Here is a 113,117-nt window from a genome sequence, read left to right on the forward strand (position 1 = left end):
GGACCTGCCGCGGCACGCCCCCGTCGAGCAGTACCTGGCCCGGCGTTCGGAGCTCGGCTGGCGCGAGGTGCAGCGGCGCTTCCTGAGCGTCTCGGGCACGGACGTCTTCTGTGTCGACACCGGATTCGCCCCCGACCGGCTCACCACCCCGCGCGAGGTCGCCGAGGCCGCGGGCGGGTCCGCGTACGAGGTCGTGCGGCTGGAGAGCGTCGCCGAGTCGGTGCGGGCCGCGGGGATCGAGCCGGACGCCTACGCCGACGCCTTCCGCGCGGCGGCGCTGGACGCCGTACGGCGGCCGGGCGTGGTGGCCGTGAAGTCGGTGGCGGCCTATCGCACCGGCTTCGGCCTGGACCCGGCCCGCCCCTCGGACGCGGAGGTCACCGGCGCCGCCCGGCACTGGACGGCCCGCGGCGGCCGCCTGGACGACCCGGTCCTGGTCCGGCACCTGCTGTGGACCGCCGTCGACCTCGGCCTGCCGCTCCAGCTGCACACCGGGTTCGGCGACAGCGACATCCGGCTGCACCGGGCCGACCCGGCCCTCCTCACGGACTGGCTGCACCTGACCGCCGGGACGATCCCGGTCCTGCTGCTGCACTGCTGGCCCTACCAGCGGCAGGCCGCGTACCTCGCGGCGGTCTTCGAGCAGGTGCATCTCGACGTCGGCCTCACGCTCCACCACGTCGGCCCGGCCCGGGCCGGTGCGGTCCTGGCGGAGGCCCTGGAGATCACACCGTTCCGCAAACTGCTGTACAGCTCCGACGCGTACGGTGTGCCGGAGTTCTTCCACCTCGGGGCCCTCGCCTTCCGGCAGGGCCTGGCGGAACTGCTCCAGGAGCGGGTGGACGCCGACGAGCTGTCCCTGCCGGACGCGCTGCGGATCGCCCGGTGGGCCGGGCGGGACAACGCCCGCCGGGTCTACGGGCTCCCGGACGACCTCCCGGAAGGCGGTTGAACGGCGTGTGGCCGGTCACAGTTCCTCCCGAGCGGCTACCCAGGAAGTCCGAACGGCTGAAAGTATGATCAAGCGATGTCTGACATGACCGAAACCACGCCCGGCTGGCTGTCCTCCGACGAACTGGAGATGACACGCGCCCGCATGCCGATCCTGTACGTCGAGGCGGTCCCGGTCCGCGTCGACGACAGCGGCGAAGTCACCAGTGTCGGCGTGCTGCTGCGCATCGGACCCGACGGGACGGTCAGCCGGACGCTGGTGTCCGGCCGCGTGCTGCACCACGAACGCGTCCGCGACGCCCTCCTGCGCCACCTGGAGAAGGACCTCGGCCCGGTCGCGCTGCCCCGGGTCCCGACGTCGCTCCAGCCGTTCACGGTTGCGGAGTACTTCCCGACGCAGGGCATCACGCCGTACCACGACCCCCGCCAGCACGCGGTCTCCCTCGCCTACATCGTGCCGGTGACGGGTGACTGCCGGCCCCGGCAGGACGCCCTCGACCTGGTGTGGTTCAGCCCGCAGGAGGCCGTCTCGGAGGCGGTGCAGAGCGAGATGCCGGGCGGTCACGGGGTGCTGCTCAAGCAGGCGCTGGCCCATGCGGGCTGCGTGATCTGACGGGTGCGGGCCATCACCGGGGGGTGAGCTGATGCGGCTTCCCGACATGCCGCTGCACGACCCGTTCGTCGTCGCCGACGAACCGACGGGCACCTACCACCTGTACACGTCCAACCACCCCTCCGTGTCGGGCGTGGACGGCACCGGCACGATGGTGTACCGCAGCCACGACCTGCGCGACTGGACGCGCCCCGTCGTGGTGTTCCGGACCGCCGAGCAGGAGGGCATCTGGGCGACGGACGGCGCCTGGGCCCCGGAGGTGCACGCCTGGGACGGCAGGTACTACCTCTTCACCACGCTGCACAACGCGGACAAGCCGCTCCCGGTCCCGCCGCCCAACCAGTGGGGTGTCCCGTTCCGGACCCCGACCCATGTGCGCGGCACGATCACGGCCGTCTCCGACTCGCTGCTCGGCCCGTTCACCGTGCTCGACCCGGCACGCCCCGTCCCGCCCGAGCACCTCATGACCCTCGACGGCACCCTGTACGTCGACCCGTCCGGGCAGCCCTGGATGGTGTACGCGCACGAGTGGCTGCAGACGATCGACGGCACGATGGAGGCGATCCGGCTGGCTCCCGACCTGTCCCGGACGGTCGGCGACCCGGTCTACCTCTTCAAGGCCTCGGACGCGCCCTGGACCGCCGAGCAGATCCCCGCGGGCGTACCCCACCAGCTGCCGCCGTACATCACCGACGGCCCCCAGCTGTACCGCACCCCTGACGGGTCCCTGCTGATGCTGTGGTCGACGTACGAGAAGAACACGGCCGGCCGGGACGGCACGGTCAGCGGCGGCTACGTGCAGACGTACGCCGTGTCGAGATCCGGGGACGTCCAGGGCCCGTGGCGGCAGCACCGGCCCCTGGTCCGCGACGACAGCGGCCACGGCATGCTGTTCCACACCTTCGACGGCCGCCTGATGATGATCCTCCACCGGCCCTTCGAGAACGCCCGCGGGAAGCTGTACGAGATGGAGCTCCGCGGTCACGAGCTGAAGGTGCTGCGTCGGCGCGACGACCTCGACGGAGGCGGCTGAACAACGCCTTCACACCTTGGCCCAGGCCCGCCCCCACGCCGAGGCGACGGCGCATGGGCTGCGTGGACTGACCGGTCGCCGCGGCACGGCACTAAGCTGTACCAGGTGAGAAGGTACGCCATGGCGACTTCCGCTCCGGTCGGCATCCCGCCTGGGTGAATGCCGCGATAGCTGCCGCTCGACAGTGACCCGAGATCGGGCTACACAGGCCACGAGGCGCTCGTGATGGCAGGAGAGTGGCAAGGGCAGCATCCGAGGCAGCCACAGCTGCCGGAGTTGCACGTGCGCCTGCGTACCGAGCTGAGCCGGATCGACGAGCAGTTGCGCGCCCTGCTGCACGCCATGGACCGGATGCAGGGCCTGCTGGACGCGGTGGTGGCCATCAGCCGGGAGGTGGAGCTGACCGCGGTTCTGAACCGCATCGTGACCACCGCCATGGACTTGGTCGGCGCCCGCTACGGGGCACTGGGGGTGCTCAACAGGTCCGGCGAGCGCTTGGAGGAGTTCATCACCGCCGGGCTGTCCGAGCAGGAACACGCCGACCTGGCCGGGACCGACCTGCCTCGCGGTCTGGGTGTCCTCGGCCACTTGATCAGCCATCCCGAGCCGCTGCGGATCGACGACATCCCGGCCCATCCGTCGTCCGCCGGCTTCCCGCCCGGCCACCCGCATCTGCGTACGCTGCTCGGAGTCGCCATCAGTGTCCGCGACGAGATCTACGGCGACCTGTACCTCTCCGAGCGGCGCGACGGACAGCCCTTCGACATCCACGACCAGAACGTCGTCACCGCCCTGGCCAGTGCCGCCGGCATCGCGATCGAGAACGTCCGCCTGTTCGAACAGGTTCGTGTCGGGGCCGAGCAGTTCCAGCGGCTTCTCCTGCCCGCACTGCCCGACCTGCGGCCCTTCACCGCCGCCGCCGTCTACCGGCCGGCTGCCGAGCCCAGCAGACTCGGAGGGGACTGGTACGACGCGATCCCCCTGCCCGGCAACGTCGTGGCGGTCGTCATCGGTGACGTGGTCGGCCACGACCTGGAGGCCGCGGCCGCCATGGCCTCCACACGCAACATGTTGCGGGCGCTGTTGTTCGACCCGGGCAGTACGCCCGGCGCGGTCCTCGCCCGGCTCGACCGCACGCTCCAGGCCATCACGACCAACCCCGTCACCACCACCGCCCTGGCCCGCATCGAACCGGAGGGACCGGTCTGGCGCATGCACTGGAGCACAGCGGGCCACGTCCCGCCCCTGCTGATCACCCCTGAAGGACGAGCCGAATACCTGTCCGCCGAGCCGGGACTGCCGCTCGGAGTCGACCTCGAGGAACCCCGCCCCGACCACTCGCGCGTCCTTCCCCCGAGCGCCACAGTGGTGTTCTTCACCGACGGGCTCGTCGAACATCCCGCCCACGCCATCGACGAGAGTCTGGACGAGCTCGCCGAGCTCGCCACCGTCCACGCGGTGCGGCCCCTGCGCGACTTCGTGCGGGCGCTGGCCGACAACCACCCGAGTGACGGTCACGACGACATGGCCGTCCTCGCCGTGCGCACCCCGCCTGCCTGAAGCCGGCCGTTGTCCCGTCCGAGGGGGGCAAAAGCGCCTTCGGCGGCGACCGGTTGCCCAGCTCAACGGTGCCGTGGTGGTCCCGGGGGTTCCGACGGATGATGGTCGAGGGCTGTCGATGCGGAGGTTCCCGATGGCTGTCGCGCGTCATACGTGGGCCCGGCGCGGTGGCCCGGTTGCCCTGGAGATCTGCGTCGTCGCCGCGCTGTACTACGGCTCGGCCGAGATCGGTCTGCTCCAGCAGCAGGTGCGTGGCCAGGTCACCCCCCTGTGGCCGCCGAGCGGTATCGCGCTGGCCAGTCTGCTCCTGCGCGGGCCGCGGGTCTGGCCAGGGATCGCACTCGGGGCCTTTCTGGTCAACGTCACGCTCGGGCCGTCCCTCCTGGCCGTACTCGCGATCGTTTCGGGCAACACACTCGCACCTGTCTGCTCGTACGCCTTGCTCCGCCGTGCCGGGTTCCGCGGCGAGATGAACCGCCTGCGTGACGTCCTCGCGCTGATCTTCCTCGGCGCCTTCACCGGCATGCTGGTCAGCGCCACGACGGGCACGGGGACGCTCGTCGTCACCGGGGCGCTGGACGCCGGCGACTTCTGGTCGACGTGGTCGGTCTGGTGGACCGGCGACGCGATGGGCGTACTGGCGGTCACACCGGTCGTGCTCGTTCTCCGCCGGGCGCGCCTGCCCACGGGTGCCTCACCGTCCCGGTGGGCGGAGGCGATCCTGCTCCTGGCGGTCACGGTCTTCGTCGGTTTCGTCGAGACCAGCAGCACACCACTGCTGTTCCTCGGCTTCCCGCTGCTGATCTGGGCGGCCTTCCGCTTCCAGCTGGCCGGGGCCGCGCCCTGCGCCCTCGCCGTGTCCACCTTCGCGATCATCGCGGCTGCGCAGAAGGCGGGCCCGTTCGCCGGTCACGACCTGTTCACCAACATGATCACCCTGCAGGCGTTCAACGGCTCGGCCTCGCTGACCGCCCTGCTGCTCGGAGCGGTAGTCAGCGAACGCGCCCAGACCGAGAGGGAGATCGCGCTGGCGTGCAGACAGCTCGCCGAGTTGGCCACCAAGATCGCCACCAGCGACCGCCGCCCGACGCTTGGCGTCACTGGGGGTGAGCAGGAAATTAGGGACACGGCCCCGAAGTGACGAAGGGCCCCGCCCCACTGCAGTGGAGCAAGGCCCTGCCCGGAGAGAAACCCCGGGCACTCTGTCGGGACGACAGGATTTGAACCTGCGACCCCTTGACCCCCAGAAGCTGACGCCGAGGTCAGGGCGTCCACCCAGTCCAGGGGGTCCGGCAAACGTCCAGGTCACAGTCCTGATGCGTCGGAAGGTGTGAGCCGGTCTGTGAGAAATGTGTGAGACGCCCTCTCCTCTATACATGGGGTTTGTCGTGTCACCAGAGCCTCGTAAACGAGTGGTAGCAGCGTTGGTGACTCTTTGATCCGTGAGGCGCGAAGCGCCTGCCTAGTGGATCTACACGGCTCTAGCCTGCCCCTGACCTGTGCTTGCCCCAGGGTTCGCCAGAGGCCGGCCATGCTGGTCCGCACAGGTAGTCTGGTGGCTCATCGGAGAGTGTGGCCCAGACGATCTTGCCCGTGGTGGACTGCCGGACACCCCAGTCATCGGTCATGGCGCTGATTAGGCGCAGTCCCCGGGCTTCATGGATACGAGGAGGTAGCCACTCGGTGAGTGGGTCTTCAACTTCGATCATCAGGGTCTGGCTAGTTGCTTGGAGTCGTAGACCAATCTCGGTCGAGGCCGGCTCACGACGCACGACCGCCTTGACCGCGTTGTCGACCAACTCTGTCACGACGAGCTTCGCGTCATCGAGTAGCTGGCCAAGTCCCCAGCAGGTGAGGGCGTAGGAAGTAAGTTGCCGTGCTCTGACGGTTGCGGCTCCGGAAGCAGGGATCGTCAGGCTCATGGAGCGGGGATAAGGGCTGGCCATCGCAGACCTCCCGGCGGTCGCTTACAAGCGTCATCCCACTGGGAGGGCGGCGTCAATGCCGGTAGGCCTTCGTGTGGTCGCGATGTTGATCGGCTACGTACCCGCTTGACGTGCGGTAGCGGAAACCTGGAGAGTCGTTCGCGTACGGTCAAACATGAGGCTTATCGTTGCCTTCAGCATTTCTTGACCCAGACCGGAAGCATAAGCTTCTTTCGTTTTCCAGTGTGCGGCCCAAGGGATGCTGTGATTTTCAATCCGGTACTCGACGCCGACAGCCCTATTCATCCCGTTCACGATCCGGAAGTAAAATGCTGGAATCACCTTCAAGAAGAAGGTGAACAATGCACCACCGAATTGATGGGACTCCCTTGCGTCAAAGGATGCAATACATTCCCCTGGCCGGCTAGCCGGTTCGTCCAAGAAGTGAACATGAATCGGTTTGCCAAGCTCGTACTTAGCCGCCGGTACGGTGAGGTAGCACTGAAGTTCTAGGTGATGTATATGCTCCGGATTTGAGTCTACCCTCGTTACTTCGATTTTCCCTTTCATCGGATTTGGCAAACTTCGAAAGTACATTTGCTTGACGGGCGGCTCGAAGCTTGGCAGTACCACGTCGAGGAATGTGTGGTACGCGGTGCCCGCGTCAGCTGGAAGCGTGTCTTTGATCAGCATCTTGGATCCCCTCGCTTGGCATCGTGACTTGGAGATCGATTCCACCTGCCAGTCGTACCTACAATCCGTCATACACCCACTTAGGTACTGTCGCATCTCGGGAGCTCTTTAGACGGATAGGAGGGTTTATCGGCGGTAACTTGTTCAATATCTTGGCAGAGAGTGAAACCTCACGACGCACGACCGCCTTGACCGCGTTGTCGACCAACTCTGTCACGACGAGCTTCGCGTCATCGAGCAGCTGGCCAAGTCCCCAGCAGATGAGGGCGTAGGAAGTGAGCAACTGCGCTTTGACGGTCGCGGCATCGGAAGCGGGGAACGTCAAGCCCATTGAGCGGGGGCAGGCACTGGCCATCACAGACCTCCCAGCGGTGCATTTCAAGCGTCATCCTGCTGGGAGGGTGGCGTCAACGTTAGTAGGCCTTCGTGCGTTCGAAGTCAGTGATGTTGATCTTTACGTTGGCGTCTTTGATCACCGTTGGCATTTCGCCCGTCGTTGTCTGGCCTGGTTGGACGTTGTTCACGTACTCGGTCGAGTTGGCGACACGGGTACCGCTTGCGTTCACGGCCTCCCAGTTCCAGGAGTAGTTGGACTTCTCTGAGCTGTTGTTCTTGATCGTCCAGGTGACCCAGATGTCTGTGAACCCGGCTTGCGAGCGGTCATCGATCTTGAAGCTGATTAGGTCCTTGCGTTCGTTGGCCGCGGGATCTTCCCGGCCGCCCTGAGGCGACTCCCCTTGGTCAGTCTGCCGTTCTTCGGTCTGAGTCGGCGTAGTGGGCGCGGGCGTCGACCCGCCATCTTCGTCTGTGGTGCCGCAGCCCACGACTGTGGCCCCGCCGACTGTCATCAAGACTGTTACAACCGTTGCTGCAATAAGCCTGCGTTGCATGGCCGTGTCCCTCGTCGTGCTCTACCACCGTCGTACACCCGATCGGCGGGCGTGGCATTTCGAGAGCTGAGGGATCTGCCCGCCTACGCCTCTTGCGATCAGCCTTGACACACATGCCTCAAGATGTGACTAGAGTCAACTTGTGCAACGCTAGAAGCATCTGTCGGGGGGCTCTGAGGCCAAGCAGCATGATTGCTGCGGGTGTGGCGCTGGAGGACTCATGCGGAGTGATGACCTCAAGACGATCCACACGACTCGGGCGTGGGCCGGTCTTCTCGTTGTGCTAATAGGAGATCTCGCCATTGCCGTGGCTGCGCTGTGGGTTGCAATCGACATCGCATCGGGGACTGAGGCGGTAGCCATTCTTACAAGTGCATTCACCGCTGTAGTTGCGATAACCACTTCTTATTTCGGAATCAGGGCAGCCACGAACTCCGCTCAGACGGCAGTGGCCGCAATGAAGCCTATGCACTCAGATGACGGCGCAGAGCAGGTAAGTCCGCGCGCCCGAGGGGATACAGCGGGAAGTTGAAGGGAGCCCGTTATGCACTGGGGTTGGCTAGCTGCATTCCGCATTGTAGCGGCAGCGCTTGGGACGCTTGCGCTTGTCTTCGTCATCATTGGAACGTTCGATGATGGAGCCATTCGCAACACAGGACTTATCGGACTCTTGATTCTAGCCCTGGTTCTCTTGGTTGTTGCGACTCTTTCATGGCCCCAACATATTCGACGGGTTGAGCCGAATCCTATTATTCGCCCAGACGATGTTCAACAAGCAGTGAATCAAGGTATTAGTCAGCAAGTTGATGCTGCACTTCGGGAGACAGTTCCTCAGTTCATTGAGCGTATTAGAAATCTAGAACGCCTAGCAACACCTCGCCTTTGGAGGCCACCGTGGATGGCCACCTTTATGGCTGATCGAGAGAGAGAAGCTATTCTTAATGAACTCATAGATGGCACTAACGCTAGATTGCGCCCCCTTCAAATGCAGGACGTTATGCGAGACATCATGGCTGCTGGGTGGTTTGAACAACGTTAGGTGTCGCGTCGTCCGCAGGCGCATGGACAGGAGGAACATGGATTTGATTGAGTACATAGTAAATGATGGTGAGCACCCACAGGAAGGAAAGCAGCCCGGCTGTTAGGTACCTGATCCGTTTTGTTAGCTCGCGACTCAATGCCGAGGCGTCTCGTACGAGCAAAAGCGATGTCGCAAAGGTTGATGGTGTAAGCAGAAGAGCTACATGTGCAGCTGTTAGCTGATGGACAAAGAACCTCCACCCCACGACGATGGCGAATGTAGTGAACAGAACGATACCTAGCACAACCCAGTTAATAATGCGGATCGACGCTGTGGGATGCAGGAAGAACTTGATGTGCGCTACTCGCCCTCGCCTTTCAGAAGCAGAATAAATAAAGATCAGCTCTCTTTGCTCGATTTCCTCGAGGTGTCTGGATAGATCTTCTCCTTTGTCGTTAACCACTTCTACGAAAACTTCATGCTTTTTCTGCATCTCAACGTTAGGGTCAGCAATTCGAATGCTGACCTCGTTAGACCTCGCGTCTTTGAAAGAGACGACTGGGCCAAGGTCCTCACTCTTCATGAGGACGGTTGAGGTAATCTTTTTCCATAACCCTTCAGGGCTATTGTCTGGCATTTTGATATCGTCGATAGTTCGCATCTCCGTAATAGTCGCAAGAAAAGGCTCATTCAGGTTAATTTTACAGTCCACCAGGGCGATCCAAAAGCGCCCCAGAAACAGATAGAGGCTGAAGGCTTGTTGAGCCGCTCGGTTCACCTCGGGATGGTGTGGAATACTCTGAAAGTGCTGCAATTCGCTGATAAGCGATACTAGTTTGTTAAGGATATTTTCCATGTCCACGATCCGCCGGGGTGTATCTGATCTCTTCTTCTCAGAGGCGGGCATGGTGTTCTTCCCAGAGGCGGGCATGGTGTCGAGCCAAGGGAGAGCCAAAAGCGGGTTACGCGCTGCGTCATTTTCTTGCGTGCAGTCAAAAAATTGGGTTGGTACTCTCAACTTACTGTTGAGGACTCTGGTCCAATGCATTTGGACTGTAGAGTTCCTAATGTAGGCAGGAAACCAATTGTCCCGTACCTGTGCAGGTTTACCAGTTTGAAACTGGCACATCGCAAGCAAGAAATCCCCAATATCTCTGTCTGCGATAAGTCTTTCCAGCGTTTCATGGTCGCCACACTGATTAAACTTGACTTTTTCGACGACGTCTTTGATTCGCCGCTGGAGGAGATAATCCGCCGACAGGCGGTCACTAATGCTTCGCGGAATCCTGTAAACTGTTTTGCCGGCTACTTCAATATTGAGATCCAATAGCGGCTTCTTTGGGAAGGCCGCTAGCGGCAATCTTACCCAGACACCCTTACGGCGTCGGCTTGGCAGCGTCGCTGGATCTAGGGCATTTCCTATATCAGGGTCGCAATTGTCCGTAAGCGGGTTAGCATGCAGGACACGAGTTCGTTCGATCCAGAGAGTACTCGCATAATTAATGCGCTCTACGCATCGCACTCGCCAACTGAACCGGTTTTCCATGAGGGTAAACAGTGTTTCATTGTTTCGCAGATCCATTGAGAGAACCTTACAGGGCGCATTTGTGGGCCTTTTCATACTTCCCACACATCAAGTATCTTTAATCGACGTGAGGGTAATTTCACTCTTTTGACCCATTGCCTTTTTTGGCTGAATATCATACAATCCCATCCGTGGGCAAAGAAGGAAAACTTTCCAGGATTATTCAAAAGATTCGTCGATCGCCGCGGAGTGATCATTGCGATCGAGGCTGGAACGGTTAGGCCACAGGCGTTACCTGTCCGCTCAGCCGTTGCCGACTGACGGCCATGTCTCCTGTCGCCTTCCTTGTCATGTCACTGCGGCTTGGACTGCCCGTTCACGCTGTGAGAGTGCGTGAACCAGAAGGGGCAACCACGCTTTAAGCGTGGCCCACTCAGTCGCAGACGTTACCGGAATGCTGCCGCTGGGTGCAAAACTGGTTACGAAGAGTAAAAGCTACCCCCAGCGTGAGAAAGTGTGAGACGGCAAGCCCAGAAACGATCAAGGGCCTCGGCTCACATGATGTGATCCAAGGCCCTGACCTGCGACTACGGAGCGGACTCCAAGTCGGGACGACAGGATTTGAACCTGCGACCCCTTGACCCCCAGTCAAGTGCGCTACCAAGCTGCGCCACGTCCCGTTGCCCATCTGACCTGGGGATTCCCCCAGCCGAACGCGCAGGGAAACAATACCGCACTCGCGCCGGTGATCGCGCATCCGTTTCCGGGCACCCGCCGCTTGACCTCAACATTGGTTGAGGTTGCACGCTCGTGCGCATGACGAACGCGACGGACATGACATACAGCTACGCCGATCTGCCGGGGCTCATGGGCCTGATGACCGGCGACGAGAAGCACGGCCCGGCCGCGACGTCCACGCTGGACGTGCTGTGGGTGCTGTACGACCGGGTGCTGCGGGTGAGCCCTGAGGGGATGGCCGACCCGGAGCGGGACCGGTTCCTGCTGTCGAAGGGGCACGGGCCGATGGCGTACTACGCCGTGCTGGCCGCCAAGGGCTTCATCCCGGTGGAGTGGCTGCCCGGCTTCGGCTCGTACGACTCCCCCCTCGGTCACCATCCCGACCGCACGCTCGTGCCGGGGGCCGAGATCGGCAGCGGATCGCTCGGGCACGGGCTGCCGATCGCCGTCGGCACGGCACTGGGGCTGCGCGCCCAGGGGCTCGACGAGCCGCGGGTGTGGGCGCTGATCGGGGACGCCGAGCTGGACGAGGGCAGCAACCACGAGGCGATCGCCTTCGCCGGGCCCGCCGGGCTCGACCGGCTGCACACCGTCGTCGTCGACAACTCCTCCGCGTCGTACGCGCGGCCCGGCGGGATCGCCACCCGCTTCCAGGCGGCGGGCTGGTCCGCGCTGACCGTCGACGGCCGTGACCACGAGGCGCTGTACGCCGCCTTCACCGCGCCGCACCCGGGCCGCCCGCACGTGGTCGTGGCCCGCGTCGAGCCCAAGTCCGCCTGACCTCCCCCGCCGGAAAGGAACCAGAACTCCATGGACACCATGCGTGACCGTTTCGCCCCTGTCGTCTCCCGGCTGCTCGACGAGGATCCCCGGGTCGCCGTCGTCCTCGCCGAGATCGGCAGGGACGGCTTCACCGAGGCCGCCCGGCGCCACCCCGACCGGGTCGTCAACGTGGGTATCCGCGAGCAGCTCCTGGTCGGGGCGGCCGCGGGGCTGGCGCTGACCGGGCTGCGGCCCGTCGTGCACACCTTCGGCAGCTTCCTCGTCGAGCGGCCCTTCGAGCAGGTCAAGCTGGATCTCGGGCACCAGGACCTGGGCGCGGTGCTGGTGAGCGCCGCCGCCTCCTTCGACTGGCCGGCGGGCGGCTACACCCACATGGCGCCGGGCGACGTGGCACTGCTCGACACCCTGGACGGCTGGAGCGTCCATGTGCCGGGCCACCCGGACGAGGCCGAGACGCTGCTGCGGCACGCGGTCGCCGCGGGCGACGACAAGGTCTACGTGCGGCTGTCCGTCCAGTCCAACGGGCGGGCGCTGCCGGTCGACGGGGAGCATTTCCGCACGGTCCGCGAGGGGCGCTCCGGTGTCGTGGTCGCCGTCGGGCCGATGCTCGACACGGTGCTCGCCGCCACCGAGGGCCTCGACGTCACGGTCCTGTACGCGACCACCGTCCGCCCCTTCGACGGGGCCGCCCTGCGCCGGGCCACCCGGGCGGCCGGGACGGACGTCGTCCTCGTCGAGCCCTACCTGGCGGGCACCTCGACGGCCGCCGCGAACGACGCGCTGTCCGAGGTGCCGCACCGGGTACTGGGGCTGGGCGTGGGCCGTCGCGAACTGCGGCGGTACGGGCAGGTGGCGGAGCATGTCGCCGCCCACGGCCTCGACGCCCGGTCGCTGCGGGAGCGCATCGGGGGGTTCGTCGGGGCGACGGCTCCGGCGTGAGACCCGGAGGTCACTCCCCCGCCGCCAGGCCCAGCCGGGGGTGTGCCTCCAGGAGCCGGGTCGGGGCGGCCTGACGCCAGGAGTCGGCCAGGATGTCCCGCAGTTCGCCCTCGTCCTCCAGCGCGTCGAGCCGGGCCCGCACCCAGGCGAACTGCGCCTCGTGGTCGGCGATCCAGAACTTCTCCGGCTCGGCGAGCACCAGTTCGTCCCGCTCCTCCTTGGGGCAGCGCACGGCGATGGACGTCTCGTCCTCCGGCAGCGTGGCGAACATCTTTCCCGCGACCCGGAACGTGGGCATGCTCCAGGCGATCTTCTCCGTCGTGTCCGGCAGGGACAGAGCGATACGTCGTACGTCTTCGGCATCCGGCATGGCAGGCACCGTATCGGCTGCCACTGACAATCACCTGGTGAGAGCGGTCGCCGGTACGTGCTTGTAGTGGATCGTCGTCGGCCTCAGCTCCCCGTCGGGGCTCGCCGCGTAATCGGGGATCGCGCCGATCGCGGTCCAGCCTGCGGAGCGGTACAGGTGCTCGGCGGGGCTGCCGGTCTCGGTGTCCAGGTGCAGGAGGGTGACACCGGCCTCGGCGGCGGCGCCCTCCGCCGTGGCCAGGAGCCTGCGCCCGAGACCTCGGCCCCGGGTGTCCCGGTGCACCATGAGCTTGACGAGTTCGGCACGGTGACGGCTGTTCGGCTTGGCGGGGAAGGCCAGGCTCACGGTGCCCAGCACCCGGTCCCCGTCGTACGCCGCCCACACGGCGAGCCGTCCCGCTGCCACGTCGCCCGCCCGCTCCTCCCACCAGGCGAGCGCCTCCGCACGGTCGAGCGGAGCGAGGAAGCCGACCGAGGCACCGCCGTTCACGGTGTCGGTCAGCAGATCCGCCAATGCCCCGGCGTGCCGGAGCAGTTGAGCCTCGTCCAGACGGATCACGGCCGCACCACCGCCAGCAGGTACCGGACGCCCTCGGGAGCGGCGCACCGGAACCGGGTCGGGCCCCACACGCGCATGCGCAGGCAGTCGCCGGTGCCGAGGTGGTGCTCGGTGTCCTGCGCGGTCACGTCGAGGGCTCCTTCCAGGATCCAGATGTGCTGTTCCAGGCCGGTTACGGGCGGACGGTCGTAGGCGATGTCGGCGCCGGGCGAGAGGCGTCCCTCGACGAGCTCGCCGCGCAGGGCGGAGTGCGGCGGCGACACGGACCGCCGTACGAAGCCGGAGGCCTGGTCCTGCCAGACGGGCTGGTCGGCGGCCCGCAGCACGGGTGCCGGCTCCGCCTCGACCTCGCTGAGCAGTTGGGACATGGTCCGCCCGTAGACGGCACACAGGCGGTTCAGGAGGGAGGCCGTGGGACTGATCTCCGCCCGCTCGGCCCGGGACAGGGTGGAGCGGCTCACTCCACTGCGCTCGGCCAACTCGCCCAGGGAATAGCCGTGTTCGGTCCGCAGTTCGGCCAGACGGGCGCCCAGCCGGGTGTCGACCGGGTCCAGGTCGTCTCTCATATCCGGGACGCTATCCCGGATATGAGACGAGGGCGTTAACGAGTCCTCACACCTGGGCCGCCGCGCCGAGCGCGTCCAGCACCGGGCGGATCAGGGGATGTTCCTCGGCTCCCCGGCGTACGGCGGCGAAGACCCGTCGGGTGGGGGCCGTGCCGTCGACGGGGCGGACGACCACTCCGGCGAGGTCCATGCCGCGCAGCGCCGAGCGCGGCACGAGGGCGACGCCCGCGTCGGCGGAGGCGAGGGCGACGACCGCGCGGAAGTCGTCCGAGGAGTGCTCCATGCGCGGCTGGAAGCCGGCGTTCTCGCAGGCCAGGACCACCACGTCATGGCAGGGGTTGCCGGGGTACGGGCCGATCCACGCGTCCTTGGCCAGTTCGGCGAGCGGGACCTCCGCCGCGTCGGCCAGACGGTGGGTGACCGGCACGACCGCGTCGAACGGCTCGGCGTACAGCGGCACATGGGTCAGCCGTGGGTCGTCGGCCGCGGGGGCGCCCCGGTACTCGACGGCGACGGCGACATCGACCTGCCGGTCCAGGACCATCGGCAGGCTGGCGTCGCCCTCGGCGTCCTGGACGCGGATGCGGATCCCGGGCGCCGACTCGGCGAGGCGGGCCACCGCCGGCGCGACGACCAGCGCAATGCCGGTGGCGAAGGAGGCGACCGTGACGGTGCCGGCCGCGCCCGAGCTGTAGGCGGCGAGCTCCGCCTCGGCCCGCTCCAGCTGGGCGAGGACCGCGTTGGTGTGGCTGAGCAGGATCTCGCCGGCAGGGGTGAGGCGTACGCCCTTGGCGCCGCGCTCGACGAGCCGGTGCCCGGTCTCCTGCTCCAGCGCGGCGAGCTGCTGGGACACGGCCGAGGGGGTCAGATACAGCGCGGCGGCAGCCGCCGTCACCGTGCGGTGGTCGGCCACCGCACGGAGGATGTGGAGCCGCCGCGCTTCGATCATGCGATCGATTCTCTCAGGTCGCCGGTGTTTTTCAGCCGGCCAGCTCCGCCCGTGCCGCCACGAAGGCGTCGACCGCGCGGTTGACGTCCTGCGTCGAGTGCGCGGCCGACAACTGGACGCGGATCCGGGCCTGGCCCTGCGGCACGACCGGGTACGAGAAGCCGATCACGTACACGCCGCGCTCCAGCAGCAGCTCCGCCATGCGCCCGGCGACCGCCGCGTCGCCGATCATCACCGGGGCGATGGCGTGGTCACCGGGGAGCACGTCGAAGCCCTCCTCGGTCATGCGGCCGCGGAAGAGGGCCGTGTTCTCGGCGAGCCGGACGCGCAGGTCGTCCGCCGACTCCAGCAGGTCGAGCACCTTCAGGGAGGCCGCCGCGATCACCGGGGCGAGGGTGTTGGAGAAGAGGTACGGCCGGGAGCGCTGGCGCAGCAGGGCGACGATCTCGGCGCGGGCGGCGACATAGCCGCCGGAGGCGCCGCCGAGGGCCTTGCCGAGGGTGCCGGTGATGATGTCGACGCGGTCCATGACGCCGTGCAGCTCGGGCGTGCCGCGGCCGCCGGGGCCGACGAAGCCGACGGCGTGCGAGTCGTCGACCATGACCATCGCGTCGTAGCGGTCGGCGAGGTCGCAGATCTCGCGCAGAGGGGCCACGTAGCCGTCCATGGAGAAGACGCCGTCGGTGACGATCAGGCGGCGGCGCGCGTCGGAGGCCTCCTTCAGGCGGGCCTCCAGCTCGGCCAGATCACGGTTGGCGTACCGCAGGCGGCGGGCCTTGGACAGCCGGATGCCGTCGATGATCGACGCGTGGTTGAGCGCGTCGGAGATGACCGCGTCCTGAGGACCGAGCAGCGTCTCGAACACGCCGCCGTTGGCGTCGAAGCAGGAGGAGTACAGGATCGTGTCCTCCTGGCCGAGGAACGTCGACAGCCGCGCCTCCAGCTCCTTGTGCACCTCCTGGGTGCCGCAGATGAAGCGGACGGACGCCATGCCGTAGCCCCAGCGGTCCAGGGCCTCGTGCGCGGCGGCGACGACCTCGGGGTGGTCGGCGAGGCCGAGGTAGTTGTTGGCGCAGAAGTTGAGGACCTCGCCGGGGCGGCCACCGGCGGTGACGTTCACGGTGGCGGACTGCGGGCTGCCGATCACGCGCTCGGGCTTGTGCAGGCCGGCGGCGCGGATCTCGTCGAGGGTGGCGCGCAGGTCGTCGCGCACGGAGTCGAACATGAAGGCTCCTGAAGTGCTTGGCGGTGAGGGGGAGTTACGCGGTCCAGTCGAGGATGACCTTGCCGCCGCGGCCGCTCGCCGCGTCGGCGAACGCCGCCTCGAAGTCGCGGAAGCCGTACCGGCCGGTGATCACGGGCGCGAGATCGAGGCCGCCTTCCAGCAGCACGGACATCGCGTACCAGGTCTCGAACATCTCGCGGCCGTAGATGCCCTTGACGGTGATCATCGAGGTGACGATCCGGGCCCAGTCGACGGGGAACTCCTGCGCGGGCAGGCCGAGCATCGCGATCCGGCCGCCGTGCGTCATGTTGGCGATCATGTCCCGCATGGCCTCGGGGCGTCCGGACATCTCCAGGCCGATGTCGAAGCCCTCACGCAGGCCGAGCGTGCGCTGCCCGTCGGCGATGGTCGCGCCCGCGACATTGAGCGCGAGGCTGACCCCGACCTTGCGGGCCAGTTCCAGCCGCTCCTCGCTGACGTCGGTGATCATGACGTTGCGGGCTCCGGCGTGCCGGGCCACGGCGGCGGCCATCAGCCCGATCGGGCCCGCGCCGGTGATCAGGACGTCCTCGCCGACGAGCGGGAACGACAGCGCGGTGTGCACGGCGTTGCCGAACGGGTCGAAGATCGCGGCCACGTCGAGGTCGACGGGCACCCGGTGCACCCAGACGTTGGCAGCGGGCAGGACGACGTACTCGGCGAAGGCCCCGTCCCGGCCCACACCCAGCCCTATGGTGGCCCGGCACAGGTGGCGGCGGCCGGCCTGGCAGTTGCGGCACTTGCCGCACACCAGGTGGCCCTCGCCGCTCACCCGGTCGCCGACGGCGATGTCGGTGACGTCCCGCCCGGTCTCGACGACCTCGCCGACGAACTCGTGCCCGACCACGAGCGGGGTGCGGATCGCCTGCTGCGCCCAGCCGTCCCAGGCCCTGATGTGCAGGTCGGTGCCGCAGATACCGGTGCGCAGCACCTTGATCAGTACGTCGCCGGGCCCGACAGCCGGCTCCGGGACGTCCGCGAGCCACAGCCCGGGCTCCGCCTTCTGTTTGACCAGCGCCTTCACCGCTACGGCTCCAGGGGGTGAGTCCCGGGTCCGGGCACGCCGAAGGTGCCCCTGGGCCGGGAGAGGAGTGGAATCGCACAGCAATCTGCCGTACGGCGGCCGCACCGGTCCATCGAGGTTTTCTTAAGCGGCGCCTCAGCTTTCCTTCACGCCCGCCCGGGTGCGCCGTGGAAACCCGGGGCGTGTCAGTAGGGCAGCCTGCCGTCCCAGCCCTCCAGCTGTACGACGAGCTGCGCGGCGTGTTCCTTGATGGCCGTCAGGCCCGGCTTCCCCCACGGCCGGGGCCCGACGTCGGCGACGCTGACCGTGCCCAGCACCAGGCCCGTACCGTCGATGAGCGGTGCTCCCAGATAGGAGCGGATACCGAACTCGTCGACCACCGGATTGCCCGCGAACCGCGGATAGTCGTGGACGTCCTCCAGGACCAGGGCCTTGCGTCGCGCCACCACATGGGGGCAGAAGCCATGGTCGCGGGGCAGCGTACGGCCCACCCGGGGGCTGGAGCCGTCGCTGCGCACCACCGGCGCGACGGCCGGAACGTACAGGCCCGCGTAGAACTGGCCCCGCTCGTCCGGGAAGTTGACCATGGCGTACGGCGCCCCGGTGAGCTCGGCGAGGCCGTGCGCGAAGGCGTCGAGTGCGGGTTCGGGGCGCTCCCCCAGACCCAGCAGGCGCAGTCGGCCGGCTCGGGCGGGGGCCTCCTTGTCCTCGGGTGTGAGCAGCAGACGACCGGCCGGGCGCGGCGGGTCGTAGCTCATGGGCGTCCTCCCGGACTGTGGGCATGTGTCATATACGGGCTCCCTGGGGGGTGTTGGGGGATCACATGTGGCGTTCACATGTGGGCGCCATACCCCGTGGTGGTGGCGGGCGCATGGGCGATGAGGTGACGCACGAGGGTCAGCAGGGTCTGGACCCCGGAGCTGGAGATCCTGGCGTCGCAGCACACGACGGGGATCTCCTCGGAGAGATCGAGGGCCGCGCGCACCTCCTCCGGGTCGTAGCGGTAGGCGCCGTCGAACTCGTTCACGGCGACGATGAAGCCGAGGCCGCGCTGTTCGAAGAAGTCGACGGCCGCGAAACACTCCTCGAGCCGGCGGGTGTCGGCGAGGATGACCGCCCCGAGCGCGCCCTCGCACAACTCGTCCCACATGAACCAGAACCGCTCCTGTCCGGGGGTGCCGAACAGGTACAGCACGTGTTTCGGGTCGAGCGTGATGCGGCCGAAGTCCATGGCCACGGTCGTCTCGACCTTGTTCTCGATGCCGTCGAGGTTGTCGGTCGCGGCACTGACGGTGGTGAGCAGCTCCTCCGTGCTGAGCGGCGCGATCTCGCTGACCGCACCGACGAAGGTCGTCTTGCCCACGCCGAACCCGCCCGCCACCAGGATCTTGAGGGCGGTGGGGAAGGGATCGCCGCCGTGGCCGGAAGCGTCGGCGTAGTCAGAGCTGTCGTCGTAGTCCATCGAGCACTGCCTCCAGAAGGGCCCGGTCCGTCGGGTTGTGGTGGAACGCGGGGGGCTTGGTGGTCAGCGCCCCGCAGTCGACGAGGTCCGCCAGCAGCACCTTGGTGACGGCCACCGGCAGCTTCAGATGGGCGGCGACCTCCGCGACCGCGACGGGCACACTGCACCGCTCGAGTGCCTGCGCGTGCTCGGGGCCGAGGTAGCCGAGGGGGGTCGCCCCGGTGGCCATCACCTGCGACATCAGGTCGAGCGCGACGGTGGGACGGGTGCGGCCGTTGCTGACCGTGAACGGGCGCACCAGCCGCCCGGCCGCGTCGTCGAGCCAAGGCCCGTCACCGGCCGCCGCCACGCTCAAGGCCTCATCGCCGGGGATTCGACGGACTGCTGGCGGGGAGCGGTGACCAGGTACGGGCGGACGCTCTTGACCAGCATCGCCATCTCGTAGCCGAGGACGGCCGCGTCGGCCTCGCGGCCGGCGAGCACGGCCAGGCAGGTGCCGGAGCCGGCGGTGGTGACGAACAGCAGGCTCGAGTCGAGTTCGACCACGACCTGCCGGACGTCGCCGCCGTCGCCGAAGCGGACGCCGGCGCTGCGGCCGAGGGAGTACAGGCCGGAGGCCAGGGCGGCCATGTGGTCGGCGCTGTCCGGGTCGAGGCCGTGCACGGACTTCACGAGCCCGTCGCAGGACAGGAGCACCGCGGCGCTCGTGTGCGGTACGCGCTGCACGAGGCCGCTCATCAGCCAGTCGAGATCGGATACATGGGCGGTCGGCGCATCGCTCGCCATGGTGGATCGACTCCTTGAGGTACGAAGGTCTGCGGGAGCGCTGGGGGTGGGGGTGGAAACGGGCGTGGTCATCCGGCGGGTGCGCTCCCGTCGTGCCGGGTGGTGGTGTGGTCGGGGCGGGACGCGGTCGCACCGTCCCGTGCGCCGCGCGCCTCGGATATGCGGGCCGCGTCCACGGTGGAGAGGGACTCGGTGTGCACCGGCTCCATGGGAATCGGGTCCCGGCGTGTGGGCTCCCCGTGTGTGGGTTCCCTGTGTGTGGGCTCCCTGTGGAGCGGCGTCACGTGTGCCGACTCCATGCGTGCCGACTCCGTGTGCGTCGGCTCCGTGTCGCCCCACTCCATGTTCCCGGCCTCCATGTGCTGTTGGGCCTCGGCAAGGCTGATGCCACGCTGGAAGGCCGCCATCAGACCGGGATCGTGGCCGACGAGGAACTCGGAGTCCTGGCGCGGCGTGGGACCGTCGCGCAGCTGGGGTGCGATGTGTTCCTGGGCACGGCGGCGGGGCAGTTGGGGCTTGCCCATGGTGCCGCGCACCGTGCCGTTGCGCGGGGTGGGCGGGGCGGTCACGTTCTCCGCGAGGATGCGCCGGTCGTCGGGGCTGATGCCGGGCCTCGCCTCGGCCGGGTTGGGCCGCTCCCGATGGGCCCCGCGCACGGGCAGCGGCGCGGGCCGGCCACTCTGCGCGCTTCCGCCCGAGGACCGTTCGGCCTCCTGCTGATGCGCCCTGGACGCGGCGCCCGCGGTCTGCGGGACCGACGGCAACGCTTCGGACGCGGTACCCGACCCGGAGGGGAACCGGTACACGACCGAGGTCCCTGACGCAGCCTCCACGGCTGGGGACGACCCCCTCCTGGACGCCGCTCCGGCTCCGGACTCGGGCCCGCTCCCGGCTGAATCTCCAGCCCCGACCACAGGCTGTCCGAGCTGGCCGGTGCCCCCGGGCGCGCCCGCCTCCGCCCCCAGCAGCGCCTGCGGCACGACGAGCACCGCCTGCACTCCGCCGTAGATGTTGCTCTGGAGGCGGACGGTGATGCCGTGCCGCCGGGCCAGCTGCGAGACGACGAACAACCCGATGCGGCCGTCCGCGAGGAGCCGGGCGACGTTCACCTGGTCCGGGTCGGCGAGCAGGGCGTTCATCCGCGTCTGCTCCTCCAGGGGCATGCCCAGTCCACGGTCCTCGACCTCGACGGCGAGCCCGGAGGTGACGAGGTTGGCGCGCAGCAGCACCTGGGTGTGCGGGGCGGAGAACACCGTGGCGTTCTCGACGAGTTCGGCCAGCAGGTGGATGACGTCGGCCACGGCGTGTCCGCGCAGGGTGCCGTCGATCGGCGGCACGAGCTTGACCCGCGAGTACTGCTCGACCTCGGCGATGGCCGAGCGCAGCACCTCGGTCATGGAGACCGGGTTGCTCCACTGGCGGCGCGAGACGGCCCCGCCGAGCACGGCGAGGTTCTCGGCGTGGCGGCGGATGCGGGTGGCGAGGTGGTCGACGTGGAAGAGCCCCTTGAGCAGGTCGGGGTCCTCCATCTCGTTCTCGAGCTCGTCGAGGATGGAGATCTCGCGGTGCACGAGCGACTGCAGGCGCCGGGCGAGATTGACGAACACCTCGAGCTTCTGTTCGCTGCCCGCCTGGCTGGAGAGCTGGGAGGCCTGGACGACGGCGGTGACGGCGCCGTCGTGCGCACGGGTGAGGTCGGCGGCGAGGAGTTCGAAGTCGTCGGCGCCCTCGGCGGGGCCGCCGCGTGGACTGCTCTGCGGGCCGGGCTGCGGCGGTCCGTCGCCGCGGCGCAGCGTCTCGACCAGGGCGCGCAGGTCGGCCTCGCGCCGCGTGGTGGTGCGGCGCAGGACGCCGATGCGGTCGTGCACGGACCGGGCGACCCGGTTGGCGGCCACCGCGGCGACGACGATGCCGACGAGGGTCACCGAGACCGCCCCGGCGAGCACGGCCCACAGCATCAGCCCCGGCCGCGCGCCGGTGGACCGGACGGTGAAGAGGACGGCGGCACAGCCGCTGAGGGCGACGGCGATGGGCGGCAGCACGGCGATACGCAGCAGTTGGGGCCGTATGTGGGTCTCGGGCAGCGCGGGTGCGGTGCGGGCGGCCGGCCGCCCGTGCCGCCCGCCCTCACGGCGGTCTGCGCGTGCGGCCGGGGCGCGGAGGTGAGACATCGGTGTCCTCGTACTGGTCCGTCGGTCCTGGATGCCAGGGGGGCTTGCGGTGGCACGACCGGGCTCACGCGGCCGCTTGCGCGCGCCCCGAGCCGCCCGCCCGGCCTCGGCCGGCGCCCGCCCGGCACCGCCGCGTCCGGAGTCCGGGTGCTGCCCGGAACCGGAGGAGGCCACCACGGCGGCCCCCGTCCCGGTGTCGGTCGTGCGCGGGCAGCGGGAATCCCCCTCGCGTCGACTCCCTCGTCCGCCATGCGCCTGCACGTGCCGGTCCCCACTCCCTGTCCGCCTGTTTCCCGACGGACACTGACAGTAGTCGTCAGCGCATCATGTGCGGTGGGCAGTTGACAAACTCATACGGAAAGCGTCCCGCTCTGGTATGAGGTCTCGCACGACAGACCGATAACCCCCTGACATCTCCGGACGTGAACGACAACAGTCCGATCCGACCTGGTCAGAAGCGGTCACACAGATATGGCGAGGGCCGGGGAGCCTCTCGCTCCCCGGCCCTCGCCGTCGACCCTCCGCTCGCTCCGGCTCAGCCCGCCGGGAGCGTTTCGGGGTCCTCCGTACCCTTGTCCGCCTTGCCGCCACCGTCACTCAGCGTATCGGCCTGGGCCACGGCTGCCGCGCCCGACGTGGTCTTGATCGCGGCGTCGGCGAAGGCTTCGCCGGCCGGGAAGCCACCCGCCGGGGCGAGCGCCACCCCACGCCACCACGGCTCGGACGGGACGTTCTCGGCCGTGGGCTCGAAGGGCTCACCGGGGTGGGGCAGGGCGACACGGGCGCCCACGGCACGGGCGGCCGCGACCGTCCCCTCGCCGGGATCCGCCCACGGATGTGTCGCCAGGTTGAACGTGCCCCAGTGGATCGGCAGCATCGGGCCGTGCTCCGGTCCGCCCTGGAGGTCGAGGTGGGCGCGCATGCCCTCGTCGGGGGTCATGTGGATGTCGGGCCAGAAGTCGGAGTACGCGCCGATCTGGATCATCGTGGCGTCGAACGGCCCGTGCTCGGCGCCGATCTCCTTGAAGCCGTCGAAGTAGCCGGTGTCTCCGCTGTGGTAGATCCGGTGCTCCTCGCCGGCGACGACCCAGGAGGCCCACAGGGTGTGCTGGGTGTTGCGCAGCCCTCGGCCGCAGAAGTGCCGGGCCGGAGTGGCCGTCAGGGTGAGGCCGCCGATCTTCGTCGACTCGTGCCAGTCCAGTTCGTGCAGCCGGCCGGCGGACACGCCCCAGTGCTCCAGGTGCGCCCCGACGCCGAGCGGCACGGCGAACAGCGTGTCCGTGCCGGCCAGGGCCTTGATGGTGGGCATGTCCAGATGGTCGTAGTGGTCGTGCGAGATGACCACGACGTCGACCGGGCCGAGCGCGGCCAGCGGCAGGGGCACCGGGTGCAGCCGCTTCGGCCCGGCGAACGGGAACGGGGAGCAGCGCTCGCCCCACACCGGGTCGAACAGCACGCGCCGGCCGTCGATCTCGGCGAGCACGCTGGAGTGCCCCATCCAGGTCAGCCGCAGCCCGGTGGCCGGGGGCCGGGCGATGTCGGCGAGGGTGGTGGCGTGCACCGGCACGGTGCCCTTCGGGGCACGGCGGGGCCGGCTCTCCTTGTCGAAGAAGACCTTGGCGAAGTCGAGGGTGGAGCCCGAGGGCCGGGTCCGCGCGGGACCTCCGGGGTTCTGGAAGACCCCATCCTTGAAGTGGGGCGATCTGCGGATGCGCGCCATGCGCTCACCGCTCGGGTCCGCGCCGAACGCCCCGGGCCGGAGCGCGCGGAGCCCGGAGCTCAGGGAACGGAAACCGGCCACGGTACCTCCAGGTGGAGTCGGTCAGGCTTTCCATTATGGTCGGCCCCTCCGACAACACCGGGGCCCAGGGGTCCCACGACGGTGATACTGAACGCACATTCAGTTATCACGGCGAAGGAGCCCGCATGGCCGGCCCCCTGCTGTCCCTCACCTGGACCGACCACATCACCGGGCGCCAGGGCTTCCTGGTCGTCGACCGGCTGGTGCGCGGTGTCGCCAGCGGCGGTCTGCGGATGCGCGCGGGCTGCACCCTGGACGAGGTCACCGGCCTGGCCCGCGGCATGACCATGAAGGAGGCCCTCCACTACGACCCCGCGAGCCGCTACGTCCCGCTGGGCGGCGCCAAGGGCGGCATCGACTGCGACCCGCACGACCCGGAGGCCTACCCGCTGCTGGTGCGGTACCTGCGCGCCATGCGGCCGCACATCGAGAGCTTCTGGACGACCGGCGAGGACCTCGGGCTCACCCAGGACCTGGTGGACCGGGCCGCGGCCGAGGCGGGCCTGGTCTCCTCCATCCAGGCCGTGTACCCGTTGCTGGACGACGAGGCCGAGGCCCGGCGGCGGCTGAGTGCCGCGTTCGCGGTCGAGGTGGACGGCATCGGCCTGGACGAGCTGGTCGGCGGCTGCGGTGTCGCCGAGGCGGCCCTCACGGCGCTGGATGGCGCTGGGGTGCCCCACGCGGGGACACGGGTCGCACTCCAGGGGCTGGGCACCATGGGCGGGGCCACCGCGCGCTTTCTCACGCGCGCGGGACTCACGGTCGTCGCCGTCGCCGACATCAAGGGCACGATCGCCAACCCGGCGGGGCTGGACGTCGAGGCGCTGCTCGCCGCGCGGGATGCCCACGGCACCGTGGACCGCTCCGCGCTGCGCCCCGGCGACCGCGAACTGCCGGGCGACGCCTGGCTGTCGGCCGACACGGACGTGCTGGTGCCGGCGGCCGTCTCGTACGCGATCGACGCCGGGAACCAGGAGCGGATCACCGCCCGCTGGGTCGTCGAGGCGGCCAACATGCCCGTACGACCGGAGGCGGAGCTGCTGCTCGCCACGCGCGGGGTGACCGTGCTGCCGGACGTCGTGGTCAACTCCGGGACGAACGCCTGGTGGTGGTGGACGCTGTTCGGGGACATCGGCGCCGACGCCGAGGAGGCGTTCGCGCACACGCGCCGCTCGATGCGCTCCCTGGTCGAGCGGATGCTGACCCGCGCACGGGCCGACGGCACGACACCGCGGGCCGCCGCCCACGCGCTCGTGGCGGACCGGCTGCCGGTCATAGCGGAACGGTTCGGCTGGTACCGCTGACGGACGTCCGGACAGCCCCGGGCCCTTTCCGGACCGGCCGAATACACCGGTCAAGAGGGTGCAGGGGCCTGTGTAGGGTGACGGCGTGGCGAGAGTCCGGTTGAGCGTGGCGGAGCGGCGCGGGGAGCTGCTGCGGGCCGCCGTCGAGCAGATCGAGGCCCGGGGTGTGGCGGCGGTCAGGATCGCCGACGTGGCCTCGGCGCTCGGTGTGAGCAACGCGCTGGTGCTCTACCACTTCTCGACCAAGGAGAAGCTGGTCGCCGCCGCGTTCCGGCACGCGGCCGAGGCCGACCTCGCCCATCTGCGCAGACTGCTCGGCCGCCGTACGTCGGCACTGCGCCGACTGCGGTCGGCCGTACGGTGGTACGCCCCGACCGGCCAGGCCAAGGGCTGGCGGCTGTGGATCGAGGGCTGGGCGGCGGCGCTGCGCGAGCCCGCGCTGCGGGAGGTCACCCAGGACCTCGACAGGCAGTGGAAGGCGGCCCTCGCCGAGGTCATCACGGAGGGCATGGCGGCCGGCGAATTCCACTGCCCCGACCCCCACGGCACGGCCCTGCGCCTCACCGCCCTCCTCGACGGCCTCGCCGTCCAGCTGACGTCCTACCCGGGCGCGGTGCCGCGGGCACGGGCCCAGGAGTGGGCCGAGGAAGCACTGGCCCGCGAACTTGGCCTGGAGCCGACGGCCTTGACCCGCCCCACCCCAAACGGCCGCCTATCCGCGACCGACGGTGCCGCCTGAGCTCGTTCCGGGTTTGCTGTGGAGGACCTCGCGGGCCTGCTCCGCGGCACGGATGAGGCTCTCCGCGACGAAGTCGACGAAGCGGGCGATGTTCTCCAGGCGGGTGGCGGCCGGGGTGTCGGGACCGAGGACGCCGACGCCCTGCCGTGCGGCCGCGGCCAGTTGGGCGCTGGACCGGGCGCTGGCGATCATCGACTGATAGAAGACGTCGTCGTCGACGGCGTAGCGCTCGCGGCGGCCCTCGCCGCGCTCCCGGCGGATGAGGCCCTGACTCTCCAGGAACGCGACCGCTTTCGACACGGACGCCGGGCTGACCTGAAGGTGCCGGACGAGTTCGGACGCGGTGAGGCTGCCCGCGTCGGTGGTGTAGAGGCAGGTCAGCACGCGGGACATCATCTTGGGCAGGCCCTGCTGCATGAGGAGGGTCGTGAACATCTCCTCGTACTCGCGCACGGCCTCGACGTCACGTCCGTGGGCCGGCGCAGGCGCCTGTGCCCCCCGGGGAGCGGCCTGCCTGCGCCGATGGGTCCGGCGCTCGGTGGCGCGGTGGGCCAGGTCGGCACGGTAGGCGGTCGGGCCGCCGTTGCGCATCACCTCACGCGTGATCGTCGAGGTCGGACGACCAAGACGCCTGGCGATCTCCGCGTAGGCGAGGCCGTCACCCAGCCCCTGCGCGATCTGCTGACGTTCCTGCTGGGTGAGCCTGCCTCCCGGCATAGCGAACTCCTTCGTGCTCCTTGATGCCGGCAGCATAGCGTTAATTCTCCACCCATTGCAACGATCGCCGCTTGCCCGTTGCATTGCTTCCAGTTCCATTGCAACGATTTCCAAGCTTTTACCTGCGTCGACAGCATTCGCACGCAACGACGATATTGCCGAAGTCGAGAACGCAACGTAGCTTTCCATCTGTCGAAACAACGAGCCGAAGGAGAGCACGATGACGGACCGCCCGGAGTTGCAGAAGGCCATTCAGGAGATCGTCGATTCCGGCTTCACCGGGGTGCAGTTGCGCGTGCACGACGAGCGAGGCGAGTGGGCCGGCAGCGCCGGCGTACGCGAGCTGGGCGAGAGCGCCGAGCCGCCGGTCGACGGACACTGCCGGATCGGCAGCAACACCAAGACCTTCATCGCGACCTTGGTGCTGCAACTCGTGGCCGAGGGCAGGATCGGGCTGGACACACCGGCGGACGACTACCTGCCCGAGTTCGGGCTGGACCGGCGCATCACGGTCCGGATGGTGCTCCAGCACACCAGCGGGGTGTTCAACTTCACCGGCGAGTTCTACGACGACGGGACGTTCGCACCGGGCATCCCCGTCTCGGGCAAGGAGTGGGTGGACAACCGGTTCAAGACCTACCGGCCGGAAGAGCTGGTACGGCTGGCGTTGTCCAAGCCTGCGCGTTTCGAGCCGGGGACGGACTGGAGTTACTCCAACACCAACTACGTGCTGGCCAAGCTGTTGATCGAGAAGGTCGCCGGCTGCCCGCTGGCCGATGAGGTGCAGCGGCGGATCCTGGGGCCGCTCGGACTGTCGGGCACCGTGGCGCCGTACACCCAGCAGGAGGTCCCCGCGCCGCATGCCCACGCCTACTACCGGTACGAGGAGGACGGCCGGCAGAAGACGGTGGACGTCACCCGCCAGAACCCCTCCTGGATCTCCGGCGGCGGTGACATGATCTCGACCACCCAGGACCTGCACACGTTCATCTCCGCGCTCCTGGGCGGCAAGCTCCTGCCGGCCCCGCTGCTGGCCGAGATGTGCACGCCGCATCCCAAGGCGGGTTACGGCCTGGGGGTGTTCGTCCAGAACACGGACGACGGCGGCACGATCATCACCCACAACGGCGGCATCACCGGCCACGCGGCGCTGATGTACAGCACGCCCGACGGCAGCAAGACCCTGACCGCCGCGCTGAACTACGTGGACGACGCAGCGATGTCCCTGGCCGAGCCGTTCCAGAAGGCGACACAGAGGCTCGTCAAGGAGGTGTTCGGCGGCAGTCGGACCGAGCAGGCCGCGTCGACGGACTGAGCCAGAACGCAGTGGGCCGAGGAGCAGCCGAGACGCGCCCGCACTCGCGCACGCACGGGAGGGGACGTGTCGGGGGGTGTCCGCCCGCAGCGGTTGGCGCGTCAACGGGGAGTCAGTCGGTACGCAACCCCATCGCGCCGTCCCGAGGACGGACACCCCCCGGCGCGGCCCCGACCCACCACCACCGCGTATGCGCTACGCGCACCCCCACGCAGGGCGCAGTCACCGCACCCGATGCCCTCACGCCACCGAAGCGATCCGCATCCTGATGTCCTCCGGCGACAGCGCCCCCTTCGCCGTCACATGATCCCCCGACGACTCCCCGCGCAGCCGCCGCCCGATCCACGGCACCAGAAACTCCCGCGCCCAGTGCACATCGTCCCGCCGAACCTCGAGCGGCCCCCGCGCCGGCAGCGGCGGCCACGGCTGCTCGGGGTCCGCCGGAACCTCCAGCCCGAGCACCTGCCCCGCGCGGAGCGCCACCCGCGTGTGCCCCTCGGGCGACAGGTGCAGCCGGTCGGCGTCCCAGGCCCTGCGGTCCTGGACACTGCGCAGGGACCACAGGTCGAGCACCGGGCAGTCGTACCGGTCGGCGATGGCCCGGACATGCCCGTTGTACGTCGCGATCTTGCCCCGCAGGTGCTTGAGCACGGGCATCCCCCGGGTGTCGAACCCAGTCGTCACCATCACCGTGCCGGCCACGGCGGTGAGCCGCACGAGGGCCCGCTCGAAGCGCTCGGCCACCTCGTCCGGGTCGGTACCCGGCCGGAGGATGTCGTTGCCCCCGGCGCAGAACGAGACGAGGTCCGGGGCCATTTCGACAGCCCGCGGAACCTGGTCCGCCACGATCTGGTCGAGGAGCTTCCCACGCACGGCGAGGTTCGTGTACTGGAAGTCGCCTTCGGGCCGGCGGTCGGCGAGCAGGACGGCGAACCGGTCGGCCCAGCCGACGAACGCCCCGTCGGGGCCGGGATCACCGACGCCCTCGGTGAAGCTGTCCCCCACCGCCACGTACGACCCGATCACTGCTCTGCTGTCACTCTTCGAATCGTCTGCCACAGCCGCACATGATTCACCTTCGAATGTGACTTACGCGACCGTAGGAAAGGGTTGACGGGCGGTGAGATAAGCCACTCCTAAAGTGTTAGCCAACTCCGGAATAGGTCACCCGTCAGCGATGTTGCGGGGTCAGTCGCCACACCCGGAACCCCGTGATCCGGAAGTGACTCCACACGGTCCGGAAGCCGAAGTGCCCACTTGTGTACGGCTCGGGGTCGCTGTAGTCGAACACGAGCCTCCCGTTGTTCCACCACCGCACCGTCGAACCGTCGGAGACGACCCGCACCCTGTTCGGCTCACCCGGCACCAGCAGCGGTTCGGTGTAGTCGTAGATCAGGGGCCGGACTCCGGGCTCACCGACATACCGCCGCAGCCGGGTCGTGGTGTTGTAGTTGGCACCGAAACCGGCGTAGTACGTCGTCAGGTGGTCGTACTCCGCCAGGGCCCCGGCACGCGGTGTGGCGAAGAGATCGCCCGGGGAGCGGACGTCGGTCGCGTTCCAGAAGTTGTTGAGGTCCGAGACCCGGTCGTTGACCCCGCCCTCGGACACGGGCGTGGCGGTGTACTCGAGCACGTACGGGCCTTCTAGCCGCCGCCTGAACCAGACGGTCGCGCCGCTCGGTACGTCGATCTCAAGGACGCCACGAGAGGCGGTGACCGTCCCGCCGTCCTGGAGCTCGGTCGCCCACTGGCCGAGGCCGTGGCAGAAGTCGTCGCGGGCGATGAGGCGGCGCTGACGCGACGCGGCGTTCACGCTCGCCGCCGTCGCCGTCGGGGCGAGCGCCGCCAGGGCGGCTCCGGCGGCCAGGGCTCCCAGCGCTCTGCGGGTGGTCGGCACGGGACACAGCTCCTCGGGGATCCGTCTGGAAAGCTCCAGAAAGCGCTTGCACTCCGGTCGGGATCACTCTGTCCCAACTGCCGCCCGCTGTCGATCCCTTGGGCCTGTCGGCGCCGGCACACACCGAAGGCCGGACCCGGGGATCGGGGTCCGGCCTTCGGTCGCGTGTCAGGCAGGTGGGTGTGCGGTCGGTCAGCCGACGGAGACGCCGTGCGAGCGCAGGAAGGCGACCGGGTCCACGTCCGAGCCGTAGTCAGGCGTGGTGCGGATCTCGAAGTGCAGGTGCGGTCCGGTCACGTTGCCGGTGGCGCCCGACAGTCCGACCTGCTGCCCGGCCGTCACGGTCTGGCCGGCCGAGACGGAGAGCTGGGACAGGTGGGCGTACTGGGCGTAGTAGCCGTCGGCGAGCTTGATGACGACCTGGTTGCCGTAGGCGCCGCCCCAGCCGGCGGAGACGACCGTGCCCGCGCCGACGGCCTTGAGCGAGGTACCGGTCGGAACGACGAAGTCGACACCGGTGTGGTAACCGCTGGACCACATGCTGCCGGACATGTGGTACGGGGTGCCGACGGTGGCACCGGCCACGGGGAGGGTGAAACCACTGGAGTTGCTCTCGGCGGCGGGCTTGGCGGCGGCCGGCTTGGCGGCGGTCTCCGCCTTCGGGGCCGACTCGGCGGCGGACGGCTTCGGGGCCGAGGCCTTCGGCGCGGACGGGGCAGAGGCCTTCGGGGCGCTCGCCGCCTTCTTGCCGATCGACAGCTTCAGGCCCGGGTGGATCAGCGACGGGTCGTCGCCGACGGCGTCACGGTTGTCCGAGTAGAGCTTCTTCCAGCCGCCGTCGACGTTCTGCTCGTCGGCGATCTTCGCGAGATAGTCACCGGCCCGCACGGTGTACGAGCGGGCGCCCGTGGCCTTTTCGGCGGCCTTCTTCTCGGCGGCCGGAGCGGACTGGACGGCCTTTTCCGGAGCCGACTGCGGGGTGGCGGCGTGGGCGCCGGCGGCCCCCATGAGCGGAAGGGCGAGAGCGGCCCCGCCGGTTCCGGCGACGGCGATGGAGCGGGTGAAACGCTGGGACTTCGGGCGGCGGTGCTTACCCTTCGCGGGCATGGCGAATTCCTCTCCGTCGCCTGCGAGGTGAGCTGTCGGGTTCGGACTGGAGATGCCCGGCCACGCCGAAGCGTGGCTTAACCCCAAGCCGTTCCGGGAACCGGAACAGGCGTCTTACCTGTGGGTCCCCCGCTCCTGCCGTACGTCGGGTCAGTGTGTGCGGGCTCCGGGCGGCGGCAGGATTAGGCGTCCGTCCGGATGGGTGTGGAACGTAAGCGACCAGGACGCAAAGGGACAAGCTTGCGGTTGCCCGTGACGGCGTTTTTCTTGACGCGTCGACAATTTTTCCGTCACGGAGCGTGGATTACCGATCTCCCGCATTCCGCAATACCCCTGATTGACGCCAGAATTACGTGCACATGGCAACAACACATCGTCACGAATATGACGATGCTCACGCACCCCGACCTCATCTCCTTTACGGTCGGGGCACGTTATGCCTAAATAACCGAAGCACTCCCTATTCGGACAGAACGGCTACTTGCGCTGAAGCCGGACGACGGTGGCGTCCAGATCCCCGCGCAGACCGACCCGCAACCCGTGGTGGAGCAGCACGGCGCCTCGATGAACTTCGCCCGTTTCGAGGCATTTGTACGATGCCGAGGGGTCAAGACCCCGCAGCCGGAGCGCCGGAACGGGCTCGCCGTAGCGCTGCGCCTGGAGCCAGGCGAGGACGACAATCTCGTCGCCGAGGGCATACTGCACTGCACTCAGACCGCCCTCCGGCGGGCGCAGCCGGTACAGGTCGCCGCGCTGCACCACGGGCCGGATCTCCTTGTAGAGCTCCACCCAGTCCCGCGCCTCGGCGAGTTCCCGCTCCGTCCACTTCGTGAGGTCGCCGCCGACCCCGAGCACTCCGGCCATGGCGCTGACGAACCGGAACCGCAGGGAGCTGGCCCGCTGGTTGAGCATGGCGTTCGGGCTGTCGGTGACCCAGGCCGCCATGACGCGGGCCGGATGGATCTGGCTGAAGCCGTGCTGGATGGCGAGCCGGTCGAGGGGGTCGGTGTTGTCCGAGGTCCACACCTGGTCCGTGCGGCCGAGCACACCGAGGTCGATCCGGCCGCCGCCGCCCGAGCAGGACTCGAAGGCCACCCCGGGGTGGGCGGCCCGCAGCCGGTCCAGCAGGCCGTACAGGGCGTGCACGTGGTCGATCCACAGCCGCTGCGGGTAGGGGTCGTCCGGCCAGCCGGCGTCGGTGAAGCAGCGGTTGAAATCCCACTTGACGTAGTCGATCGGCGCGCTGGAGAGGAGCCCGTCGAGCTGCTCCCAGAGGTACTCCTGGACGTCCTCACGAGCCAGGTTCAGTACGAGCTGATTGCGGAACTCCGTCCGCTTTCGTCCCGGTTGATGCTGCACCCAGTCCGGATGCGCGCGGTACAGGTCGCTGTCCGGGTTGACCATCTCCGGCTCGACCCAGATCCCGAACTGCATACCGAGGCCGTGCACGTGCTCGGCGAGCGGCTTGAGGCCGCCCGGGAAGCGGTCGGGATTGGGGGTCCAGTCACCGAGCCCGGCCCGGTCGCTGGTGCGCGCCCCGAACCAGCCGTCGTCGACCACGAACAGCTCGACGCCCATGGCGGCGGCCCGCTCGGCGAGCGCCCGCTGCTGCTCCTCGGAGATGTCGAACTCGGTGGCCTCCCAGGAGTTGAACAGCACCGGCCGGTCCTGGTCGGCGCCCGGGACCACGTACGTCCGCTGGTAGGCGTGCCAGGCGCGGCTGGCCCCGCCGTGGCCGCCGTCGGTCCAGAGCCCGGCGAAGACGGGGGTCGTGTACGACTCCCCCGTGCCCAGCATCAGCAGGCCCGAGTCGTCGTACCCGGCCCCGCCGGTGATCTGCACGCGCGCGTCCGGGAGCTGGGCCACGGCGATCCGCCAGGACCCGGACCAGCCCAGGGCGCATCCGTAGACCTCGCCGTGCTCCTCGGTCGCGTCGGTGTCGAGCGCGACCCACGGCAGGTGCTGGTGACCGGTGTGGCCGCGGCGGCTGCCGACGACCTTCTCGCCGTGGGTGAGGGCGGAGCGCTCCAGCCGGGACTCGGCGCCCCAGCGGCCGTGCAGCTGGGACAGCCGCCAGGTGTCGCGGTCGGGCAGGGTCCAGGTGGCGGAGTCGGCGCGCAGCACCTCGACGGCGGGTCCGTGGTTGTCGAGGGTCACCCAGCGCTCGACGACGTCCGTCGCGGAGCGCATCCGGTAGTGCAGCGTGACGGCCAGGTCGCCGTCGCGGAAGCGCAGCCGCAGCTCACCGTCCTCGGTGTCGTGGCCCTCGTAGGTCCACTCCGTGCCGCGCCGCTCGCCGGTGCGTACGGACAGGGCGGGCCGGGTGAAACGGGGGCCGCCCTCGACCGGATACTCCTCGCGTCCGTCGAGCGGTGACTCGAAGGGCCAGTAGTCCGGCAGCGGCCGGACGGCGAGGGCCTCGGCGTCGGCCAGGCCGATCCGGGCGCCCCAGTGCAGGTGCAGCAGCTCGTCGCGGTCGGTGACGTGGACGGCGTAGCTGCTGGCCGGCCCGGAGAGCACCCATGTACGACCGTCTTCGGAGATGTCCAGCATCAAGGCCTCACAGGTTCGAACAAGCCCGACCAGGTGCGACCAGGCCCCAACATCATCAAGCGCCGCGGGGGCTCCCGGCAACGCCTGTGGACAACTCATTGCCCCAGGCAGGCATGTCGTATCGTCGAGTGGTGCCCGTCGACGAGCCGCGCCGGCGGCGCCGAAGGGGAGGAGCCCTCGTGACACAGCAGGTCCCGTCGACCGAGCCCGAGCTGGCCGGAGTGCGCAACTTCCGCGATGTGGGCGGACTGCCGACCGTGGACGGACGGCGGGTGCGGCAGGGAGTGCTGTTCCGAAGCGGCCACCTCGCGCACGCGACCGGGGAGGACGCCGCCTTCCTGGCCACCCTGGGCCTGCACACGATCTTCGACTTCCGCAACGCGGCCGACCAGAAGCTCGAAGGGCCGGACGTCGAGCTGCCGGGCGTGCGCAATGTGAACCTGCCGCTGAGCGACCCCGCCGACGGCGCCGAGTTCTGGAAGATGGTGCGCGACGGCGACCTGGACCAGCTGCGCGCGATCCTCTCGGACGGCAAGGGCGTGGACCGGATGATCGCCTCATACCGCATGATCATCGGGAACCGCACGGCCGAGCACTCCCAGGTGCTGCACGCGCTCGCCGAGGACAGCGTCCCCGCCCTGATGCACTGCGCGGCGGGCAAGGACCGGGCGGGTCTGTCCATCGCGGTGACGCTCCTCGCCCTGGGTGTCGAGCGCGAGGCGATCGTCGACGACTACCTGAAGTCCAACGCCAAGCACCGCCGCTACAAGGTGCACCGCAGCAGCTCCGCCGCCTCGGCCTACTCCCCCGAGGTCATGGAGCTGCTCAGCCCCCTGTTCGACGCGCGCGCCGAGTACCTGACGGCGGCCTTCGACACCATCGAGGAGACCTGGGGCGGCGTCGACCCCTACTTGGAGAAGGGGCTCGGGCTCACCCCGCAGACCCGGGAGCGGCTGCGCGAGCGGCTGCTCGACTGACGTACGGCGCCCGGCCCGGCGGCTACTTGGCCCCCACCTCGAACAGCAGGTACACGAAGGCCGCGAAGACATGGCCCACGACGAGGTAGATGAGCAGCCGCACCCACAGGGCGCGGGGGAACTTCTCCTCCATGTCCTTCACGGCGTGTCTCCCGGGGTGGGGCCCAGGCACAGGGCGGCCGTGGGGCTCTGCAAGAGGGTGTGGACGAAGAGCAGTTCGACGCCGTCCGGGTCCTGGGCGGCGATCCGGTGCGGGGTCAGCGAGTCGAAGTGGGCGCTGTCGCCGGGCGCGAGCTGGTGCGTGGTGTCGCCGAGGCGCAGTCGCAGCCGTCCGCGCAGCACGTGCAGCCACTCCTCACCTGGATGGACGCGCACGATGTCGCCCTGGGAGCCGTACGGGACGTGGACGCGCAGGGCCTGCATCCCGCGCGCGGGCGCGCCGGCCTGCCAGTACGTCCAGCCGCCCGCCGCGGTCGGTTCCATGTCGGCGGCGCGGATGACGGCGTCCCGGGCGGCGGCCGTCTCACCGAGCAGCTCGGCGACCGTCGTACCGTAGATGCGGGCGAGCGCGAGCAGCATCGGCAGGGAGGGCTGGCGCTGCCCGGTCTCCAGGCGGGAGAGGTGGGCGGGCGACAGCCCGGCGGCGCGGGCCGCGGCCTCCAGGGTCAGGGAGGCCTGGCGTCGCAACGACCGCAGCTGGGGCGCGACGGCGGGCAGCGCATCCGCTGCCTGGTCAGGCGACGGGGCGGCCCCGGAGGACCGCTCGGTCTCGGAGGAGCTCATGCCTCCATTCAGCCGGAGCCTTGCCCGTGCGGCAAATTTCTTGCCTCAGAGGCAAAAGGTCAGCGGTTCGCCACCGCCTGCTTGACAAGCGTCTTGCCGAAGTCCCACATCAGGCCCCCGTCGTGCGCGTCGTCCATCACGGCCGTGAAGGCGTCGACGAACCGGTCCACCTCCCGCTCCCCGATGATCAGCGGCGGGATCAGCTTGATCACCTCCATGTGGTCGCCGGAGACCTGGGTGAGGATCCGGTGCTTCTGGAGCAGCGGTACGACGACCATCTGCGCGAACAGCCCCTTGCGCGCGGCCTGGAGCATGGCCCAGCGGCTGCGCAGCTTCAGCGACTTCGGCCTGCCGAACTCGATACCGATCATCAGGCCCCGGCCGCGGACGTCGGCGAGCATCTCGTACTTGTCCGTCAGCGCCGCGAGCCGGGACCTGAGCAGTTCCCCGGTGGCGCGGACACCGGCGACGATCTGCTCGTTCTCCATCACCGACAGCACCGCCAGGCCGGCCGCCATGGCCTGCGCGTTGGACCCGAAGCTCGCCGAGTGGACCAGCACCCGGTCCATCGACGAGTAGACCTTCTTGAAGATCCAGTCCTTGCCGAGCGTCGCCCCCACCGGTACGTAGCCGCCGGAGAGCGCCTTGGCCACGCACACCAGGTCGGGTTCCACCCCCTCCTCGTGCTGGTAGGCGTAGAAGTCGCCGGTGCGGCCGAGGCCCGTCTGCACCTCGTCGGCGATGAGCAGCGCCTTGTGCCGGTGCAGCAGTTCCTGGGCGGCCAGGAGATAGCCGGGCGGGGCTGCCAGCACGCCCTTGCCCTGGATCGGCTCGACGATCAGGGCGGCGACGTCACCCTTGCGCAACTCCCTGTCCAGCGCGTCGAGGTCGCCGAGCGGTACGGCCGTGTCGGGCAGCAGCGGGGCGAAGCCGTCCCGGAAGCCGGACTCGCCGTTGACGGAGAGGGAGCCGGTGGTCAGGCCGTGGAAGGCGTGCGCGCAGTACAGGACTCTGGGTCTGCCGGTGACGAAGCGGGCGAACTTCAGCGCTCCCTCGACGGCCTCCGTTCCGCTGTTGCCGAAGAACACCCGGTCCAGGTGCGGGCTGTGCGCGAGCAGCTTCTCGGCCAGCAGGCCCGGCAGCGGCTGGCAGTCGAACCGGGTGAGGTCGGCGAGCCGGGCGTCCAGGACGTCGTGCAGCGCCTTGCGCACCACGGGGTGGTGGCGGCCCAGGCCCATCACCCCGAACCCGGCGAGCATGTCCAGGTAGTCGTTGCCGTCCGCGTCGTAGAAGTAGGCGCCCTCGGCGCGCTCGTAGACCTTGTCGAAGCCGATGGTGTGCAGCATGCGCGGGAGCTGGTGGTTCAGGTACCGGGTGTGCAGCTCGTAGCGCTCGGCTCCGCGCTCGGCCAGAGTTGCGCCGAGGTCGAACTCCCCGGCCTGTGACGGCTCCGACGCGGATTCGGCGGTGGTCATTCCTGTGGCTCCTCGGACAGCTCTTTCTTCACGGTCAGGCTCGCGCTGATCCGTCCGGCGACCTCGACGGGTGTCAGGCCGATGTCGGCGAGCACCTCGCCGCGCTTGGCGTGCGCGAGGAACTGCTCCGGGATCCCGAAGCGCCGTACGGGCACGTCGACGTCGGCGTCTCCCAGGGCCAGCGCCACGGCCGAACCGACCCCGGCCGCCCGGCTGTTGTCCTCGACGACGGCGACCAGGCGGTGCTCGGCGGCGAGACCGGGCAGCGCCGGGTCGACGGGCTTGACCCAGCGGGGGTCGACGACGGTGCAGCCGATGCCGCGGGCTTCGAGCAGCTCGGCGGCCTGGAGGCACACCGGCGCCATGACACCGACGGCGACCAGAAGCACCTCCGCTCGATCGGCGCGGTGCAGCACGTCGAGTCCGCCCACCCGGTCGACCGCCGGGATCGACGGGCCGACGGACTCCTTCGGGAAGCGCAGCAGCGTCGGCGCGTCGTCGACGGCGACCGCCTCGCGCAGCTGGGCGCGCAGCTGGTCGGCGTCGCGCGGCGCGGCGATCCTGAGGCCGGGGACGACCTGGAGGACGGACATGTCCCACATGCCGTTGTGGGAGGGCCCGTCGACGCCGGTGACACCGGCCCGGTCCAGCACGAAGGTCACCCCGCACCGGTGCAGGGCCACGTCCATCAGGAGCTGGTCGAAGGCGCGGTTGAGGAAGGTGGCGTAGACGGCGACGACCGGGTGCAGGCCGCCCGTCGCCAGGCCCGCAGCGGACACGGCCGCGTGCTGCTCGGCGATACCGACGTCCCACACCCGGTCCGGGAACCGCTCGGCGAACCTGCCCAGGCCGACCGGATGGAGCATGGCGGCGGTTATCGCGACCACGTCGTCCCGTTCCTCACCGATCCGGACGATCTCGTCGCCGAACACCGAGGTCCACGAGGGGCCGCCCGCCGGGGAGAGCGGCGCGCAGGTCAGCGGGTCCATGACGCCGACGGTGTGGAAGTGGTCCTCCTCGTGGGCGAGAGCGGGTTCGTAGCCGCGGCCCTTCTCCGTGAGGCAGTGGACGAGGACCGGACCGTGGAAGCGTTTCGCGCGCCGCAGGGCGGACTCCACGGCCCCGATGTCGTGCCCGTCGATCGGGCCCACGTACTTCAGGCCCAGGTCCTCGAACAGGCCCTGCGGGGCGAACGCGTCCTTGAAGCCCTTCTTCGCGCCGTGCAGGGCCTCGTAGAGAGTGTTTCCGACCAGGGGCGTCGCCTGGAGCACGTCCTTGCCCCACGCGAGGACCCGCTCGTAGCTGTCGGTCGTGCGCAGCGTCGCGAGGTGGTTGGCGAGGCCGCCGATGGTCGGGGCGTAGGAGCGTTCGTTGTCGTTGACGACGATGATCAGCGGGCGGTTCTTGGCGGCCGCGATGTTGTTCAGCGCCTCCCAGGCCATGCCTCCGGTCAGGGCGCCGTCCCCGATCACCGCGACGACGTGGCCCTTCTCCCCCTGCACCTGGCGGGCCTTGGCGAGCCCGTCGGCCCAGCCCAGCGCCGTGGAGGCGTGGCTGTTCTCGATGACGTCGTGCTCGGACTCCTCGCGCGAGGGGTAGCCCGACAGGCCGCCCTTGCCGCGCAGCTTGGAGAAGTCCTGGCGCCCGGTCAGCAGTTTGTGGACGTAGCTCTGGTGGCCGGTGTCCCACAGGATGCGGTCGACCGGCGACTCGAAGACCCGGTGCAGGGCGACGGTGAGCTCCACCACCCCCAGGTTGGGCCCCAGATGACCTCCGGTCCTGGCGACCGCGTGCACCAGGAACTCCCTGATCTCGTCGGACAGTTCGCGAAGTTCCGGCTCGGACAGCGCCTTCAGGTCGCGTGGTCCCCGGATGCTCTCCAGAATCGTCACGCTCGGGCCCCCTTCGGTTCCGTGCTGTTCAGCTCACGGTGACGGCCGGCTCCCCCGACCCCACGCCGTCCTGCTCCATCTGCTCGGCGAGCTTCATCGCCTCTTCGATCAGCGTCTCGACGATCTTCGACTCGGGGACGGTCTTGATGACCTCGCCCTTCAAGAAGATCTGACCCTTGCCGTTGCCGGAGGCCACCCCCAGATCGGCCTCCCGCGCCTCGCCGGGTCCGTTGACCACACACCCCATGACGGCGACCCGCAACGGCACTTCCATGCCCTCGAGTCCGGCCGTGACCTCGTCGGCGAGCTTGTAAACGTCGACCTGGGCGCGCCCGCAGGACGGGCAGGAGACGATCTCCAGCCGGCGCTGCCGCAGCCCCAGGGACTCGAGGATCTGGATGCCGACCTTGACCTCCTCGGCCGGCGGCGCGGACAGCGACACCCGGATCGTGTCGCCGATGCCCTGCGACAGCAGCGCGCCGAACGCCACCGCCGACTTGATCGTGCCCTGGAACGCCGGGCCCGCCTCCGTCACGCCGAGGTGCAGCGGGTAGTCGCAACTCTCGGCGAGCTGCCGGTACGCCTCGATCATCACGACCGGGTCGTTGTGCTTGACGGAGATCTTGATGTCCCGGAAGTCGTGCTCCTCGAACAGGGACGCCTCCCACAGCGCGCTCTCCACGAGCGCCTCCGGGGTCGCCTTGCCGTACTTCTGGAGCAGCCGCCGGTCCAGCGACCCGGCGTTGACGCCGATCCGGATCGGGGTGCCGTGGTCCTTGGCGGCCTGCGCGATCTCCTTGACCCGGTCGTCGAACTGCTTGATGTTGCCGGGGTTGACGCGGACCGCGGCGCAGCCCGCCTCGATGGCCGCGAACACGTACTTCGGCTGGAAGTGGATGTCCGCGATCACCGGGATCTGCGACTTGCGCGCGATGGTCGCGAGCGCGTCCGCGTCGTCCTGCGTGGGACAGGCGACCCGCACGATCTGACAGCCGGACGCGGTGAGTTCCGCGATCTGCTGCAAGGTGGCGCCGATGTCGGACGTACGGGTCGTCGTCATCGACTGCACCGACACCGGGGCCCCGCCCCCGACCGCCACCGGACCGACCTGGATCCGGCGCGAGACGCGCCGCTCCGCGATCGGCCGGACCGGTACCTGGGGAACGCCCAGCGGGATGGCGGTCATGGCCTCACTCCCGGTTTCCGGAGACCGTCTCGCGCATGGCGCGCAGGGACTCCTTCAGCGATCCCATGGTGGCGAGGACGGCGGTGGGCTCGTAGCCGCAGTGCGCCATGCAGTTGGCGCAGCGCGGGTCCTTGCCGCGGCCGTACTTGTCCCAGTCGGTGTCCTCGACCAGCTCCCGGTACGTCGGCACATAGCCGTCGGCCATCAGGTAGCACGGGCGCTGCCAGCCGAACAGGGAGTAGTTCGGGATCGCCCAGGCCGTGCACGGGAAGTCGACCTTGCCCTCCAGGAAGTCCAGGAAGAGCGGGGAGTGGTTGAGCCGCCAGCGCCGCCGGTTGCCGCCGGCGAAGGCCTTCTTGAACAGCTCGCGGGTCTGCTCCACGCCGAGGAAGTGCTCCTGGTCGGGGGCCTTCTCGTAGGCGTAGGCGGGCGAGATCATCATCTCGTCGACCTTGAGGTCGTCGTTGAGGAAGTTCAGCACCTCGATGATGGTCTGCGGGGTGTCGGTGTTGAAGAAGGTCGAGTTGGTGGTCACCCGGAAGCCCTGCCGCTTGGCCTCCTTGATGGCCTCGACCGCCTCGTCGAACACGCCCTCCTTCGCCACCGACTCGTCGTGCCGCTCGCGCAGCCCGTCGATGTGCACCGCGAAGGCGAAGTAGGGGGAGGGCTTGAACTTGTCCATCTTCTTGCGCAGCAGCAGGGCGTTGGTGCACAGGAAAACGTACTTCCGCCTGGCCACCAGCTGACGCACGATCTCGTCGATCTGGGGATGCATCAGCGGCTCGCCGCCTGCGATGGACACCATGGGGGCACCGGACTCCAGCACGGCCCCCACGGCCTGGGCGACCGGCATCCGCTGCTTGAGCACCCCGGCCGGGTGCTGGATCTTGCCGCACCCCTCGCACTTGAGGTTGCAGGCGTACAGCGGCTCCAGCTCGACGATGAGCGGGAACTTGTCCCGCCGGCGCAGCTTCTGTTCAGCCAAGTACGTAGCGACCTTGATGGACTGTCGGAGCGGCATGGCCATCTGGCTCACCTCCTGGGGAGCAGCAAGGAACGGTGCCATTCGAAGAAAGCGGGTAGGACGGAACGAAGAACACGGAAAGCTGATATTCCACCGCGCACCGTGCCGATCCGGACGAGTTCATGTTCTGGAGCGTCCACGACCACCCGGACGGCCGCAACCGGGCGCTCGCCCGCGCGCACGGCGCTCAGGAGCGTGGCCGCCGACTCCATGTCGGCCGCGATCGCGCCGGTCGCGCGCAGATCCGACCGTTCGTGACCGCGTACGACGTGGTCGGAGCCGGTGAGCGGCCCGGTGTGCACGGTCCGCCCGGGCACCGCGCGGCCCAGCTCCTTGACCAGCAGTTCGGTCCCGACGCAGGCGGTCGTACCGCGCGGGTCGCGGGTCTCCTCGGCGACGACCAGGTCACCGGGGTGCATACCGGGCGCGAGCCCCGCGCAGAAGCCGGTGGCCAGGACCGGGGCGTCACGCAGGGCCGGGTCGGCGAGCATCCGGGTGACGGACCGCTCGGCCGCCGCCGGCCCCATGCCGGTCCGCAGCACGGTGACCGGCCCGCCGGCGCCGCCACGGTCCCCCGCGCGCAGGGCGAACTGCTCGATGCCGAGCGCGCAGGCGATCAGCAGCGGGGCCGGAGCGGGCTGTGTGCTCATTCAGCTCCCCTCGGCGTCGGCGAGCGGCTTCCCGGTCTCCCCGCTCGCCTTGGCCGCGGCGAGCGGTTTGCTGACCTCTCCGCTCCCTTCGTCCGCCGCGTTCGGCTTCCCGGCCGCCCCGCTGCCCCGGTGCCGGTCGGCGAAGGGCTCCCCGTGCAGGTACCGGCCGAGCGCGGTGAGCGGGAACACCTGCCGGTAGAGGTGGTAGTTGATCGAGAAGTCCCACGGGAAGCCCGTCCCCGTGAAGTACGGCTCGTCCCAGGAACCGTCCTCCCGCTGGGTGGCGGCGAGCCACTCGATGCCGCGTTCGACGGCCTTGGAGTCCCGCTCCCCCGCCGCGAGCAGGGCCATCAGGGCCCACGCCGTCTGGGAGGCGGTCGAGGCGCCCCTGCCGCTCCACTCCCTGACGTACCTGTAGGAGCGCAGGTCCTCGCCCCAGCCGCCGTCGTCGTTCTGGACCGACTCCAGCCAGGCCACGGCCCGGCGGATCGCCGGGTGCGCGGCGGGGATGCCCGCAGCGACCAGGGCGGGTACGACGGACCCGGTGCCGTAGACGTAGTTGACGCCCCAGCGCCCGAACCAGGAGCCGTCGGGCTCCTGTTCTGCCAGCAGCCACTCGATGCCGCGCCGGGTGCGCGGGTCGTGGGCGAGGCCCTCCACCGCGAGCATCTCGACGACGTGCGCGGTGACATCGGCGGAGGGCGGGTCGATGACCTCACCGAAGTCGCAGAACGGCAGCCGGTTCGGGAACGGGCTGGTGTTGTCGACGTCGAAGGCGGCCCACGCGCCGTTCTTCGACTGCATGCCGAGCGTCCAGCGCACACCGCGCCCCACGGCCTTGTCGACCCGCACCGGGTCGTGGTGGGCGATCCGGCGCAGCGCGAGGACCACCTCGGCGGTGTCGTCGATGTCTGGGTAGTTGTCGTTGTGGAACTCGAACGCCCAGCCCCCGGGCGGCAGTCCGGGCCGCTGCACCGACCAGTCACCGGGCCGGACGATCTCCTCGCCCAGCATCCAGTCCGCGGCCTTCACCAACTGCGGGTGGTCGGCGGGCAGTCCGGCGTCCGCGAGCGCGATCGCGGCCAGGCAGGTGTCCCACACCGGCGACTGGCAGGCCTCGATCATCCGGGCCCCGTCCTCGCGCCACACGGCGAACCGGTCCAGGGACGCCAGCCCCTCCCGCATCACCGGGTGCTCCAGGTCGTAGCCGAGCAGATGCAGGGCGATGATCGAGTACACGGCCGGGGGCTGGATGCCGCCCCAGCAGCCGTCGTTCTCCTGCCGCTCGATGATCCAGCGGGCCGCGCTGTTCATCGCGGCTCTGCGCAGCCGGCGCGGCGCGACCTTCCGCAGGGCGTGCAGGCCCTTGTCCATCCGCTGGAAGGCGCCGTCCCAACTGAACGCCGGGGCGAGCGGCTTGGCCGGGTTCGGACGGTCCGGGTCGGTGTGCAGTTCGTCCAGCGGGAAGGGCGCCGGGCGTACCGGCCGTTTCGCGGAGACGATCGTCAGCGGGACGATGGTCTGCCGCGCCCAGCAGCCGAAGTCGTAGATGTTGAGCGGCACCCACTTCGGGAAGTAGATGAGCTCCGGCGGGAGTTCGGGCAGGTCCTCCCACTTCCACCAGCCGAACAGGGCCAGCCAGATGCGGGTGAAGACCCGTGCGGCGGCGATGCCGCCCTGCTCGCGAATCCAGGCGGAGGCCCTCGCCATGTGCGGTGCGCCGGGCTCGTCGCCGGCCAGGCGGAGGGCGACGTAGGCCTCGACGGTGGCGGAGAGTTCGCCGGGGCCGCCGTAGAAGGTGGCCCAGGCGCCGTCCTCGCGCTGCTCGCCTCGGATGAAGAGCGCGGCGGCCCGGGTGGTCTTCTCGTCGCGGATGCCCAGGAACTGGCGGAGCATCAGGTCCTCGGCGTCCATCGTGACGTTGGTCTCGAGGTCGCCCTTCCACCAGCCCTGGGCGTCCTGGAGGGAGAGCAGGAAGTCGGTGGCGCGTTGTGCGGCGCGGGCGGCGGCTTGCGGTACCCCGGCCGCCGCGGGGGTGGTGTTGTCGATGGCGGTGTCGCTGGCCGCGGCAGCGCGGGGTGGCAGGGCCCCGGTGCTTCCGTCGGTCGTCGCTGTCATGGCTTCCCCTTCGTGCAGTGGTGCAAGGTGTGCAGCTGCTGTGGGTCCGCCGTCGGCCGGTGCTCCGTGGTGTCTCGCGGCACCGGCCGGCGACTACGCGAGGGCTATTCGACCGATAGTGATCATCTCTTTCGTACGACGACGAAGTCCGCGAGGGCCGTGAACTGCTCCCGCACCCGGTCGGGCATGTCCACGGCGTCGAGGGCTTCGATGGCGATGGTGTGCTGACGGCGTGCCTCGTCGGCGGTCCACTCGCGGCCGCCCGCCTCCTCGATGAGGGCGGCGCGGGCCGCGAACTCCTCCTCGGAGAAGTTCTCGACGTCGCTGCTCTTGGCGTCGGCGGCGAGGATCTCGCCGAGCCGCTCGGAGGCGGGGCCGCCGGCCGCGAGCGCGGCCACGACGGGCAGCGACTTCTTGCGCTGGCGCAGGTCGCTCCAGGTCTGCTTGCCGGTGGAGACCGGGTCGCCCCAGATGCCGAGGAGGTCGTCGACGGCCTGGAAGGCGAGGCCCAGGTGGTAGCCGTACTTCTCCAGCGTGTCGGCGGTGCGGTCGTCGGCGCCACCGAGGACGGCACCGATGGAGCTGGCGCAGGCGAGCAGGGCGCCGGTCTTGTTGCCCTCCATCTCCAGGCACTCCTCGACGGTGACGCGGTCGCGGTGCTCGTAGGAGATGTCCTGGGCCTGACCGTCGATCAGGGCGCGGGTGGCTGTGGTCAGGCGGCGGGTGGCGCGGCCGGCCTCGACGGTGCCGAGTTCGAGGAGCACCTCGTTGGCGAGGGCGAACAGGGCGTCGCCGACCAGGATGGCCTGGGCGGGGCCGTGCACCTTCCAGACCGTGTCGCGGTGGCGGCGCTGCTCGTCGCCGTCCATCAGGTCGTCGTGGAGGAGGGAGAAGTTGTGGACGAGTTCCACGGCGACGGCGCCGGGGATGCCGGTCTCGGGGGCGGCTGACATGACCTCGGCGGACAGCACCGCGAGGGCGGGGCGCACGGCCTTGCCGCCGTCACCCGCCGCGGGCCGGCCCTGGGCGTCGATCCAGCCGAAGTGGTAGGCGGCAACAGTGTCCATGGGAGGTGCCAGGCGGTCGATGGCCGCCCGCAGTACCGGAGTGGCCAGAGTCCGGCCGCGCTCCAGGAGCGCGGTCACGTCCACCGCGGTCTCTCGAGCGGCCTTCGAGGCCGGGGGCACAGTGGGCACAGTCTCTCCTCTTGTTGCGGTACCGGGGGTGCGGGGGCCGCTTGTCGCGCCGTGCCGAGCGAGCATCACGCCGCCTCCTCGAACTCGAAGAGGTGCTGCGGGCGGGGCCGGCCCAGGGCGCCCAGCACGGCGTCCGCCGCGCCGACTCCACTGCGGACCGCACTCTCCATGGTCGCGGGCCACCCGGTGGCGGTCCACGCTCCGGCCAGGTACAGGCCGGATGCCTTGGTGCGGGCGCCGGGCCTGAGGCGGCCGACGCCGGGGGTGGGAGCGAACGTCGCGGTGCGCTCCCGGGTGACGAAGAAGTCCAACACTTGGGCGCCGCGGGCCGGCGGGAGCAGCCGCTCCAGCTCGGGCAGGTACCGCTCGCGCAGCACTGCCACGGGTTCGTCGATCTCGTCCTGGGCCACCGACTGCGACAGCGCGAGGTACTGCCCCTCGCGCAGTCCGGACGCCTCGGTCCGGTCGAACACCCACTGCACCGGGGTGCCGAGGGCGGCGAAGAACGGCCGGGCGAGCACCTTGCGGTCGTAGACCACATGGACGTTGAGGATCGGCGCGGTGCCGATCTCCAGGAGCCGCTCGGGTGCGTCGAGGGCACCCGCGGGCAGCAGGTCGTGCGCCTCGCGCTGCGGTACGGCGAGCACGACGGCGTCGGCCTGGAGCGTCTCGCCGGGAACCTGAACGCTCCACCCTCCGTTCACGTTCTCGGAGACGGAGGTGACGCGTGTACGGACCTCTGTACGGACGCCCGCCGAGTCGAGCGCCTTGCGGGCCAGCCGGTCGTGCAGGTCGCCGAGCGGGACCCGCGCCCAGCCGATGTCGGCGGCGCCCGGGTCGGACAGCAGACCGGTCTTGAACACCATCGCGGCGAGCCCCAGGGAGGCGTCACCCGCGACGGCGTTGAGGGTGGCGACCCCGACCAGGTCCCACAGGGCCTCGACGGCGCGCTCCGACTGGCCGTGCGCGGCCAGCCAGCTGCCGAAGTCCTGCGTGTCCAGGGCCGGATCGGCGAGGTCGAGCCCCTTGAGCGCGAGCGCTGCCCGGCCCACCTTGGCGCGGTCGGCGAGCGACAGGTGCGGATAGGTGGCGAGGCTGCGGCCCAGGTGCAGGGGCACGGGCAGCGCGTCGCGCCGCAGCCTGCCGAGCCGCCGCCCCGCGGGCCGCGCGGCGTCCAGGACGGGCACGTCGAGCCGGTCCTGGAGCGGAGCCAGCGCCGCGCCCTCGATGCGGTCGAGGAACCAGCGGTAGGCGGTGCAACAGCGCAGGTACACATGCTGTCCGTTGTCGACGGTCAGCTCGCCGCGCTGGAAGGAGAAGGCCAGGCCGCCGAGTCTCGGCCTGCCCTCCAGCAGGGTGACGCGCACGCCGGCGTCGGCGAGCGCGAGCGCGGTGGTGATGCCGGCGAGCCCGCCGCCCACCACGACGGTGTGCCGCCCGTCGGCGACCGGTCCCTGGGACCCCGTGCCGTGGGTCATCGTGCACCCTCCCCTGCGCGCCGGCCGCACTGCTCGAACGGCGCGCGACCGACCGTCTCCGTCAGGGACGCGGCCCCACGCCGGAGGGTTGCCCGCCGCTTGTCTCCGACGGTGCGCCCGGGAGGTGTGTCGCGCCCACGCTCGACCGCCGGGGTCATGCGAGTCTCAACGCCCGGCCCGCCGCCGGCACTCCCCCACCGACGGACCAGCGAGACCACCGGCTCAGTCCCGCGGCAAGCCCGCGGGACGTCGCACCCACGCTCGCCCACCGGGGCCACGCGGGCAGAACCGCCCCGCCCCGCACCCGCGCGGCGGGTGTGAGGCCGGTCGCCGGTGGCGTCTGGCTGGACCGGTTCGTTCGTCACGCGCGCCTCCTGACGGTCCGTCGGGTCACATGGCGGGCGTCGAGGCCGGACAGGCCGCGCACGGCGACATAGGCCTTCTCCCGGCCGGGCAGGGAGACGCGGCCGCGCAGCACGGCCTCCGGGTCGCGTTCGATGCGGTCGAGGAGGCGGCGGTAGATGCCGGCCATGGCGGCGACACACGCGCCGCTGCGCCGGTCGAGCATGGGGAGCAGCCGGTAGCCCTCGGCGAAAAGAGCGCGGGCCCGTCGCACTTCGAAGTGCACGAGGCCCGCGAAGTCGGAGCCCTCCGGTGGCCGTGGCCCGGTGAAGCCGGCCGAGCAGCCGAACTTGGCGAGGTCGTCGGCGGGCAGATAGGTGCGCCCGCCCACGGCGTCCTCGCGGACGTCCCTCAAGATGTTGGTGAGCTGGAGCGCGAGACCGAGCGTGTCGGCATACTCCGGCGCGCGGTCGACACCGCGCGCCCCCGGTTCCGTGCCGAACACACCGAGCGAGAGCCGCCCGATGGCGCCCGCCACACAGCGGCAGTACACCTTCAGGTCGTCCCAGGTCTCGTACGTCTCGCCGCGTACGTCCATCAGGACGCCGTCGATGAGCTCGTCCAGGCCGCCGAGCGGGATCGGGAAGTGCCCGGCAGCGTGCGTGAGGGCGACGGCGACCGGGTCGGTGTCGTCCTCCGCCACCTCGCCCTCGCGGATCCGGGTGAGCAGCGACCGGGTCTCCTCCAGCCTGGCCACCTTGACGTCATCGGCGAGCGCACCGTCACCGATGTCGTCGACCCGCCGCGAGAACGCGTACAGCGCCGACATCGCACGGCGCTGGGGTGTCGGCAGCAGCCGGATGCCGTAGGCGAAGTTGCGCGCCTGCCGCCCGGTGACGGCCTCGCAGTAGCTGTAGGCGGCGAGTACCGGCGGGGATGCGTGTGGTTCCGACTCCACGGTCCGGATCACCCCTCTCCTCGCAGAGTCACGCCCACCTCACGCAGCAGCCGGACCTTGCCGGGCTTGGGCGGGCCGGGAAGTACGTCGTAATCAGCGGCGGCGATGGCGCGCACGGCCGCCCTTCCCCCCGCCACGAACCCTGCGAGCAGCAGCTTCAACCTGCCGTGGACGCTACCCACCAGGGGGGCGCCTTCATTCAGGAGATCCCGGGCCCTTTGCGCTTCGTACGCAATCAGCGCACGGACCGACGCTCCGGCGGATTTCGTGGCGAGGTCCGCCTCCTCGACGTGAAAGCGCTTCATGTCGGCGGCGGGCAGGTAGACACGGTCGCGGCCGAGGTCCTCGGCCACGTCCTGGAGGTGCTCGACGATCTGGAGAGCCGTGCAGATCATGTCGGAGCGGCGGATCCGCTCGGGCGTCGAGGTGCCGGTGACTGCGAGGACGAGACGGCCGACGGGGTTGGCGGAGAGCTCGCAGTAGGCGAGGAGGTCGTCGTAGGTCTCGTACCGGCCGACCAGCTGGTCCTGGCGGTTGGCGGCGATCAGGCCGAGGAACGGCTCGGGGGTCAGACAGCGGCGGCGCACGGTCGGCTGGAGGCGGCGCAGCAGCGGGTGACGCGGGGTCGAGTCGAACACCCTGCGCAGGTCGGCCTCGAAGGCGTCCAGCAGGACCAGCCGGTCCTCGGCCTCCTGCGGGGAGACACCGAGCAGGTGGGCGTCGGCGCCGCCGGGGGCCAGGTCGCCGTCGCCGATGTCGTCGACCAGGCGGGCGAAGCCGTAGACGGCCATGAGGTCCGTGCGCCAGGCCCGGGGCAGGAAGAACGGGGCCACCGGGAAGTTCTCGCCCGCGGCCTTGGCGAGGGTGCCCCGCTCCGGGTCGAGGGCGCGCGCCGGGCCGGTTCCCGTCACCGCCGGCTGCCCGGCGCGAGGACGGCGCGTGCTGCGTGGAGCTGGGGAGTTTCCGTAGCCATTGCCGTCACATCTCCCGTTCTACACTGCCGACCCAATACACACTATTTCGGACACGCCGCCCAGCCGTCCGCACGGCCGTCCGACGAGCGATGTCGCGCATTATCGCCCTGATTGCCGTGTTTCGGGACCGGTACAGCTTACGTTGTACAACGCATCGAGGTTCGCCAGGGTGTCCCGCGCATCACGAGAACACACCGATTGGCCCCAAGATTCCTAAGATGGGCCGGAGTTGACGTTTCCTTTGCAGACGCAGGGCCCCGCCGGAACAGTTCCGGCGGGGCCCTGACCGGGCCGGGCTACTTGCCGGTGAACTTCTCGTACTCCTTGAGCACCTCGTCGGTCGGACCGTCCATGCGCAGCTCGCCGCGCTCCAGCCACAGGACGCGGTTGCAGGTGTCGCGGATGGACTTGTTGTTGTGGCTGACCAGAAACACGGTGCCGGCTTCCTTGCGCAGCTCCCGGATGCGGTCCTCGGAGCGCTTCTGGAACTTGCGGTCACCGGTGGCCAGGGCCTCGTCGATCATCAGGACGTCGTGGTCCTTGGCCGCGGCGATGGAGAAGCGGAGACGGGCCGCCATGCCGGAGGAGTAGGTGCGCATGGGCAGGGTGATGAAGTCGCCCTTCTCGTTGATGCCGGAGAAGTCGACGATGTCCTGGTAGCGCTCCTTGATCTCCTCCCGGGACATGCCCATGGCGAGCCCGCCCAATATGACGTTGCGTTCGCCGGTGAGGTCGTTCATCAGGGCCGCGTTGACGCCGAGCAGCGAGGGCTGGCCGTCGGTGTAGACCTTGCCCTGCTCGGCGGGGAGCAGACCGGCGATGGCACGCAGCAGGGTCGACTTGCCGGAGCCGTTGGAGCCGATCAGGCCGATGGCCTCGCCGCGGTAGGCGACGAAGGAGACGCCGCGCACCGCGTGCACCTTGCGCACCCCGCGCTCCTCGCCGCGCTTGAGGATGCGGCTGAGTGCGGCGGTGGCGCTGCCCTTGCCGCTCTTGGCGCCGTTGACGCGGTAGACGATGTGGAGGTCGTCCGCGATGACGGTGGGGATCCGTTCGTCCTGCTTCTGCTCAGCCACGGCCGTACCTCTCCTCCGCCTTCCAGAAGTACACGAAGCCACCGAGGGCGAACAGCACGGCCCAGCCGCCCGCGGCCGCCCAGACGTGGTCGGGGAGGAACTTGTCGTCGTAGTCGTCGATGAGGGCGAAGCGCATCAGGTCCATGTAGATCGCGGCGGGGTTCCACTGGAGGACGTCCGCCATCCAGGCCGACTTGTCCTTGAGGAAGATCGGGATGGAGAACATCACCCCGGACGCGTACATCCACGTGCGCATCACGAACGGCATCAGCTGCGCGAGGTCCGGGGTCTTGGCGCCCGCCCGGGCCATGATCAGCGCGAGGCCGGTGTTGAAGCAGAACTGCAGGACGAGCACCGGCACGATCAGCACCCAGGACAGGTCCGGGTAGTGGCCGAAGCCGACCGTGACGGCGAACAGCACGATCATCGAGAACAGCAGCTGCTGGAGCTGCTGGAGCGCGAAGGAGATCGGCAGCGAGGCGCGCGGGAAGTGCAGGGCGCGGACCAGGCCGAGGTTGCCGGAGATCGCGCGCACGCCCGCCATCACCGAGCTCTGCGTGAAGGTGAACACGAACACGCCCGTGACCAGGAACGGGATGTACACCTCGCGGGACATGCCCCGGTCGGCCTCCAGGAGCAGGCCGAAGATGAAGAAGTACACGGCCGCGTTCAGCAGCGGTGTGGCCACCTGCCACAGCTGGCCGAGCTTGGCCTGGCTGTACTGGGCGGTCAGCTTCGCGCGGGAGAAGGCGAGGATGAAGTGCCGCCGGTCCCAGAGCTGACGGACGTACTCGATGAGGGACGGCCGGGCGCCGCTGACGCTCAGCCCGTACTTGGCGGCGAGCTCCCTCGCCGTGAGTCCCTCGTCGGGCGCCACGGGCGCGCTCACCGCGACCGTGGCGTCGTGCGTTGTCTCACTCACTAGTGGAAACTTTCGTCTTCGAGATGCGCGGCCTGTCCGGGCCTGCATGAGCCGGGGGCCAGGGTACGGCCCGGATGCTCACGGGTACGAGCTTGTCAGATGACGGGGGGCCGGCCCAGCCGGGTCAGCCGCCACACCGTACGCCACTTCATGGGACGGCGGGGCCCGCACGGGGTCGTCCAGCCCTCGCGGAATCCGCCGAACCAGGCCCGCAGGGCGGAGCCGGAGGGACGGCGTACGAGGGTGAGCAGCAGCCATACCCCGAGGTAGACGGGGACGAGCGGCGCGGGGAGGTTGCGGCGGGCGAGCCAGACGCGGTTGCGGGCGACCATGCGGTGGTAGACCGCGTGCCGCGAGGGAGCGGTCGTCGGGTGGTACAGCACCATGTCGGACCGGTAGTCGATCATCCAGCCCGCGTCGAGGGCCCGCCATGCCAGGTCGGTTTCCTCGTGGGCGTAGAAGAATTCGTCCGGGAGTCCGCCGACGTCGGCGAAGACGCGGGTGCGCACGGCGTTGGCGCCGCCGAGGAAGGTGGTGACACGGGAGGAGCGCATCGGGTCGGCGGCGCGCAGCCGGGGCACGTGGCGGCGCTGGGTGACGCCGGTGTCCGGGTCGGCTATGCGGAAGCTGATGATGCCGAGCTTCGGGTCGGCCTCGAAGGCCTTCCGGCACAGCTCGGCGGTGTCATGGCTCGCGAGCAGGCCGTCGTCGTCGAGGAACAGCAGGATGTCGACGTCCCGGCCGGCCGGGCCGAAGGCCTCGACGCCGACGTTGCGGCCGCCGGGGATGCCGAGGTTCTCGGGCAGTTCGATCGTGCGGACGCCCTCGGGGACGTCCGGGACGGGCGAGCCGTTGCCGACGACGACCACCTCGACCGGGTCGCCGTCCTGCTTGGCGACCGAGTCGAGCAGGGCGCGCAGCTCGTCGGGGCGGTTGCCCATGGTGATGATGACGGCGCCGACCTTCATACCGCTCACTTCAGCCTGCTCGAAGCGAGGATGGACACGAGGTGGAGCAGGGTCTGCACCAGCGCGATGCCGGCCAGCACGGCCACGCCGAGCCGGGAGAAGAACAGGTCGCCGCGGGCCTGGTCGGCGATGGCCAGGACGAGGATCAGCAGGGACGCCTCGATACCGAGGATCAGGCGGTGGAACTTGAGCGCGGCGGCGGCCTTGCGGGCCAGTGCCATGCCGGAGGAGCGGATCTCGGCGGCGGCCTCCTGGACCGGCGGCTTCCCGGCCTGGTGCCGGGCGACGCCGACGAGGTCGGTCTCGGCCTTGATCAGGATGGCGCCGAGGGCGGCAAGGGTGCCGAGGAAGGCCCACAGCCAGTCGATCCGGCCGCTGCCCCACAGGTCGGCGGCGCGCAGGCCGAAGCCGGTGAGCACGGCGGCGTCGGTGAGGTAGGCGCCGACGCGGTCCAGGTAGACGCCGTTGAGCGAGTACTGCTTCTTCCAGCGGGCGATCTCGCCGTCGACGCAGTCCAGCAGCAGGTACATCTGGACGCACACCACGCCGAGCACGGCGCCCGGGATCCCCGGCACGAGAAGTGCCGGGGCCGCGAGCACACCGAAGACGGTCATCAGGTAGGTGAGCTGGTTGGGCGTGACCCTGGTGTTGACCAGGTAACGGTCGACCCGCAGGGACACCTCACGCATGTAGAGGCGTCCCATCCAGTGCTCACCGCTGCGCCGGTCCTTCACCCCCGGGGGGTGAACGACAGGGCGGAGTTCAGCTACCGATGGCCTTGACATAGTCGGTGTAGGTGTCCTTGATCTGTTCGGTGTTCAGGTCGAGGTGTTCGAGGATGGTGTAGCGGCCGGGCCGGGTCTCCGGGGCGAACTCGACGGCCTTGACGAACTCGTCCGTCGTGAAGCCGATCTCGTCCGGCAGCACGGGCAGCCCGTGCCGGCGCAGTACCTCGGCCATGTACGCCGACTGCTCGTGCGCCCCGCGCAGCCACATCGCGAAGGCCGCGCCGAGACCGCACTGCTCGCCGTGGGCGGCGGCCCGCTTGGGGTAGAGCAGGTCGAAGGCGTGGTTGATCTCGTGGCACGCCCCGGAGGACGGCCGCGAGTCGCCCGAGACCGACATGGCGATGCCGCTGAGGACGAGCGCCTCGGCGAGCACCTGGAGGAAGTCGTTGTCCCCGATGCCGCCCGGGTGCCGCAGGACGGCCTCGCCGGCCTGGCGGGCCATGGCCGCGGCGAGGCCGTCGATCCGCTCGCCCTTGACCCGGTTGGCCAGCTCCCAGTCGGCGATCGCCGAGATGTTGGAGACGGCGTCGCCGATGCCGGCGCGGACGAAGCGGACCGGGGCCTCGCGGATGACGTCCAGGTCGATGACGACCGCGATCGGGTTCGGCACGCCGTAGGAGCCGCGGCCCGCGTCGTTGTCGAGGGTGGCGACCGGCGAGCACAGGCCGTCGTGCGCCAGGTTCGTGGGCACGGCGACCAGGGGCAGGCCGACGCGTGCCGCGGCGAACTTGGCGCAGTCGATGATCTTGCCGCCGCCGAGACCTACGACCGCGTCGTAGTGGCCGGCCTTTATGTCGCTCGCCAGCCGGACCGCGTCGTCGAGGGTGCCGCCGCCCACCTCGTACCAGGTGGCGCCGGGCATGCTCGGCGAGATGCGCTCGCGCAGCCTGGCGCCGGAGCCGCCGCTGACCGCGACGGCGAGGCGGCCGGAATGCGAGATGCGCTCGTCGGCGAGGACGCACGCCAGGTCGTCGAGGGCACCCGGGCGGATGTCCACGACCAGCGGCGAGGGGATGAGCCGGGTCAGTACTGGCATGCGATCTCCCGTCCACGGGCGAGATCGTCGTGGTTGTCGATCTCCACCCACTTGACGTCGCCGATCGGCGCCACGTCGATACGGAAGCCGCGGTTCACCAGCTCCTGGTAGCCGTGCTCGTAGAACTGCTGCGGGTCGGTCCCCCACACGGTCTTGAGCGCGTCGGCCAGTTCGGGGGCCGCATCGCCCTCGATGAGGGTGACGCCGATGTACTCGCCGGTGGCCTCGGCGGGGTCCATCAGCTTGGTGATCTTCGTCATGCCCTTCTCGGGGTCGACGACGACCTTCATCTCCTCGTCGGCCAGGTCCTTCACGGTGTCCAGGGCGAGGATGATCTTCTTGCCGTCGCCGCGGGCGGCGAGCAGCGTCTTCTCGACGGAGACCGGGTGGACTGTGTCGCCGTTGGCGAGGATCACACCGTCCTTGAGGGCGTCACGCCCGCACCACAGGGAGTAGGCGTTGTTCCACTCCTCGGCCTTGTCGTTGTCGATGAGGGTGAGCTTGAGGCCGTACTTCTTCTCCAGCGCTTCCTTGCGCTCGTACACGGCTTCCTTGCGGTAACCGACGATGATCGCGACCTCGGTGAGACCGATCTCGGCGAAGTTGCCGAGTGTCAGGTCGAGAACCGTGGGTTCGCCCTCTATGCCCGCGGGCCCCACCGGCACCAGCGCCTTGGGAAGGCTGTCGGTGTAGGGGCGCAGACGCCGTCCGGCGCCGGCCGCCAGCACGAGGCCGATCATGCGGGTTCTCCTTCATCGTGTACGGCGGGCGCCCCAGCGGACACCCAGAAGCGGATGCTCTCGACGAGCACCACCAGGGCCAGGGCCACGGCGAGCACCGTGAGCGCGACCTTGAACTGCGAGGCGGTGAGCAGCGCGGCGAGGACGGTGACGAGCAGCGTCCGTCCTTCGTGCCCCCCGATGGAACGCACCAGCCAGGCCGGGGGCGCTCCGGCGTTGCCGCGGATGCGGTACACCGTGTCGTAGTGATGGTAGGCGACCGCGGCCACCAGCCCGAAAGCCGCAGGAAGGGCTCCGTTCACGTCCGCTCGGGCCGCCAGGACCAGGACGGTGCCGTACTCGGCGGCGCGCAGGAACGGGGGGACCAGCCAGTCGAGGGCGCCCTTGAGGGGGCGGGCGACGGCCAGGCCCGAGGTCAGGCCGTACGCGAGGGCGGCGACGACCGGCCAGGGTCCGCCGAAGCCGGTCAGCGCGGCCACGGCGACGACGGCGGCACCGCCGAGGAGGGCGAGGACGGGGGCGGTGAAGCCCGGCAGCCTGCGGGCAGGGCTCTTGAGCGCCTCCGCGAAGCCCTGGGCGAGCGGGCCGCTGTCCGCGAGGTCGGCGAGCGCCCCGGCCGCCCGGTCGGTCCGCTCGGCCCTGCGGGTCAGGGAGCGCAGCACGCGGCCCGCCGTGGTGTACGTCGCCGCGAAGGCGCAGCCGATGAGCAGCGCGTAGAAGGTGATGCGGGGAGTCGTCACCGCCGTGAGGACGGCGATCATCGCCCAGCGCTCGCCGATGGGCAGGACGATCATGCGGCGCACCCAGACCGTCCAGCCGACGCTGTCGAGCTTGTCGGAGAGGGCGGCGGTGGGGCTGGTGTTGGCGGTGGCGTCGTGGTTGGCCTCGTTGAAGGAGAAGTCCACGACGTGCCGGCAGGTCTGCAGGACCATGGCGCCGAGGGCGAGGGCCCAGACGTCGTCTCCGCCGCGGGCGGCTCCCAGGGCGAGACCGGCGTAGTAGGCGTACTCCTTGGCCCGGTCGAAGGTGGCGTCCAGCCAGGCGCCGAGCGTGGAGTACTGGAGGGAGTAGCGGGCGAGCTGGCCGTCGGTGCAGTCCAGCACGAAGGACGCGATCAGCAGGACGCCGGCCGCGACGAAGCCGCCGCGGGTGCCGGTGGCCGCGCAGGCCGCCGCTATGAGGGCGGTGAGCAGCGAGGCGGTGGTGACCTGGTTCGGGGTCAGGCCGCGGCGGGCGCACCAGCGGGCGATGTAGCGGGAGTACGGGCTGATGCAGTAGGTGGTGAAGAAGCCGTCGCGGGACTTCACGGCCGACTTCAGGCGTACGGCCTCGTCGTCGACGTCCGTCACGGCCTGCCGTGCCTCGTTGCGGGCCTGCGGGTCGGCGGGGACGGCGGCGACGAGGCTGCCCAGCTCGGGGCGGTGCACGTCGGCGCCGTCGGCGTCCAGGGCGGTGAGGATGCGGTCGGCGAGGCTGTCGACGAGGGTGGTGCCGCCGCCCGCGGAGTTCTCGCGGGCCATCGCCCGGGTCAGGGCCTGGCGGCCGGCGGGCTGGGCGGTGACGGCGCCGGGGATCGCGGCGAGCGGGAAGCGGGGGTCGGTGAGGCCGAGGCGCAGCGCGTGCACGTGCCCCACGAACCGGGCGTCGACCAGGGCCACTCGCTCGTCGCCCGGCACCCCGGCGAGCAGGGTCTCGGCCTCGGCTGCGTCGGCCGCGACCCGCACGTCGAAGCCGAGGGACCGCAGATCGCCCTCGATCGACGATCCGGGGACCGGCTGACCGGTGAGGATGGCGGTCGACAACCGAATTCACTCCCTGGGTACCGACGCGTCCGCGCCAGTGCTGTACATGGTGGGGGCGCCCGCGCCGGAAAGCTCCCGGGCGGCGTGTCGGCAGAGGCTATCGGATGCCGGGAGGGCCGCGTTCACCGCCTGTTTGGCAGATCGATCAACGTGGTTCGCACAGGCCTTTGCCGCGATCATCATCGTGGATCCGGGGCCCGCCCCACAAACCGCGCCCCCCAGACCGGACATCGAGGACATAGGGCCGGGTCCGGCCGGGGCCGCATAGGGTGGGCGACCATGACTTGGCTGATCACCGGCGGGGCCGGCTACATCGGGGCCCACGTGGCCAGGGCCATGAACGAGGCCGGCGAGCGCGTCCTCGCCCTGGACGACCTCTCGGCCGGGGTGCCCACGCGGCTCCCGGCGGACGTACCGCTCGTCGAGGGCTCGTCGCTCGACGGTGACCTGCTGAAACGGGTGTTCGCCGAGCACGGCGTGACGGGTGTGGTGCATCTCGCGGCGCGCAAGCAGGTCGCCGAGTCCGTCGCGCAGCCGACGCGGTACTACCGGGAGAACGTCGGTGGCCTGGTGACTCTCCTGGACGCGGTCGCCGGGGCCGGGATCGAGCGCTTCGTGTTCTCGTCGTCGGCGGCGGTGTACGGCGACCCGGGTGTGGACCTCATCACGGAGGACACGCCCTGCGCGCCGGTGAACCCGTACGGCGAGACCAAGCTCGCCGGGGAGTGGCTGGTGCGGGCGGCGGGCCGGGCGCACGGGATCTCCACCGTATGTCTGCGCTATTTCAACGTGGCGGGCGCTGCCGCGCCGGAACTGGCCGACACCGGCGTCTTCAACATCGTCCCGATGGTCTTCGACCGGCTGACACGCGACGAGGCGCCCAGGATCTTCGGCGACGACTACCCGACCCCGGACGGCACCTGCATCCGTGACTACATTCACGTCGCCGATCTGGCCGAGGCGCATCTCGCGGCGGCCCGGCGGCTCGCCGACGGGGGCGTCACGGGCGATCTGACGGTCAACATCGGCCGGGGCGAGGGCGTCTCCGTGCGCGAACTCATCACGGTCATCGGCGAGGTCACCGGGGACCGCCGGCCACCGCTCGTCGAGGGCCGCCGCCCCGGGGACGCGCCGCGGGCGGTCGCCTCGGCCGCCCGGGCGGCCGGGGAACTGGGATGGACCGCGCGGCGCGGGGTGCGCGAGATGGCCGAGTCGGCCTGGCAGGGCTGGCTCCTGCACCACGGCTCCTGACCCGCTGGGAATGCCCTGACCTGCATATCGTTTCCGCAGGTCAGGGCACATGACAACGGTGTTCAGTGCCGCGTTGCACATACCCCCTCCCCGTAGTTCACTGGGGTGCCCGAACACGATCAGACGGATACTCGAACGGACACCGGAGGGCGGCTTTCATGGGGGCTGGGCACGATCACGGGCACGCGCACGGCGCGGCGGCCGGCGGTACGGCGACCTCGGCGTACCGGGGCAGGCTGCGCATCGCGCTGGCGATCACGCTCGGCATCGTGGTCGTCCAGGTCGTCGGCGGGCTGCTCGCCGACTCGCTCGCGCTGGTCGCGGACTCGGCGCACATGGCGACGGACGCGCTGGGCCTGGGCATGGCGCTGCTCGCGATCCACTTCGCGAACCGCCCGCCCAGCGACCGGGCCACCTTCGGCTACGCCCGCGCCGAGATACTCGCCGCCCTGGCCAACTGTCTGCTGCTGCTCGGGGTCGGCGGGTACGTCCTGTACGAGTCGGTCCAGCGCTTCGTCACTCCGGCGGACACCGAGGGCCACCTCGCTGTCGTGTTCGGTGTCATCGGCCTGGTCGCGAACATGGTGTCGCTGGCGCTGCTGATGCGCGGCCAGAAGGAGAGCCTGAACGTGCGCGGCGCGTTCCTGGAGGTGGCGGCGGACGCCCTGGGTTCGGTCACCGTGATCGTCTCGTCCGTAGTGATCATGCTCACCGGCTGGCAGGCCGCCGACCCGATCGCCTCGCTCGTGATCGCGCTGATGATCGTGCCGCGCACGGTGAAGCTGCTGCGCGAGACTGTGAACGTCCTGCTGGAGGCGGCGCCCAAGGGCGTCGACATGGCGGAGGTGCGGGCCCACATCCTGGCGACCGACGGGGTGGAGGACGTCCACGACCTGCACGCCTGGACGATCACCTCCGGCATGCCGGTGCTGTCGGCGCACGTGGTCGTCAGCTCGGACGTGCTGAGCGCGATCGGCCACGAGAAGATGCTCCACGAGCTCCAGGACTGCCTCGGCGGCCACTTCGACGTGGAGCACTGCACCTTTCAGCTGGAGCCGGGCGGGCACGCGGAGCACGAGGCTCGCCTCTGTCACTGACGCGCCCGCTTCTGAGGCGTCTGGGGCTGATGGAGCTGATGGAGCTGGTGGGGCGCGTTGTGCTGTGAGTGCGCCGGGGTACGCAGCCCTCCGGCGCGCGCCCGCGTCCTGGCTCTCACCGCACCCGCGGGGACGATTTTCGGCCCACCGCGCCGGGCACGATCCCCTACTGGGTCCCTGTTCCGGCGTCCGAGCGGCGCCGTCCGCGCTCCGCGCCACCGCGCGGGACATGCGGGCGCGTCGCGAAGTGCCGGGAGTGCCGGATTCGTACGGCAGACTTGGGGCGCGAAGACCGATGTGAAGGATGGGTATGCCGATCACACCTGCCACCGCGACGCACAACCCGTCGAACGGCACCGCAGACGCGATTTTGCTGGAACTGGTCGACGAGGACGGCGTGACGATCGGCACCGCGGAGAAGCTCGCCGCCCATCAGCCACCCGGGCAACTGCACCGCGCGTTCTCGGTGTTCCTCTTCGACGAGTACGGCCGGCTGCTGCTCCAGCAGCGGGCGCTGGGCAAGTACCACTCCCCCGGTGTCTGGTCGAACACCTGCTGCGGCCATCCCTACCCCGGTGAGGCGCCCTTCGCGGCGGCGGCCCGGCGGACCTTCGAGGAGCTCGGCGCCTCCCCGTCCCTGCTGGCCGAGGCGGGCACGGTCCGCTACAACCACCCTGACCCGGAGTCCGGTCTGGTGGAGCAGGAGTACAACCACCTGTTCGTCGGGATGGTGCAGGCCGTACTGCGGCCGGATCCTCAGGAGGTGGCGTCGACGGCGTTCGTGACCCCGCCCGAGCTGGCGGAGCGGCACGCCAAGGACACCTTCTCGTCCTGGTTCATGACCGTCCTGGACGCGGCCCGGCCGGCGATCAGGGAGCTGACCGGCACGTCGGCCGGCTGGTGACGTCGGCCCTCGCGGGCACCCCCTAGGGGTAGCGCGCGGGTTTGAGCGGCAGGGTGGCCCAGATCACCTTGCCGCCGCTCGCGGTGTGGTCGACCTCGCACACACCGCCGGCCTCCCGGGTGATCTCGCGCACCAGCAGCAGTCCGCGGCCGCCGGTCCGGCCGTGGTCGGTCTCCAGTGCGGTCGGCCGGTACGGGTGGTTGTCCTCCACGGACACGCGCAGCCACTCGGCACCGACGGCCAGCTCGACGGCGATGGTCGGTGAGAGCACCGCCGCGTGCTTCACGGCGTTCGTCACCAGCTCCGAGACGATCAGCAACAGCCCTTGGGCCAGGTCGTCCGAGGCCGGCACCCCCTGACGCAGCAGCAGGTCCCGTACGGCGTGCCGCGCCTGCGGCACCGAGGCGTCGACCGCAGGTGCGGTGAACCGCCAGACCCCTTCGTACGGCAGCGGATCCGCGGGCCCGGGGCCGAGGGGCGCCGCGCCGCTCTCTGGACGTGGGCCGAACCCACGCCCGTCGTTGTCCATCGTCCGGTCGCCACCCTCGCGCTCGATTGTCGCCACACCCCGAGTGTTGGTAACGATGCGCTCCCCACCCCAGGGCTGAACAGAAGTCAGCAACTATCGAGCACTTATGACCGTTGGCGTATGACACGGTCAGTTGTTGGACTGGTCCTGTCCCTGTTGTGCCGTCTCGGCGAACTATTCGGGTTGTACGGGTTTGGCATCCGGATAACATCCGGCGCATGGAGCCGCAGTTGCTGTACAGCGTGACCGACTCGGTCGCGACGGTCGTCATCCGCCACCCCGAGAAGCGCAACGCCATGACGGCCTCGATGTGGCGCTCCCTGCCGCCGCTGCTGGAGGGGCTCGCGGGCGATCCGGCCGTGCGGGCGCTGGTGCTCACCGGCGAGGGCGGGACGTTCTGCGCCGGGGCCGACATCTCGACGCTGCGGGGCTCGCCGGAGAAGGCGCAGCGGCTGGCCGTGGCGGCCGAGGAGGCGCTCGCCGCGTTCCCCAAGCCGACGCTGGCGGCGGTGCGCGGGCACTGTGTGGGCGGCGGGGCGCAGTTGGCGGCGGCCTGCGATCTGCGGTTCGCCGAGGAGGGGGCGCTGTTCGGGGTGACCCCGGCGAAGCTGGGCATCGTGTATCCGGCGTCCTCGACCAGGCGGCTGGTGTCCCTGGTCGGTCCCGCCACCGCCAAGTACCTGCTGTTCTCCGGCGAACTGATCGAGGCGGAGCGGGCGCTGCGCACCGGGCTGGCCGACGAGGTGCTGCCCGAGGGCGAACTGGGCAAGCGGGTCGTCGAGTTCACCAGGGTCCTGGTGTCCCGTTCGCAGTTGACGCAGGCCGCGGCCAAGGAGTTCGCGAACGGGCGCACGGACCGCGACGCCCACTGGGCCACGCGGGCACGCGAGAGCGGCGACACCGCGGAGGGTGTCGCCGCGTTCCTGGAGCGCAGGCAGCCGCGGTTCGGCTGGAGCGTGCCTACGTCAGAATGAGGCCGGCGTGCGACCGGAGCAGTTCGACCACGTGCGCGGGGGCCTTCCCGGGTGATCCGGCGTCGTAGGGCGGCTGCGGGTCGTACTCGGCTGCGAGCTGGACGATCTGCGCGTGGGTGTCGCCCGCGATCCGGCCGAGCAGGGTCAGCCCCATGTCGATGCCGGCGGAGACGCCGGCCGCTGTGACGTACTTGCCGTCGGTGACGACCCGCTCCCCCGTCGGCTCGGCGCCGTGGCGCTTCAGCTCCTCCAGGGCCAGCCAGTGGGAGGTCGCGCGGCGGCCCCGGAGGAGTCCGGCGGCGGCGAGCAGCAGGGAGCCGGTGCACACGGACGTCGTCCAGGTGCTGGTCTCATCGGCGGTGCGCAGCCAGGTCAGCAGGGCGCCGTCCGCCGCGAGCGGGAGCGGGCCCGGGCCGCCGGGGACCACGATGATGTCGGGGTGCGGTACGTCGGCAAGGGTCCGGTCGGCTACGAGGGCGAGGTTGCCGGAGTCGTTCCGTACGGGGCCGGTCTCCTCGGCGACGAAGACGGTCTCCGCGTCCGGGAGCCGGCCGAGGGTCTCGTAGGGGCCCACTGCGTCGAGGGCGGTGAAGCGGTCGTAGAGGACGATGGCGATCTGCATGGGACCCTTCCGGTCGGTGTGCAGGGGTCAGGACGTCGTCGCGGTGCGGAAGCGGCGGCGGTACTCCGCCGGGGGCGTGCCCAGAGTCTTGACGAAGGCGCGGCGCATGGCCTCGGGGGTGCCGTAGCCGCTGGTGCGGGAGATCTCCTCGATGCCGTCGGCGGTGTCCTCCAGCAGGCGGCGGGCGTGTTCGAGGCGGATCCGGTCCACGTACCGGCCCGGCGTCATACCGGTCTCGGACCGGAAGGCGCGGGCGAAGTGGCGGGGCGACAGACGGGCGCGGGTGGCGAGGGCCTCGACGGAGAGGTCGGCGTCGGGGCGTTCGGTGATGAAGCGCTGGACGTCTCTCAGGGGTTCGCGGTGTGCGGTCTGGGCCGCGAGCTGGGCGCTGAACTGGGCCTGGTTCCCGGGCCGGCGCAGGAACACGACCAGGTGGCGGGCGATGGTGAGCGCGGCGTCCCGGCCCAGGTCCTCCTCCACCAGGGCGAGGGCGAGGTCGATGCCGGCGGTGACACCGGCCGAGGTGGCGATGTGTCCGTCGCGTACGTAGACGGGGTCGGGGTCGATCTCGACGGCCGGGTGGTCGCGGGCGAGCCGGTCGCAGTACGCCCAGTGGGTCGTGGCCCGGCGGCCGTCCAGCAGGCCGGCCGCGGCCAGCACGGACGCGCCGGTGCACACGGAGACCAGGCGGGCGGCGCGCGGCCCGTGCTCGCGCACCCAGTCGACCAGGCGCGGGTCGGGGCGCAGGCTGCCCGTGCCGCCGGGGACGAGGAGGATGTCCGGATCGGGCGCGGTGGCCAGGGACAGGTCGGGCACGAGGGTCAGACCGCTGGTGGTCCGTACGGGCGCACCGTCGAGGGATGCCGTGCGGATCCGGTACGCGCCCGGCGAGAGCAGGTCCGCGCCCGCGAAGACCTCCACGGGCCCGGTGACGTCGAGGCTCTGCACGCCCTCGAAGAGGACGGCGAGAACGGTGCGCTGGGCCATGCGGTCGATTCTTCGCGGGCCCGGAGGGTGGCCGCAATGACGAGTTCCCCACCTTTTCTGCCATGAGGACCGCGGCCACAGAGGGCATACCAAGCGGTTGGTAACCTGCCGGGCATGACGACTGCCGCCCTTGAGCCGCGCGCCGGCCGACGCTGCCACAACGTGCTCAACTCCCTGCACTCGACGCACTACTTCTCGCCCGATCTGGGCCGGGAGCTGGGTGCTGCCGGGGTCACCGACCCCCGGGCCGTGAACTTCGCCGTGCGGGCCGCCGCCCTCGGGCCGGTGGGGGCCGGGACGGTGGCCGCGGCCTTCTACAACTACAAGTACGAGCTCGTGGCCCGGCACGTGCCGGCGGTGTGGGAGACCGCGACGCCCGGCCAGGTGCTGGCGGCACGCGCGCGTGCGGTCGACGCCACGCTGCGCCGCCTGCTGGGCGAACACGCCCTGGCGTCCGCCGAGATGGCGGAGGCCGCGCGGCTCGCGCTGCGCGCCGCCGAGGCGTGTTCGCGCGGGGCGCGGCCGCTGTACGCCGCCCATGCCGACCTGCCCGTCCCCGAGGAGCCGCATCTCGCGTACTGGCACGCTGCCACCCTGCTGCGCGAGCACCGGGGCGACGGGCATCTGGCCGTGCTGATGGCCGCGGGGCTGGACGGGCTGGAGGCCATGGTCACCCACACGGCGACGGGCCGGGGCATGACGCCGAAGTGGGTCTTCAGCACCCGGGGCTGGAGCCAGGAGGACTGGGACGCGGCGACGGGCCGGCTGCGTGAGCGCGGGCTGCTGGACGCGGCCGGCGAGCTCACCGAGCGGGGTGTCGCCCTGCGCGAGGAGATCGAGCAGGAGACGGACCGCCTGGACCGGGCCCCGTACGAGCACCTGGGTCCGGACGGGGTGGCCCGGCTGACCGAACTGGGGGCGGCCTTCGCGCAGGCGGCGCTCACGGCCGGGGCGTATCCGGCGGATCTGCTCGGCAAGCGCTGACCGTGCGCTGTCCACGGTCGCGGGCACGTGTGCGGGCACATGTGTGCGCACACGTGTGGGGCCGTGACGCATGGTGAGGCTTTGGCGAGGTACCCGGTCTCTCCCGGCCACTGCGGCCGGGAGAGGAGAAAGGGGAATTACGTGTTCCGTGCCATTGCAGACGTGCTGCGCCAGATCGGCGGCGCCATCGCCACCGTCGTGACGCTGCCCTTCCGGGCCCTGGCCCGGCTCTTCGGCGGCGCTTCGTCCTCCACCCGCAGCCGCAGGGTCTGAGCCGCGGGGTTCCGGCAAGAACCGTCCCGACCTGCCCGGTGCCGCCCTGACCCCGAGTGTCGGTGTCACCTGCCACAATTGCCGCGCAACCTCAGTGGAGAAGGCGGTACGGGACGTGACGACACCCGGGTCCCTCGAAGTAGGGTCCATCGAAGGCAGGATCGCCGAGGAGCTCGGCGTACGGGAGCGGCAGGTCAGGGCTGCCGTGGAGCTGCTCGACAGCGGTTCTACGGTGCCCTTCATCGCCCGCTACCGCAAGGAAGCGACCGAGATGCTCGACGATGCGCAGCTGCGCACCGTCGAGGAGCGGCTGCGCTATCTGCGGGAGCTGGAGGAGCGGCGGACGGCGATCCTGGAGTCGGTGCGCGAGCAGGGCAAGCTCACCGAGGAACTTCAGGCGCGGATCCTGGGCGCGGAGACCAAGGCGCGACTGGAGGACATCTACCTCCCGTACAAGCCCAAGCGGCGCACCAAGGCGCAGATCGCGCGCGAGGCCGGTCTCGAGCCGCTGGCGGAGGGACTGCTCGGCGATCCGACCGTCGAGCCCCTCGCCGCGGCCGCCGCCTTCGTCGACGCCGACAAGGGCGTGGCCGATCCGCAGGCCGCCCTCGACGGCGCCCGGGCGATCCTCACCGAGCGGTTCTCGGAGGACGCCGACCTGATCGGCGAGCTGCGCGAGCGCATGTGGGTGCGGGGGCGGCTGGCCGCCAAGGTGCGGGACGGCAAAGAGGAGGCGGGCGCGAAGTTCGCCGACTACTTCGACTTCGCCGAGCCGTTCACCGAGCTGCCCTCGCACCGCATCCTGGCGATGCTGCGCGGCGAGAAGGAGGAGGTCCTCGACCTCGTCCTGGAGCCGGAGGAGCCGACCGACGGCCCGTCGTCGTACGAGGGGATGGTCGCGCACCGGTTCGGGATCGCCGACCGGGGCCGACCCGGCGACAAGTGGCTGCTGGACACGGTCCGCTGGGCCTGGCGCACCCGCATCCTCGTCCACCTCGGCATCGACCTCAGGCTGCGGCTGCGCACGGCCGCCGAGGACGAGGCGGTGCGGGTCTTCGCGGCCAACCTGCGCGACCTGCTGCTCGCCGCCCCGGCGGGCACACGTGCGACGCTCGGTCTCGACCCCGGTTTCCGTACGGGTGTGAAGGTCGCCGTCGTCGACGCGACCGGCAAGGTCGTCGCCACGGACGTCATCCACCCGCACGTCCCGGCCAACCGGTGGGACGAGGCCATCGCCAAGCTGGCCCGGCTCGCGAAGGAGCACGCGGTCGAACTGATCGCCATCGGCAACGGCACGGCGTCCCGCGAGACCGACAAGCTCGCCGGGGAACTGATCACCAAGCACCCGGAGCTGAAGCTCACGAAGGTGATGGTGTCCGAGGCCGGCGCGTCCGTGTACTCGGCGTCCGCCTTCGCCTCGCAGGAGCTGCCCGACATGGACGTGTCGCTGCGCGGTGCCGTGTCGATCGCCCGGCGGCTCCAGGACCCGCTGGCCGAGCTGGTGAAGATCGACCCCAAGTCGATCGGTGTCGGCCAGTACCAGCACGACCTGTCCGAGGTGAAGCTGTCGCGTTCGCTGGACGCGGTGGTGGAGGACTGTGTGAACGGCGTGGGCGTGGACGTCAACACGGCGTCGGCCCCGCTGCTCGCCCGGGTCTCCGGCATCACCTCCGGGCTCGCCGAGAACATCGTGGCGCACCGGGACTCCAACGGGCCGTTCAAGTCCCGTGGTGAGCTGAAGAAGGTGGCGCGGCTGGGCCCGAAGGCCTACGAGCAGTGCGCGGGCTTCCTGCGGATCCGCGGCGGCGACGACCCGCTGGACGCGTCCAGCGTGCACCCGGAGGCGTATCCGGTCGTCCGGCGCATGGTGCAGAACTCCGGGCAGGAGGTCGCGGGGCTCATCGGCAACACCGCGGTGCTGCGCTCGCTGAAGCCGCAGGACTTCGTCGACGAGACGTTCGGTCTGCCGACGGTCACCGACATCCTCAAGGAGCTGGAGAAGCCCGGCCGCGACCCGCGTCCGGCCTTCAAGACGGCCGCCTTCAAGGAGGGCGTGGAGAAGATCTCCGACCTGTCGGCCGGGATGGTCCTGGAGGGGGTCGTGACGAACGTCGCCGCGTTCGGCGCGTTCGTCGACGTCGGTGTCCACCAGGACGGTCTGGTGCACGTCTCCGCGATGTCGAAGACGTTCGTCAAGGATCCGCGGGACGTGGTGAAGCCCGGGGACATCGTCAAGGTGAAGGTCCTCGACGTCGACATCCCGCGCAAGCGGATCTCGCTGACGCTGCGCCTGGACGACGAGGCGGCCCCGCAGGGGCAGGACGGCTCCGGCGAGCGCAGGCAGCGGGGCGGGCGTCCGCCGCAGCAGCGGCAGGGCGGCGCCGGCGGGCGCCGTGGTGGCGGTGGCGGTTCGCGTCAGGCGCCGCCGCCTGCCAACGGGGCGATGGCCGACGCGTTGCGCCGGGCGGGGCTGGTCGACCCCAAGAACGGCAAGCGCTGACGGTTCGGCTGTGGGGAGCTGCGGGGCCGTTGTGGCTGGTCGCGCAGTTCCCCGCGCCCTTGGTGAAGAGGCGCTTCGCGCCCTTCACGATCTATCGTGGTTGGTATGCCTGCTTCGCGTGTCATCACCTGGGACGTGTCCGCGAGCCGGGGGGTCGAGACCGCCTGGGTCGAGCTCGGGGACGGAGTGATGCGGGCGCGCGGGCGGGCTGTCGGGACCGTCCCCGAGCCGTACTGGGTCTCGTACGAGCTCGAAACCGCTGAAGGGTTCGTGACCCGGCGGCTGAGCGTCACGGTGGAGACAGCGGCGCAGGAACGCGTTCTCGACCTGCGGCACGACGGTCATCGCACGTGGACCGGAAACGGCGAGCCGCTGCCCGGTGTCGACGGCGCCCTCGACTGCGACTTGGGGCTGTGCCCGCTCACCAACACCATGCCGGTGCTCCGGCACGGGCTGCATCAGGCGCCCGGCGAACGGGAGTTCCTGATGGCCTGGGTGTCTGTGCCGGAGCTGGCGGTGCGGCCGTCCCGGCAGACGTACACGCATCTCGGTCCCGGGCGGGTCCGGTACGCGTCCGGCGACTTCCGCAGCGACCTGGAGTTCGACGAGCAGGGGTACGTCGTGGAGTATCCCTCGCTGGCCACCCGGCTGACGGTCCGTTAGCGCTCGGTCACCTTGCCGTCCGCCACCTCCAGGCGGCGGGTGACGTGTACGGCGTCCAGCATCCGGCGGTCGTGGGTGACCAGCAGGAGGGTGCCCTCGTAGGAGTCGAGCGCGGACTCCAACTGCTCGATGGCGGGCAGGTCGAGGTGGTTGGTCGGCTCGTCGAGGACCAGGAGGTTGACGCCGCGGCCCTGGAGCAGTGCCAGGGCGGCTCTGGTGCGCTCGCCCGGGGAGAGGGTCGCCGCGGGGCGCAGGACATGGTCCGACTTGAGGCCGAACTTGGCCAGGAGCGTGCGGACCTCGGCCGGTTCGGTGTCCGGGACGGCCGCGCGGAAGGCGTCCATCAAGGGCTCCTGGCCGTGGAACAGCTTCCGGGCCTGGTCGACCTCGCCGAGCAGTACGCCCGAGCCGAGAGCGGCGTGCCCGGCGTCGAGCGGGACACGGCCGAGCAGGGCGGCGAGCAGGGTGGACTTGCCCGCGCCGTTCGCGCCCGTCACCGCCACCCGGTCCGCCCAGTCGATCTGGAGGGACACCGGGCCGAGGACGAAGCCGCCGCGGCGCACCTCGGCGTCCCGCAGGGTCGCGACGACGGCGCCCGAGCGCGGGGCCGACGCGATCTCCATGCGCAGTTCCCACTCCTTGCGGGGCTCCTCGACGACGTCCAGCCGCTCGATCATGCGCTGGGTCTGCCGCGCCTTCGCGGCCTGCTTCTCGCTGGCCTCGCTGCGGAACTTGCGTCCGATCTTGTCATTGTCGTTGCCCGCCTTGCGGCGCGCGTTCTTCACGCCCTTGTCCATCCAGGAGCGCTGCATCTGTGCGCGGTCCTGGAGGGCAGCCTTCTTGTCGGCGTACTCCTCGAACTCGTCGCGGGCGTGCCTGCGGGCGACCTCCCGTTCCTCCAGGTAGGCCTCGTAGCCACCGCCGTAGAGGTTGATCCGGCGCTGGGCGAGGTCGAGTTCGAGGACCTTGGTGACGGTGCGGGTGAGGAACTCGCGGTCGTGGCTGACGACCACCGTCCCGGCGCGCAGGCCGCTCACGAAGCGTTCGAGGCGCTCCAGGCCGTCCAGGTCGAGGTCGTTGGTGGGCTCGTCGAGGAGGAAGACGTCGTAGCGGGACAGGAGCAGGGAGGCGAGGCCGGCGCGGGCGGCCTGGCCGCCGGACAGCGACGTCATCAGCTGGTCCAGGCCCACCGCGAGGCCCAGGGAGTCGGCGACCTCCTCGGCGCGTTCGTCGAGGTCGGCACCGCCCAGTCCGAGCCAGCGCTCCAGGCTCGTGGCGTAGGCGTCGTCGGCGCCGGGCTCCCCGTCGACCAAGGCCTGGGTCGCCTCGTCCATGGTCCGCTGGGCCTCGGCGACGCCGGTGCGGCGGGCCAGGAAAGCCCGTACGGTCTCGCCGGGGCGGCGGTCCGGCTCCTGCGGCAGGTGGCCGACGGTGGCGGTCGGCGGGGACAGGCGCAGCTCGCCCTGCTCGGGGGCGGTGAGTCCGGCGAGCATCCTGAGCAGGGTGGACTTGCCGGCGCCGTTGGCTCCGACCAGGCCGATCACGTCGCCGGGCGCGACGACGAGGTCGAGTCCGGTGAACAGGGAGCGGTCGCCGTGGCCGGCGGCGAGGTTCTTGGCGACGAGGGTGGCAGTCATCAGAGTGCCGATCCTAATGGGCCTCTCAGTGGGTGACGGCCGTGGCCAGGACACCTCCGGACGTGCGCGCCACGACGAAGGACCGTCCCTTGACCGCCTTGGCGTCGAGAGCGATGCGGTGCCGACCCGGTTCCAGGACGCCGTCGAAGATCTCCTGGGTGTGGGTGCGGGAGAGCCGGTCGAGGCGGTACGCGGTGAGGGTGACCCGGCAGGCGGAGGTGACCTCGATGCCGGCCTCGCCGCCGGTGGCGGTCAGGCCGGTGAGGCGGCGCTGCTCCAGCGGGCTGCGGTCCAGGGCGTGTTCGATCTGGGCGACGAGGAGGGGAACGATCGGGCCGAGGCCGTCGACGCAGGCGACGGGGACCTCGGCGCGTTCGAAGGCGCGGCGGACGGCGGCACGTTCCCGCTCGCCGGTTCCGTGGCCGAAGGCGACGGCGCCGTAGCCGCGCAGTTCGTCGGCGGGCACGTGGTCGGCGTCGTGGGCGATGTCGGCGCCGACGCCGATGGTGCGCAACGCCGCGGCGAGCTTGGCCAGGACGGCGACGCGGGCGCCGATCAGCAGGACGCGGCGACGGGTGTCGGGGGCGGAGCCGTTCAGCAGGTTGCTGAGCGCCGCGCGGTACTCGGCGCCGCGGAAGCGGAACGGGCCGATGCCGTGGTAGCCGTTGAGCTCCAGGTCGGCGTGTTCGTCGGTCTGCCAGGCGAAGTCCCGCCAGATGAAGTCCTCGCCGTCCCGCTGGATGACCGCGGTGACGGCGCCGCACGCCAGGTCCTCGCACTCGGGGCAGCCGTAGACGACGTAGCGGCCGCCTGGCAGCGGTGCCGGGCTCTCCAGGAGCAGACTGCGGACCTGCGCGGTGAAGATCGCCGGTGGTACGTCGGAGGCGAGCGGGGAGACCGCGTCGAGGTCGGAGAGCCGGAACAGCAGCGGGCGTCCGTCGACGATGAAGTCCACGAAGTCCCGGTGGACCTGGTACCCACCGTCCGTGCGGACTCCGCCGGCCCGCATCGCGGGTGCCAGGCCGAAGGTCGTGTACTCGGCACACATACGGTGAGTATTCCCACACCGCACGTGATGTGAGCACGGCATGGCACATTCCGCTACGGTCCGGGCATGGCTGGTGAGCGCGGTGACGAGATCGTGGTGGTCGGTGGCGGGGTGGTCGGGCTGACGACCGCGGTGGTTCTCGCCGAGCGGGGGCGGCGGGTGCGGGTGTGGACGCGGGACCCTGTCGAGGCGACCACCTCGGCGGTTGCGGGGGCACTGTGGTGGCCGTACCGGATCGAGCCGCTCGCGCTGGCACGGGTGTGGGCGCTGCGGTCGCTGGAGGTGTACGAGGGGCTGGCCGCGGAGTCCGGGTCGAGCGGCGTGCGCCTGGTCGACGGTGTACTGGGCGAGACGCGTCTCGACGAGGTCGACGGGTGGCTGACGGAGCGGATGCCGGAGCTGCGGGCGAGCACGCCCGGGGAGTACGCGGGGTTTGGGATCCGGGCGCGGTTGCCGCTCATCGACATGCCGGTTCATCTGCCGTGGCTGCGGGAGCGGTTGGGGGCGGCGGGCGGTGTGGTCGAGGCCCGTACGGTGTCCGGGTTCGCGGAGGCCGACGCGCCGGTCGTGATCAACTGCACGGGGCTCGCCGCCCGGGAGCTGGTGCCGGATCCGTCCGTGCGGCCCGTGCGCGGGCAGTTGGTCGTCGTGGAGAACCCGGGGATCGACACCTGGCTGGTCTCCACCGACGCGGCCGGCGAGTACGCGTACATGTTCCCGCAGCCGGGCGGGCTCGTCCTCGGCGGCACGGCGGAGGAGGACGTGTGGTCGCCGGAACCCGACCCCGCGACGGCCGACGCGATCATCCGCCGCTGTGCGGCGCTGCGGCCGGAGATCGCCGGGGCGCGCGTACTGGAACACCGGGTGGGACTGCGCCCCACCCGCCCCGCCGTCCGCCTGGAGCGCGACACTCTGCCGGACGGCCGCCTGTTGATCCACAACTACGGCCACGGCGGTGCCGGTGTGACCGTGGCCTGGGGGTGCGCCGAGGAGGCGGCCCGGCTGGTCGGCTAGGACCGCCGGGCCGGTACTCCTCGAACTTCGACGCCCCCGGCCGATGGCGGCCGAGGGCGTCGAGGTCAACCGGCTGGGGCGGTCGGGTCAGTGCTTGCCGATCGGGTCTCCCTCCACGTCCGGACCGCGGCCCGGGCCGACACGGAACTCGAACTCGCCGTCGTACTTCTTGTGGCCTTCCATGACGGCCATTTCGACGGCCTCGGATCCCATCTGCTCACGTACGATCACCGGGTCGCGGCGAAGGTCGCGCATCAGGGCGATACACATGAAGATCATCACGATGACGAACGGCGCCGCCGCGAGGATCGTGAGGTTCTGCAGACCGGTCAGCGCGTCGCCCTGGCCGCTGCCGACCAGGAGCATGATCGCGGCCACCGCACCGGTGACCACGCCCCAGAACACCACCACGAACCGGCCCGGTTCGAGCGCGCCCTTCTGCGACAGGGTGCCCATGACGATCGACGCCGCGTCGGCGCCCGAGACGAAGAAGATTCCGACGAGGACCATCACGAGCAGGCTCGTGACGGTCGCGATGGGGAACTGCTGGAGCACACCGAAGAGCTGCCCCTCCGGGGTGGCCTCCTTGCCGAGCTGCCCCTGCTCCTGCATCTTCATCGCCGAGCCACCGAAGATCGCGAACCAGATCAGGCTGACGGTGCTGGGCACGAGGATGACACCGCCGACGAACTGGCGGATCGTGCGGCCCCGGCTGATGCGGGCGATGAACATGCCGACGAAGGGCGTCCAGGAGATCCACCACGCCCAGTAGAAGACCGTCCAGCTGCCCAGCCAGTCGGCGACGCCCTCGCCACCGCTCGCCTCGGTCCGGCCGGCCAGCTGGGGCAGGTCGCCGAGGTAGGCGAAGACGGAGGTGGGCAGCAGGTCGAGGACGATGATGGTCGGGCCGGCCACGAACACGAACAGGGCGAGCACCAGCGCCAGCACCATGTTGGTGTTGGACAGCCACTGGATGCCCTTCTCCACACCCGAGATCGCGGACGCGACGAAGGCCAGGGTCAGCACCGCGATGATCGTGACGAGCAGCCCGGTGCTCACCTTGTCCATCCACTTCAGCTCCTGCACGCCGGAGCCGATCTGGAGCGCGCCGAGGCCCAGCGAGGCGGCGGAGCCGAAGACGGTCGCGATGATCGCGAGGATGTCGATGGCCCGGCCGATGCCGCCGTTGGCGTTCTTCGTGCCGATGAGCGGGGTGAAGACGGCGCTGATGGTCTGGCGGCGCCGTCGGCGGAAGGTGCTGTAGGCGATGGCGAGGCCGACCACCGCGTAGATCGCCCACGGGTGGAGCGTCCAGTGGAACAGGGTGGTGGCCATGGCCGTCTCCATGCGGTCGCCGGAGTCGGCCGGGTTCGTGCCCGGCGGGGGCGTGCCGTAGTGCGACAACGGCTCGCTCACGCCGTAGAACATCAGGCCGATGCCCATGCCGGCGCTGAACATCATCGCGACCCAGGACACCGTGCGGAACTCGGGCTCCTCGCCCTCCGCACCGAGGTGGATACGGCCGTAGCGGCTGATCGCGAGCCACAGGGCGAACACGACGAAGCCGGAGGCCGCGAGCATGAACGCCCAGCCGCCGTTGTGCATCAGCCCGCTGAGCATGCTCGTGGAGACGTCTTCGAGCGAGTCGGTCGCCGCCGCTCCCCAGACCACGAAGGCGAGGGTGAGCACGGCCGTGACCCCGAAGACAATTCGGTCGGTTCTAGGGCGTTCCTGACCGGGGAGGCCCGCTTCCGAACCCGGAAGCGCGACCCCCTCTTGGTGATCGCTCTCACTTGGTCGGTCGTGCGTCACAGGCGGCACCTTTCATCGGGACGTATGAGGAACGTAAGTCCTCCGTAACGCCCCTACCACGTGTGGCGCAATTTCACCCCCCTCAACATTGCGTTTCCGGATTCCCTGCCGTCAGGTGGTACGTTCCGCGCTCGTCGAGCAGCAACGGCACGAGCGCCCGCAGCGGCTGGCGCAGGGGCACGAGCACTCCCTCCGCGTCCCGGCGTACGCGCACGCCGTGCAGTGCGAGTTCGTCTCCCACCTCGGCGTACTGCGCGGCCGTGAGCCGGTAGCCGCAGGGCGGGTTCTGGATCACCTCGGCCGGTTCGGGCGTGTCGTTGTCGGCGCCGCCGACGTAGACGGGACCGGCGGTGACGTAGCCCGCGAGCCGGGCCCTGCCCGTCGCCGCCTCGACCGCACCGCGACGCTCGTCGGCATATCCGAACAGGCCCGTGAGCGCGTCCAGTTGAGAGGTGACCCGGCGACGGTTGTTCAGCGCCTCGTCCGCCTTCTCGGCATCGGTGAGCGGATCCACTCGGCTCTCGATGAGCAGCCCGATGCCGTGCTTTATGCCAGACATATTGCGCAAAATGCGCTCCTGACCGTCCCCCGCGACCTGCTTGACCGGCTCGCCGGTCTCGGGGTCGGTCCAGATGCCGTAGGTGCCGGTGGAGTGGCCGGCCCGCTGCGCCGCGGGGCGGACGTACTTCTCGGAGAGGGTCTTCGCCTCGTCGTGGACCGCCTCGTGGGTGTTGAGGTTGCGCGGCCACAGGTCGAAGAGGTCCTTGTCGTAGTACGGGGGTGTGGCGCCGTACTCGTGCAGGTCGTAGACGAGGTCGGGGCGCTGGTCGCGGATGAGCGCGGCCAGCGCCCGGCCTTCGGCGGTCCGGAGCGCGAGGTGGTCGCGGTTGATGTCGACGCCGTCGCTGTTGCCCCGCGTGTCGGCGGCCCGGCCGTCGGGGTTGGCGGTGGGCACGACGAGGACCGTGGTGCGGTCCAGGAAGCGCCGGGTGCGACTGTCGCGGGCGTACGCGAGGTCGCGGACGGTGGTCAGACAGGCCTCGCGGCCGGAGGGTTCGTCGCCGTGCTGGCTGCACACGAGCAGCACCTTGTTGAGGGTCGGGCGGGTGCCGATCCGGACGAGCTGGAGCGGGCGGCCCTGCTTCGTCGTGCCGAAGCGGGTCATGGAGACGCGGCCGCTCGACCGGTCGACGGCTTCGAGGAAGTCCTGTTCCTCGGGCTGGGTGGTCCAGCGGGCACCGTTCGTCTGCTCGAAGCCGGTGCGGGGCGGGGAGTCGCCGGCGGCCTGGGCCGGTGCGGCGATGAGAGTTGCGGCGACGGCCGCGGCCGTCAGGGTCAGGGCGCCGACTCGGGTCGTGTGGCGGGTCACTGGCTTCCCTCCGGGACGCGGTGAGCGGTGCGCGGATCCCGTACGCCGTCCAGCAGGGTGACGTCGGGCGTGGCGGACGCGGCTCCGGTGGTGGCGCGGGCGAAGGCGGTGGCTCCGCCGACGAACGGGACGCGGGCCGAGGTGCGGGACAGGTCGACAGCGAGCCGGGGAGTGTCCGCGGGAGGGTCGATGAGGCCCTTGTCCGTGCCCGCGACGATCAGTGCCAGGCGGTGGCCCTTGGGGACGACGTGGTCGGTCGCCGCCAGGTCGAGGGTGATCGTGTACCGCTGGCCCGGGGTGAGCGGGGCGCCCGTCAGGTCGGAGGCGTGGTTGCCGAGGTCGGCCCAGCCGCGGCTGACGATCGTGTAGTCGACGTCGGCGGTCTTCGCCTTCGTCTCCTTGAAGCAGGAGCTGTCGCCCGCGGTGCTCGCGCCCCAGCAGGTGCGGTCGGTGAGGGTGGTGATGCCCTCACCCGCGTCGGCGTAGTCACGGATGGTGGCGGGGCCGATGTCCACGAGGACGGCGGAGAGGTGGGCCGTCGGGGTGGAGGGCGTCGCGGTGACGGTGACCTCGGAGGAGCCGGACAGGCGCAGGTCGCGGGTGAGCGGCCGGGTGACGAAACCGGCCTTCTCCGGTGTCGACTTGTCGATCTGTGCGGCCCAGTCGGTCTCACTCAGCCCCGGGTCGTCCGTGAAGGTCTCGGTGCCGTGGCCGCGGTGCAGGCCGAGGGTGCCGACGCCCGCCTGGGCGCCTCGGTCGGGGCGCAGAGTGGTTGCCCGGGTGCCGCTCGGCGGCCAGGTCCTGGAGGTGGTCCACTGGTCGGGTGCGCGTTCGACGTCGGCCATGGGCTCGCGGTCGATGCCGTTGTCGTAGCCCATGAGTTCGTGGTCGAACCAGCGGTGCAGTGTCTCGACCCAGGCGCCGCGGCGGAAGTCGAAGGGGTCGACGTGGCCCGTCCGGGAGAGCCAGATCTTGCGCTCGACGCCGTTCTTCGCGAGGGCGTCCCACCACTGGCCGACGTGCTTCATCCGCACGTTGAGGTCCTGCATGCCGTGCACGAGGAAGACGCTGGCCTTGACCTTCCGCGCGGCCCTGACGTAATCGCGCTCGGTCCACAGCGGGGTCCAGTCGCCCGTGCGCGGGGCACCGTCGACGAGCTTCTGCTGCACGGCGGCGCACTTGGCCCGGGCGTCGGGGCTGTTGACGTAGTCGGACAGCCATTCGGGGCCGGAGTCGTAGAGCGGGGCGCCCTGCTGGAAGTAGTAGTCGTACCAGGAGGAGATGGCGCTGATCGGGACGATGGTCTTCAGGCCCTCGACGCCGGTCGCGGCGACGCCGTTGGCGATGGTGCCGTCCCAGCTCTTGCCGATCATGCCGGTCCTGCCGTTGGTCCAGGCGGCCTTGGCACGGGTGGTGCCGGTGCGGGTGGTGTAGGCCTTGGCGCGGCCGTTGAGCCAGTCGACGACGGCCTTCGCGGACTGGATGTCGGAGCGGCCGCCGACGTCGACGCAACCGTCGGAGCGATTGGTTCCGGCCAGGTCGACGCCGACGAAGGCGTAGCCGCGCGGCACGAAGTAGTTGTCGTAGTACAGCGGCATCCGTGTGACGTCGCCGTTCGCGTCGTACGTCTTCTTCTGGCTCTCGTTGCCACGCCCGCAGCAGGAGTAGTACGGGCTGGCGTCCATGATGACGGGGACCTTGCGGCCCTGCAGGGCGGGTTCGCGGGGGCGGACGATGTCCACGGCCACCCGGTCGGCCTTGCCGTCGCGGTCGCCGTCGAGTCCGGTGTCCACCCAGACGGCCTCGCGGACGGCGTTCTCGTACGAGTGGACGGGGCGGCTCTCGCGGGGGGCGGGCTGCCGGGCGGCGTCCGCCGCTGCCGGGGTGAGCAGTGTGGCCATCAGGGCGGCCGTGGCCGCCGTCGCGAGCGGTCTCCAGGTCGTGAAGCGCGTGCGTTTCGGCATGCGCCGGACGCTACATCGGTGAACTCCTGTTCAGAAGAGGGCAGCTGACGGACCGGCGTGTCCGGGACGGGCCCCCGGGTCCGGTGTCTCATGTCGGCCGAATGGCGATCGTGTGACAGCAGGGGCCATGGACATGATCGGGGACACAGGGAGCCAATAGGCTCCGGACGGACTTCGGGACCCTACGACTTGGAGCTGTGCGTGCACCGCAGAATCATCGCGCCGGGAGCCCTCGCCGCGGCCGTTCTCCTGCTGGCGATCCCGGCATCGGCCGCGCCCCGCTCCCCCGGCGCACCGGGTATCGGTGACCCCTACTACCCGGCCTACGGCAACGGCGGATACGACGTCTCCCACTACGACCTCAGGCTGAAGTACCAGCCGGCCACGGACCTGCTCGAGGGCACGGCGACCCTCGTGGCCCGCACCACGCAGGACCTGTCCAGCTTCAACCTGGACTTCCTGCTGGACGTCGGCGAGGTGCGGGTCAACGGCGCGAAGGCGTCGTTCCGGACGTCGGGCGAGCACGAGCTGGAGATCACGCCGAAGGCCCCGCTGGCCAAGGGCACGCCCGTCACGGTCGTCGTGCGCTACCGCGGCGTGCCGTCGTCGAAGAAGGCGTACGGCTTCACCAGCTGGCACCGCACACCGGACGGGGGCGTCGCGGCGAACGGGCCCGAGGCGGCGGCTTGGTGGTTCCCGAGCAACGACCACCCGCTCGACAAGGCCACCTACGACGTGTCCGTGCAGGTCCCGGACGGCACGCAGGCCATCTCCAACGGCACGCTCCAGTCGACGAGTTCACGTCTCGGCTGGACCCGCTGGAACTGGCGCTCCGACAAGCCGCAGGCCACGTACCTCGCCACGCTCGCGGTCGGGAAGTTCGACATCACGACCGGCACGACCGAGAGCGGCATCCCGGTCCTCAACGCCTACAGCAAGGACCTGGGCGGCCACGCCGGGGCGGCGCGGGCGAGCATCGAACGGACCGGGGAGATCGCCGACTGGCTGACCGGCTACTTCGGGCCGTACCCCTACGACGCGCTCGGCGGATACGTGCCGAACACCACGACCGGGTACGCGCTGGAGACCCAGACCCGGCCGTACTACAGCCCGCGGCAGTTCGCGAACGGGTCGAACGTCTCCGTCGTCGTCCATGAGCTGGCGCACCAGTGGTACGGGGACGACGTGTCGCTCAAGCGCTGGAAGGACATCTGGATCAACGAGGGCTTCGCGCGGTACGCGCAGTGGCTGTGGTCCGAGCACGAGGGCGAGGGCACGGCGCAGGAACTCGCCGACTACGTGTACGCCTCGCACCCCGCCGACGACCCGTTCTGGACGGTGAAGCCCGGGGACCCTGGTGCCGAGAACCAGTTCGGCATCGCGGTGTACGACCGGGGCGCGCTGGCCGTCCAGGCGCTGCGCAACGAGATCGGCGACGAGGCGTTCTTCACGATCCTCAAGGGCTGGCCGCGGAAGTACGCCCACGGCAACGCGTCGGTCGCCGACTTCCAGCGGTACGCCGAGGAGGTGTCGGGCAAGCCCCTGGCCGCCCTGTTCGACACGTGGCTGTTCCAGCCGTCGAAGCCGGGGGTGCCGGCGGCTCGGGCCGCGGCGGTTGCGAAGGGGGCGGGGGCTGTGCCGGCGACTGTGCCGCAGCCGAGGTCGTGGAAGAAGATCGCGGCGACGAACGGGGTGCACGAGCACGCGGGTGCGGAGCACGTGCACTGACGCGGCTTGTCCCGCCCCGCTGCGGGCAGTCGTGCAGGCGCCCGGCCTGCTGAACGCCGTCCCCCGGTCTACGGTGGAGACTGCTGACGAAGGAGCCGGACGTGCGGAACGTGGCGATCGTCGAGGCACCGTCCGTACTGGGGCTGCGCCCGACCGGCGTCGAGGAACTGCCGGACGCACTCCTCGGCGCCGGGCTCGCCGAAGGGCTGGGCGCGGTGCATGCGGGCCGCGTCGAGCCACCCCCGTACGACCCGGAACGGGACCCGGACACCGGCGTCCTGAACCCCGGCGGCATCGCCGTGTACTCCGCCGCGCTGGCCGACACCGTCGGCGGTGTCCTCGACGACGGCCGGTTCCCCCTCGTGCTCGGCGGCGATTGCAGCGTGCTGCTCGGCAATCTGCTCGCGCTGCGCCGCCGTGGCCGGCACGGGCTGCTGTTCCTCGACGGGCACACCGACTTCTACCAGCCGTCGGCGGAACCGGCCGGTGAGGTGGCCTCCATGGAACTCGCCCTCGCCACCGGGCGCGGCCCGCGCGTGCTGGCCGACCTGGAGGGCCGGGGCCCGCTGGTGCGGGACGAGGACGTCGTCGCGCTGGGGTTCCGGGACGCGGAGGAGTCCGCGGGGTACGGGATGCAGCCGCTGCCGTCGGCGCTGCACGCGCTGGAGCTGGACACCGTGCGCGCCCTGGGTGCGGGCGAGGCGGCCCGGCGCGCCGTCGGGCTGCTGACCGGTGACGGCGCGGGCGCCGGGTACTGGATCCACCTCGACGTCGACGTCCTGGACGATGCCGCGATGCCCGCCGTCGACTACCGGCTCCCGGACGGGCTGACCTGGCAGGAGCTGGAGACCGTCCTGCGCACGGCCCTGTCCGGGGGCGGTGCCGTCGGCCTCACCGTCGCGATCTTCAACCCCCGTCTGGATCCCGACGGGGCGATCGCGCGGCGCCTCGGCGACTGTCTGGTACGGGCGTTCGACAAGGACACCGCCTAGGGGTGTCAGTCCCCGTGGTCGTACACCGTCACAGATATCCCCCGCCGTATCAGCCGCTCCTCGATCAGCGGCTCGACCCGGGACCACTTGCCGCCGGCGAGGCCGCAGCCGATGCGGGGCATGTGGACGGTCGCGCCGAGCTCACCGGCTTTCGCGGCCAGGGCCTCCAGTGCCCGGGAACTGCACCGCGCCGAGCCCGAAGTCGTTCCCCGCGCGCCCTCGGTGCCAGGCCCGGTACGCCGCCTCCGGCTCGGGCCAGCGGCGCGATATCGCCAGGACGAAGCCCTTGCCCCAGCCCCCGATGTCGTTGCAGACGTGGGCGATGACCTTGACGCCCTTGACCGACGGAACGGTGGCGTCACCCCGGACGTACGTGATCCCCGACATGACGCCACCGTATGCGCTGCCACTGACAGTGGCGCCGGCCTGCTACTTCGTGAGCTGCGACAGCTCCTGGTCGGCCGTCTGCGACACCCGGCGGCGGATGCCGAACCAGCCCGCGACCAGCATGGCCGCGATCAGCGGGATGAGCAGGAGCGTCTTGCGGCCTACCTCCGGGTCGTTCCACATCATGCCGAGGCAGGCCAGCAGGAAGGCGATCGTGGTGATCTCGGTGACCGGGCTGCCGGGGAGGCGGAAGGAGGGCCGGTCGACCAGGCCCGTCCTGGCGCGGCGGACGAAGACCAGGTGACAGATCATGATGATCACCCAGGTGCTGATGATGCCGAGCGAGGCGACGTTCAGCACGATCTCGAAGGCCTGGGCCGGCACGAGGAAGTTCAGGCCGACGCCGAGGACGCACACCGCGCAGGTCAGCAGGATGCCGCCGTAGGGGACCTGGCTGCGGTTCATGCGGGCGGTGAACTTCGGCGCGGAGCCGGCCATCGCCATCGAGCGCAGGATGCGGCCCGTGGAGTACAGGCCCGAGTTCAGCGAGGACATCGCCGCCGTCAGGACCACCAGGTTCATCACGTCGCCCGCCGCCGGGACGCCGATCTTCGACAGGACCGTGACGAAGGGGCTCTGGTCGGCCGAGTAGACCGAGCCGGGGAGCAGGAGCGCGAGGAGGACGACCGAGCCGACGTAGAAGAGGCCGACCCGCCACATGATCGAGTTCACCGCGCGCGGGACGACCTTCTCCGGCTCGGCGGTCTCGCCCGCGGCGACACCGACCAGCTCCAGCGCGGCGTACGCGAAGATCACGCCCTGCATGACGAGGACGACGGGCATCATGCCGTGCGGGAAGACGCCGCCGTTGTCGGTGATGACGCTCAGGCCCGGCGTCTGGCCGCCCACCTCGTGCTGGGTGGCGAGCAGGAAGATGCCGATGAGCATGAAGCCGACGAGCGTGGCGACCTTGATGATCGAGAACCAGAACTCCATCTCGCCGAAGATCTTCACCGAGATCAGGTTCACCGCCAGCACCACCGCGAGGGCGATCAGCGCGAGCACCCACTGCGGGATGTCTGTGAACAGGCTCCAGTAGTGCGTGTAGAGGGCGATCGCGGTGATGTCGGCGATGCCGGTGGTCGACCAGTTCAGGAAGTACATCCAGCCGGCGACGTAGGCGCCCTTCTCGCCGAGGAACTCGCGCGCGTACGACACGAAGGAGCCCGAGGAGGGGCGGTAGAGGACGAGCTCGCCGAGGGCCCTGACCACGAAGAAGGCGAAGATGCCGCAGACCAGGTAGGCGATCGCCAGCGCCGGGCCCGCGTCGTGGAGGCGGCCGCCGGCGCCGAGGAAGAGGCCGGTGCCGATGGCGCCGCCGATGGCGATCATGTTGACGTGGCGGGCCTTGAGGTCCTTGCTGTAGCCGGCGTCGCCCGCGTCCGCCGGCACCTGGGCCGCATCGGTACGCGGCGTGGCCGCTGCCGTGTTCACGGCGTCCTTGCTCACGGGTGGTTCCACTCTCTGGTGCGCCCGGACGTCGTGGGCCCGGGGTCCGTACAGTGCAGTGGCCCGTACCACCCTTGTGACGCGGCACAGACCAAGGCGCACCTTCCCATACCGATCCGCTCGCACACGGTGACCGGCGTCACAGAGCGTGACTTTTCACAAGGTCCACCAGGGAGCGGCACCGCCGCCACCCGTCGTTCACTTCACGGTCATGAGGGGATGCGGACGAGGTTTCACAGCACTGGTGAGACAGCGATACTGCTGCACATGACGACCGACACCGGGGAACCGACCCTCACGATCGACGAACTGGCGGCCCGGGCCGGTGTCACGGTGCGCACGGTCCGTTTCTACGGCACGAAGGGGCTGCTGCCGCCGCCGGTACTCGGTCCCCGGCGGGTGGGGCACTACGGGCGGGAGCACCTGGCCCGGCTGGCGCTGATCGAGGAGTTGCAGCACCAGGGCATGACGCTGGCGGGCATCGAGCGGTACCTGCACCGGCTGCCGCCGGACCTGAGCGCGCGCGACCTCGCCGTGCACCGGGCGGTGGTGGCCTCCTGGGCGCCGGACGCCGTGGAGACGGTCACGCGGGAGGAGCTGCAGCGGCGGGCCGGGCGGCCGCTCGGCGACGAGGACGTCGAGCGGCTGGTCGCGATGGGCGTGCTCCGGCCCGCGGACGGCGGGTACGAGGCCGATCTCGGTCTGCTCCGGCTGGGCGTCGGGCTGCTGGACGTGCCGCTCTCCCCGGAGGCGATCTTCGCGGCGCGCACGGTTCTCGTCGAACACGCGCGCGCCGCGGCCCGTGACCTCTCCCAGCTCTTCCGCGGCGAGGTGGCCGAGCGTGACGCGCGGGACGTGCGGTCCCTGTCGGCGCACATGCACCCCCTGGTGGTGCAGGCGCTCCTCACCGCCTTTCAGCGGTCGCTGAAGGAAGAGCTGGGCGAGTGGCTCACCGAGCCCTCGGAAGAGTCACGCTGAGTCGCTGAACCGCTCCCCCTTCTCCGCCTTCTCCACCAGCAGCGCGGGCGGCGTGAACCGGTCGCCGTAGCGCTCGGCGAGTTCACGCGCGCGTGCCACGAATCCGGGCAGGCCGCCCTCATAGCCGTTGATGTACTGGAGCACGCCGCCGGTCCAGCCCGGGAAGCCGATGCCGAAGATGGAGCCGATGTTGGCGTCGGCGACGGAGGTCAGCACGCCTTCCTCCAGCAGCCGGACGGTGTCCAGCGCCTCGGAGAACAGCATGCGCTCCTGCATGTCCTGGAACGGGATCCGGTACCCCGGCTCGGTGAAGTGCTCGCGCAGGCCCGGCCAGAGTGCGGTGCGCTTGCCGTCCTCCCCGTAGTCGTAGAAGCCGGCGCCGCCGCTGCGGCCCGTGCGGCCGAACTCGTCGACCATGCGGTCGATGACGGCCTCGGCGGGGTGGGCCGTCCAGGTGCCGCCCGCCTCCTCCACGGCGCGCTTCGTCTCGCCCCGGATCTTGCGGGGCAGCGTCAGCGTCAGCTCGTCCATCAGGGACAGCACCTTGGCCGGGTAGCCCGCCTGGGCGGCGGCCTGTTCGACGGACGCGGGCTCGATGCCCTCGCCGACCATGGCGACGCCCTCGTTGATGAAGTGGCCGATGACGCGGGAGGTGAAGAAGCCGCGCGAGTCGTTGACGACGATCGGGGTCTTGTTGATCTGCCGGACCAGGTCGAAGGCGCGGGCCAGGGCCTCCTCGCCCGTGCGCTCGCCCTTGATGATCTCGACGAGCGGCATCTTGTCGACCGGCGAGAAGAAGTGCAGCCCGATGAAGTCGGCCTGGCGCTCGACGCCCTCGGCGAGCGCGGTGATGGGCAGGGTGGAGGTGTTGGAGCACAGCAGCGCGTCGGGCGCCACGACGTGCTGGATCTCCTGGAAGACCTTGTGCTTGAGGGACGTGTCCTCGAAGACGGCCTCGATGACGGCGTCGCAGCCGGCCAGGTCCCGCACCTCGGCGGTGGGGGTGATGCGGGCGAGCAGCGCGTCCGCCTTCTCCTGTGTCGTACGGCCCTTGGCGACGGCCTTGGCGCAGAGCTTCTCGGAGTACCCCTTGCCCTTGAGGGCCGCCTCCAGGGAGACGTCCTTCAGGACGACGTCGATGCCGGCGCGGGCACAGGAGTAGGCGATGCCGGCGCCCATCATCCCGGCGCCGAGGACGGCGACCTTGCGGACCGGGCGGGGCTCGACGCCCTTGGGGCGGTTGGCGCCGGAGTTGACCGCCTGGAGGTCGAAGAAGAAGGCCTGGATCATGTTCTTCGACGTCTGCCCGGCCGCGAGTTCCACGAAGTAGCGGGCCTCGATGGCCTGGGCGGTCTCGAAGTCGACCTGGGAGCCCTCGACGGCCGCGGCGAGGATGTTGCGTGGGGCCGGGTAGGGGGCACCGTTCGTCTGCTTGCGCAGGGTGGCCGGGAAGGCGGGCAGGTTGGCCGCGAACTTGGGGTTGGCCGGGGTGCCGCCCGGGATCTTGTACCCCGGCTTGTCCCAGGGCTGCTGCGACTCGGGGTTGGCGTCGATGAAGGCGCGGGCCTTGGCCAGCATGTCCTCCTGGGTGTCGGCCACCTCGTCGACGAGGCCGTTCTCCAGGGCACGGCGCGGGTTGTACTGGGTGCCCTGGAGCAGGACCTTCAGCAGGGCGTCGGCGATGCCGAGCAGGCGGACGGTGCGGACGACGCCGCCGCCTCCGGGCAGCAGGCCGAGGGTGACCTCGGGGCAGCCGATCTTGGAGCCGGGCGCGTCCAGGGCGATGCGGTGGTGGCAGGCCAGGGCGATCTCGTAACCACCGCCGAGGGCCGCGCCGTTCAGGGCGGCGACGACGGGCTTGCCGAGGGTCTCGATGCGGCGCAGGTTCCGCTTGATCGCCATGCCGCCGTCGAACAGTTCCTGGGCCGTCTCGGGGGTGACGCGGATCAGGTCGCGCAGGTCGCCGCCGGCGAAGAAGGTCTTCTTGGCCGAGGTGATGATGACGCCCCGGATGGTGTCCTTCTCGGCCTCCAGGCGGTCGGTGACGGCGGCGAGCGAGTCGCGGAACGCCTGGTTCATGGTGTTCGCGGACTGGTTCGGATCGTCGATGACGAGGGTGACGAGGCCGGTGCGGTCCTGTTCCCAGCGGATGGTGGTGGACTCAGTGCTCATGTGGAGGGGCTCCGTGTGATCCGTCGGGAGGGGGTCAGATGCGCTCGACGATGGTCGCGACGCCCATGCCGCCGCCGACGCACAGCGTGGCCAGGCCGTAGCGCTTGTCCTGGCGCTCGAGTTCGTCGACGAGAGTGCCGAGGATCATCGCGCCGGTGGCGCCGAGGGGGTGGCCGAGCGCGATCGCGCCACCGTTGACGTTGACCTTGTCCAGGGACAGGCCCATGTCCTTCACGAAGCGCAGCACGACCGCCGCGAACGCCTCGTTGATCTCGACGAGGTCGATGTCGTCGATGGCCAGCCCGGCCTTGGCCAGGGCCTTGCGGGTGGCGGGGGCGGGGCCGGTGAGCATGATGGTGGGCTCGGAGCCGGAGACGGCGGCGGAGACGATCCGCGCGCGGGGCGTGAGGCCGTAGCGCTCGCCGACCTCCTTCGAGCCGATCGCGACGAGCGAGGCGCCGTCGACGATGCCGGAGGAGTTGCCCGCGTGGTGGACGTGGTCGATCTTCTCCACCCAGTGGTACTGCTGGAGCGCGACCGCGTCGAAGCCGCCGAGTTCGCCGATGTCCGCGAAGGACGGCTTCAGCTTGGCGAGGGAGTCGGCGGTGGTGCCGGGGCGCATGTGCTCGTCGTGGTCGAGGACGACGAGGCCGCTGCGGTCCTTGACGGGGACGACGGACTTCTCGAAGCGGCCCTCCTTCCAGGCCGTGGCCGCCCGCTCCTGGGACAGGGCCGCGTACTCGTCGACGTCCCGCCGGGAGAAGCCCTCGATGGTGGCGATGAGGTCGGCGCCGATGCCCTGCGGCACGAAGTTGACCTGGAGGTTGGTCATCGGGTCGTTGAACCAGGCGCCGCCGTCGGAGGCCATCGGCACCCGCGACATCGACTCGACACCGCCCGCGAGGACGAGGTCCTCCCAGCCCGAACGAACCTTGGCGGCGGCCAGGTTGACGGCCTCCAGACCCGAGGCACAGAAGCGGTTCTCCTGCACACCGGCCACCGTGTCGGGCAGCCCCGCGGCGATGGCGGCGATCCGGGCGATGTCGGAGCCCTGGTCGCCGACCGGGCCGACGACACCGAGCACGATGTCGTCGACGGCGGCCGGGTCCAGGTCCGCGAAGCGGGCGCGGATCTCGTGGATGAGTCCGACGACCAGGTCGATGGGCTTGGTTCCGTGCAGGGCGCCGCCTGCCTTGCCGCGCCCGCGCGGGGTGCGGATCGCGTCGTACACGTACGCTTCGGTGCTCACGAGGAGGCCTTTCGCTGAGGGTTGCGGGACGACGGAAGGAGCCCGGGGACGTCCCAGTCCCGGGCGACGTCCGCCGTGTCGGCGCCCGGCCGGGCCGGGCCGGTGCGGACGGCGGTCGGGGTCGCGGAGAAGCGGGGGGCCGGGGCGGGCTGGGTGATGCCGCCGTGGTCGGTGAAGGTGCCGCGGGCGGCCAGGTGCGGGTGGTGCGGGGCCTCGCGCAGCGACAGCACGGGCGCCACGCACGCGTCGGTGCCGTCGAAGACGGCCGTCCACTCGTCCCTGGTACGGGTCTTGAAGCGGGCGGCGACCTGTTCGCGCAGATCGCCCCAGCGCGTGACGTCCTTGCGGGCCGCGGCCCGGTCCTCGATGCCGAGGAGGGCGAGGAACTCCTCGTAGAACTGCGGCTCCAGGGCCCCGACGGCCATGTACCGGCCGTCGGCCGTCTCGTACGTGCCGTAGTACGGGCAGCCGCCGTCCAGGAGGTTGGCGCCGCGGCGGTCCTGCCAGCCGCCGGCGGCGAGCATGCCGTGGATCATCGTGGCGAGGTGGGAGACCCCGTCGACGATCGCGGCGTCGACGACCTGCCCGGCGCCGGTCGCGCGCGCGTGGTGCAGGGCGGCGAGGACGCCGACGACGAGATAGAGGGAGCCGCCCGCGTAGTCGCCGAGCAGGTTGGCCGGGACCGCCGGCGGCTCGTCCGGCCGGCCGATCATGCCGAGCGTGCCGGTGGGGGCGATGTACGCGATGTCGTGCCCGGCGCGGTCGGCGAGCGGGCCGTCCTGGCCCCAGCCGGTCATCCGGCCGTAGACGAGGGCCCGGTTGCGGGCGTGGCAGGGCTCGGGGCCGACACCGAGGCGCTCGGCGACGCCGGGGCGGTAGCCCTCGACCAGGATGTCGGCGCGGGCGGCGAGGTCGAGCACCCGGGCTGGTCCGTCCGGGGACTTCAGGTCGACGACCACCGAGCGCTTGTTGCGGTTGGTGACGTCGTACGCCTGGTCGATCGCGAGGCCGGGGCCGCCGGGGCGGTCCACGCGCACGACGTCGGCCCCGAGGTCGGCCAGGAGCATGGCGGCGAACGGGCCGGGCCCGATGCCGGCCAGCTCGACGACGCGCACGCCGGTGAGCGGGCCCTGTCCTGGCGTCCTTGCCGTGGCCATCCAGCCCCCAGTGCTGTGACACAAGTGATGTAACACCAGTGATGCTAAGAACACGTTCCACTCTTCACAAGAGCTGAACGAGCAAGCGCTTAGCAATCTGCCCCACGGGTCAGCTCCCGTCCAGCTCCGCTATCAGCCGCTTCGGCGCGATCACCCGGTAGCTGTCCTCCACCCAGTCACAGAGCACCTCCGCTGCCGGGGCGCCCTGCTGCTCCAGGGGGATGCTCACCCAGCCCGCTTTGCCCAGGCCGTATCCGGCGGGCTCGGCCCCGGGGCATGCCAGCGCGTGCGCGTGGGCCGTCTCGTCCTTGAGCTTCACCGTCACACCCAGGGGGTAACTGCCGTCCTCGACGCCGAGGAAGACGAACACCTTCTTGTTGACCTTGGCGACGGACTCGCCCCAGGGGAACTCCTCGACGGCACCCGGCAGCCCCAGCGCGAAGGCGCGCACTTTCTCCCACTTCTTCAGGGCATTCCTGGGCACGGCCATCGTCGTCCTCCGGGCTCGTCGTCGGGCTCCGCACTCCTCACGCTAGCCTCGGCCACCGACAGCGGCACGGGCTGCACGACCGAGGGGTGTCATGAGCAGGCTGAACAGGACGGACCGTCCGTACGACATCGTGCTCTTCGGAGCCACGAGTTTCGCCGGAGCACTCACCGCGGAGTACCTCGCGGCCCAGGCGCCCGAGGGGCTGCGGTGGGCGATCGCGGGCCGCAGCGCTCAGAAGCTGGAGCGGCTGCGGGAGCGGCTGCCCAGCGGCGCGGAGGTCGGCGTGCTGCGGGCGGACGTCTCCGACCCGGACTCGGTGCGCGCCCTCGCCGAGCACGCGCGCGTGGTGGCCACGACGGTCGGCCCGTACGTGACGTACGGCGAGGAGCTCGTCGCCGCCTGCGCGGACACCGGGACCGACTACCTCGACCTCTGCGGCGAGCCCGAGTTCGTGGACCTGATGTACGTGAAGCACGACGCACGCGCGCGGGAGACCGGGGCACGGCTGGTGCACGCCGCCGGCTTCGACTCGATCCCGCACGACCTGGGCGTGTACTTCACCGTGCAACAGCTCCCGGAGGACGTGCCGCTGACCGTGGAGGGCTTCGTGACCGCCGACGCCGCATTCTCGGGCGGGACCTTCGCCTCCGCCCTCAACCAGTTCGCGCGGCAGCGGGAGATGGCGGCGGCCGCGCGGGACCGGCGCCGGCACGAGCCGCGGCTGGTGGGCCGGCGGGCGTCGGCGCCGTCGGGTGCGCCGCGGTTCGCCAAGGAGGTCGGCGCGTGGGCGCTGCCGATGCCGACGATCGACCCGCAGATCGTGCGGCGGTCGGCCTCGGCCCTCGACCGGTACGGACCCGACTTCCGCTACCGGCAGTACGCGGCCGTCCGTCACCTGCCCGTCGCGGTCGGCGGTGTCGCGGCCGTCGGCGCACTGGTGGCGGCGGCCCAGGTGCCGCCCGCGCGGCGCTGGTTGTCCGGCTGGCTCAGGCCCGGGGACGGGCCGAGCGCCGAGAAGCGGGCGAAGAGCTGGTTCTCCCTGCGCTTCGTGGGCGAGGGCGGCGGCCGGCGGGTGTACACGGAGGTCTCGGGCGGCGATCCCGGCTACGACGAGACGGCGAAGATGCTCGCCGAGTCGGCGCTGTGCCTGGCCTTCGACGACCTTCCGAAGACGGCGGGGCAGGTCACCACGGCGGTGGCGATGGGTGACGCGCTGATCGGCCGGCTGCGCGCGGCGGGCATCCGGTTCCGCGTCGCGTCGACCCGCTGAAGGGCCGGCTGAAAAGCGTGTTGAAGGGCCTGTTGAAGGGCCTGTTGAAGGTCCTACAACGGCCACTCGGCGATGGTGTAGATCATCCCGGCGATCCAGCCGAGCCCCGCCAGCACGGCGAGGATCAGCCCGATGGTGACGGCCCGCTCGACGGTCTGGGTCGGGCCGGCAACAGGCTTGGGGGCGCGGTGCGTTGTCATGCGCCCCAGCCTGCCGACGGGGGTGCGGGCCGGGCATCCGTACGGGTACTCAGAGCCGGTACTCAGATCTGCCGCCCCGCCCTGGGCAGGCCCGCCCCCCGACCCCTCCCCCGGTTTGAGACTTTCCGCCGTCCGCTCCTGGCGACAGCTCGAAAAGTGCCAACAAGGAGTTCAATGAAACCATTGAAGGCATGAAGTTCCTTCTCGAAGTCAGCATGGACGACGCGGCGTTGGCCGAGGACCCGGCGGGCGAGCTGGGCCGGATCCTCAGGTACTGGGGCGGCAACCTGCGCCACTACGCGCTCCGGCCCGGGGACGGGTCGGTCATCTACGACTCGGAGTACCGCGAGGTGGGCCACTGGAGCGTGGCCGGTCAGGCGGAATAGGTCTCCCGCAACGCCGTCCGGCAGAGCGCGTCCGCCCTGCGCGTGGTCTCCGGGAGGCGGTACTCGGGGGTCAGCGCGAGGGTGTGGGCCCAGGCGTTCGCCAGGGTCACGCGGTGGCCGACGGAGACGAAGACCGGCTTGACGCCGTCGCGCGTGCGCAGGGCGCGGCCGACCTCCTCGGAGCCGGCGAGCAGCGCGGACGTACTGCCGCGCGGGGTGGCCGGGTCGCCGTAGGTGAAGGTGAACGGGTTCTTGGCGACGCCGATCGTGGGCAGGCCGGTCAGGACGCCGAGGTGGCTGGCGAGGCCGAAGCGGCGGGGGTGGGCGAGGCCGTAGCCGTCGCAGACCACCAGTCCGGGCGGGCACGGCAGGGCGTCGAGGGCGGCGAGGACGGTGGGGATCTCGCGGAAGGCGAGCAGTCCGGGCACGTAGGGGAAGGAGACCCGGCCCACCGCCGTGGCCTCGGCGACGACGTCGAGGCTCGACGCGTCCAGGACGACCGCGGCCGCCGCGACGACATCGCGCTCGTCGTCGTAGGCGACGTCGACCCCCGTCACCTGGCCCGTTCCGGGCGGCGGCCCCGGTTCGTCGAGGATCACGCGCTCGCGCAGGTCGTCCTGGACGGCGCGGGCCTGTTCCTCGGTGGCGGGCCAGTCCTCGGGGATGCGTACGGTCGTCATGGTGCCCCTGAGCCTATGGGCTGATCCTGTCGGCTGCCGAGCCGGTGGGCAGCGCGAGGCCGGCGGGACCCGGGAGTCCCGCCGGCCTCGGGGGCGTGCTGCCTACTTGCCCAGCGCGCGCTGGAGCTGGCTCTTGTTCATGTTGGAACGGCCCTCGACACCGCGGCGCTTGGCCTCCTGGTACAGCTGGTCGTAGGTGGGGCCCTGGGAACCCTGGCCCGACCGCTGGCCGCCGCGCTTGCCGGACGACATGTCCTTCGTCGAGGTGCGGCTGGCCGTCTTCGACTCGCCGGAGCGGGCGCGTTCCTTGTTCACCGTCCGCGAGGCGATCTCCTTGGCGCGGCCGGTGCTCTCGCCCCGGTCCTGCGCGCTCTTCTTGATGTGCTCGTACTGGCGCTCCCGCTTGGAGCTCGAACCGCGTGGCATGACCGCTCACTTCCTTTCGCCTTCAGTGAACGAGTACCCACACTGCCAACAATCAGGGCATACCGCGCGCTCAATGCTCCAGGCGGGCAACCCGCCCCTTCTCGCCGGCCGCCCAGCACCCTTGGTCCGGGGTGCAGTCGACGGTGTCGTAGGAGCCGGTGTCGACCGTGCGCCAGGTGCGGCCGCCGTCCGTGGTGAGGTCGGTGCCGGTGGGGCCGACGGCGAGGGCGGCGGTGCGGCTGTGCGGGAGCCAGGCGACGCCGGAGCGGTAGGCGGGCGGGGGCGTGGCGGCGGAGCGCCAGGTGCGGCCGCCGTCGCCGGTGCGCGCGGCGGCGTTCGGCGAGGGCCGGCCGGGGGTGAAGTCGCCGCCGACGGCGAGACCGTGGGTGCGGTCGCGGAAGGCCAGCGCGAAGACGCCGCGGGCCGGGTCGCCCGCCGGGAGGGGCGTGGTGGTGGCCGTCCAGGTGTGTCCCCGGTCGGCGGAGTGCAGCACGCGCGCGTGCGCGGCCCCGCCGGTGGCGAGCCAGACGTCCTTCGGCCCGGAGGCGACCAGGCACTGGCCGCTCGCGGCGAATCCGGCCTCGCCCTCCTGCGCCGCCGGCATGCCCTCGTTCGGCAGCACCTGCCACGACCGGCCGCCGTCGCGGGTCGACAGGATGCGGAACTTTCCGTCCACCGGGTCGCTCATCGCGAGGCCGTGGCGGTGGTCGAAGAAGGCCAGACAGTCGTAGAAGGCCTTCGGGTCGGTGTTGCGGAAGGACTCCGTCCAGGTCGCCCCGCCGTCGTCGGTGCGGTACACGCGGGACGCCTCGCCCTCACCGATGGCCAGGACCACGGCCCGGCGCGCGTCGAACGCCTCGACGTCCCGGAACTGCAACTCCGCCACGCCCGGGGGCGAGACGTTCCGCCACGTGGTGCCGCCGTCGGTGGTGCGCAGGACGGTGCCGCCGGTCCCGGCGAGCCAGGCGGTGTTCCGGCTGACGGCGGCCAGGCCGCGGAACCGTACGTCCGGAGTGCCGGTGTCCTTGAGTTCCCAGTGCGGCATCCGGCGCTCCGGCTCGTGCGCCTGCGCCGGTACGGCGGTCAGGGCCGCGAGTGCGGCCAGTGCCGCCGCGCCCGCCGCCACTCCGGTCGCCCTGCTCCGTGTCCGCCCCGTCCGTCGCGTGATCCCCAAGCGCCTCATGGCCGGCGAAGCTAGCCCACCACCGGGGTGCCGTCCAGATGGCCTCGCCCGAGCTCCCGGGTGCCCCGGTGGGTGCCACAAGTGCCCTGCGAGGCACAGGAGGAGAGCCACGTCACTCTCGTGCATGAACGCGGTGACAGAGGTCACTCGCACATCGTGTGCACGGATTGGCTGATTCCGTCGTCTCTTCCAGTGCCCGGCCTTATCCGCCCGGAAGTGTCCCGTCCAGCCGTCACAAGGGAGCAAGGCGTTGTCCATCGTCATCGAGCAGCCCGTGGAGGCCCGCCTCGTCGCCGCCGCGCCGCGTATGCCGAGCATTCCCGCGACGCTCCACTACGACCGGCGTGATCCGTTCGCCGTCCGTATGACCTTCCCCGCCCCGGCCACGCTGGAGGGCGTCGAGGTCTGCTGGACCTTCTCCCGCGAGTTGCTCGCCGCGGGCCTGAAGAACGCCGAGGGCCACGGCGACGTGCGGGTGCGGCCGTACGGGTACGACCGCACGGTGCTGGAGTTCCACGCCCCCGAGGGCACGGCCGTGGTGCACGTCCGCTCCGGCGAGGTGCGCCGGTTCCTGGAGGCCACCAGCGAGCTGGTGCCGGTCGGCCTGGAGCACCTCCAGCTGGATCTGGACCACGACCTGGCCGAGCTGATGCGGGACGCGTGCTGAGCTGACGCGGCTGAGCTAACGCCCCCGCTCGAGCAGGGCGTTGACCTTGCCGTAGTCGAGTCCGTCCGCCAGTGACCGGTACGTCCCGGTGTCCAGCAGCTCCCGCGCGGCCCGGCGGACCAGGGCGTGGGCGGCCTGGGCGATGCCCGAGCCCACGCTGACCCGGGCGACACCCAGGGCGGCCAGTTCGGCGACCGTCGGTGCGCCGGGCCCGGCCATGACGTTCAGCGGCCCGTCGATGCCGTTCACCAGTTCCTTGACGATCCCCGGGTCGACGGCCCCGGGGACGAAGATCCCGTCGGCGCCGGCGGCGCGGAAGGCGGCGGCCCGCTCCAGGGTGAGGTCCACTCCCCCGGCTCCGCCGAGGAAGGTGTCGGTCCGGGCGTTGACGAACAGCGGCACGCCCGCCGCGTCGGCCGCCTCACGGGCCGCGGCGATCCGCTCGGCCTGCTCCCCCACGCTCCGCAGTGGTTCCCCCGCTCCGGCGCCGTGCAGCGCGTCCTCGATGTTCACCCCCACCGCTCCCGCGGCAAGCACCGCACGAACGGTATCGGCGAGACCCTCGGTGTCCTCGGCGTAGCCGCTCTCGATGTCCGCCGTCACCGGGACGGTCACGGCCTCGGCGATCCGGGTGACGGCGGCGAGGGCCGTGGCGCGGTCCACCCGCTCGCCGTCCGGCGCGCCGAGCGCCCAGACGAGCCCGGCGCTGGTCGTCGCCACCGCTGCGGCGCCCGCGTCCTCGACGAGACGGGCACTCACCGCGTCCCAGGCGTTGGGCAGGACCAGCGGGGTTCCGGGGATGTGCAGGGCGCGGAAGGCCAGGGCTCGATCGGTCTGGTTCGTCATGCGGGCAACCCAACCAGCGGCTGATGGGCCGTGGCTGGCAGGAATCCGACGTGGACGTGGGTCAGGGCAGCGCCGTCGCCGTCGCGGCCAGGGCCGTGCGGATCTCGTCGACGATCTCCCCGAGCCCGGGCGCCGACGCCACGGCACGCTCCGCCAGCTCCCGTACGCGCTGCTCGTGGGCGCCGACGTCCTCTCCGGGGAGCAGTTCCGCCGAGGCGGCCAGCGTCGCGACCGCCGCGTCCCGCTCGAAGACCCCGGCGACCGGCAGCGGGCCCCGGAGGATCTGACGCGTCTCCTCGCGCAGCGCCTGCACGGCGGCGACGCGCTCCAGCGCGTACTCCACGGACGGGAACACCCCGAGGACCCGCTTCTTCTCCGCCCGCAGATACCCCTCGGCCACCAGTTGCTCCCGCACCGCGTCGAGGGTCACCCGCGACCGCAGCGTCACCCAGGTCCGCCAGGGGCGCGGGCACGACTCGCGGACGAGTTCCAGCAGCCCGTCGAGGACCGCGTCACCGGTGCGGGAGTCCAGGTCGACCGGCGTGACGATGCCGTCCTCGTCGAGGAGCAGGCCGTGCCGGGCCAGCTCGGTGAGGGCACCGGCCCGTACCGGGCCGGACAGGTGGGCGGTACCGGTTCCCGCCGGCTTCGCGGGGTCCCAGGCCAGCAGGCAGAGCCGGGCCGGCAGCGAGAGCGGGCCGTCGGGCACGGGGCCTCCTCGGGAGGGAAGATCGGGTCTCACGTTAATTCGTTGACAGGCCCGACGCCCCCTCGTACGTTGTTCAGCGTCCTGTTGCCGCCGATTGGAGAAGGACGTTGCTCGTCTGAGGTCCTGAGACACCGCGTCACCCGCCTCTGGTGTGTGCGCTGCGTGCGACCTCGGCGTTCGAGCCGTCCTCCGGTACAGGGCTTTGTCTCTGCCCCCTGGAGCCCTCCTCCCTGGTCGCAGGTGTCTCGATACGCGTTTGCCCCTGACCGCATCAAGCAACCGCGAAAGAGGCCCGCATGCCTACTTCCATCACCGTCACCTCCCTCGCCTTCACCTGGCCCGACGGCACCCCCGTCTTCGAGGGCCTCGACGTCGCCTTCGGCCCGGGCCGGACCGGCCTGGTCGGTGTCAACGGGTCCGGAAAATCGACCTTGCTGAAGCTGATCGCCGGTGAACTCGCCCCGGCCGACGGCACCGTCCGCGTGGCCGGCGAGGTCGGGTACCTCCCGCAGAACGTCACGCTCGACACCACCCTGCGCGTCGACGAGGCGCTCGGCATCGCCGGCAAGCGGGCCGCCCTGCACGCCATCGAGGCGGGCGACGTCTCCGAGGCGCACTTCGAGACGGTCGGCGACGACTGGGACGTGGAGGAACGCGCCCTGGCCACCCTCGGTGAACTAGGCCTCGGCCACGTCGAGTTGGATCGCACGATCGGCGAGGTGTCGGGCGGCGAGTCGGTGCTGCTGCGGCTGGCCGCGCTGCTGCTGCGCCGGCCCGACGTCCTGCTGCTGGACGAGCCGACCAACAACCTCGACCTGTACGCCCGCAGGCGCCTGTACGGGGCCGTCGAGTCCTGGCCGGGCGTGATGGTCGTCGTCAGCCACGACCGCGAACTGCTGGACCTCGTCGACCAGATCGCCGATCTGCGCTCCGGCGAGATCACCTGGTACGGCGGCAACTACTCCGCCTATGAGGAGGCCCTGGCCATCGAGCAGGAGGCTGCGGAGCGCATGGTGCGCGTCGCCGAGTCCGACTTCCGCAAGCAGAAGCGCGAGCTGGCCGACGCCCAGATGAAGCTGGCCCGCCGCAAGCGGTACGGGCAGAAGATGTGGGACCAGAAGCGCGAGCCGAAGATCGTCATGGGGGCGCGCAAACGCGCGGCGCAGGAGTCCGCGGGCAAGCACCGGATCATGCACGAGGAGAAGCTCGCCGAGGCCAGGGAGCGGCTGGACGAGGCGGTGGACGCCGTACGGGACGACGACGAGATCCGTGTCGACCTGCCGTACACGGCCGTGCCGCCGGGCCGCAACGTCCTGACCCTCATGGATCTCCGGCTCCGGTACGGCGCCCGCGTGGACGGCGGTTTCGACCTGCGCGGACCCGAGCGGGTCGCGCTGATCGGGCGCAACGGCGCGGGCAAGACGACGCTGCTGCGCACGATCAGCGGGGAGCTCGCTCCGGAGTCGGGCGAGGTGACGGCACATGTCCCGCTGCGGTTCCTGCCGCAGCGGCTCGACGTCCTCGACGGGGAGCTGACCGTCGCCGAGAACGTGGCCCGGTTCGCGCCGGGCGCCACCAACAACCGGGTCCGGGCGCGGCTGGCCCGCTTCCTGTTCCGGGGTGCCCGGGCCGACCAGAAGGCGGCGACGCTGTCCGGCGGCGAACGCTTCCGGGCGGCGCTGGCCGCGCTGATGCTGGCCGAGCCCGCGCCACAGCTGCTCATGCTGGACGAACCGACCAACAACCTCGACATGGCGAGCGTGCGGCAGCTGACCACGGCCCTGGAGTCGTACGAGGGGGCGCTGATCGTGGCCAGTCACGACCTGCCGTTCCTGGAGTCGATCGGCATCACGCGCTGGCTGCTGATGGAGGACGGGGAACTGAAGGAAATCACGCCAGAGGCTGTCGGGTTTCCCGCCTAGCGTCGATGGCATGACCGACTTCACGCACGATGTCATCACCCTGACCGGAGCCCGCGAGAACAACCTCCAGGACGTCACCCTCCGCATCCCGAAAGGCCGGCTGACCGTGTTCACCGGCGTTTCGGGGTCGGGGAAGTCGTCCGTCGTCTTCGACACGATCGCGGTGGAGTCGCAGCGCCAGCTGAACGAGACGTACCCCTGGTTCGTCCGCAACCGGCTGCCCAAGTACGAGCGGCCGCACGCGGACGGCCTGGAGGACCTCTCCCCCGCGATCGTCGTCGACCAGCGGCCGGTCGGCGGCCACTCCCGGTCGACCGTCGGCACCATGACGGACATCTACTCGGTGATCCGGGTGCTGTTCTCCCGGCACGGCACCCCGAGCGCCGGGCCGGCGACCGCGTACTCGTTCAACGACCCGTCGGGCATGTGCCCCGAGTGCGACGGCCTCGGCCGGACGGTTCGGCCCGACTGGGACCGCATCCTGGACCCGGACCGCTCCCTCGCGGACGGGGCGGTCCGCTTCCCGCCGTTCGCCGCGGGCACCTGGCAGGGCCAGGCCTACACGAACAGCGCCGACCTGGACCCCGACAAGCCGGTGGGGCGGTTCACCGCCGCCGAGCGCGAGTTCCTGATGCGCGGACGGCCCGGCAGCAAGGTCACCGTCAACGGCAGCGGCGGCACGTGGACCACCGACTACGAGGGGCTGGCCGACCGATTCGAGCGGCTGTACCTGAAGCGCGACCTGTCGGCCATGAGCCAGAAGACCCGGGACCTGGTCCGGGAGTTCCTGGTGGAGGGCACCTGTCCGGTCTGCCGGGGAGCCCGGCTCAACGCGGCGGCGCTCGCCACCCGGATCGGCGGCCGGAACATCGCCGACTGCGCACGGATGCAGATCACGGACCTGATCGCCGTACTGAAGGAGATCGACGACCCGGTGGCCGGGCCGATCGCGGGGGCGGCCGTGGCCGCGCTGGAGCGCGTGGAGGCGATCGGCCTCGGCTATCTCAGCCTCGACCGGGAGACGTCGACCCTCAGCGGCGGGGAGGGGCAGCGGCTGAAGACGGTGCGGCACCTCGGATCCAGCCTGACCGGGATGACGTACATCTTCGACGAGCCGAGCGTCGGCCTGCACCCGCGTGACGTGGGCCGCCTCGGCGATCTGCTGCTGCGGCTGCGCGACAAGGGCAACACCGTGCTGGTCGTCGAGCACGACCCGGACGTCATCGCGCTGGCCGACCACGTCGTCGACATGGGGCCGGGCGCCGGTGTCGGGGGCGGCCGCGTGGTCTTCGAGGGCACACCGGCCTCACTGGCCGCCTCGGACACGCTCACCGGGCGCTGTCTGCGCCGCCGTACGGCGGTCAAGGAACAGGTACGGCAGGCCGACGGCGAACTGTGGGTCAAGGGCGCCGGCCGGCACAACCTGCGCGACGTGACCGTGCGCTTCCCGGCCGGAGTGCTCACGGCCGTGACCGGGGTGGCGGGGTCGGGGAAGAGCACCCTGGTCGGGGAGTTCACCGCCGCGCACCCCGACGCCGTGGTCGTCGACCAGTCGTCGATCGGGATCTCGGGCCGGTCCACTCCGGCGACGTATCTGGGGATCATGGACACCGTACGGAAGATCTTCGCCCGTGAGACGGGGGCCGGGGCGGGCCTCTTCACCTTCAACTCCAGCGGCGCCTGCGGCACCTGCGAGGGCCGCGGCATCATCTACACCGACCTCGCCTTCATGGACCCGGTGACGACGACCTGCCACGACTGCGAGGGGCGGCGCTTCAAGGAGGAGGTGCTGCGGCTGACCGTGCGGGGCAGTTCCATCGCCGACGTCCTCCGGATGACGGCCGAGCAGGCGCTCGGCTTCTTCGACGACACGGGCGTACGGCGCCGGCTGCGCGCCCTGCGGGACGTCGGGCTGACGTATCTGACGCTCGGCCAGCCCCTCTCCACGCTCTCCGGCGGCGAGCGGCAGCGCATCAAGCTGGCCACGCGGCTGCACAGGACGGGCGCGGTCTATGTGCTCGACGAGCCGACGACCGGGCTGCACATGGCGGACGTGGAGGGACTCGTCGCCCTGCTGGACCGGCTGGTCGACACGGGCAACACGGTCGTCGTCGTGGAGCACAACCTGGACGTGGTCGCCCGGGCCGACTGGGTGATCGACCTCGGCCCGGGCGGCGGCCGGGACGGCGGCGAGATCGTCTTCGAGGGGACGCCGCGCCGGCTCCTGGAGGCGCGGGGCTCGTTCACCGGGGAGCACCTGCGGCGGGCCGTCGCGGCATCGGCCGTCACCGTGCCGGTGTGAGCTCCCCGGTGAGCGGGACGTCCGGGAGCGCCGTGTTGCCGACGACGGCGAGGCGCGGGCCGCCCGGGCCGTGCTGCCACTGCCCGCCGACCAGCGGCAGCAGGGCGATGTTGGGGGCCGGTGCGCGCGTCCAGTCGAGGGTGCCGGCGACGGTGTCGAGGGTCGTGCCGGCGAGGGTCTGCGCGACGGACGCCCGGTCGGTGGGATCGGCCGCGACGGTGAGGGCGTGGTGGGCGGTCTCCACGAGGGCGTGGGCGAGACAGAGGGGCTGGAGCCAGCCGGCGCCGGTGTCCTGCCGGTAGGCGTGGGCGAGTTCGGCGCAGGTGGTGCCGTCCAGGCTGGAGCGGTAGGGGTGGCCGGGGCTCCAGTAGACGAGCGTGGCCACGCGCGCGTCGGCGAGCTCGCCGTGGACGTCGGGGGCGGGGGTGGTGTGCGTGTGCGGGTACGTCAGCCAGCGCGAACAGGTGATCAGCCGCGGACGCAGCCCCGCCTCCCGGGCCTCGCGGTGGAAGAGGGCGAGGTCGGTGGCGGTGGCGGCACTGGTGACGAGGCCGGCACCGTGCTCCCGCAGCCGGCCGACCTGCGCGGGGAAGCCGTCGGCCGGTTCCCGGTAGGCGCCGAGGTCGACCAGGGTGTGCCCGCGCGGGGACGTCACCGGGGCGAAGCCGTACCGCTCGTGGCGCAGCAGTCGCCCTTGCACGTCGTCGTACCACAGGCAGCCGACGGCGCCCGTGTCGTCGACGCGCTCCCACAGGTCGGCGAAGACGGCGGCGATGTCGTCCAGTCCCCACGCGAAGTGGTACGTCCACCGGAAGCGGTGCCCCGGCCCGGCACCGCGCGTGTCCACGTACGCCTGCCAGGGGAACGTGGTCGACGCACAGGGGACCCCGGCCTCTTCGCAGGCGTCGGTGACGGCGGGCAGCACCCGGGTCCCGGCCATGGTGAGCACGACGTTCGCCCCGTCGGCGCCGGCCAGGTCCCGTACGGCCTGCCGGGCCGCGTCGGGATCCGAGCGGCTGTCGCGCACCGCGACGGTCACGTCGTAGCGGCGGCCGCCGTTGCGGATGTGCGCGAGCAGGGGCGCCAGTCTGCGCAGCACATACGACAACGGTGACCCGAGAGGGGCCAGTCGACCCGTCAGTGGCGCCACCACACCCACACACAAGGAATTCGACGACATCGGGGCCCTCTTCACTGAATCGGGACGGCCGTCAGCGGCCGGAGCGGTCCTTGGTCACGCAGGTGGTCTTGCTGAACACCGCCACCGTCTCGTTGCCGCAGTTGTCGCTGTGGCCCGAGGCGTTGCGGGCGAAGAGCAGGTTGGACAGGACGCCGCCGCTCGGGCCCGCCTGGTCCCCGCCGCCCTTGCCGCCGTCCTCGGTGACACAGGTGCGCTCCTTGAACAGCGCCACCTTGCCCGTGCCGCAGAGGTTGGCGTGGCCGGAGGAGTTCCGGCCGGAGAGGTTGGACAGCACACCGCCCGCCCCGCGTCGCCGTCCCCGGCATGGGCCGTGGCCAGGTGAATCATCTGCGAGGACGGTTGATCAGGTACTCCCACGGGAGGCCGGGTGCGCGGACGTTGACGCGTCAAGGTGCAGCCCGTGGGCGTGGACCGATGGTGTGGTTTGGCGCTCCGCCGGCCCGATCACGCGTGCGGGTCGGCGAAGACTGGGGTGCGGGGGTGGCGCGGGGCCACCGGGAGGGGGCGACATGGCTGACGGCACGGTTCTGGTGGCGGTGGCGGAGGGTCCGGAGGACGGGGGCGCGGCGGCCGGGCAGCTGGCGAGGATCGCCGAGGCCATCCGGGGGCGCGGCTTACAGGTCCGGTGGGTGGTGAGCGTCAGCGACGCCGAGGCGGTGCTCAGGACCGAGGCCGGTCTCGCCGCCGCCGTGGTCGCCTGGGATCTTCCGCCGTCGCCGGGGGGCGACGGTGAACCGGGGGGTGCGGCAGTACTGCGCCGAATCGGGCGCCGCTTCCAGAATCTGCCGGTGTTCCTCGTCATGGCGGACGAGGGGCTGCGCGATCTGCCGTTGTGGGTGTCGCAGTCGGTGGTGGGCTACGTGTGGCCGCTGGAGGACACGCCGGCGTTCATCGCGGGGCGGATCACCACCGCCGCGCGCGGCTACCAGGACGCCCTGCTGCCGCCGTTCTTCAAGGCGCTGCGCCGCTTCGACGACGCGCACGAGTACTCGTGGCACACCCCGGCGCACTCCGGCGGTGTCGCCTTCCTGAAGTCACCCGTGGGCCGGGCGTTCCACGACTACTTCGGGGAACGGCTGCTGCGCAGCGACCTGTCGATCTCGGTCGAGGAGCTCGGCTCGTTGTTCGAGCACACCGGGCCGATCGGCGAGTCCGAGCGCAACGCCGCGCGGGTCTTCGGCTCCGACCACACGTACTTCGTGCTGCACGGCGACTCCACCTGCAACCGAGTCGTCGGCCACTTCAGCGTGACGCGGGACGAGATCGCCCTGGTGGACCGCAACTGCCACAAGTCGGTCCTGCACGGTCTGGTCGTCTCCGGCGCCCGGCCGGTGTACCTGGTCCCCACGCGCAACGGCTACGGCCTCGCCGGACCGCTGCCGCCGGCCGAGATCGCGGCGGACTCGGTGGCGGCGCGGATCGCCGCGAGTCCGCTGACGAGGGACGCCGTGTCATCGCGCGCACAGTACGCGGTGTTCACCAACTCCACGTACGACGGGCTGTGTTACGACGCGGTGGCGGCGGCCCGGGCCTTGGCCGCCGGGACGCCCCGGGTGCACTTCGACGAGGCGTGGTTCGCCTACGCCCGCTTCCACCCCTTGTACGCCGGGCGCTACGGCATGTCGGTGGACGAGGAGAGCTTCCCCGGGCCCGACCGGCCGACGGTCTTCGCGACCCAGTCCACGCACAAGCTGCTCGCGGCGCTGTCGCAGAGCGCCATGGTGCACGTCAGGCCGGCGCCCCGGGCACCCGTGGAGCACGAGCGGTTCAACGAGGCGCTGATGATGCACGGCACCACGTCGCCGCTGTACCCGATGATCGCCTCGCTGGACGTGTCCACGGCGATGATGGACGGTCCGCAGGGGCAGTGGCTGGTCGACGAGGCGGTGACCGAGGCGGTGCGGTTCCGCCAGGAGATGGTGCGCATCGGGCGACGGATCGAGGCCGCCGGGGACCGGCCGCCCTGGTTCTTCGGCGTGTGGCAGCCGGCTGAGGTGACCGACCCGGAGAGCGGGGCGCGCCTGCCCTTCGACGAGGCCCCGGCGGATCTGCTGCGGACGGAACCGTCCTGCTGGCACCTCGAACCCGGAGCGGACTGGCACGGCTTCCCCGGGCTGACCGACGGCTACTGCATGCTCGACCCGATCAAGGTCACCCTGACCTGCCCGGGGATCAGCGCCACGGGTGAGGTGTCCGACTGGGGCATTCCCGCGCGGGTGCTCACCGCGTATCTGGGGACGCGGGGCATCGTCGTGGAGAAGACCGACAGCTACACCACGCTGGTGCTGTTCTCCATGGGCATCACCAAGGGCAAGTGGGGCACGCTGCTGGACGCCCTGATGGACTTCAAGGACCTCTACGACGGTGACGCGCCGCTCGACCGTGTCCTGCCGGCGCTGGTCGCCGAGCACCCACGGCGCTACTCCGGGCTGACTCTGCGCGGACTGTGCCAGGAGATGCACGACCAACTGCGCGAGCTCCGCCTGGTCGAGCTCCTCGACACCGCCTTCCGGGAGCTGCCGGAGCCGGTCGTCCCGCCCCAGCTGTGCTACCAGCGCCTGATCCGCGGCGGCACGGAACGGATCCGCCTGACCGACGCGCCCGGCCGCGTCGCCGCGGCCATGGTCACGGTCACACCGCCCGGCATCCCCGTCCTCATGCCGGGCGAGAGCGTCGGCGCCGCGAGCGGCCCGCTCCTGCGGTACCTGACCGCGCTGGAGTCCTTCGACCGCCGCTTCCCCGGCTTCGGCAGCGAGACCCACGGAGTGGTCCGCGACCCCGACACGGGCGACTACCAGATCGAATGCCTCCGCCCGGACACGCCCGACCGTGCGGACACCACGACGACGCCGGCCCAGCGAAGCGCCCCGGAGGGGGCCGAGCCGGTGGGGTGAGTCCGGGGCAGGGGTGAGCTGACGCTTTCATGCCGGGCCGGTCCCGGGGGGGGCGGGCCCGAGGTCCGGGGGCCGGGCCTCCCCCAGGGGTGTCGTCTTCCGGGATCGCCCTGCATGATGGTCGGCCGACGCCCGATGGGTTCCGGCCGACCCCGGAGGCTCCGTCGGCGCCGTCCAGACACCTCCCATCCGATACGGAGTCACGCTCGTGCCCAGCAAGAAGGCCCTCGTCCGCCGCCCCAGCCCGCGTCTTGCCGAAGGGCTGGTGACCCACATCGAGCGGGAGAGGGTCGACGCCGACCTCGCGGTCGAGCAGTGGGAAGCGTACGTGGCGGCCCTGCGCACGCACGGCTGGGAGACCATCGAGGTGGACCCGGCCGACGACTGCCCGGACTCGGTGTTCGTCGAGGACACCGTCGTGATGTACAAGAACGTGGCGCTGATCGCCCGCCCAGGCGCCGAGTCCCGGCGTGACGAGACCGCCGGCGTCGAGGAGGCCGTGGCGGGTCTGGGCTGCTCGGTGAACTGGATCTGGGAGCCGGGCACACTGGAGGGCGGCGACGTCCTGAAGATCGGCGACACCGTTTACGTGGGCCGGGGCGGGCGCACCAACGCCGCCGGCGTCCAGCAGCTGCGGGCCGCGTTCGAACCGCTGGGCGCGCGGGTCGTCGCCGTACCGGTGACCAAGGTGCTGCACCTGAAGTCGGCCGTCACCGCGCTGCCTGACGGGACGGTCATCGGGCACATCCCGAAGATGGACACGCCGTCGCTGTTCGGGCGCTTCCTGCCGGTGCCGGAGGAGGCCGGTTCGCACGTCGTGCTGCTCGGCGGTGACAAACTGCTGATGGCGGCCAGCGCGCCGAAGACCGCGGAGCTGTTCGCGGACCTGGGGTACGAACCGGTCGTCGTGGACATCAGCGAGTTCGAGAAGCTCGAGGGATGTGTGACGTGCCTCTCGGTGCGGCTGCGGGAGCTGTACGCCTGAGGGGGTGGCACGCCCCCGGTCCAGCCCCTGGACCTGCGGCTCCGGGGGCGGAGGGTGCGCGCACGAGCGACACCGCTGATCAGCGGCCTTTACAGCGCTCTTAACCTACGGCATCGTAACCTACGGAAACGTAGCCTACGATGCCGTAGGTTACCGCTCACCGCTCGTACGTATGTCCCCCTGGAGAGTCCATGACGATCACCACTCCCCACCTCGGCAGCCCCGCCGGCGCCTGGACCGACGCTCAGCTGCTGTACGCACTGGAGGAAGTGGTCGAGAAGGAACTCAACCGGCATCTGCAGGTCGCCAAGGACTGGATGCCGCACGAGTACGTGCCCTGGAGCGACGCGCGCAACTTCCCCGGCCTCTTCGAGGACGGCGAGGCCTGGGACAAGGAGCAGTCGAAGGTCACCGAGATCGGCCGCATCGCGCTCGTCGTGAACCTGCTGACCGAGGACAACCTGCCCAGCTACCACCACGAGATCGCCTCGCTCTTCGGCCGCGACGGCGCCTGGGGCACCTGGGTGCACCGCTGGACGGCCGAGGAGGGCCGGCACGGCATCGTGATGCGGGACTACCTGCTCGCCTCGCGCGCGGTGGACCCGGACAAGCTGGAGCAGTTCCGCATGTCGCACATGAGCGAGGGCTTCGAGTCGGACAACCGGCACTCGATGCTCCACTCGATCGCCTACGTCGCCTTCCAGGAGCTGGCCACCCGCATCTCGCACCGCAACACCGGCCACCAGTCCGGCGACCCGGTCTGCGACCGCATGCTGGCCCGCATCGCGACCGACGAGAACCTGCACATGGTCTTCTACCGCAACCTCCTGAAGTCGGCGTTCGAGCTCGCCCCCGACCTGACCATGCAGGCCGTGCGGGACGTGGTCGTGAACTTCCGGATGCCCGGCCACGGCATCCCCGGCTTCGAGCGTGCCGCCGCGCAGATGGCGATCGGCGAGGTCTACAACCTGCGCATCCACCACGACGACGTGCTCCAGCCCGTGCTGCGCTTCCTGAAGATCATGGAGATCGACGGCCTGGGCCCCGAGGGCCGCAAGGCGCAGGAGGAACTCGGTCTGTACATGGGCGGCCTGGACAGCGAGGCGACGAAGTTCGACGAGAAGCTGGCCGCGCGCAAGGCCCGCATGGCGGCCCGGGCCGGTGCCACCGGCGCCTGACGGCCGACCCGGGCCATCCGGCCCACGTCTGCGAGGCCCCCGGTCGCCACGAGCGGCCGGGGCCTCGGCGTTCCGCACGCCCGCCCCTCCCCCGCCGGGGGCGCGCACCCGGCTACCGCGACGTACGCCGCAGTTCCAGCCGCTCCTTCTCCGACAGACCGCCCCAGACACCGAACCGTTCGTCGTTGTCCATCGCGTACTCGAGGCAGGCGTCACGGATCGGGCACAGACCGCAGATCCGCTTCGCCTCCCGTACCGAACTGCCGGGCTCGGGGAAGAAGAAGTCCGCCCCGGTCTGCGCGCACAACGCCTCCTGCTGCCAGGCGAGTTCGGGCGAGATCATGGTGTCGATGTGCATGCCCAGAAGCGTTCCGGAAGGCGAAAAACGTTCGATCAACGCGGGATCAACACCGCATTGACGTGCCTCCGGCCACCTTGATGGTGGCCTGCCGGACGGTCCGACGCACGGCGGCGCGCGGGAACCCGGCGCACCGCACCCGGCAGCACGGCCCCGGCGGCGCTCCGGCGGCGCTTGTCAGCGGCCGGTGCGAGACTCGGCAGAGGGGATGACGGACCTGTGCGAGGAGACCGACGATGCTCACCACCCGTTATGTGACCGGCGCTCCGAACTGGATCGATCTCGGCACCCCCGACATCGACGGCGCAGCCGCGTTCTACGGCGGCCTGTTCGGCTGGCGGTTCCAGCCGGGTGGGCCCGAGGTCGGCGGGTACGGCCTCTTCCAGCTCGACGGCAGGACCACGGCCGGTGGCATGCAGACCACCCCGGAGCAGGGCCCGCCGTCCTGGACGGTGTACTTCCAGGCCCCGGACGCGGACGCCACCGCGCGGGCGGCCGGGCAGGCGCGCGGCTCGGTGCTGATGCAGCCCATGGACGTGCAGGACCTGGGCCGCATGGCGCTCCTCGCCGACCAGGCGGGGGTGCCCTTCGGCCTGTGGCAGCCCGGCCGCAACAAGGGCCTGGAGGTCGTCCGGGAGCCCGGCTCGCTGTGCTGGCTGGAGCTCTACACGGCGGACGTCCCGGCCGCTGCCGCCTTCTACCACTCCGTGCTCGGCCTGGAGACCGTCGGAGTCGACTTCCCCGGCGGCGCCTACACCACCCTCACCCCGGCCGGAGAGAGCGAGGACGCCATGTTCGGCGGCCTCGTCCCCCTGGCCGACGCGGCCGAGGAGGAGGCCCACTGGCTGCCGTACTTCGAGGTCACCGACCCGGACGCCACCGTCGCCCGGGCAGGGGAACTGGGCGGCACGGTCCGGATGCCCGCCACGGACCTGCCGGACGTGGGCCGCATCGCCAAGCTCACGGACCCGTACGGGGCGCGTTTCGCGGTGATCCGCAGCGAGCCGCAGCCGGCCTGAGGCACCTGCGCGGGACTACGCGGACGCCCGCCGAACCAGCGTCGTCGGCAGGACGACGCCGGAGCGCGTGTCGCCGGCGCCCTCCCGAGGAGTGCCGCGGTCGAGCCCCCGCAGCAGCAGGCGGGCCATCAGGCGGCCCATCTCCTCGATGTCCTGACGGACCGTCGTGAGGGGCGGATCGGTCTGTTCCGCGAGGGGCAGCATGTCGTCGAAGCCGACCACGGCCACGTCGTCGGGGACGCGGCGACCCGCCTCGCGCAGGACGCGCAGCGCCCCCGAGGCGGTGAGGTCGTTGGCGGCGAACACCGCGTCCACGTCCGGGCAGCGGCCGAGGAGTTCGCGCATCGCCCGCTCGCCCCCGGCCGGGGTGAAGTCGGCCTCGGCGATGAGCCGTGGGTCGGCGTCCGCCATGACGTCCCGGTAGCCGTCGAGCCGGTCCACGGCGGACGTCTGGTCGAGGGCGCCGGTGATGTGCGCGATACGGGTGCGGCCGAGGCCGGCCAGGTGGCGGACGGCGTCGCGGGCGCCGCCGCGGTTGTCGCTGTCGACGTACACCACGTCGCGCCGGTCTCCGCTCCAGCCGGGCCGCCCGCCGAAGACGGTGGGGACGCCGGCCCGCTGGATCAGTTCCGGCAGCGGGTCGTCGAGGTGCAGGGAGAAGACGAGCGCCCCGTCGACATGCCCGCCGGCGAGATACCGGCCGACCCGGGCGTGGTCGTCCCGCCCCTCCGTGAGCAGCAGGACGAGCTGGTTGTCGTGGGCCGTGAGTTCCTTGCTGATGCCGCGCAGCTGGAGCGCGAAGAACGGGTCGGCGAACACGCGGGTCTCCGGTTCGGCGACGACGACCGCGATCGCGTCGTGCCGCCGGGTCACCAGGCTGCGGGCCGCCTGGTTGGGCACGTACCCGAGCTCCTCCACCGCCTTGCGGACCCGCTCGACGAGGATGTCCCTGACTCCGTCACCGCCGTTGACCACGCGTGAGACGGTGGCCCGCGAGACACCGGCCCGGGCGGCCACGGCCTCCAGAGTGGGACGCGGCGCTGTGTCGGTCACTTCGGGGCTCCTCACCTGCGGCTGCGGATCAGGATAGCCCCGGTCACGCAGGTGGTGAGAGCGCTCTCGCGCCCGCGCGACCGTCAGTGTCCGTGCTCCCGCTCGTCGCGCTCCGGGGCATCGTGCTCCGCGTGATCACCCTCGTGCTCGTGCGGGTCGTAGCCGGGAATCGTCCCGTCCGGCTTCTTCACCAGGAACAGGCCCACCATCCCCATGTCGGAGTGGCTCTGCACATGGCAGTGGTACATCCAGGCGCCGGCGCCGACCCCCTCCCCCGCGATCACCTGGAAGCCGAACGAGTCGGCCGGGCCCGTGATCTTGTTGTCGATGACCTGGCTGGGGTCGTCGGGGCCGGTCAGCATGCCGGTGCGGTTGTCCGCCCAGCGGTGACCGTGCATGTGGAACGTGTGGTAGAACTCGCCGTGCGTGATCACGACGAACTCGACGCGATCACCCACCGTGGCCTCGAAGTTCGGCCCGGAGTGCGGCGGCCTGTTGTTGATGAGCATGTCGTTGAAGACGACCGTGTGCGTCCGGTCCGGCAGGACGTCGCCCTTGCGGCGGACGATGACCGGGCCGAACAGGCCCTTCTGGAGCCCCTGCGTGCCGTGGTCGGTGCCGACGACGTGGTCGTGGTAGTGCCAGTAACCCGCGCTGCCCGCCCGCCAGGTGCCGTCCTTGCGGCGGCCGGGGGCGTGGGTGCGCCAGGTGTAGGTGCGGGTGCCGCCCGGCTCGACATGGCTCCGGTTCAGCTTCGTGCCGTCGCTGGTGATCTCGTAGTCCAGACCGTGGACGTGCAGGCTCACCGCCACGTCCATGGTGTTCTCGAATTCGATGTGCAGCGTGTCGCCCTCGTTGAGCTCGATGAGCGGGCCGGGGACGGTCGCCTTGCCCTTCTCCAGGCCGTAGCCCATCTGTCCGTCGGCGAGCTTCTCGGCGTACAGCTTGATGCGCTTCACCTCGCCCCCGGCCGGTGCTGTCTTGGCCGGCCCGTCCGCGCTGATGGCCTCCGGCGCCACGGACAACGATGTCGCGACGGCCGCGCTCCCCAGCAGGACCCGCCGGTTGAAGCTGCGTCTGTCCATGCGGAACTCCCCACCCTGGTAAGGCTTTTACGGAGACGTACCTGTGATGAACCTGTGAGACGGTACCGGTCGCGCTCCCGTTTATCCACACTCAAGACAAAGTTGGGGCCATCACGGTCATAGGTATTGGCGAGCCGTGCAAAGGGGTTTAGCTTCCTTGGCGGTGTTGCTGTGACCGAGGAGGTGCCCATGCACTTACGAGGGTTGAGCAAGGGAAGACGTGTCTGGGCGGCCTCCGCGGCCGCCGGGGTTGTGACCGCCGGACTGCTGGCCGGGCCCGCTCACGCGGGCCCGTATCCAGAACCCCCGCTGACAACGATGTCGATCAAGTCGCCGCCGGGCGGCGCGAATGTACGGGTGCTGATCTTCCACGGTTCCGCGGCGGCCGGGGAGGAGTCGCCGGTCGTGAACGCCGGGATCGAGGCCATCGAGGACATCGGGCTGTCGGGACCGGCGAACCGCCGCTTCACCGTGCAGGCCACCGACGACGCCTCGGTGTTCACCAACGAGAAGAAGCTCGGGCGCTTCAACGCGATCGTGTTCCTGACCGGCGGGGGCGATGTCCTCGACGCCGAGCAGGAGGCGGGCCTGGAGGCCTACATGGAGGCCGGCGGCGGGTTCGTCGGCATCCATGACGCGGCGCGCGCCGAGCCGTACTCGGACTGGTTCACCGGACTGGTGGGTACCCGCCCGGCCGTGTCGAGCCCTGCGGCCGTCCAGCGCGCGACCGTCGAGGCCGGAGACCGCCGGCACCCTGCCACCAAGGACGTGCCGGTGCAGTGGAAGCGTCCCGACAAGTGGCTGAACTGGGCGAAGAACCCGTCGGGTGACGTCCATACGGTGGCCCGGGTCAGGGAATCGACCTACCAGCCGGGTGCGGGCGCCAACGGCTGGGATCACCCGGTGAGTTGGTGCCGTGACTACGACGGTGGCCGCTCCTTCTACACCGGCATGGGCGGCACGGTGTCGTCGTACGACGAAACCGACTTCCGGGCCCATCTGCGCGGCGCGCTGATGTGGACGACGCGCCTGGAGCAGGCCGACTGCAAGGCGACCATCAACGCCAACTACGCGGCGGAGCGGCTGACCAAGCCCAATCAGCCGGGGCAGAACGACCAGATCGGCGAGCCGCACGGGCTGGTCACCGCGCCCGACGGCCGGGTGTTCTACATCGGCCGGGGCGGCGCCGACTCCTCGCAGCCCGTGGTGACCGACTGGAACAACCCCGACATCGGCAAGGGCAAGGGCGAGATCCACGTCTACGACCCGAAGACCAAGCAGGTCACGCTCGCCGGAGCGCTCACCGTCTTCGGCAACAAGGGCGGCGGCGACGAACTGGTCAAGGTCGAGGAGGGCCTGCTCGGGATCGAGCTGGACCCGAAGTTCGAGCAGAACGGCTGGGTGTACCTGCACTACACGCCGCACTCGCAGATCAACCGGGACACGCGGATGGCCGAGCGGCGCGTCTCGCGCTTCACCCTCGACCAGGCGACGAACAAGCTGGACCTGGGCAGCGAGAAGGTGCTGCTGAAGTGGCCGGTGCAGATCCACAGTTGCTGCCACTCGGGCGGCGGGATGGCCTGGGACTCCGAGGGCAACCTGTACATCGCCACCGGTGACAACAACTCCAGTGGGTTCAGCGGCGGTTACTCGGGCAACAACCCGCAGCCCAACTACAAGGGCGTCTCCTTCGCGGACGCGCGCCGCACGGCCGGCAACACCAACAACCTCAACGGCAAGATCCTGCGCGTCCACCCGGAGCCGGACGGGACGTACACACTCCCCGAGGGCAACCTCTTCACCGGGAAGGAGACCGACGAGGGCGGCGGCAAGACGCGCGGCGAGATCTATGTGATGGGCGTCCGAAACCCTGCCCGTATCTTCGTCGACAAGTCGACCGACGTGCTGTACGCGGGCTGGGTCGGCCCGGACGCGAGCGCGCCCTCGACGACCTGGGGTCCGGCCAAGTACGACACGTTCGCCGCCATCACCAAGGCGGGCAACCGGGGCTGGCCGTACTGCATGGGCAACAAGCAGCCCTACCGGGACCGCAATCTGCCGGATCCGTCCCAGCCGCTCGGCTGGTACGACTGCGACCGCCCGAAGAACGAGTCGCCGAACAACGACGGTCTGGTCAACCTGCCGCCGGTCACCGGCAACAACATCTGGTACTCGCCGCAGGGCGGCGCGCCGGACTACCCGCGGGACGCGAACGGCGTCCCGTCGTACAAGCCGGAGGAGGCCACGTACCGGCTGCCCTGGCTGAAGGGCGGCGGGCAGGCCGCGATGAACGGGCCGGTCTACCGGTACGACAGTGACAGCACGAGCACCACCAAGTGGCCTGCCTACTGGGACGGCAAGTGGTTCGTCGGTGACTTCTACGACGCCGACCAGCCGCGCAACGCGGTGCTCATGGACCCGAAGACGCAAGGGGACGGCGGTCTGCCGGTGCACTCGGAGTCGCTGAAGAAGATCGTGCCGGTCGGCAACGACGGGATCAAGAACCTCATGGACTGGAAGTTCGGTCCGGACGGTGCGCTGTACGTGCTCGACTACGGGCGCGGCTTCTTCACCTCTGACTCCAAGTCGGCCCTGTGGCGGGTCACCTACAAGGGCGGCGGGCCGACGCCGGCCGCCGGTCAGCTGGCGAGGGGGACCGAGTGATCCGGCAACGAAGAATCTGGGCCGCCCTGCTGGCCGCCCTGCTCGTGATGCTCGGCGTGCAGGCGATGCCGGCGGCCGGGCAGACCAAGGCGCAGGCCGCCGAACAGGTCCTCACCTGGACGGCCGGCAACGACATCGACAAGTACCTCTCGGCGCCGAAGACAGCGGTCGCCGGCACCGCGACGATCGTGTTCGAGAACAGCGTGGCCACCGGCAACACCACGGGCATGCCGCACACGCTGACGTTCGTGACCAGCGATCCCGAGTTCAACAACGACGTGCAGCTCAACATCCTGGCCAATCCGAACGACGCCCAGGGCGGCAAGCACACCGCCCAGGTCACGCTCACACCCGGCCGGTACTTCTACCACTGCACCATCCCCGGCCACGGCCAGATGCAGGGCATCCTGGTGGTGACCGAGGGCACCGGCGAGGACACCACCGCGCCCGAGGCGTCGGCGCACGTGAGCGGCACGCAGAACACTCAGGGTGAGTACGTCGGTTCGGCGAGCGTGGCCCTCCACGCCACCGACGAGGGCGGCTCCGGCGTCGAGAAGATCGAGTACGCGATCGGCGACGCGGGCGCCTGGCAGCCGTACACCGCGCCGGTCGTCGTCGACCAGGTGGGCGCCCACAAGGTCCGCTATCGCGCCTTCGACAAGGCGGGCAACGTCTCCGCAGAGAAGAGCACCGAGTTCACGGTGGTGGCGCCGCAGTCGGACGACACGACCGCGCCGGAGACCTCGGCGACGGTGAGCGGTGAGCGCAACCCGGACGGGGCGTACATCGACATGGCGACCGTCACCGTCTCCGCGTCCGACACGGGCTCCGGGGTCAACACGATCGAGTACGCGGTCGGCTCCGGTGCCTGGCAGCCGTACACGGCGCCCGTGATGGTGCACCAGGTGGGCGCGCACACCGTCCGCTACCGCGCCACCGACAAGGCGGGCAACGTGGCGGCCGAGAAGAGCGTGCAGTTCACGGTCGTCGCGGCTCCGCCGCAGGACACCACCCCGCCGGTGACGGGCGTGACCGTGGACGGCACGAAGAACTCCGCCGGGGCGTACGTCAACAGCGCCCGGGTGACCGTCACGGCGACCGACGAGCACGGCTCGGGCGTCGAGAAGATCGAGTACTCGCTGGACGGCGGGCCGTACCTGGCGTACACGGCTCCGGTCGTGGTCGACCGGGCGGGCGCGCACACCGTGGCGTACCGGGCGACCGACAAGGCCGGCAACACCTCGGCGGCGCGTACGGTGACCTTCACGGTCGTCTCCGGGCAGGTCCCGGCGCCGAACTGCCCGGAGTACGACGAGCGGCTGACGGTGATCGTCGGCGAGGTCGACTCCGGCGTGCGCAACCGGGTCACCGACAACCGCTGCCGGATCGGCGAGCTGATCGAGGACGAGAAGGAGTGGACGTCCCACGCGCTGTTCCTCAAGCACGTGACGTCCGTCCTCGACGCGCTGCTGAAGGAGGGCGTGATCGACCAGCGCGAGTACACCGCCATCCGCAAGGCCGCCCGCCAGTCGGGCATCGGCAAGCCGGGGCAGACCGAGGGCTACCGGGCGCTCTTCGACGGCAGTGCCGAGTCGTTCGCCAAGTGGCAGCAGGTGGGCGGTGGTTCGTTCGCGCTGAACCCCGACAGGACGATCACCTCCAGCACCACCACGCCGGGCATGGGCATGTTGTGGTTCCCGCAGCGCAAGTACGGCGACTTCTCGCTGCGGCTCCAGTGGCGCGACGACGCTCCCGGCACGGGCAACGCCAACTCGGGCGTCTTCGTACGCTTCCCGTGGGTCCACGACCACCCGGAGGAGTCCCGCCCGGAGTGGGTCGCCATCAAGTACGGGCACGAGGTGCAGGTGCTCGACCGGCCCGACGGCGACATGTACAAGACGGGTTCGGTCTACGGGTTCGACCGCGTGGGCCTCGCCGGTGCCGGCGTGACGCAGAAGGGCACCTGGAACGACTACGAGATCCGCGTGGAGGGCCAGCACTACTCGGTGTTCCGCAACGGCGTGCTGATCAACGAGTTCGACAACACCGGCGGCCAGGAGTTCAGCCCGCCCCGCTCGGACGACCCGGGCACGGACGGGCGGCGGTTCGCCTCCGGCTACATCGGGCTCCAGGTGCACGGCACGACGGACGTGGTCTCGTACCGCGACATCCGGATCAAGGAGTTGTAGGCCCGCCGGGCGTCTTCCTGGCCCTGCTCGGCTGTACCCGTCTGGGTTCCCCCGGCATCTTCGGATACTCGGGCGGGTACGGCAGGTCTCCCAGCCCGTGGTCGTGTTCGTCGCGGCGGGCGAGGTCGAGCAGGGACTCCAGGGAGTAGCGCTGGTCGTCCATGCCCGCGTGCACGTCGCCGAGTTCGGCGAAGCGCGCGGGCATGGTCGCGAGGTCGAAGTCCTGGGGGTGAGCGACTCCCACCTCGTCCCAGCGCAGGGGCGCCGAGACGGGGGCGTGCGGGCGGGGGCGTACCGAGTAGGCGGAGGCGATAGTACGGTCGCGTGCCGTCTGGTTGTAGTCGACGAAGATGCGCTTGCCCCGCTCCTCCTTCCACCACTTGATGGTGACCTGCTCCGGCATCCGCCGCTCCATCTCCCGGCCGACGGCGATGGCGGCGCGCCGGACCTGGGTGAAGGTCCAGCGGGGTTCGATGGGCACGAAGACGTGCAGGCCCCGGCCGCCGGAGGTCTTGGGGAAGCCGCGCAGTCCGCCGAACTCGTCGAGCACCGCCCGCAGTTCGTGGGCGGCGCGGACGGCGTCCTGGTAGTCGGTGCCGGGCTGCGGGTCGAGGTCGATGCGGAGTTCGTCCGGGCGGTCGACGTCGTCGCGGCGGACCGGCCAGGGGTGGAAGGTGAGCGTGCCGAACTGGGCTGCCCACACCACGGCACCGACCTCGGTGGGGCACATCTCGTCGGCGCTGCGGCCGCTGGGGAAGGTGATGTGGGCGGTCGGGATCCAGTCGGGCATGTTCTTCGGGGCCCGCTTCTGGAAGAAGTTCTCGCCGGTGACGCCCTCGGGGTAGCGCTCCAGGGTGGTGGGACGGTCGCGCAGGGCGCGCAGGATGCCGGGGCCGACGGCCAGGTAGTAGCGGGCGAGGTCCAGCTTGGTGAAGCCCCGCTCCGGAAAGAACACCTTGTCCGGGCTGGACAGCCGTACGGTCCGGCCGCCGACCTCCAGTTCCACCGCGTCACCCATGCGAGCCACGGTAGGCGCACCCCGCATACCCCGCACATCGGGCGTGCTCTGGCGTCTGGGCGCAAAATCAGAGCATGGACCTGCCCGTGATGCCCCCTGTGCTGCCGATGCTCGCCAAGTCCGTGGCGACGATCCCCTCGGGCATGCAGTACGAGGCGAAGTGGGACGGGTTCCGGGCGATCGTCTTTCGCGACGGGGACGAGGTCGAGCTCGGAAGTCGTACCGGAAAGCCTTTGACCAGGTATTTCCCCGAGCTGGTGACGGCCGTGCGGGAGCGGTTGCCGGAGCGCTCGGTGGTGGACGGGGAGATCGTGATCGCCCGGGAGGGGCATCTGGACTTCGACGCGCTGACGGAGCGGATCCACCCGGCGGACTCGCGGGTGCGGATGCTGGCCGAGCGGACACCGGCCTCGTTCGTCGCCTTCGATCTGCTGGCACTGGGGGACGAGTCGCTGATGGACGCCCCGCTGACGGACCGGCGGGAGCTGCTGGACCGGGAACTGTCGGGGGTGACCGCGCCGGTGCACCTGGCTCCGGCGACCACGGACATCGAGGTGGCGCGCAGCTGGTTCGAGCAGTACGAGGGGGCGGGTCTGGACGGGGTCGTCGCCAAGCCGCTGACCGTGCGCTACCGCCCGGACGAGCGCGCCATGTTCAAGATCAAGCACGAGCGGACGGCGGACGTGGTCGTCGCCGGATACCGCCTGCACAAGAGCGGCCCCGTGGTGGGCTCGCTGCTGCTCGGTCTCTACGACGACCGGGGCACCCTCCAGCACGTGGGCGTGTCCGCCGCCTTCCCGATGAAGCGGCGCGCCGAGCTGGTGGAGGAGCTGGAGCCGCTGCGCATGGACGATGTCCAGGGGCATCCGTGGGCGGCCTGGTCCGAGGAGGCGGCGCACGAGACGGCACGGCTGCCCGGCGCGCCCAGCCGCTGGTCGGCCAAGAAGGACCTG

The 113,117-nt window shown here is 70.6% G+C and carries 101 protein-coding genes, 1 tRNA gene, 1 pseudogene and 1 riboswitch (2 of these 104 cut by a window edge); of the genes and pseudogenes, 35 read left to right on the forward strand and 68 right to left on the reverse strand.

All coding sequences use genetic code 11. The annotated features are described in order from the left end of the window. From MQE23_RS06945 to MQE23_RS06965, 5 genes are all read left to right on the forward strand, one after another. On the forward strand, positions 1–952 hold the 3' portion of the coding sequence (locus tag MQE23_RS06945; protein WP_243378571.1) for an amidohydrolase family protein. 188 nt of this gene lie to the left of the window's left edge; 952 of the gene's 1,140 nt are visible here — the last part of the coding sequence; its start codon lies beyond the left edge, outside the window; its stop codon occupies positions 950–952. 84 nt (positions 953–1,036) lie between these two features. Next, the gene (locus tag MQE23_RS06950; protein ID WP_020271090.1) at positions 1,037–1,564 is read left to right on the forward strand and encodes an NUDIX hydrolase family protein; all 528 of its coding nucleotides are present in this window, start codon (positions 1,037–1,039) and stop codon (positions 1,562–1,564) included. A 31-nt stretch (positions 1,565–1,595) separates the two neighbouring features. Further along, positions 1,596–2,597, forward strand: coding sequence for a glycoside hydrolase family 43 protein (locus tag MQE23_RS06955; protein ID WP_243378572.1), 1,002 nt, complete (start codon positions 1,596–1,598; stop codon positions 2,595–2,597). A 282-nt stretch (positions 2,598–2,879) separates the two neighbouring features. Beyond that, positions 2,880–4,157, forward strand: coding sequence for a GAF domain-containing SpoIIE family protein phosphatase (locus tag MQE23_RS06960; protein WP_020271092.1), 1,278 nt, complete (start codon positions 2,880–2,882; stop codon positions 4,155–4,157). A gap of 133 nt (positions 4,158–4,290) precedes the next feature. Beyond that, positions 4,291–5,298: an MASE1 domain-containing protein gene (locus tag MQE23_RS06965; RefSeq protein ID WP_020271093.1), complete on the forward strand. Its 1,008-nt coding sequence runs from the start codon at positions 4,291–4,293 to the stop codon at positions 5,296–5,298. A gap of 340 nt (positions 5,299–5,638) precedes the next feature. Here the strand turns inward: MQE23_RS06965 and MQE23_RS06970 are convergent, their stop codons facing one another. The 5 genes from MQE23_RS06970 to MQE23_RS06990 form a co-directional block, all read right to left on the reverse strand. After that, a complete protein-coding gene (locus tag MQE23_RS06970; protein WP_243378573.1) occupies positions 5,639–6,079 on the reverse strand; it encodes an ATP-binding protein in 441 nt (146 codons plus the stop codon). A 117-nt stretch (positions 6,080–6,196) separates the two neighbouring features. Beyond that, positions 6,197–6,775: a hypothetical protein gene (locus MQE23_RS06975; protein WP_243378574.1), complete on the reverse strand. Its 579-nt coding sequence runs from the start codon at positions 6,773–6,775 to the stop codon at positions 6,197–6,199. Between the two features lie 413 nt (positions 6,776–7,188). Further along, positions 7,189–7,665 carry a hypothetical protein gene (locus tag MQE23_RS06980; RefSeq protein WP_243378575.1) on the reverse strand — a complete coding sequence of 159 codons (477 nt, stop codon included), beginning with the start codon at positions 7,663–7,665 and terminating at the stop codon, positions 7,189–7,191. A gap of 1,007 nt (positions 7,666–8,672) precedes the next feature. Next, complete coding sequence (locus MQE23_RS06985) at positions 8,673–10,268, reverse strand: hypothetical protein (RefSeq protein ID WP_243378576.1); 1,596 nt, start codon at positions 10,266–10,268, stop codon at positions 8,673–8,675. A gap of 549 nt (positions 10,269–10,817) precedes the next feature. Then, positions 10,818–10,891, reverse strand: a tRNA-Pro gene (locus MQE23_RS06990). A gap of 136 nt (positions 10,892–11,027) precedes the next feature. Between MQE23_RS06990 and MQE23_RS06995 the strand changes: the two genes are divergently transcribed. Both MQE23_RS06995 and MQE23_RS07000 read left to right on the forward strand, forming a co-directional pair. Beyond that, the gene (locus tag MQE23_RS06995) at positions 11,028–11,729 is read left to right on the forward strand and encodes a transketolase (RefSeq protein ID WP_243378577.1); all 702 of its coding nucleotides are present in this window, start codon (positions 11,028–11,030) and stop codon (positions 11,727–11,729) included. 30 nt (positions 11,730–11,759) lie between these two features. Next, the gene (locus MQE23_RS07000) at positions 11,760–12,671 is read left to right on the forward strand and encodes a transketolase C-terminal domain-containing protein (RefSeq protein WP_243378578.1); all 912 of its coding nucleotides are present in this window, start codon (positions 11,760–11,762) and stop codon (positions 12,669–12,671) included. 10 nt (positions 12,672–12,681) lie between these two features. On the opposite strand, the gene MQE23_RS07005 is transcribed toward MQE23_RS07000, so the two are convergent. The 12 genes from MQE23_RS07005 to MQE23_RS07060 all read right to left on the reverse strand — a co-directional run bounded on the left by MQE23_RS07005 (position 12,682) and on the right by MQE23_RS07060 (position 23,622). Continuing rightward, complete coding sequence (locus MQE23_RS07005; RefSeq protein ID WP_020270920.1) at positions 12,682–13,041, reverse strand: MmcQ/YjbR family DNA-binding protein; 360 nt, start codon at positions 13,039–13,041, stop codon at positions 12,682–12,684. A 30-nt stretch (positions 13,042–13,071) separates the two neighbouring features. Further along, positions 13,072–13,599 carry a GNAT family N-acetyltransferase gene (locus tag MQE23_RS07010; RefSeq protein WP_243378579.1) on the reverse strand — a complete coding sequence of 176 codons (528 nt, stop codon included), beginning with the start codon at positions 13,597–13,599 and terminating at the stop codon, positions 13,072–13,074. Beyond that, the gene (locus tag MQE23_RS07015) at positions 13,596–14,165 is read right to left on the reverse strand and encodes an XRE family transcriptional regulator (protein WP_243378580.1); all 570 of its coding nucleotides are present in this window, start codon (positions 14,163–14,165) and stop codon (positions 13,596–13,598) included. Before MQE23_RS07015 ends, MQE23_RS07010 begins: the two co-directional genes overlap by 4 nt. Before the next feature lie 46 nt (positions 14,166–14,211). Continuing rightward, positions 14,212–15,114, reverse strand: a complete 903-nt coding sequence (locus tag MQE23_RS07020; RefSeq protein WP_020270917.1) for a LysR family transcriptional regulator — start codon at positions 15,112–15,114, stop codon at positions 14,212–14,214. A gap of 31 nt (positions 15,115–15,145) precedes the next feature. Then, positions 15,146–16,339: a glycine C-acetyltransferase gene (locus MQE23_RS07025; RefSeq protein ID WP_020270916.1), complete on the reverse strand. Its 1,194-nt coding sequence runs from the start codon at positions 16,337–16,339 to the stop codon at positions 15,146–15,148. 34 nt (positions 16,340–16,373) lie between these two features. Continuing rightward, complete coding sequence (gene tdh / locus MQE23_RS07030; RefSeq protein ID WP_020270915.1) at positions 16,374–17,402, reverse strand: L-threonine 3-dehydrogenase; 1,029 nt, start codon at positions 17,400–17,402, stop codon at positions 16,374–16,376. Positions 17,403–17,587: 185 nt separating this feature from the next. Continuing rightward, positions 17,588–18,160, reverse strand: coding sequence for a GAF domain-containing protein (locus MQE23_RS07035; protein ID WP_020270914.1), 573 nt, complete (start codon positions 18,158–18,160; stop codon positions 17,588–17,590). A gap of 74 nt (positions 18,161–18,234) precedes the next feature. Continuing rightward, positions 18,235–18,864: an ATP/GTP-binding protein gene (locus MQE23_RS07040; protein WP_020270913.1), complete on the reverse strand. Its 630-nt coding sequence runs from the start codon at positions 18,862–18,864 to the stop codon at positions 18,235–18,237. Continuing rightward, positions 18,842–19,213, reverse strand: a complete 372-nt coding sequence (locus tag MQE23_RS07045) for a DUF742 domain-containing protein (RefSeq protein ID WP_010044672.1) — start codon at positions 19,211–19,213, stop codon at positions 18,842–18,844. Before MQE23_RS07045 ends, MQE23_RS07040 begins: the two co-directional genes overlap by 23 nt. Before the next feature lie 2 nt (positions 19,214–19,215). Continuing rightward, positions 19,216–19,650, reverse strand: a complete 435-nt coding sequence (locus MQE23_RS07050) for a roadblock/LC7 domain-containing protein (RefSeq protein ID WP_082319778.1) — start codon at positions 19,648–19,650, stop codon at positions 19,216–19,218. A 68-nt stretch (positions 19,651–19,718) separates the two neighbouring features. Beyond that, entirely contained in the window at positions 19,719–21,821 is a 2,103-nt protein-coding gene (locus MQE23_RS07055; protein ID WP_243378581.1) for an ATP-binding protein, read from the reverse strand. 535 nt (positions 21,822–22,356) lie between these two features. Further along, a complete protein-coding gene (locus MQE23_RS07060; protein WP_243378582.1) occupies positions 22,357–23,622 on the reverse strand; it encodes an MBL fold metallo-hydrolase in 1,266 nt (421 codons plus the stop codon). A 125-nt stretch (positions 23,623–23,747) separates the two neighbouring features. Between MQE23_RS07060 and MQE23_RS07065 the strand changes: the two genes are divergently transcribed. Continuing rightward, a complete protein-coding gene (locus MQE23_RS07065) occupies positions 23,748–24,926 on the forward strand; it encodes a glutamate dehydrogenase (protein WP_020270910.1) in 1,179 nt (392 codons plus the stop codon). A gap of 85 nt (positions 24,927–25,011) precedes the next feature. Next, positions 25,012–25,665 (forward strand): TetR/AcrR family transcriptional regulator, encoded by a 654-nt coding sequence (locus MQE23_RS07070; RefSeq protein WP_243378583.1) that lies wholly within the window; start codon positions 25,012–25,014, stop codon positions 25,663–25,665. On the opposite strand, the gene MQE23_RS07075 is transcribed toward MQE23_RS07070, so the two are convergent. Next, on the reverse strand, positions 25,639–26,382 hold the full coding sequence (locus MQE23_RS07075; protein WP_020270908.1) for a helix-turn-helix domain-containing protein: 744 nt from the start codon (positions 26,380–26,382) through the stop codon (positions 25,639–25,641). The two genes, MQE23_RS07070 and MQE23_RS07075, sit on opposite strands and share 27 nt — an antisense overlap. 220 nt (positions 26,383–26,602) lie before the next feature. Here MQE23_RS07075 and MQE23_RS07080 point away from each other — a divergent pair, with 220 nt between their 5' ends. Next, positions 26,603–27,697, forward strand: a complete 1,095-nt coding sequence (locus MQE23_RS07080) for a serine hydrolase domain-containing protein (RefSeq protein WP_243378584.1) — start codon at positions 26,603–26,605, stop codon at positions 27,695–27,697. A gap of 240 nt (positions 27,698–27,937) precedes the next feature. Here the strand turns inward: MQE23_RS07080 and MQE23_RS07085 are convergent, their stop codons facing one another. From MQE23_RS07085 to MQE23_RS07100, 4 genes are all read right to left on the reverse strand, one after another. Beyond that, the gene (locus tag MQE23_RS07085) at positions 27,938–28,723 is read right to left on the reverse strand and encodes an SGNH/GDSL hydrolase family protein (protein WP_243382530.1); all 786 of its coding nucleotides are present in this window, start codon (positions 28,721–28,723) and stop codon (positions 27,938–27,940) included. Between the two features lie 145 nt (positions 28,724–28,868). Further along, positions 28,869–29,594 (reverse strand): DUF6250 domain-containing protein, encoded by a 726-nt coding sequence (locus MQE23_RS07090; RefSeq protein ID WP_020272229.1) that lies wholly within the window; start codon positions 29,592–29,594, stop codon positions 28,869–28,871. Positions 29,595–29,786: 192 nt separating this feature from the next. Then, positions 29,787–30,701, reverse strand: a complete 915-nt coding sequence (locus tag MQE23_RS07095) for a LysM peptidoglycan-binding domain-containing M23 family metallopeptidase (RefSeq protein ID WP_243378585.1) — start codon at positions 30,699–30,701, stop codon at positions 29,787–29,789. 4 nt (positions 30,702–30,705) lie between these two features. Next, a riboswitch (cyclic di-AMP (ydaO/yuaA leader) is annotated at positions 30,706–30,867 on the reverse strand. Positions 30,868–31,178: 311 nt separating this feature from the next. Beyond that, a complete protein-coding gene (locus MQE23_RS07100; protein ID WP_243378586.1) occupies positions 31,179–33,254 on the reverse strand; it encodes an alpha-galactosidase in 2,076 nt (691 codons plus the stop codon). 179 nt (positions 33,255–33,433) lie between these two features. Between MQE23_RS07100 and MQE23_RS07105 the strand changes: the two genes are divergently transcribed. Continuing rightward, complete coding sequence (locus MQE23_RS07105; protein WP_020272226.1) at positions 33,434–34,231, forward strand: tyrosine-protein phosphatase; 798 nt, start codon at positions 33,434–33,436, stop codon at positions 34,229–34,231. A gap of 22 nt (positions 34,232–34,253) precedes the next feature. Here MQE23_RS07105 and MQE23_RS07110 read toward each other — a convergent pair whose 3' ends face one another. The 20 genes from MQE23_RS07110 to MQE23_RS07205 all read right to left on the reverse strand — a co-directional run bounded on the left by MQE23_RS07110 (position 34,254) and on the right by MQE23_RS07205 (position 55,639). Then, positions 34,254–34,373 (reverse strand): DUF6126 family protein, encoded by a 120-nt coding sequence (locus MQE23_RS07110; protein ID WP_020272225.1) that lies wholly within the window; start codon positions 34,371–34,373, stop codon positions 34,254–34,256. Continuing rightward, a complete protein-coding gene (locus MQE23_RS07115; protein ID WP_020272224.1) occupies positions 34,370–35,014 on the reverse strand; it encodes an XRE family transcriptional regulator in 645 nt (214 codons plus the stop codon). The genes MQE23_RS07110 and MQE23_RS07115 overlap by 4 nt, the downstream gene beginning before the upstream one ends. Before the next feature lie 59 nt (positions 35,015–35,073). Continuing rightward, a complete protein-coding gene (locus MQE23_RS07120; RefSeq protein ID WP_020272223.1) occupies positions 35,074–36,489 on the reverse strand; it encodes an aspartate aminotransferase family protein in 1,416 nt (471 codons plus the stop codon). Further along, on the reverse strand, positions 36,486–38,381 hold the full coding sequence (dxs, locus tag MQE23_RS07125; RefSeq protein ID WP_243378587.1) for a 1-deoxy-D-xylulose-5-phosphate synthase: 1,896 nt from the start codon (positions 38,379–38,381) through the stop codon (positions 36,486–36,488). The genes MQE23_RS07120 and dxs overlap by 4 nt, the downstream gene beginning before the upstream one ends. A gap of 28 nt (positions 38,382–38,409) precedes the next feature. Further along, positions 38,410–39,567, reverse strand: a complete 1,158-nt coding sequence (ispG, locus tag MQE23_RS07130) for a flavodoxin-dependent (E)-4-hydroxy-3-methylbut-2-enyl-diphosphate synthase (protein WP_243378588.1) — start codon at positions 39,565–39,567, stop codon at positions 38,410–38,412. A gap of 4 nt (positions 39,568–39,571) precedes the next feature. Next, positions 39,572–40,594: an adenosyl-hopene transferase HpnH gene (hpnH, locus tag MQE23_RS07135; RefSeq protein ID WP_020272220.1), complete on the reverse strand. Its 1,023-nt coding sequence runs from the start codon at positions 40,592–40,594 to the stop codon at positions 39,572–39,574. A gap of 5 nt (positions 40,595–40,599) precedes the next feature. Beyond that, positions 40,600–41,241 carry a 1-hydroxy-2-methyl-2-butenyl 4-diphosphate reductase gene (locus MQE23_RS07140; protein ID WP_243378589.1) on the reverse strand — a complete coding sequence of 214 codons (642 nt, stop codon included), beginning with the start codon at positions 41,239–41,241 and terminating at the stop codon, positions 40,600–40,602. Further along, positions 41,242–43,359, reverse strand: coding sequence for a squalene--hopene cyclase (gene shc, locus MQE23_RS07145; RefSeq protein ID WP_243378590.1), 2,118 nt, complete (start codon positions 43,357–43,359; stop codon positions 41,242–41,244). 122 nt (positions 43,360–43,481) lie between these two features. Continuing rightward, positions 43,482–44,621, reverse strand: coding sequence for a polyprenyl synthetase family protein (locus tag MQE23_RS07150; protein ID WP_082319842.1), 1,140 nt, complete (start codon positions 44,619–44,621; stop codon positions 43,482–43,484). After that, positions 44,621–46,033, reverse strand: coding sequence for a hydroxysqualene dehydroxylase HpnE (hpnE, locus tag MQE23_RS07155; protein WP_243378591.1), 1,413 nt, complete (start codon positions 46,031–46,033; stop codon positions 44,621–44,623). The genes MQE23_RS07150 and hpnE overlap by 1 nt, the downstream gene beginning before the upstream one ends. Next, on the reverse strand, positions 46,030–46,191 hold the full coding sequence (locus MQE23_RS43630; protein ID WP_342364981.1) for a DUF6380 family protein: 162 nt from the start codon (positions 46,189–46,191) through the stop codon (positions 46,030–46,032). The genes hpnE and MQE23_RS43630 overlap by 4 nt, the downstream gene beginning before the upstream one ends. A gap of 203 nt (positions 46,192–46,394) precedes the next feature. After that, entirely contained in the window at positions 46,395–47,345 is a 951-nt protein-coding gene (hpnD, locus tag MQE23_RS07165; protein ID WP_020272213.1) for a presqualene diphosphate synthase HpnD, read from the reverse strand. Next, positions 47,342–48,244 carry a squalene synthase HpnC gene (hpnC, locus tag MQE23_RS07170; protein ID WP_243378593.1) on the reverse strand — a complete coding sequence of 301 codons (903 nt, stop codon included), beginning with the start codon at positions 48,242–48,244 and terminating at the stop codon, positions 47,342–47,344. The genes hpnD and hpnC overlap by 4 nt, the downstream gene beginning before the upstream one ends. 359 nt (positions 48,245–48,603) lie before the next feature. Beyond that, a complete protein-coding gene (locus MQE23_RS07175; RefSeq protein ID WP_020272211.1) occupies positions 48,604–49,383 on the reverse strand; it encodes an ABC transporter ATP-binding protein in 780 nt (259 codons plus the stop codon). Beyond that, positions 49,376–50,305 (reverse strand): ABC transporter permease, encoded by a 930-nt coding sequence (locus MQE23_RS07180; RefSeq protein ID WP_020272210.1) that lies wholly within the window; start codon positions 50,303–50,305, stop codon positions 49,376–49,378. Before MQE23_RS07180 ends, MQE23_RS07175 begins: the two co-directional genes overlap by 8 nt. Before the next feature lie 95 nt (positions 50,306–50,400). Then, on the reverse strand, positions 50,401–51,273 hold the full coding sequence (locus tag MQE23_RS07185; RefSeq protein WP_020272209.1) for a glycosyltransferase: 873 nt from the start codon (positions 51,271–51,273) through the stop codon (positions 50,401–50,403). Positions 51,274–51,278: 5 nt separating this feature from the next. Beyond that, a complete protein-coding gene (locus MQE23_RS07190; RefSeq protein WP_082319843.1) occupies positions 51,279–52,058 on the reverse strand; it encodes a CDP-alcohol phosphatidyltransferase family protein in 780 nt (259 codons plus the stop codon). Further along, entirely contained in the window at positions 52,036–53,097 is a 1,062-nt protein-coding gene (locus tag MQE23_RS07195; RefSeq protein ID WP_020272207.1) for an iron-containing alcohol dehydrogenase family protein, read from the reverse strand. The genes MQE23_RS07190 and MQE23_RS07195 overlap by 23 nt, the downstream gene beginning before the upstream one ends. Next, positions 53,085–53,837 (reverse strand): phosphocholine cytidylyltransferase family protein, encoded by a 753-nt coding sequence (locus tag MQE23_RS07200; RefSeq protein ID WP_243378594.1) that lies wholly within the window; start codon positions 53,835–53,837, stop codon positions 53,085–53,087. The genes MQE23_RS07195 and MQE23_RS07200 overlap by 13 nt, the downstream gene beginning before the upstream one ends. Continuing rightward, positions 53,834–55,639 (reverse strand): DUF5941 domain-containing protein, encoded by a 1,806-nt coding sequence (locus MQE23_RS07205; protein ID WP_243378595.1) that lies wholly within the window; start codon positions 55,637–55,639, stop codon positions 53,834–53,836. Before MQE23_RS07205 ends, MQE23_RS07200 begins: the two co-directional genes overlap by 4 nt. A 279-nt stretch (positions 55,640–55,918) precedes the next feature. Here MQE23_RS07205 and galE point away from each other — a divergent pair, with 279 nt between their 5' ends. The 3 genes from galE (at position 55,919) to idi (ending at position 58,891) form a co-directional block, all read left to right on the forward strand. Continuing rightward, complete coding sequence (galE, locus tag MQE23_RS07210; RefSeq protein WP_020272203.1) at positions 55,919–56,890, forward strand: UDP-glucose 4-epimerase GalE; 972 nt, start codon at positions 55,919–55,921, stop codon at positions 56,888–56,890. A gap of 158 nt (positions 56,891–57,048) precedes the next feature. Further along, on the forward strand, positions 57,049–57,987 hold the full coding sequence (locus tag MQE23_RS07215; protein WP_020272202.1) for a cation diffusion facilitator family transporter: 939 nt from the start codon (positions 57,049–57,051) through the stop codon (positions 57,985–57,987). Between the two features lie 310 nt (positions 57,988–58,297). Then, positions 58,298–58,891, forward strand: coding sequence for an isopentenyl-diphosphate Delta-isomerase (idi, locus tag MQE23_RS07220; RefSeq protein ID WP_037668805.1), 594 nt, complete (start codon positions 58,298–58,300; stop codon positions 58,889–58,891). A 22-nt stretch (positions 58,892–58,913) separates the two neighbouring features. Here idi and MQE23_RS07225 read toward each other — a convergent pair whose 3' ends face one another. Then, on the reverse strand, positions 58,914–59,420 hold the full coding sequence (locus tag MQE23_RS07225) for an ATP-binding protein (protein WP_020272200.1): 507 nt from the start codon (positions 59,418–59,420) through the stop codon (positions 58,914–58,916). A 218-nt stretch (positions 59,421–59,638) separates the two neighbouring features. Between MQE23_RS07225 and MQE23_RS07230 the strand changes: the two genes are divergently transcribed. Further along, positions 59,639–60,394 (forward strand): enoyl-CoA hydratase/isomerase family protein, encoded by a 756-nt coding sequence (locus MQE23_RS07230; RefSeq protein WP_020272199.1) that lies wholly within the window; start codon positions 59,639–59,641, stop codon positions 60,392–60,394. Here MQE23_RS07230 and MQE23_RS07235 read toward each other — a convergent pair. Both MQE23_RS07235 and MQE23_RS07240 read right to left on the reverse strand, forming a co-directional pair. Then, a complete protein-coding gene (locus MQE23_RS07235; RefSeq protein ID WP_243378596.1) occupies positions 60,381–61,016 on the reverse strand; it encodes a DJ-1/PfpI family protein in 636 nt (211 codons plus the stop codon). The two genes, MQE23_RS07230 and MQE23_RS07235, sit on opposite strands and share 14 nt — an antisense overlap. Before the next feature lie 27 nt (positions 61,017–61,043). Next, the gene (locus tag MQE23_RS07240) at positions 61,044–62,003 is read right to left on the reverse strand and encodes a GlxA family transcriptional regulator (RefSeq protein ID WP_243378597.1); all 960 of its coding nucleotides are present in this window, start codon (positions 62,001–62,003) and stop codon (positions 61,044–61,046) included. 114 nt (positions 62,004–62,117) lie between these two features. Here MQE23_RS07240 and MQE23_RS07245 point away from each other — a divergent pair, with 114 nt between their 5' ends. The 4 genes from MQE23_RS07245 to MQE23_RS07255 all read left to right on the forward strand — a co-directional run bounded on the left by MQE23_RS07245 (position 62,118) and on the right by MQE23_RS07255 (position 66,423). Next, positions 62,118–62,987 (forward strand): hypothetical protein, encoded by an 870-nt coding sequence (locus MQE23_RS07245; RefSeq protein WP_243378598.1) that lies wholly within the window; start codon positions 62,118–62,120, stop codon positions 62,985–62,987. 141 nt (positions 62,988–63,128) lie between these two features. Next, positions 63,129–63,260, forward strand: a complete 132-nt coding sequence (locus MQE23_RS43495; RefSeq protein ID WP_010042827.1) for an LPFR motif small protein — start codon at positions 63,129–63,131, stop codon at positions 63,258–63,260. 115 nt (positions 63,261–63,375) lie between these two features. Continuing rightward, entirely contained in the window at positions 63,376–65,760 is a 2,385-nt protein-coding gene (locus MQE23_RS07250) for a Tex family protein (protein WP_037672802.1), read from the forward strand. A 105-nt stretch (positions 65,761–65,865) separates the two neighbouring features. After that, a complete protein-coding gene (locus MQE23_RS07255) occupies positions 65,866–66,423 on the forward strand; it encodes a putative glycolipid-binding domain-containing protein (RefSeq protein ID WP_020276374.1) in 558 nt (185 codons plus the stop codon). Here MQE23_RS07255 and MQE23_RS07260 read toward each other — a convergent pair. Next, entirely contained in the window at positions 66,420–68,060 is a 1,641-nt protein-coding gene (locus MQE23_RS07260) for an ABC-F family ATP-binding cassette domain-containing protein (protein WP_020276375.1), read from the reverse strand. The two genes, MQE23_RS07255 and MQE23_RS07260, sit on opposite strands and share 4 nt — an antisense overlap. A 25-nt stretch (positions 68,061–68,085) precedes the next feature. After that, the gene (locus tag MQE23_RS07265; protein ID WP_020276376.1) at positions 68,086–69,108 is read right to left on the reverse strand and encodes a hypothetical protein; all 1,023 of its coding nucleotides are present in this window, start codon (positions 69,106–69,108) and stop codon (positions 68,086–68,088) included. A 66-nt stretch (positions 69,109–69,174) separates the two neighbouring features. Here MQE23_RS07265 and MQE23_RS07270 point away from each other — a divergent pair, with 66 nt between their 5' ends. Beyond that, a complete protein-coding gene (locus MQE23_RS07270) occupies positions 69,175–70,122 on the forward strand; it encodes an FAD-dependent oxidoreductase (RefSeq protein ID WP_243378599.1) in 948 nt (315 codons plus the stop codon). 87 nt (positions 70,123–70,209) lie between these two features. Here MQE23_RS07270 and MQE23_RS07275 read toward each other — a convergent pair whose 3' ends face one another. The 3 genes from MQE23_RS07275 to MQE23_RS07285 form a co-directional block, all read right to left on the reverse strand. After that, positions 70,210–71,934 (reverse strand): BCCT family transporter, encoded by a 1,725-nt coding sequence (locus MQE23_RS07275; protein ID WP_037672805.1) that lies wholly within the window; start codon positions 71,932–71,934, stop codon positions 70,210–70,212. 82 nt (positions 71,935–72,016) lie between these two features. Continuing rightward, the gene (locus tag MQE23_RS07280) at positions 72,017–73,303 is read right to left on the reverse strand and encodes a M14 family metallocarboxypeptidase (protein ID WP_243378600.1); all 1,287 of its coding nucleotides are present in this window, start codon (positions 73,301–73,303) and stop codon (positions 72,017–72,019) included. Beyond that, positions 73,300–75,267, reverse strand: a complete 1,968-nt coding sequence (locus MQE23_RS07285; protein WP_243378601.1) for a Xaa-Pro dipeptidyl-peptidase — start codon at positions 75,265–75,267, stop codon at positions 73,300–73,302. The genes MQE23_RS07280 and MQE23_RS07285 overlap by 4 nt, the downstream gene beginning before the upstream one ends. A 201-nt stretch (positions 75,268–75,468) precedes the next feature. On the opposite strand from MQE23_RS07285, the gene MQE23_RS07290 reads away from it, so the two are divergent. Together MQE23_RS07290 and MQE23_RS07295 are read left to right on the forward strand one after the other, a co-directional pair. Further along, positions 75,469–76,995, forward strand: a complete 1,527-nt coding sequence (locus MQE23_RS07290) for a M1 family metallopeptidase (RefSeq protein ID WP_243378602.1) — start codon at positions 75,469–75,471, stop codon at positions 76,993–76,995. A 101-nt stretch (positions 76,996–77,096) separates the two neighbouring features. After that, positions 77,097–77,987: an arginase family protein gene (locus tag MQE23_RS07295; protein WP_243378603.1), complete on the forward strand. Its 891-nt coding sequence runs from the start codon at positions 77,097–77,099 to the stop codon at positions 77,985–77,987. A 5-nt stretch (positions 77,988–77,992) separates the two neighbouring features. Here MQE23_RS07295 and MQE23_RS07300 read toward each other — a convergent pair. Further along, positions 77,993–78,374, reverse strand: a pseudogene (locus MQE23_RS07300) (Appr-1-p processing protein). Between the two features lie 42 nt (positions 78,375–78,416). Further along, positions 78,417–79,883, reverse strand: a complete 1,467-nt coding sequence (locus MQE23_RS07305; protein WP_020271772.1) for an amino acid permease — start codon at positions 79,881–79,883, stop codon at positions 78,417–78,419. A gap of 267 nt (positions 79,884–80,150) precedes the next feature. Between MQE23_RS07305 and MQE23_RS07310 the strand changes: the two genes are divergently transcribed. Then, positions 80,151–80,861 (forward strand): MerR family transcriptional regulator, encoded by a 711-nt coding sequence (locus MQE23_RS07310; protein ID WP_020271771.1) that lies wholly within the window; start codon positions 80,151–80,153, stop codon positions 80,859–80,861. On the opposite strand, the gene MQE23_RS07315 is transcribed toward MQE23_RS07310, so the two are convergent. The 4 genes from MQE23_RS07315 to MQE23_RS07330 all read right to left on the reverse strand — a co-directional run bounded on the left by MQE23_RS07315 (position 80,853) and on the right by MQE23_RS07330 (position 85,929). Continuing rightward, a complete protein-coding gene (locus tag MQE23_RS07315) occupies positions 80,853–83,033 on the reverse strand; it encodes a 3-hydroxyacyl-CoA dehydrogenase NAD-binding domain-containing protein (RefSeq protein WP_243378604.1) in 2,181 nt (726 codons plus the stop codon). The two genes, MQE23_RS07310 and MQE23_RS07315, sit on opposite strands and share 9 nt — an antisense overlap. Before the next feature lie 34 nt (positions 83,034–83,067). Further along, positions 83,068–84,282: an acetyl-CoA C-acetyltransferase gene (locus MQE23_RS07320; protein ID WP_037668349.1), complete on the reverse strand. Its 1,215-nt coding sequence runs from the start codon at positions 84,280–84,282 to the stop codon at positions 83,068–83,070. After that, positions 84,279–85,439, reverse strand: coding sequence for a CaiB/BaiF CoA-transferase family protein (locus MQE23_RS07325; RefSeq protein ID WP_020271768.1), 1,161 nt, complete (start codon positions 85,437–85,439; stop codon positions 84,279–84,281). Before MQE23_RS07325 ends, MQE23_RS07320 begins: the two co-directional genes overlap by 4 nt. Before the next feature lie 109 nt (positions 85,440–85,548). Continuing rightward, positions 85,549–85,929: an MmcQ/YjbR family DNA-binding protein gene (locus MQE23_RS07330; RefSeq protein ID WP_020271767.1), complete on the reverse strand. Its 381-nt coding sequence runs from the start codon at positions 85,927–85,929 to the stop codon at positions 85,549–85,551. A gap of 91 nt (positions 85,930–86,020) precedes the next feature. On the opposite strand from MQE23_RS07330, the gene MQE23_RS07335 reads away from it, so the two are divergent. Continuing rightward, positions 86,021–87,199 carry a saccharopine dehydrogenase NADP-binding domain-containing protein gene (locus MQE23_RS07335; protein WP_243378605.1) on the forward strand — a complete coding sequence of 393 codons (1,179 nt, stop codon included), beginning with the start codon at positions 86,021–86,023 and terminating at the stop codon, positions 87,197–87,199. A gap of 53 nt (positions 87,200–87,252) precedes the next feature. On the opposite strand, the gene MQE23_RS07340 is transcribed toward MQE23_RS07335, so the two are convergent. Continuing rightward, positions 87,253–87,399 carry a hypothetical protein gene (locus tag MQE23_RS07340; RefSeq protein WP_010042861.1) on the reverse strand — a complete coding sequence of 49 codons (147 nt, stop codon included), beginning with the start codon at positions 87,397–87,399 and terminating at the stop codon, positions 87,253–87,255. Positions 87,400–87,590: 191 nt separating this feature from the next. Between MQE23_RS07340 and MQE23_RS07345 the strand changes: the two genes are divergently transcribed. Further along, entirely contained in the window at positions 87,591–87,785 is a 195-nt protein-coding gene (locus MQE23_RS07345) for a hypothetical protein (RefSeq protein WP_020271765.1), read from the forward strand. On the opposite strand, the gene MQE23_RS07350 is transcribed toward MQE23_RS07345, so the two are convergent. The 3 genes from MQE23_RS07350 to MQE23_RS07360 all read right to left on the reverse strand — a co-directional run bounded on the left by MQE23_RS07350 (position 87,773) and on the right by MQE23_RS07360 (position 90,074). Further along, positions 87,773–88,465 (reverse strand): endonuclease V, encoded by a 693-nt coding sequence (locus MQE23_RS07350; RefSeq protein ID WP_243378606.1) that lies wholly within the window; start codon positions 88,463–88,465, stop codon positions 87,773–87,775. The two genes, MQE23_RS07345 and MQE23_RS07350, sit on opposite strands and share 13 nt — an antisense overlap. Positions 88,466–88,567: 102 nt before the next feature. Continuing rightward, on the reverse strand, positions 88,568–88,891 hold the full coding sequence (locus MQE23_RS07355) for a hypothetical protein (RefSeq protein WP_010042867.1): 324 nt from the start codon (positions 88,889–88,891) through the stop codon (positions 88,568–88,570). Positions 88,892–88,961: 70 nt separating this feature from the next. Continuing rightward, a complete protein-coding gene (locus MQE23_RS07360; protein WP_243378607.1) occupies positions 88,962–90,074 on the reverse strand; it encodes an oxidoreductase in 1,113 nt (370 codons plus the stop codon). A gap of 250 nt (positions 90,075–90,324) precedes the next feature. Here MQE23_RS07360 and MQE23_RS07365 point away from each other — a divergent pair, with 250 nt between their 5' ends. Continuing rightward, positions 90,325–90,741, forward strand: a complete 417-nt coding sequence (locus tag MQE23_RS07365; protein ID WP_020271762.1) for an SsgA family sporulation/cell division regulator — start codon at positions 90,325–90,327, stop codon at positions 90,739–90,741. Positions 90,742–90,756: 15 nt separating this feature from the next. Here the strand turns inward: MQE23_RS07365 and MQE23_RS07370 are convergent, their stop codons facing one another. Together MQE23_RS07370 and MQE23_RS07375 are read right to left on the reverse strand one after the other, a co-directional pair. Further along, positions 90,757–91,587 carry an isocitrate lyase/phosphoenolpyruvate mutase family protein gene (locus MQE23_RS07370; RefSeq protein ID WP_020271761.1) on the reverse strand — a complete coding sequence of 277 codons (831 nt, stop codon included), beginning with the start codon at positions 91,585–91,587 and terminating at the stop codon, positions 90,757–90,759. A gap of 61 nt (positions 91,588–91,648) precedes the next feature. Continuing rightward, positions 91,649–92,296, reverse strand: coding sequence for a GPP34 family phosphoprotein (locus MQE23_RS07375; RefSeq protein WP_243378608.1), 648 nt, complete (start codon positions 92,294–92,296; stop codon positions 91,649–91,651). Positions 92,297–92,592: 296 nt separating this feature from the next. On the opposite strand from MQE23_RS07375, the gene MQE23_RS07380 reads away from it, so the two are divergent. After that, positions 92,593–94,218, forward strand: a complete 1,626-nt coding sequence (locus MQE23_RS07380) for an ABC-F family ATP-binding cassette domain-containing protein (RefSeq protein ID WP_243378609.1) — start codon at positions 92,593–92,595, stop codon at positions 94,216–94,218. 10 nt (positions 94,219–94,228) lie between these two features. Then, positions 94,229–96,520, forward strand: a complete 2,292-nt coding sequence (locus MQE23_RS07385) for an excinuclease ABC subunit UvrA (RefSeq protein WP_243378610.1) — start codon at positions 94,229–94,231, stop codon at positions 96,518–96,520. On the opposite strand, the gene MQE23_RS07390 is transcribed toward MQE23_RS07385, so the two are convergent. Together MQE23_RS07390 and MQE23_RS07395 are read right to left on the reverse strand one after the other, a co-directional pair. Then, positions 96,504–97,700 carry an ABC transporter substrate-binding protein gene (locus MQE23_RS07390; protein WP_279345133.1) on the reverse strand — a complete coding sequence of 399 codons (1,197 nt, stop codon included), beginning with the start codon at positions 97,698–97,700 and terminating at the stop codon, positions 96,504–96,506. The two genes, MQE23_RS07385 and MQE23_RS07390, sit on opposite strands and share 17 nt — an antisense overlap. Positions 97,701–97,731: 31 nt before the next feature. Continuing rightward, the gene (locus MQE23_RS07395; protein WP_243378612.1) at positions 97,732–97,995 is read right to left on the reverse strand and encodes a hypothetical protein; all 264 of its coding nucleotides are present in this window, start codon (positions 97,993–97,995) and stop codon (positions 97,732–97,734) included. A gap of 235 nt (positions 97,996–98,230) precedes the next feature. Between MQE23_RS07395 and MQE23_RS07400 the strand changes: the two genes are divergently transcribed. From MQE23_RS07400 to MQE23_RS07410, 3 genes are all read left to right on the forward strand, one after another. Further along, on the forward strand, positions 98,231–100,615 hold the full coding sequence (locus tag MQE23_RS07400) for an Orn/Lys/Arg decarboxylase N-terminal domain-containing protein (protein WP_243378613.1): 2,385 nt from the start codon (positions 98,231–98,233) through the stop codon (positions 100,613–100,615). A 208-nt stretch (positions 100,616–100,823) separates the two neighbouring features. Then, positions 100,824–101,600 (forward strand): dimethylargininase, encoded by a 777-nt coding sequence (gene ddaH, locus MQE23_RS07405; protein ID WP_020277721.1) that lies wholly within the window; start codon positions 100,824–100,826, stop codon positions 101,598–101,600. A gap of 191 nt (positions 101,601–101,791) precedes the next feature. Beyond that, positions 101,792–102,778 carry an acyl-ACP desaturase gene (locus tag MQE23_RS07410; protein WP_020277722.1) on the forward strand — a complete coding sequence of 329 codons (987 nt, stop codon included), beginning with the start codon at positions 101,792–101,794 and terminating at the stop codon, positions 102,776–102,778. A gap of 112 nt (positions 102,779–102,890) precedes the next feature. On the opposite strand, the gene MQE23_RS07415 is transcribed toward MQE23_RS07410, so the two are convergent. Further along, on the reverse strand, positions 102,891–103,136 hold the full coding sequence (locus MQE23_RS07415; protein ID WP_010042893.1) for a WhiB family transcriptional regulator: 246 nt from the start codon (positions 103,134–103,136) through the stop codon (positions 102,891–102,893). A gap of 236 nt (positions 103,137–103,372) precedes the next feature. Here MQE23_RS07415 and MQE23_RS07420 point away from each other — a divergent pair, with 236 nt between their 5' ends. Next, on the forward strand, positions 103,373–104,155 hold the full coding sequence (locus MQE23_RS07420; protein ID WP_020277724.1) for a VOC family protein: 783 nt from the start codon (positions 103,373–103,375) through the stop codon (positions 104,153–104,155). Between the two features lie 15 nt (positions 104,156–104,170). Here MQE23_RS07420 and MQE23_RS07425 read toward each other — a convergent pair whose 3' ends face one another. Together MQE23_RS07425 and MQE23_RS07430 are read right to left on the reverse strand one after the other, a co-directional pair. Further along, the gene (locus tag MQE23_RS07425; RefSeq protein WP_020277725.1) at positions 104,171–105,208 is read right to left on the reverse strand and encodes a LacI family DNA-binding transcriptional regulator; all 1,038 of its coding nucleotides are present in this window, start codon (positions 105,206–105,208) and stop codon (positions 104,171–104,173) included. An 83-nt stretch (positions 105,209–105,291) separates the two neighbouring features. Beyond that, positions 105,292–106,293 carry a multicopper oxidase domain-containing protein gene (locus MQE23_RS07430; RefSeq protein WP_020277726.1) on the reverse strand — a complete coding sequence of 334 codons (1,002 nt, stop codon included), beginning with the start codon at positions 106,291–106,293 and terminating at the stop codon, positions 105,292–105,294. A gap of 189 nt (positions 106,294–106,482) precedes the next feature. On the opposite strand from MQE23_RS07430, the gene MQE23_RS07435 reads away from it, so the two are divergent. Further along, entirely contained in the window at positions 106,483–108,957 is a 2,475-nt protein-coding gene (locus MQE23_RS07435; protein WP_243378614.1) for a ThuA domain-containing protein, read from the forward strand. Positions 108,958–109,004: 47 nt separating this feature from the next. Continuing rightward, positions 109,005–111,146: a family 16 glycoside hydrolase gene (locus MQE23_RS07440; RefSeq protein WP_243382532.1), complete on the forward strand. Its 2,142-nt coding sequence runs from the start codon at positions 109,005–109,007 to the stop codon at positions 111,144–111,146. On the opposite strand, the gene ligD is transcribed toward MQE23_RS07440, so the two are convergent. Further along, positions 111,133–112,164 (reverse strand): non-homologous end-joining DNA ligase, encoded by a 1,032-nt coding sequence (ligD, locus tag MQE23_RS07445; protein WP_243378615.1) that lies wholly within the window; start codon positions 112,162–112,164, stop codon positions 111,133–111,135. The two genes, MQE23_RS07440 and ligD, sit on opposite strands and share 14 nt — an antisense overlap. A 74-nt stretch (positions 112,165–112,238) precedes the next feature. On the opposite strand from ligD, the gene MQE23_RS07450 reads away from it, so the two are divergent. Then, on the forward strand, positions 112,239–113,117 hold the 5' portion of the coding sequence (locus tag MQE23_RS07450) for an ATP-dependent DNA ligase (protein ID WP_020277730.1). 186 nt of this gene lie beyond the right edge of the window; 879 of the gene's 1,065 nt are visible here — the first part of the coding sequence; it begins with the start codon at positions 112,239–112,241; its stop codon lies off the right edge, out of view.

The organism is Streptomyces sp. HP-A2021 (assembly GCF_022807935.1).
Lineage (GTDB): Bacteria > Actinomycetota > Actinomycetes > Streptomycetales > Streptomycetaceae > Streptomyces > Streptomyces afghaniensis.

What these genes read in the sequence shown, in the direction of transcription:
- MQE23_RS06950 (WP_020271090.1), top strand. Translation starts at nt 1,037, where the DNA reads ATGACCGAAACCACGCCCGGCTGGCTGTCCTCCGACGAACTGGAGATG.
- MQE23_RS06955 (WP_243378572.1), top strand. Translation starts at nt 1,596, where the DNA reads ATGCGGCTTCCCGACATGCCGCTGCACGACCCGTTCGTCGTCGCCGAC.
- MQE23_RS06965 (WP_020271093.1), top strand. Translation starts at nt 4,291, where the DNA reads ATGGCTGTCGCGCGTCATACGTGGGCCCGGCGCGGTGGCCCGGTTGCC.
- MQE23_RS06970 (WP_243378573.1), bottom strand. Translation starts at nt 6,079, where the DNA reads ATGAGCCTGACGATCCCTGCTTCCGGAGCCGCAACCGTCAGAGCACGG.
- MQE23_RS06975 (WP_243378574.1), bottom strand. Translation starts at nt 6,775, where the DNA reads ATGCTGATCAAAGACACGCTTCCAGCTGACGCGGGCACCGCGTACCAC.
- MQE23_RS06980 (WP_243378575.1), bottom strand. Translation starts at nt 7,665, where the DNA reads ATGCAACGCAGGCTTATTGCAGCAACGGTTGTAACAGTCTTGATGACA.
- MQE23_RS06985 (WP_243378576.1), bottom strand. Translation starts at nt 10,268, where the DNA reads ATGGATCTGCGAAACAATGAAACACTGTTTACCCTCATGGAAAACCGG.
- MQE23_RS06995 (WP_243378577.1), top strand. Translation starts at nt 11,028, where the DNA reads ATGACGAACGCGACGGACATGACATACAGCTACGCCGATCTGCCGGGG.
- MQE23_RS07000 (WP_243378578.1), top strand. Translation starts at nt 11,760, where the DNA reads ATGGACACCATGCGTGACCGTTTCGCCCCTGTCGTCTCCCGGCTGCTC.
- MQE23_RS07005 (WP_020270920.1), bottom strand. Translation starts at nt 13,041, where the DNA reads ATGCCGGATGCCGAAGACGTACGACGTATCGCTCTGTCCCTGCCGGAC.
- MQE23_RS07015 (WP_243378580.1), bottom strand. Translation starts at nt 14,165, where the DNA reads ATGAGAGACGACCTGGACCCGGTCGACACCCGGCTGGGCGCCCGTCTG.
- MQE23_RS07020 (WP_020270917.1), bottom strand. Translation starts at nt 15,114, where the DNA reads ATGATCGAAGCGCGGCGGCTCCACATCCTCCGTGCGGTGGCCGACCAC.
- MQE23_RS07025 (WP_020270916.1), bottom strand. Translation starts at nt 16,339, where the DNA reads ATGTTCGACTCCGTGCGCGACGACCTGCGCGCCACCCTCGACGAGATC.
- MQE23_RS07035 (WP_020270914.1), bottom strand. Translation starts at nt 18,160, where the DNA reads ATGAGCTACGACCCGCCGCGCCCGGCCGGTCGTCTGCTGCTCACACCC.
- MQE23_RS07040 (WP_020270913.1), bottom strand. Translation starts at nt 18,864, where the DNA reads ATGGACTACGACGACAGCTCTGACTACGCCGACGCTTCCGGCCACGGC.
- MQE23_RS07050 (WP_082319778.1), bottom strand. Translation starts at nt 19,650, where the DNA reads ATGGCGAGCGATGCGCCGACCGCCCATGTATCCGATCTCGACTGGCTG.
- MQE23_RS07055 (WP_243378581.1), bottom strand. Translation starts at nt 21,821, where the DNA reads ATGTCTCACCTCCGCGCCCCGGCCGCACGCGCAGACCGCCGTGAGGGC.
- MQE23_RS07065 (WP_020270910.1), top strand. Translation starts at nt 23,748, where the DNA reads ATGGCCGGCCCCCTGCTGTCCCTCACCTGGACCGACCACATCACCGGG.
- MQE23_RS07075 (WP_020270908.1), bottom strand. Translation starts at nt 26,382, where the DNA reads ATGCCGGGAGGCAGGCTCACCCAGCAGGAACGTCAGCAGATCGCGCAG.
- MQE23_RS07080 (WP_243378584.1), top strand. Translation starts at nt 26,603, where the DNA reads ATGACGGACCGCCCGGAGTTGCAGAAGGCCATTCAGGAGATCGTCGAT.
- MQE23_RS07095 (WP_243378585.1), bottom strand. Translation starts at nt 30,701, where the DNA reads ATGCCCGCGAAGGGTAAGCACCGCCGCCCGAAGTCCCAGCGTTTCACC.
- MQE23_RS07100 (WP_243378586.1), bottom strand. Translation starts at nt 33,254, where the DNA reads ATGCTGGACATCTCCGAAGACGGTCGTACATGGGTGCTCTCCGGGCCG.
- MQE23_RS07115 (WP_020272224.1), bottom strand. Translation starts at nt 35,014, where the DNA reads ATGAGCTCCTCCGAGACCGAGCGGTCCTCCGGGGCCGCCCCGTCGCCT.
- MQE23_RS07120 (WP_020272223.1), bottom strand. Translation starts at nt 36,489, where the DNA reads ATGACCACCGCCGAATCCGCGTCGGAGCCGTCACAGGCCGGGGAGTTC.
- ispG (WP_243378588.1), bottom strand. Translation starts at nt 39,567, where the DNA reads ATGACCGCCATCCCGCTGGGCGTTCCCCAGGTACCGGTCCGGCCGATC.
- hpnH (WP_020272220.1), bottom strand. Translation starts at nt 40,594, where the DNA reads ATGGCCATGCCGCTCCGACAGTCCATCAAGGTCGCTACGTACTTGGCT.
- MQE23_RS07140 (WP_243378589.1), bottom strand. Translation starts at nt 41,241, where the DNA reads ATGAGCACACAGCCCGCTCCGGCCCCGCTGCTGATCGCCTGCGCGCTC.
- shc (WP_243378590.1), bottom strand. Translation starts at nt 43,359, where the DNA reads ATGACAGCGACGACCGACGGAAGCACCGGGGCCCTGCCACCCCGCGCT.
- MQE23_RS07150 (WP_082319842.1), bottom strand. Translation starts at nt 44,621, where the DNA reads ATGCTCGCTCGGCACGGCGCGACAAGCGGCCCCCGCACCCCCGGTACC.
- hpnE (WP_243378591.1), bottom strand. Translation starts at nt 46,033, where the DNA reads ATGACCCACGGCACGGGGTCCCAGGGACCGGTCGCCGACGGGCGGCAC.
- MQE23_RS43630 (WP_342364981.1), bottom strand. Translation starts at nt 46,191, where the DNA reads ATGACCCCGGCGGTCGAGCGTGGGCGCGACACACCTCCCGGGCGCACC.
- MQE23_RS07185 (WP_020272209.1), bottom strand. Translation starts at nt 51,273, where the DNA reads ATGAAGGTCGGCGCCGTCATCATCACCATGGGCAACCGCCCCGACGAG.
- MQE23_RS07190 (WP_082319843.1), bottom strand. Translation starts at nt 52,058, where the DNA reads ATGTCAAGGCCATCGGTAGCTGAACTCCGCCCTGTCGTTCACCCCCCG.
- MQE23_RS07195 (WP_020272207.1), bottom strand. Translation starts at nt 53,097, where the DNA reads ATGCCAGTACTGACCCGGCTCATCCCCTCGCCGCTGGTCGTGGACATC.
- MQE23_RS07200 (WP_243378594.1), bottom strand. Translation starts at nt 53,837, where the DNA reads ATGATCGGCCTCGTGCTGGCGGCCGGCGCCGGACGGCGTCTGCGCCCC.
- galE (WP_020272203.1), top strand. Translation starts at nt 55,919, where the DNA reads ATGACTTGGCTGATCACCGGCGGGGCCGGCTACATCGGGGCCCACGTG.
- MQE23_RS07215 (WP_020272202.1), top strand. Translation starts at nt 57,049, where the DNA reads ATGGGGGCTGGGCACGATCACGGGCACGCGCACGGCGCGGCGGCCGGC.
- idi (WP_037668805.1), top strand. Translation starts at nt 58,298, where the DNA reads ATGCCGATCACACCTGCCACCGCGACGCACAACCCGTCGAACGGCACC.
- MQE23_RS07225 (WP_020272200.1), bottom strand. Translation starts at nt 59,420, where the DNA reads ATGGACAACGACGGGCGTGGGTTCGGCCCACGTCCAGAGAGCGGCGCG.
- MQE23_RS07230 (WP_020272199.1), top strand. Translation starts at nt 59,639, where the DNA reads ATGGAGCCGCAGTTGCTGTACAGCGTGACCGACTCGGTCGCGACGGTC.
- MQE23_RS07235 (WP_243378596.1), bottom strand. Translation starts at nt 61,016, where the DNA reads ATGCAGATCGCCATCGTCCTCTACGACCGCTTCACCGCCCTCGACGCA.
- MQE23_RS07240 (WP_243378597.1), bottom strand. Translation starts at nt 62,003, where the DNA reads ATGGCCCAGCGCACCGTTCTCGCCGTCCTCTTCGAGGGCGTGCAGAGC.
- MQE23_RS07245 (WP_243378598.1), top strand. Translation starts at nt 62,118, where the DNA reads ATGACGACTGCCGCCCTTGAGCCGCGCGCCGGCCGACGCTGCCACAAC.
- MQE23_RS07255 (WP_020276374.1), top strand. Translation starts at nt 65,866, where the DNA reads ATGCCTGCTTCGCGTGTCATCACCTGGGACGTGTCCGCGAGCCGGGGG.
- MQE23_RS07260 (WP_020276375.1), bottom strand. Translation starts at nt 68,060, where the DNA reads ATGACTGCCACCCTCGTCGCCAAGAACCTCGCCGCCGGCCACGGCGAC.
- MQE23_RS07265 (WP_020276376.1), bottom strand. Translation starts at nt 69,108, where the DNA reads ATGTGTGCCGAGTACACGACCTTCGGCCTGGCACCCGCGATGCGGGCC.
- MQE23_RS07270 (WP_243378599.1), top strand. Translation starts at nt 69,175, where the DNA reads ATGGCTGGTGAGCGCGGTGACGAGATCGTGGTGGTCGGTGGCGGGGTG.
- MQE23_RS07285 (WP_243378601.1), bottom strand. Translation starts at nt 75,267, where the DNA reads ATGCCGAAACGCACGCGCTTCACGACCTGGAGACCGCTCGCGACGGCG.
- MQE23_RS07310 (WP_020271771.1), top strand. Translation starts at nt 80,151, where the DNA reads ATGACGACCGACACCGGGGAACCGACCCTCACGATCGACGAACTGGCG.
- MQE23_RS07315 (WP_243378604.1), bottom strand. Translation starts at nt 83,033, where the DNA reads ATGAGCACTGAGTCCACCACCATCCGCTGGGAACAGGACCGCACCGGC.
- MQE23_RS07325 (WP_020271768.1), bottom strand. Translation starts at nt 85,439, where the DNA reads ATGGCCACGGCAAGGACGCCAGGACAGGGCCCGCTCACCGGCGTGCGC.
- MQE23_RS07330 (WP_020271767.1), bottom strand. Translation starts at nt 85,929, where the DNA reads ATGGCCGTGCCCAGGAATGCCCTGAAGAAGTGGGAGAAAGTGCGCGCC.
- MQE23_RS07335 (WP_243378605.1), top strand. Translation starts at nt 86,021, where the DNA reads ATGAGCAGGCTGAACAGGACGGACCGTCCGTACGACATCGTGCTCTTC.
- MQE23_RS07340 (WP_010042861.1), bottom strand. Translation starts at nt 87,399, where the DNA reads ATGACAACGCACCGCGCCCCCAAGCCTGTTGCCGGCCCGACCCAGACC.
- MQE23_RS07345 (WP_020271765.1), top strand. Translation starts at nt 87,591, where the DNA reads ATGAAGTTCCTTCTCGAAGTCAGCATGGACGACGCGGCGTTGGCCGAG.
- MQE23_RS07350 (WP_243378606.1), bottom strand. Translation starts at nt 88,465, where the DNA reads ATGACGACCGTACGCATCCCCGAGGACTGGCCCGCCACCGAGGAACAG.
- MQE23_RS07355 (WP_010042867.1), bottom strand. Translation starts at nt 88,891, where the DNA reads ATGCCACGCGGTTCGAGCTCCAAGCGGGAGCGCCAGTACGAGCACATC.
- MQE23_RS07360 (WP_243378607.1), bottom strand. Translation starts at nt 90,074, where the DNA reads ATGAGGCGCTTGGGGATCACGCGACGGACGGGGCGGACACGGAGCAGG.
- MQE23_RS07370 (WP_020271761.1), bottom strand. Translation starts at nt 91,587, where the DNA reads ATGACGAACCAGACCGATCGAGCCCTGGCCTTCCGCGCCCTGCACATC.
- MQE23_RS07380 (WP_243378609.1), top strand. Translation starts at nt 92,593, where the DNA reads ATGCCTACTTCCATCACCGTCACCTCCCTCGCCTTCACCTGGCCCGAC.
- MQE23_RS07385 (WP_243378610.1), top strand. Translation starts at nt 94,229, where the DNA reads ATGACCGACTTCACGCACGATGTCATCACCCTGACCGGAGCCCGCGAG.
- MQE23_RS07390 (WP_279345133.1), bottom strand. Translation starts at nt 97,700, where the DNA reads ATGTCGTCGAATTCCTTGTGTGTGGGTGTGGTGGCGCCACTGACGGGT.
- MQE23_RS07400 (WP_243378613.1), top strand. Translation starts at nt 98,231, where the DNA reads ATGGCTGACGGCACGGTTCTGGTGGCGGTGGCGGAGGGTCCGGAGGAC.
- MQE23_RS07410 (WP_020277722.1), top strand. Translation starts at nt 101,792, where the DNA reads ATGACGATCACCACTCCCCACCTCGGCAGCCCCGCCGGCGCCTGGACC.
- MQE23_RS07415 (WP_010042893.1), bottom strand. Translation starts at nt 103,136, where the DNA reads ATGCACATCGACACCATGATCTCGCCCGAACTCGCCTGGCAGCAGGAG.
- MQE23_RS07420 (WP_020277724.1), top strand. Translation starts at nt 103,373, where the DNA reads ATGCTCACCACCCGTTATGTGACCGGCGCTCCGAACTGGATCGATCTC.
- MQE23_RS07430 (WP_020277726.1), bottom strand. Translation starts at nt 106,293, where the DNA reads ATGGACAGACGCAGCTTCAACCGGCGGGTCCTGCTGGGGAGCGCGGCC.
- MQE23_RS07435 (WP_243378614.1), top strand. Translation starts at nt 106,483, where the DNA reads ATGCACTTACGAGGGTTGAGCAAGGGAAGACGTGTCTGGGCGGCCTCC.
- MQE23_RS07440 (WP_243382532.1), top strand. Translation starts at nt 109,005, where the DNA reads ATGCTCGGCGTGCAGGCGATGCCGGCGGCCGGGCAGACCAAGGCGCAG.
- ligD (WP_243378615.1), bottom strand. Translation starts at nt 112,164, where the DNA reads ATGGGTGACGCGGTGGAACTGGAGGTCGGCGGCCGGACCGTACGGCTG.